Genomic DNA, 111718 nt, shown 5'->3' with positions numbered 1-111718 from the left:
CACCAGGCCGCCCGACAACGCCGCCTGACGGCGCGTCATGTGGTCGGCCACCTGCAGCGCGCGTCGCAGATAGCGTGCATCGCCGCCGGCCTCGTGCGCGGCGATCAGCGCCTCGCACAGGTGCATGTTCGCGTTCTGCCCGCGATAGCCGCTGTAGCGCCACTGTGCATCGGCCTCGTCGCGGTACAGGCCCGCGTCCGCATCCCAGGCATGACGCTCGAGCAGATCCCAGGTCTCGTCCATCCACGCTCGCGTCGGCAGCCCGGCCTTGCACGCGCTCGCGCAGGCCAGCAGCACGAAGGCCAGGCCATAGCTGTGACGCGTGTCGTCTTCGATCGCGCCGTCCCGCAGCGTCCACGCGTAGCCACCGCGCCCGGGGTCGCGGTGGACCGTCTGCAGGAAGTGCAGGCCGTGCATCGCGGCATCCCGCCACGCGTCCGCCTGCGGCGCATCGGCGAACTCGATCGCGGCCATCGCATAGTCGTAGACGAAGCGGGTGCTGCTGACGAGATGGCGGTGGCCGCGGTCGTAGACGCTGCCGTCGTCGCGGAAATAGTGGAAGAAGCCGCCGTCGGGGTCGATCGCACGCGGGTGGTAGAACGCCATCGTGTCGGCGATGTGCGCGCGCAGCGTGGCCTCGGTCAAGAAGTCCGGTACGGGCGAGGCGGGCAGGTTCAACGGGCGGTCTCCAGCAGGGTGGCCAGCGCCGCCGCAGTCGGCATCGCCTCGAAGGCGCCGTGACGCGTGGTGGCGAGCGCACCGGCGGCGGCCGCATGACGCAGCAGGTCCTCGCGGGTCGCGTCATCCTCGAATGCGGCGGCGAGGCGCCCGCCGTCGATACCGCGCGCGACCAGGCAGTGCAGCAGGCCGGCCACGCATGCATCGCCGGCGGCGGTGGTGTCGATCGCCTCGACCTCGAACGTGCCAGCGGTCCCGGCGCGCCCGCGTGTCCACCAGCGCATCGGCGCGGCGCCGTCGGTGACCAGCACCGCCTGCGTCGCGCCGGCCAGCATGCGACGCACCGTGTCTGCCGGGTCGCCATCGGCGGTCAGGAATGCGAACTCCTCGGCGCTGAGCTTGACCAGCTGCGCTGCCGCCAGCGCCTGCCACAGCGTCGGCGTGGGATCCACGGCGCGCGGCCACAGCGCGGGCCGCAGGTTGAGATCCAGGCTCACCAGCGCGCCCGCCTGCGCCGCGCGCGTCATTGCCTCCAGCGTGGTCGCCGCGATCGCGGGCGCGGTCATGCTGTTCGAACACACGTGCAGCACGGCGACATCGTCGAAGGCGTTCTCGACGAAATCGCTGGACTGGAACAGCAGGTCCGCGGCCGGGGGCCGGTAGAAACTGAAGCTGCGTTCGCCGTCCTCGGCCAGCGCCACGAACGCCAGCGCGGTCGGCGCGTCGGCGGTCCGGCGCACCTGCGAGACATCCACGCCGCGGACGACGAGCGCGGCCTGCAGCGCATCACCGAACATGTCCTGCGCCAGCATGCCGATGAAGCGCGCCCGGCCGCCAAGCACCGCCACGCCGACCGCGACATTGGCCGGTGCGCCGCCCGGCTGCTCGACGAAGCGGCGCGTGCCGTCGTCGGCATGCTCGGCGCGGAAATCGATCAGCGCCTCGCCGAAGCAGGCGACGACGCCGCGTGCGCCGGCCGTTCTCAATGCATTGCACCCGGGCGCGGTGCCGGCACGTCGGCCGCGGTCAGCGCTGCGCCGCTCAGACGCGAGCCGCGCAGGCCGTACCAGATGATGTAGAGGTAGCAGACCAGCGGCACGAAGTAGGAATGCTGGATGCCGATGCCATCGGCGAAAGCCGCCTGCACCAGCGGGATGATCGCGCCGCCGACGATCGCCATGACCAGCAGGCTCGAGGCCTTGCTGGTCAGCGTGCCCAGGCGTTCGATCGCGGTGGTGAAGATGGTCGGGAACATGATCGAGTTGAACAGGCCGATCGCCAGCGCACTCCACATCGCGACCTGGCCGGTGGTGCTCATCGTGATGATCAGCAGCAGGCAGACCATGCCCGCGGCGAAGCCGAGCAGCTTGCGCGCGTCGATGCGCGTCATCAGCGCCGCGCCGATGAAGCGGCCCACCATCGCGCCGCCCCAGTAGAACGCCAGGAAGCGCGAGGCTGCCGCTTCGCTGAGGCCACCGATCGCGGGCTCGGCCATGTAATTGATCAGGAAGCTGCCGATCGCGACCTCCGCGCCGACGTAGCAGAAGATGCCCAGCACGCCCCAGCGCAGATGCGGCGTGCGCAGGGCTTCGAGGTAGGTGTGATGCACGGCCGGGCTGGCTTCGGTGGATTCGCGCAGCGACGGAATGCGCATCAGCAGCACGAACACCGCCACCAGCAGCAGGCCCCCGGACAACAGCAGATAGGGCATTTCGACCGAGCGTGCCTCGGCGGCGCGGTAGGCGATCTGTTCGGCCGCGCCCATCGCCGCGATCTCGTCGGCGCCGAGCACCGCGCCCACCAGGATCAGCGGACCGATCAGCAGCGGGAAGACCGTCGTGCCCAGCGAGTTCAACGCCTGCGCGAGGTTGAGGCGGCTGTGCGAGGTCTCCGGCCGGCCGAGCAGGCTGATGTACGGATTGGCCGCGACCTGCAGCAGCGTGATGCCGCTGGCCAGCACGAACAGCGCGGTCAGGAACACCGGATACGAGGGCAGGCGCGCGGCGGGATAGAACAGCGCCGCGCCGATCGCCGCGATCACCAGGCCGATGACGATGCCCGCCTTGTAGCCCACGCGCGCGACGACGGCGCCGGCCGGCATCGACATCAGGAAGTACGCGCCGAAGAACGTGAACTGGATCAGCAGCGTCTGCGTGTAGTTCATCGAGAACACGGCTTTGAGATGCGGGATCAGCACGTCGTTGAGACTGGTCAGCCCGCCCCAGGTGAAGAAGATCAGGCTGACCACCGCGATCGCGGCGGGATTGGACATCGTGCGGCTGGACGGATTCATGCGGCGCTACCTCGGGCCCGGGCGGGCGGTTGGGCGGGGGTGTCGGACGCGGCGGCCGTGCTGGCACGGACCTGCAGCGCCACGGGGGCGGTGGTGGAGTGGGGCGGTTCGGGCAATTCGCCGCGCAGCCGCGCAAGCACCAGGCGCGCAGCCTGCAGGCCGCGAGCGCGTGGGTCGGTGGCGACGGTGGTCAACGGCGGCGAGGCGAAGGCGGCTTCGGCGATGTCGTCGAAGCCGGTGACCGAGAAATCATGTCCGGCGCGGCGCCCGCAGCCAGCGAGGCCGGCGATCAGGCCCAGCGCGACGGCGTCGTTGTAGCAGACCGCCGCGGTCGGCGCGGGGTCGCGCGCGAACAGCGCCGGCGTCTGGCGTGCGGCTTCGAGGCGCGTGGGGGCGCATTCGATCAGCCAGGCGGGGTCGGGCGCGATGCCGGCATCCGCCAGGGCCGCGCGATAGCCGGCGCGACGTTCGCCGCAGGAACTCGACTCGCGATGGCCGCCGAAGAACGCGATCGCGCGATGCCCCTGCGCCAGCAGATGCTCCGTGGCCAGGCGTGCGCCGGCGTGGTTGTCGAGCGCCAGGTAGTCCCAGTCGCCGGCGCCGCCGTCGTCGAGCGTGCGGTTGAACAGCAGCACCGGCAGGCGCGGTCCGCAGATCCGGCGCAGCCGTGCGGCGCTGCTGTGTTCGGCCGGCGAGAGGATCAGGGCGGCGGGACCGTGCTCGACCAGGGACGCCAGGACCGCCTGCTGGCGTTCGACCGATTCGCCGGTGCTGCCGAGCAGCAGCACGTGACCGGCTTCGGCCAGCGCGGCGTCCACGCCGGCGGCGAACTCGGCGAAGAACGGATTGGCCAGATCGTTGACCACCAGGGCCACCGCGTTCGACGTCCCGCCATGGCGCAGGCTGGCCGCGCCGCGGTGGTAGACGTAGCCCTGCCGCGCCAGTTCGGCGCGCACCCGGGCGCGGGTGTCGGGATGCACCTGCGGGTTGTCGCGCAGCACCATCGAGACCGTCGCCTTGGACAGTCCGCAGGCGGCCGCGATGTCGGCCAGGGTCACGCGTCGGGTCGAGGACATGCCAGAAAATTGAACCGGTTCAGACGCGCGCATGGTGACCAGTGCGGCCGCCCACGGCATCCTGCGGCGCAACATGCAGGACCAGCGCGCGGGTGCTAGCGTCGCGGCAATTGAACCGGTCCAATCGAGGATGTGATGGCGAAGCTGGGGACGGCGATGGCGCGGGCGGTGTTCGCGATGGGCGCGCTGCTGGGTACGGGCACGGCGTCGGCCGAGGCGCGCGAGGTCGATGTGGGGGAGAGCGCCTATGCCTCGGTGGATCCTTTCATCGGCACCGGCGGCGAGGGCCACACCTACCCCGGCGCGACGGTGCCCTTCGGCATGGTCCAGCTGAGCCCCGACACGCGCATCCAGCCGCGCGCGCAGGCCTACGACTGGGCGGCCGGCTACCGCTACGACGACAGCAGCATTGTCGGCTTTTCGCACACGCATTTCTCCGGCACCGGCCATTCCGATCTCGGCGACGTGCTGCTGATGCCGGTTACCGGCCCCGAGCAGCTCGAGCGCGGTGATCCCGAGGTGCCCGGCAGCGGTTACGCCTCGCGCTTCCGCCACGACGACGAGATCGCCCGGCCCGGCTACTACGCCGTCACCCTCGACGATTCGAAGGTGCGCGCCGAACTCACCGCGAGCGCGCGCGCCGGCGTGCACCGCTACACCTTTCCCGAGGGCGCCGATGCGCGCGTGCTGCTCGACCTGCGCACGTCGATGTACGACTACCCCGGCAAGATCCTGTGGTCGCGGCTGCGGCGCATGCCCGACGGCACGATCACGGGTTTTCGCGAGACCCGCGGCTGGGCGCCGGGCCGGCAGCTGTACTTCGCGATGCGCTTCTCGCGCCCGCTGACCGGACACGCCTTCCACAACACCGAGACCGACATCGCCTACAAGGGCTTCGCGCCGCCTGGCGACCGCAGCCCGGGCGAACGCGCGCAGATCGAAGGCCGGCAACTCGTCGGCACCTTCGACTTCGGCAAGCTCGATGCGCCGCTCGTGGTCAAGGTCGCGATCTCCCCGGTCGACGAGGCCGGCGCGATCGCCAATCTCGACGCCGAGGTGCCGGACTTCGATTTCGACCGCGTGCGCAGCGCAGCCAAGGCCGAATGGACCGAGGCGTTGTCGGTGCTCGACATCGACGCGCCCGAGCCGGACCGCCGCAGCGCCTACACCGCGCTGTACCACACGCTGCTCGGCCCCACGCTCTTCATGGATGTCGACGGTCGCTACCGCGGGCCGGACCAGGCCGTGCACACGGCCGAGGGCTTCGCCCACTACTCGACGTTCTCGCTGTGGGACACCTATCGCGCGCTGCATCCGCTGCTGACGCTCGTGCAGCCTTCGAGTCGCAACGCCGACTTCGTCGACTCGCTGCTCGCGCACCGGCAGCGCAGTCCCTACGGGATCCTGCCGGTGTGGTCGTTCCACGGGCAGGAGACGTGGACGATGATCGGTTACCACGCCGTGCCGGTGATCGCGGACGCCTACCTCAAGGGCATTCGCGGCTTCGATGCCGAGGCCGCGCTCGACGCGATGGTCGCCAGTGCGTCCTACGGCCCCTACGACGGGCTGCGCGAGTACATGGAACTGGGCTGGGTGCCGATCGACGAGGAAGGCGAGGCGGCGTCGAAGACGCTCGAATACGCCTACGGCGACTGGACGATCGCGCGCATGGCGCAGGCGATGGGCCGCGCCGACATCGCGCAGCGGTTCGACACGCGGGCCGCGAACTGGCGCAACGCCTTCGATCCGGGCACCGGTTTCATGCGCGCGAAGAACCGCGACGGCAGTTTCCGCACGCCGTTCGATCCGACCGCCAGCGGCTACGGCACCGACTACACCGAGGGCAACGCCTGGCAGTACTCGTGGTACGTGCCGCACGACGTCGCCGGCCTGGCCGCCGCCCACGGCGGCGCCGACGCGCTGCTGGGCAAGCTCGATCAGGCCTTCGAGGCCGAGGTCGACCCGTCGGTCTTCGAGCACATGGAGGACATCACCGGCCTGATCGGCTGGTACGCCCACGGCAACGAACCCAGCCACCACGTCGCGTATCTCTATGCCTACGCCGGCCAGCCCTGGCGCACGCAGGCGCGGCTGAAGACGATCATGGAGACGCAGTACGCCGACGGGCCCGATGGCCTCGCCGGCAACGACGATCTGGGCCAGATGTCGGCCTGGTATCTGTTCACCGCGCTCGGGTTCTACCCGGTCGCGCCGGGCAGCGGCGAGTACGTGATCGGCCGGCCGTTCCTGCCGCGGGCCACGCTGCGGCTGCAGAACGGCAAGCAGTTCACCGTCATCGCCGACGGGCTCGATCAGGGCCACGGCTACATCGGCAGCGCCACGCTCAACGGCAAACCGCTGGACCGCGCCTTCCTGCGTCACGCCGAGATCCTCGCCGGCGGCGAACTGCGCTTCACGATGCAGGCCACGCCGTCGCGGACATGGCCGGGCCTGGACGCCGAGGCGCCGTACTCGATGACACCGGCCGCCGCCGCGCGCTGAGTGCGCACGGCAGTCCACCGGTGAGCGGGCGGCGCGGCACCTGCCGCGTCCGCCGTTCGCGCCAGGCGCGTCGACGACATCCCTGACCCTCCCAGATCCGGACGCGACACCGGACGGCACCGCGGACTGGGTTGTACCGAGTGGCTGACAACGCTGTCAATTCGAAGGCGCCGCGGTCTGGTGCATGGCCCGCCCGGACGCGGCCATCGTCGCGCCATCTGCAGAATTGCGCTGCAGCGCAGCATCCGGTGCGCGTCCATAGGGCCTGTGGCGTGAATGCGGCGCCCGCTGGACGCCTGTGCGCGATTGGCAAAGTCATGGCCGGTCGCTACGCTCCGCGCACCGCTTTCCGGCCCTAGTCCCCCATGTCGATCCAGCCCGCCGCGCCGACGCGCATGACGCCGCTCACCTACATCATCTTCGGCTCACGCTGGCTGCAGCTGCCGCTGTACCTGGGCCTGATCGTCGCCCAGTGCGTCTACGTATTCCTGTTCCTCAAGGAACTGACCCATCTGGTGACCGACGCCAACAGCCTGACCGAGCAGGGCATCATGCTGCTGGTCCTGGGCCTGATCGACGTAGTCATGATCTCCAATCTGCTGGTGATGGTGATCGTCGGCGGCTACGAGACGTTCGTGTCGCGCCTCGGCCTGCAGGGCCATCCCGACCAGCCGGAATGGCTGAGCCACGTCAACGCGAGCGTGCTCAAGGTCAAGCTGGCGATGGCGATCATCGGCATCTCGTCGATCCATCTGCTCAAGACCTTCATCGCCGCCGGCGAGGTGGGGCTGCCGGTCTGCGGCTCGGCCGATTTCATCACCGCCGCCACCGCGCATGCGCAGGCGCTCGCCGCGGGGCTGTCACTGGCGGCGCCGGCCTGTACCAAGGTCACCCAGGCGGGCGTGATGTGGCAGACGATCATCCACGGCGGCTTCATCCTGTCCGCGATCGGCATCGCCTACACCGACCGCCTGATGACCAACAGCACCACCAAGCGCGAGCACGCCGCGCACTGAACCGGGCGTCACGCCGGCCATCTGTGGCAGCATCGATGATGCCGTGACAGGGGTGAGTCGGGCCGGTGATGCAGCGCGATCATAGGAAGGACAGACAGGACCGGTCGTTTGGCGCGCGCGCGCGCCGTCGACGCAATCGCGCACTGCTCGTCGGCGGCCTGCTCGTCGCCAGCGTCTGCGCCGCGGCCGCGGTGGTCGCCTGGAACGACCTGCGCGTGCGGCAGGACGCGGGCGAGCGCTACGTGCGCGAGATGTCCGCCGGCCTGGCCCGCAATCTGGAACTGAGCCTGGCGAACCTGGAGCGCGCCTTCACCGGGATCGGCGCGGATCTGGTCGCGATCCGGCAGCGCGCCCCGGACGCCGCGGAGACGCTCACCGACGAAGCCGTCCGCGGGGTGCTGTCGCGGCACGCGGAGCTGCAGGATCTCGCCCTCGTGGATACGCGTCCGGCGTTCGCCACCGCCACGGGGCAGGCCGGCGTGCGGCTGCAGGCCGGCAGCCCGCAGCCGGCGTCCGATCGCGACGGCTGGGTGCTGCCGCTCGCCCTCGCGCTGCCCGGCGCGCCGGATGCGCCGCCGCGCTGGCTGGTCGGCCACCTCCGGGTGGAATCGCTGCACGCGCTGCTGCGCGAACTCGACCTGGGCCGGAACGGGACGGCGAGCTTCGTCCATCGCGACGGACGCGTCATCACCCGCGCCGACGCGCTGGACCGCTATGCGGGCACGGACATCGGGCAGTCGGCGCTGTTCACCGAGGGCCTGCGCGTCGCCGACGCCGGGCTGCTGGACGCACGCAGCGATCTCGACCGCACGCGGCGCCTGACCGGATTCCACGCGCTTCCGCACTACCCCCTGATCGCCACGGTCGGGGTCGGGCGCGACGATCTGCTCGCCGGCTGGTGGGCGTTCGTGTCCGCGCTGGCGACCGGTGCATTCCTCCTCCTCCTGGCTTGGCTCTTCGGCGTGCGGATGCTGGTGGTCGGCGGGCGCCGGGAACAGGCCCTGAGCGCCGACATCGCGCGCTCCGAAGGCACGATCACCGACCTGACCGCGCGCATGCGCGATGCCGAGGCGCAGTACCAGTACCTCTACGAACTGCACCCGTTGCCCGCGTTCGTCTACGACCGCGATTCGCTGCGCGTGCTCGCCGTCAACGATGCGGCCATCGCCGAATACGGATACACCCGCGAGGCGTTTCTCCAGCTGGCCGCCGACGCGATCGCCGTCGGCATGGACGGCGACGGGATCCGCGGCGAGATCGCCCGCGCGCCCGCGCCGCACGTGGGGCGCCGCTTCCGTCACCGGCGCCGCGACGGCAGCACGTTCGCCGCGATGATGTACGCGAGCAGCCTGTATTTCCTCGGGCGTCCGGCACGCCTGGTCCTGATCGTGGACATCAGCGACGGCGAACGCGCGGAGGCCGAGCGCGCCCGCACCGAAGCGCGTTTCCAGATGGTGGCGCGCGCCACCAGCGACGCGATCTGGGACTGGGACCTGACCACCGGCAGCCTGTGGTGGAACGAGGGCTTCACCACGCAGTACGGCTGGGACTGGCGCGTGCATGCGGCGACGATCGACCAGTGGTCGGCGCTGCTGCATCCCGACGACGAGGCGCGCGTGGCGGGCGAGCTCGACGCCGCGGTGGCGGACGGTGCCACGGAATGGCGTGCGCAGTACCGGCTGCGGCGTGCCGAGGGCGACTACGCCTGGGTCGAGGACCGCGGCATGATTCTCCGCGATGCGGACGGCGTGGCGGTGCGCGCGGTCGGCGGCATGCTCGACGTCACCCGCCGCCGGCGTGACGAGGCGGACCTGCGGCTGTTGCGGCGCGCGGTGGAGGCGACCGAAAACGGCATCCTGATCGCGGACGCGCGCGCGCCCGACCAGCCGGTCGTCTACGTCAATCCCGCGTTCTCGCGTATCACCGGCTACGCGGCCGACGAGACCGTCGGCCGCAACTGCCGGTTCCTGCAGGGCGAGGAACGCGACCAGCCCGCTCGCGTGGCGATCCGCGACGCGATCACGCAGGCCCGCGAGGTCCGCGTGCAACTCCGCAACTACCGGCGCGACGGCACGCCGTTCTGGAACGAACTGCGCATGGCGCCCGTCCGCGACCAGGAGGGTGAGCTCACGCACTTCGTCGGCATCCTCAACAACATCACCGAACGCCGCCGCGCGGAGGAAGCGCTCGCGCACCGCGCCACCCACGACGAACTCACCGGCCTGCCCAACCGCGAGCTGGTGATGGAGCGGCTCGCGGACGCCGTTTCCCGCGCGGATGCGGCCGACGGCTGCGTCGGGCTGGTCTTCGTCGATCTCGACGACTTCAAGCTGATCAACGACAGCCTCGGCCACGCCAGCGGCGACGAGGTCCTGCGGACCGTCGGCCGGCGCCTGCTCGGTGCAGTGCGGCCGGGCGACACCGTCGGCCGGTTCGGCGGCGACGAGTTCGTGATCGTGATGCACGCCGCCGACCGCGACGCGATCGCGCGCGCGACCGAAGGCGTCTTCGCGGCACTGTCGCAGCCGATGGAGATCGGCGCCGCGTCGCTGCAGATCACCCCCAGCATCGGCTACTGCCGTCACCCGGAGGACGGCGACGATCCCGCCCTGTTGCTGCGCCACGCGGACCAGGCCATGTACCAGGCCAAGCAACAGGGCCGGAACTGCGTCGTGGCCTACCGCGAGGAATTCGGCCTGCAGGCCACCCAGCGCCTGGCCCTGGTGTCGCAGCTGCGCGACGCGTTGCAGGCCGACCAGTTCGCACTCGTCTTCCAGCTGCAGTTCGACCAGCAGCGTCGACCGGTGGGCATGGAAGCGCTGTTGCGCTGGCGCCATCCCGAGCGGGGCCTGCTGGCGCCGGACGCGTTCATCGGGATCTGCGAAGACAGCGGACTGATCGTGCCGATCGGGCGCTGGGTGCTGCGCGAAGCCGCGCGCCATCACCAGATCCTCGCCGCGCACGGCTGGGGACACCTGCGGCTCGCGGTCAACGTCTCGGCCGCGCAGTTCCAGCAGGGACTGGTCGACGACGTGCTGTCGGTACTGCAGGCGTTCCAGCTGCCGGACGGCATCCTCGAGCTCGAGCTGACCGAAAGCGTGGTCATGGCGAGTCCCGACCACGTGATCCGCGACATGGCCAGGCTGCGCGACGCCGGGGTCTGCATCGCGATCGACGACTTCGGCACCGGCTATTCCAGCCTCGCGTATCTCAAGCGCCTGCCGCTGCACCGGGTGAAGCTGGACCGCTCCTTCGTGCAGGATCTCGGCCGCGATCCCGACGACGAGGCGATCTGCGACGCGATCATCCGCATGGCCCAGCGCCTGGGCCTGTGCACCACGGCCGAGGGCGTGGAGACGGAGCAGCAGTGGCACTGGCTGGCCACGCACGGCTGCGAGGAACTGCAGGGGTACCTGTTCGCGCGGCCGGCGCCGTTCGAGGACGTGCTGGCGTGGCTGGAGGGGCCGGGCGCGGCCTGATCCGTCGCAGGAGCGGCGACGGCGACCGCGTAGAATGCCGCGATGGATGTGTCACACCTGATCGACGGCCTCAACGCCGCACAGCGCCAGGCGGTTTCCGCGCCCGATGCCCACTACCTCGTGCTGGCCGGCGCCGGCAGCGGCAAGACCCGCGTGCTCACCCACCGGATCGCATGGCTGAACGAGGTCGTCGGCGTGCCCGCGCACGGCATCTTCGCCGTCACCTTCACCAACAAGGCCGCCGCCGAGATGCGCCACCGCGTCGATGCGCAGCTGCGCAGTGGCGCGCGCGGCATGTGGATCGGCACCTTCCACGGCCTCGCGCACCGGCTGCTGCGTCTGCACTGGCAGGACGCGAAGCTGCCCGAGAGCTTCCAGATCCTCGACAGCGACGACCAGCTGCGCCTGGTCAAGCGTGTGGTCCAGCAGCTCGAACTCGACGATGCGCGGTTTCCGCCGCGGCAGATCGCCTGGTGGATCAACGCCCAGAAGGACGAGGGGCGTCGTCCGCAGCACATCCAGGACGGCGCCGACGAGTGGTCGGACGTCATGCGCAAGGCCTATGCGCTCTACCAGGAGCGTTGCGACCGCGCGGGGCTGGTCGACTTCGCCGAGATCCTGCTGCGCGCGCACGAACTGCTGCGCGACACGCCGGCGCTGCTCGCGCATTACCGCCAGCGCTTCGGCCACCTGCTGGTCGACGAATTCCAGGACACCAACGCGATCCAGTACGCCTTCGTGCGTGTGCTGGCCGGCGACACCGGCAAGGTGTTCATCGTCGGCGATGACGACCAGGCGATCTACGGCTGGCGTGGCGCGCAGGTCGAGAACGTGCAGCGCTTCCTGCGCGACTATCCGGGCGCGGAGACCATCCGCCTCGAACAGAATTACCGCTCGAGTGCCAACATCCTCGGCGCCGCCAACGCGGTGATCGCGCACAACCCCGAACGCCTCGGCAAGCAGCTGTGGACCGACAGCGGCGAGGGCGATCCGATCGATCTGTATTCCGCCTACAACGAGATCGACGAAGCGCGCTACGTCGTCGAGCGCGCGCTGCAGTGGGTTCGAGATGGCGGCTCGCACGGCGACATCGCGATCCTCTATCGCAGCAATGCGCAGTCGCGCGCGATGGAAGAACAGCTCGTCGCCGAGCAGGTGCCGTATCGCGTCTACGGCGGCGTGCGCTTCTTCGAACGCGCCGAGATCAAGGACACGCTGGCCTATCTGCGTCTGGTCGCCAACCGCGACGACGATGCGGCGTTCGAACGTGCGGTCAACACGCCGCCGCGCGGCATCGGCGAGCGCACGCTCGATGAAGTGCGCCAGCAGGCGCGCGCGCAGGGCATTCCATTGTGGGAGGCGGCGATCCGCAGCGCGCACGGCAATGTGCTCGCGGGGCGTGCGCGCAATGCGCTGGCCGGCTTTGCGCAGCTGATCGACCAGTTGTCCGTCGAGCTGGCCGAGCTGTCGCTCAAGGACAAGATCGACCACGTGCTGGCGCGCTCGAACCTGCGCGTGCATTACGCCAACGAATCGAAGGGCAGCGCGGATTCGCGCGTCGAGAATCTCGACGAACTGGTGTCGGTGGCCTCGCGCTTCGTGCGCGGCGACGACGAGGAAAGCGCACAGCTCAGCGAGATGGTCGCCTTCCTCGCCTACGCCTCGCTGGAAGCCGGCGAGAGCCAGGCCCAGGCCGGCGAGGACGGCGTGCAGCTGATGACGCTGCACAGCGCCAAGGGTCTGGAGTTCCCGCTGGTGTTCCTGGTCGGTCTGGAGGAAGGGCTGTTCCCGAGCGCGCGCACCGCCGAAGAGAGCGGGCGGCTCGAGGAGGAGCGCCGGCTGGCCTATGTGGGCATCACCCGCGCGCGGCAGAAGCTGGTGCTGACCTATGCCGAAGCGCGGCGCCTGCACGGACAGGACATGTTCGGGGTGCCGTCGCGCTTCCTGCGCGAGATTCCGCCGGCGCTGCTGCACGAGGTCCGCCCGAAGGCGCAGGCCGCGCGTGCCGCGTTCCCGCAGCGCCAGCGTGACCTCGGCCACGCGAGCCTCGCGCCCTCGGTCGGCGTGCGGCTGGGACAGAACGTGAGCCACGTGAAATTCGGCACCGGTACCGTGACCGACATCGAAGGCGATGGCGCGCACGCGCGCGTGCAGGTCAACTTCGACGATGCCGGCAGCAAGTGGCTGGTGCTGGCCTACGCCAATCTGCAGCCGGCCTGAGGAGGCCGGCCGCGCATCGGCGGCGCGGGGTCAGGCCGACGGCGGATCCGGGCGCCGGGTACGCGAGACCGCCTTCACGATGCCCAGGCCCAGCAGCACGATCACGCCGACCGCGATCCACTGCGGCGCGAGGCCGGCGAGGTGGGCGCCGTAGGCGAGCCCACCGATGAGGACGAACATGCCCACGAGGTAGATGGAGAACGAAGACATCGGCAGCTCCGGTCGGAAAAGACGGCCGGATGCTAGCCGGCGGGCTGTGAGGATCATCCGCATTCAGCTGAACCGCCCACCGCAGGTCGGACGCGTCAGTCGCGGATCTCGAATCCCGGGTTCTCGTCGAGGCCGCCATCGCCGTCGACCACGATCCAGCGGCTGCCGGCCTTTTCGAACAATACCGGCACCGGATCGCGGAACAGGGGCCGGCGGACGAATCGCAGGGTCCAGCCGAACTGCTCGAGGGTGGCGATCGCGCGGGCCTGGGCGGGCGTGAGTCCGGCACGCAGGGCAGCGGCGTCCGGATGGTCGGGCTTGCGGCGGTCGGTGGGATGCATCGGGCTCCTCGGCGGACTGGCGACCGTCCTTCCTCGTGTCGCGTGCGCGCAGATCGTACGTGAATGCGTCGGGCAGACCAAACCGGGACCGCGGACCATGACCTTCCGGCCACGCCGGCCGCCTCGCGGGCGCGTACGCTGGGCGGCCTCCGGCCGCGCTGCGGCCGCCTCGACTGGAGATTCCATGGCGTCCGCCACGTCCTTGCCCGTTCCGTCCCGCGCGCGGCTCGCCGCGTCCATCGGCGGCCTGTTCGCCCTGTCACTGGGGTCTGCCGCATGCGCCGCCGAAGGCATGTGGACGCTCGACAACCTGCCCAAGGCCGCCCTGCAGTCGCAGTACCGGTTCGCGCCCGATCAGGCCTGGGTCGATCACGCGATGCAGTCGTCGGTGCGCCTCGCCGGCGGCTGTTCGGGGTCGTTCGTCTCGCCCGACGGGCTGGTGCTGACCAACGCGCACTGCGTGGTCGGCTGCGTGCAGGGGCTGTCCTCGCCGCAGCGCGACCTGCAGAACGACGGCTTCGTCGCCGATGCGCGCGGCGAGGAGCTGCAGTGCCCGGCCGAGGAACTCAACGTGTTGCGCGAGATCACCGACGTCAGCACTCGTCTCGCCAGCGCCGCCGAAGGCAAGCAGGGCCAGGCCTACGTGGAGGCGCGCAATGCCGAGAAGAGCCGCATCGAATCGGAATGCGTCGGCGACGACGAGGCGAAGACACGCTGCGACGTCGTCGAGCTCTACAACGGCGGCCAGCAGCACCTCTACCGCTATCACCGCTATTCCGACGTGCGCCTGGTGTTCACGCCCGAATATTCGGTCGGCTTCTTCGGCGGCGACCCCGACAATTTCAACTTCCCGCGCTACAACCTCGACGCCGCCTTGCTGCGCGCCTACGAGGACGGCAAACCGGCGAACGTCGAACACCACTTCACGCTCGAGCCCAAGGGCGCGGACGCCGGCGAGCTGGTCATGGTCACCGGCCATCCGGGTCGCACCCAGCGCCAGCTCACCGTCGCCCAGCTGGAAACCGTGCGGGACGTCAGCCTGATCAACACCCTGCTGTGGCTGGCCGAACGGCGTGCGATGCTAGGCCAGTACGGCCGCACCGGCGACGAGGCCACGCGCCAGGCGCAGTCGGATCTCACGTTCACCGACAACAGCTACAAGGTGGTGCGCGGCCAGCTGCAGGCGCTGCTGGACCCGCAGGTGTTCGCCGGCAAGCGTGCCGAGGAAGCGCGTCTGCGCGACGGCGTGGACGCGGCGCCCTGGAACGCGGTGGAAGCGGCCCAGGTCACGGCGCGTCAGCTCGCCGTGCCCTACATGCTGCTCGAGCAGGGCCGCGGCTTCGACTCGCGCCTGTTCGGCATCGCCCGCACCCTGGTGCGTGGCGGCGCGGAGCGCGCGAAGCCCAACGATGCGCGCCTGCCCGAATACCAGGAGGCCGGCCAGGGCCGTCTGCGCCAGACGCTGCTGAGCTCGGCGCCGGTGTATCCGGAGTTCGAGATCGCCAAGCTGACCTGGTCGCTTACCAAGTTCCGCGAACTGCTGGGCACCGACGATCCGCTGGTGAAGTCCATCCTCGGCACGCAGTCGCCGGCGCAGCTCGCCAAGGCACTCGTCGAAGGCTCGACGCTCGCCGACGTCGCCGAACGCGAGCGTCTGTGGAACGGCGGTGCCGCGGCGGTGGATGCGTCCGACGATCCCTTCATCCGTCTGGCCCGCGCCGTCGATGCGTCGGCACGTGCGGTGCGTCAGCGGCAGGAATCGGAAGTCGCGTCGATCGAATCGCGCGCCGCCACGCAGATCGCCAAGGTGCGCTTCGACAAGCTGGGCACCACGGTGTATCCGGATGCGACGTTCACCCTGCGCCTGTCCTACGGCGATGTCGCCGGCTGGGAGGAGAACGGCAAGGCGATCGAGCCGTTCACGACGATGGGTGGCGTGTTCGCGCGCAATACCGGCGCCGAGCCGTACGCATTGCCGAAGCGCTGGCTGGATGCGCAGGGCCGTATCGCACAGGACACGCGCTTCAATTTCGTCAGCACCAACGACATCATCGGCGGCAATTCCGGCAGCCCGGTGATCAACCGCGATGCGCAGGTCATCGGCCTCGCGTTCGACGGCAACATCCACTCGCTGGGCGGCAACTTCTGGTACGACCCGAAGCTCAACCGCACGGTGTCGGTGCACAGCGCGGCGATCATCGAATCGCTGAAGTCGGTCTACGGCGCAGATGCGCTGGTAGGCGAGCTGCTGCAGAAGTAGGCACGACGTGCGGAAGCGGCACACGGACGGCGTCCCGGTTTCGGGGCGCCGTTTGCATCTGCGCCGTCCGCAGTCAACTCAGTGCGACGACGCGTCCGTCCGCGGCGCTGTCTATGCCGGCCTGCAGCACGCGCATCACGTCGAGCGCTTCGTCGATCGTGACCGGCGGCGGCGCACCGTCGCCGATCGCAGCGCGGATGCCCGCATAGAAGGCGCGGTAATCGCCGGCAGGCGTCGGTGACGGCGCGTCGTGCAGCGTGCCGTCGGCGTCCACGCGCAGCAGCTGTCCGGGCGCGGGATCGACGCCCCAGTCCGGCCCACCCGGCGCCGCGCCTGCGCGCAATGCCGCTTCCTGCGGATCCATCCCGCGCTTGCGCCAGCTGCCGCCGGTGCCGTGCACGGCGAACCGCAAGCCGGCATCGGGGACCAGTGCGCCGGCATGCAGCACGAACCGCAGTCGCGGGTAGCGCAGCACGACATGGAAGAAATCGTCGACCTCGGCGCCGGTGCGCTGGATCGCGATATCGGCCTGCACCGCGTCCGGCATGCCGAACAGCTGCAGCGCCTGATCGACCAGATGCGGGCCGAGATCCAGCCACAGCCCAGCGCCGGGACCCGCGCGTTCGCGCCAGCGGTCGGGCACGGCGGGGCGGAACCGGTCGAAGTGCGAATGCACCTCGGCGATGTCGCCGAGCGTCCCGGCGTCGATCAGCGCGCGCAGCGCGAGGAAGTCGGCGTCCCATCGGCGGTTGTGGAAAACCGCCAGCAGCCGATCGCTCGCCTGCGCTGCCGCGGCGACGCGCCGGGCCTCAGCCAGATCGATCGCGAACGGCTTGTCGACGACCACATGGCGGCCTGCCTGCAACGCCGCGATCGCCAGCGGCGCGTGGGTGACGTTGGGCGATGCGATGACGACGAGATCGATCGCCGGATCTTCGAATGCTGCCTGTGGGTCGGCCAGCACGCGCGCACCGGGCAGGTCTGCATGGACCTTGCCGGCATCGCTGGACACCACCGTGTGCAGCGCCAGCCCCGGCGTCGCTTCGATCAGCGGCGCATGGAAGACGCGGCCTGCGAGGCCGTAGCCGACCAGCGCGACCTGCAGCGCCTCGCCCATGGACTTACCAGCCGAACAGCTTGAAATAGGTCTGCGGCACGTCGTCGCGGTCGCCGTCGATGCTGCCGTCGCCGTTGCGGTCGTACAGGAAATACGCCGGGCCGCGCGACGGCACCACCTGCACGGCGCGCAGCTGGCCACCGATGCGGTACTCGGTGATCTGGTCGCCGTTGGACTCGGTGCGTGTCACCTGCTCGGCATCGGCGGGAACGCCGTCCGGCATACCCGTGCCGCCGGTAGTCGCGCAGGCGGACAGGCCCAGCAGGGCGGTGGCGAGCAGGGCGGTGCGGAACCTGTGCATGGGGAACTCCGGCGCGGACCAAGGACGGCCAGTATGCGTGGCCGGGGATCGCGCCGGGGTGACGCGTCTCACGGGCTGCGTGGGGCGCGGCGGTAGAATCGACGCCATGAAACGCCTCATCCTGATCGACGGGTCTTCGTACCTGTATCGCGCGTTCCACGCGCTGCCGCCGCTGGCCAATGCCGACGGTGAACCCACCGGCGCGCTGTTCGGCATCGTCAACATGCTGCGCGCGACGCTGAAGGAAGCGCCGGACTTCGCGGCGTTCGTCGTCGATGCGCCCGGCAGGACCTTCCGCGACGATCTCTACGACCAGTACAAGGCCAATCGCCCGCCGATGCCCGACGAGCTGCGGGCGCAGGTCGAGCCGATGTGCACGATCGTCGAGGCCCTGGGCTTTCCGATCCTGCGCGTTTCCGGCGTCGAGGCAGACGATGTCATCGGCACGCTGGCGCTGCAGGCGGCCGACGCCGGTATCGAGGTGACGATCTCCACCGGTGACAAGGATTTCGCCCAGCTGGTGCGTCCGCGCGTGACCCTGGTCAACACGATGAGCGGCAGCCGCATGGACAGCGACGACACCGTGCGCGAGAAGTTCGGCGTCCGCGCCGACCAGATCGTCGACCTGCTCGCGCTGATGGGCGACAGCATCGACAACATTCCGGGTGTGCCGAAGTGCGGGCCCAAGACCGCGGCGAAGTGGCTCACCGAGTACGAATCGCTCGACGGCGTGATCGCGAATGCGGGCAACATTAAGGGCAAGATCGGCGAGAACCTGCGTGAGGCGCTGCACCAGCTGCCGCTGAGCCGCGATCTCGCGACGATCAAGACCGATGTCGCGCTCGACGGCGGGCCGGAGACGCTGATCCTGCGGCCGCGCGCTGTCGACGCCCTGCGAGTCCTTTACGCGCGCTATGGCTTCGGCCAGGCGCTGAAGGATCTCGACGCGGCCGGCGACACGGGCGCGGCGTCTGCAGCCGCGGCTGCGATGCCCGCGCCACCGTCGACGCTCGATCCCGCGCTGTCGGTGCCGGGCGAGTACGAGACGGTGATGACGCGCGAACAGCTCGATGACTGGGTCGCGCGTCTGCAGGCTGCCGATGAGTTCGCGTTCGATACCGAAACCGATGCGCTGGATGCGATGCGTTCGGGCCTGGTCGGCCTGAGCTTCGCGATCGAGCCCGGCCGCGCCGCGTACATCCCCGTCGGCCACGACTATCCCGGCGCACCGGCGCAGCTCGATCGCGCGCGGGTGCTCGATGCGCTGCGCGGCGTGCTGGAAGACCCGGCGAAGCGCAAGCTCGGCCAGCACGGCAAGTACGACATCCATGTATTGCGCCGGCACGGCGTCGACGTGCGCGGGTATGCGGACGACACGCTGCTGGAAAGCTTCGTGCTCGACGCGGGCATCGCCCGGCACGATCTCGACTCGCTGGCCAAGCGGCATCTGGGGATGGACACGATCAAGTTCGAGGACGTGGCCGGCAAGGGTGTCAAGCAGATCTCGTTCTCGCAGGTCGCCATCGACGATGCGTCGAAGTACGCCGCCGAAGATGCCGATATCACCCTGCGGCTCCACAGGGTCATGAAGCCGCGGATCGAGGCCGATGCGGGCCTCGCGCGCGTCTACGCTGATATCGAGATGCCGCTGGTGCCGGTGCTCGCGCGCATCGAAGCCAATGGCGTACGCGTCGATGCCGACGAACTGCGCCGGCAGAGCGCGGACCTGTCCAAGCGCATGCTCGCCGCGCAGCAGAAGGCGACCGAACTCGCCGGCCGCACCTTCAATCTCGATTCGCCGAAACAGCTGGGGGCATTGCTGTTCGACGAGCTGAAGCTGCCGGCCGTGGTGAAGACGCCCAAGGGCCAGCCAAGCACCAACGAGGAGGCGCTGGAGGCGATCGCCGACCAGCACGAGCTGCCGCGGGTGATTCTCGAGTACCGCGGTCTCGCGAAGCTGCGCAGCACCTATACCGACAAGCTGCCGGAGATGATCAACCCCGACACCGGCCGGGTGCACACCAGCTACCACCAGGCAGGCGCGGCGACGGGCCGGCTGTCATCGAGCGATCCGAACCTGCAGAACATTCCGATCCGCACCGACGATGGCCGTCGCATCCGCCGCGCGTTCGTCGCGCCGCCGGGCCGCAAGCTGATCGCCTGCGACTACTCGCAGATCGAGCTGCGGATCATGGCCCACCTGTCCGAGGACCCGGGCCTGGTGCGCGCCTTCGAATCCGGTGTCGACATCCACCGCGCGACCGCGGCCGAGGTGTTCGGCCGTCCGCTGGAAGAGGTGACCGGCAACGAGCGCCGCGCGGCGAAGGCGATCAACTTCGGCCTGATGTACGGCATGAGCGCGTTCGGCCTGGCCCGGAATCTCGGCATCGGCCGTGGCGAGGCGCAGGACTACATCGCGCTGTACTTCTCGCGGTATCCGGGCGTGCGCGACTTCATGGACCGCACCCGGCTGCAGGCGCGCGAGACCGGCTACGTCGAAACCGTGTTCGGGCGCAGGCTCACGCTGGACTTCATCCAGAAGGGCAATCCCGCGCAGCGCGCCGGCGCCGAGCGCGCCGCGATCAACGCCCCGATGCAGGGCACCGCGGCCGACATCATCAAGCGGGCGATGATCACGATCGACGACTGGATCGCCGCGCATGCGGACCGGGCGAAGATGATCCTGCAGGTGCACGACGAACTGGTGTTCGAAGCGGACCTGGATTTCGTCGACACGCTGCTGGCGGAAGTCGTGACCCGGATGACCGGGGCAGGTGCATTGCGCGTTCCGCTGGTGGTCGACAGCGGCATCGGCGACAACTGGGACGAGGCGCATTGATACCGGTTCGCAGCGGGAAATGTGCCGCATTTGGCGGTGCCGGCATCTGCGGCGGACACGAGTAAATGCGGCCTGAATCCAACAGAAAATTAACCATAATCTTCACGATTCATCCATCCGCGGAATGGTCTTATGTCCCTCGACAGATGCAAGGTCTGTCGCCAGATCGCTTCCTTCCCCTGGAGTGATCGACCGGAACCATCAGGCGTCTCCCCGCGCCCGGTTCCCCGAGCCCCGTAGGCCCCCCCTGCCTGCGGGGCTTTTTTATGTCCGCGATTTGCAGCCGCCGTATGTATGGGTTGCAGGCGCGCCGGTGGCGCGTGCTGCGTCGGGATCCAGCCTGTCGGAAGCAGCTGCCTCAGAACGGGGCGGCGGCTGCGATCTCGAGCCGTGTACCGGTCGCGGGGTGATCGAATGCAAGGGTTTCGGCATGCAGCAGCAGGCGCGGCGCGCAGGCCGCGACGCGAGGCGGCGCGTACAGGGCATCGCCGAGGATCGGATGGCCGATCGCCTGCAGATGCACGCGCAACTGGTGCGTGCGCCCGGTCTCGGGGACCAGCGCCAGTCGGGCATATGGCCTGCCGTCCCCGGATTGCCCGCGGGACAGCACCTGCCAACCGGTCAAGGCGGGCTTGCCGCCGGCATGATCGACGTGCTGTTTCGGCCGGTTCGGCCAGTCGGCCTGCAGCGGCAGGTCCACCGTGCCGGCATCGGCACTGGGCCAGCCGTCGACAAGCGCGATGTAGCGCTTGTCGATCCTGCGGTCGGCGAAGCAGGCGTTGAGCCTGCGCTGCATCTCGAGGCCCCGGGCCAGCAGGATGACGCCGGAGGTCGCCTGGTCGAGCCGGTGCACCACGCGCGCATCGGGCCATCGCGCCTGGACACGGCTCGCGAGGCAGTCCTGCTTGTCCGCGCCGCGGCCGGGCACGGACAGCAGCCCGCTGGGCTTGTCGAAGGCCAGCAGGTGATCGTCGGCATGCAGCACCTGCAGGGCCTGCGGCGCGATGTCCGCTCCGGTGGCGTCGTCGGACGCGCGCACAGACTCAGGCCAGCTCGGCGAGCCAGTCGCGCGGACGCAGGTAGTCGGCCAGGCGGGCCTCGTCGCTGCCCGCGCCGGGCTGGAAGCCGTACTCCCAGCGCACGCGCGGCGGCAGGCTCATCAGGATCGACTCGGCGCGGCCGCCCGACTGCAGGCCGAACAGCGTGCCGCGGTCGTAGACCAGGTTGAACTCGACGTAGCGCCCGCGGCGATACAGCTGGAATTCGCGCTCGGCCTCACCATGCGGCGCGTGCTTGCGACGTTCGACGATCGGCAGGTAGGCATCGAGAAAACCGTCGCCAACCGCGCGCATGTAGGCGAAGTCGCGGTCGAAATCGCCGTGCAGATCGTCGAAGAACAGGCCGCCGACGCCGCGCGTCTCGTTGCGATGCTTGAGGAAGAAGTAGTCGTCGCACCACTTTTTGTGCGCCTCATAGCGCGCCTGCCCGCCGAAGGGTTCGCACAGATCGCGCGCGGTGCGGTGCCAGTGCAGCACGTCTTCGTCGACCGGGTAGAACGGGGTCAGATCGAAACCGCCGCCGAACCACCAGGCCACGGTTTCGCCGTCGCGCACGGCGCGGAAGTGGCGCACGTTGGCGTGCGTGGTCGGCAGATGCGGATTGTGCGGATGGAACACCAGCGACACGCCGCAGGCGCGCCACGAGGCGCCTGCGAGTTCGGGCCGGTTGGCGCTGGCCGACGGCGGCAGCGCCGTGCCGGAGACATCGGAGAAGCCGATGCCGGCCTGCTCGAACACCGCGCCGTCGCGCAGCACGCGGGTGCGTCCGCCGCCGCCTTCGGGGCGTTGCCACCGGTCTTCGACGAAACGGGCGCGGCCGTCCGCGCCTTCGATCGCATGGCAGATCCGGTCCTGCAGGCCGGTCAGATAGTCGCGGACGGTGTCGAAATCGTTCATGGCCCGCATTGTAGGCGGCGCCCGTGTGGCGGCATTGATCCGGGTCAATGCCGCGACGGCGTCAGGCGTGCGCGTGGCGCCAGCGTTCCAGCTTGGCGGCGAGTGCGGCCGCCCGGTGTCCGTAGGTGTCGGGCAGGGCCCCGTCGAAGCCGGTCAGGCCCCGGTTGACGCGGCGCAGGCGCGCCGCGGCGTCCACGTGGTCGGCGAAATCGATCCCGACCATCGTGTGCAGTCCCACGCGCGTGGGACCGAAGCGCACGACATCGCGCCAGCCCCAGCGGGTGACCCGGAACAGCGAGCGCAACTCGATGCCGTCGGCATCGAGCCGCAGATGGTTCGCGCCGGGCAGCAGCGACACCAGCGCGACCAGCGTGCACAGCCCGAAGAACCCACCGCACAGCCACGCGATCAGCAGATGGCGCTCGCCGATGACGAGCGCCATCCACACGAACCCGGCCGAAATCGCCAGCAGCGCGAGCATCTTCCACGGCGACGGCCGCAGCAGCTCGACCGCCGGCAACGGGCCGGGCGCGGTCATTTCAGCGTGCGCTCGAAGAGTTCGTAGATGCGGCGGTACTGGTCGTACCACGAGGCCGGGTGCTGGTAGGCGTGGCGTTCGAGCGGGTAGCTGGCCAGTTCCCACTTGTCCTTGCGCAGCTCGATCAGGCGCTGGGACATCATCACCGAGTCCTTGTAGAACACGTTGTCGTCGATCATGCCGTGCGCGATCAGCAGGTTGTCCTGCAGACGGTCGGCGTACTCCATCGGCGAGGACTTCAGGTACGCCTCGGGGTCGATGTCCGGCGTGTTGAGGATGTTCGCAGTGTAGGCGTGGTTGTACTGCGACCAGTCGGTGACCGGGCGCAGCGCGGCGCCGGCCTTGAACACGCCGGGCTCGCGGAACAGCGCCATAAAGGTCATGAAGCCGCCGTAGCTGCCGCCGTAAATGCCGACGCGGTCGCGATCGGCCTGGTGGTTGTCGACCAGCCAGTCGATGCCGTCGAGGTAGTCCTCGAGTTCCGGATGGCCCATCTGCCGGTAGATCGCGGTGCGCCAGTCGCGGCCGTAGCCGGCGGATGCGCGGAAGTCGAGATCCAGCACGATGTAGCCCTGCTGCACCAGCAGGTTGTGGAACATCTGCTCGCGGAAGTAGTTCGGATAGCGGTCGCTGACGTTCTGCAGGTAGCCGGCGCCGTGCACGAACAGCACGACCGGATACTTGCGGCCCGGCTCGTAGGTCTCGGGCGCGTAGAACTTGCCCCAGACCGTGCCGGCGCCGTGCTTGGACGGAATCTGCACGTATTCGGGCTGCAGCCAGTCGTGCGCCTTGAACTCGGCGGTGCGCGTGTCGGTGAGCACGCGCACGTCGCCGCCGGCGACGTCGGCCACCGCGAGCTGCGGCGGCGTGTAGCTGGCGGAGGTGCGCAGCAGCAGGCGGGTCTCGTCGGGCGACAGCGCGAAATCCTCGATGCCGCCGGTCTTCGTGAGCTCGCTGACGGTGCCGCCACTGGCGCTGCAGACCTCGTACCGGCCCGGCCACTGTTGGTTGCACAGGAAGAAGAAGCGGCTGCCGTCGCGCGACATCACCGGCGAGGAGACTTCCCACCGGCCCGTGGTCAGCGCGCGCGAGCGGCCGCCGTCGTTGAGATACAGATGCGAATAGCCGGAGGTCTCCGACAGGAACCACAGCGTGCGGTTGTCGGGCAGCCAGCCGAATTCGTTGAAGTCCCAGTTGATCCACGCGGCGTCGGTCAGGCGGTCGCGGCTGTGCAGCGTCGCGCCGGCCAGATCGACGGTGGCGAGCCAGCGGTCCTTGTTGTCGACCGAATGGATCGACAGCGCGACGCTGCGACCGTCGTCGCTCCAGCGGATCGCACCGCCGCCACCGCCGCGACCGTCGAGTTCCAGACGCACGGGGCGGTTGCCCTTGAGGGCGTCCTTGCCGGCGGCGCGGCGCAGGTCGGCCAGCGGGTCGGTGCCGATGCCGGGCAGGGCATCGGTCTTCAGCTCACGCGCCTGGCCGCTGGCCACGTCCACCAGCCACAGCGTGTGCGGCAGCGGGTCGTTGCGGCCGACGCGCGTGCGCACGTCCTCGAATTCCTCGTAGCCCGATTCGGTGACGTAGCGCGGCATCTTGCCCTCGCGCCCTTCGTCGCCGCTCTTGGCGGTGGTGACGACGATCAGACGATCACCGGCCGGCGACAGCGCACTGCCGGCGATGGTGACGTCCTTGCCCAGGAACACCGGGCCGGGCGCGCGCGTGGCATCGCTGCGGCGCCAGGCTTCGTTCTGGGTGCGCAGGCCGTCGCGACGGTCGCGCTCGACGCGCAGGGTTTCGATCATGCGCAGCTGGCGGTCGCGCAGGTCGTCGTCCTTCGGCGGCTTGGCCGGATCGTCCTCGGCCTTGAGGCTTGCGAGCTGCGTGGTGCCGCGCTGCGCGTCCCAGCCGAACCAGTCGTTGCCGGCGCGCCAGACCAGGCCGCCGGTTGTCGACCACTGCGGCTGCGCTTCCTGGGCTTCGGTACGCGTGACCTGGGTCAGCGCGCCGGTGCGCAGATCGCGAACGAACAGATCGCCATTGCGCAGGAACGCCATGCGCGTGCCGGTGGCGTCGGTGATCGGGTTCTGCGCATCGAGATCGGCGCGCGCGCCATCTTCGACGCGGGCAGATGCACCGCCGGCCAGGGGCTGCTGCCAGGTCTCGCGGACGCTGCTGCCTTCGCGCTTGCGCGTGTAGTACGCCGCCTGGCCGTCCCAGCGCCACCACGCGCCTTCGACCGGCGCGCCGATCCAGTCCGGATCGGCCATGATCCGCTCCATCGTCAGCGGCTGCGCCGGCTGTGCCAGAACGGCGGGAGACACGAGGGCACAGGCGAGCACCCAGCTCAACGGCAGTCGACGCATTCGACGGTTCCATCACGGACAAGGAGGCCGAAGTGTAACGGGCCGGGTCGTCCGGGCTGCTCTGGCGAAGGTCATGGTCGGCGCCGTGACGTGCGGCATCACGCCGCATCGTGCTTTCACGTCGCCGCGGTCAGAATCCACCAGCGCCGCCCACTGGAGCTCCGCTTGGACGCCCTGCTGTTGTCGCGGATCCAGTTCGGATTCGTGATCTCCTTCCATGTGCTGTTTCCCGCGTTCACGATCGGTTTGTCGAGCTGGCTCGCCTTCCTCGAGTTCCGCTGGCTGCGCACGCGCGATCCGGTGTGGCGCGAGCTGTATTTCTTCTGGATGCGGATCTTCGCCGTGTCGTTCGGCATGGGCGTGGTGTCGGGCATCGTCATGAGTTTCCAGTTCGGCACCAACTGGTCGGCGCTGAGCATCGCCGCCGGCAACATCCTCGGACCGCTGCTCAGTTACGAAGTGCTGACCGCGTTCTTCCTGGAGGCGAGCTTCCTCGGCGTGATGCTGTTCGGCTGGGGGCGGGTGTCGGAGAAGCTGCATTTCCTCTCGACGTGCCTGGTCGCAGTGGGCACGTTGATCTCGACCTTCTGGATCCTCTCGGCCAACAGCTGGCTGCACACGCCGGCGGGCTATGAATTGATCGACGGCGTGTTCCATCCCGCCGACTGGATGGCGATCATTTTCAACCCGTCGTTCCCGTACCGACTGGGGCACATGGTGCTGGCGGCGTTCATCACCACGTGCTTTGTCATCGGCGGCGTGGCGGCGTGGTATCTGCGCCGTGGGGAACATGTCGATGCGGCGACGCGGATGCTCAAGCTCGCGGTCGCGTTCGCGGCGATCACCGTGCCGCTCCAGATATTCTTCGGCGACCTGCACGGCCTGAAGACCGGCGAGATGCAGCCGGTCAAGCTGGCGGCGATGGAAGCGCACTGGCACGAAAGCGAGCCCGGCGAAGGCGTGCCGCTGGTGCTGTTCGCGGTGCCGAACGTGGATGCGGAACGCAACGATTACGAGATCGCGATTCCGCGGCTCGGCAGCGTGATCCTGACCCACAGCTGGGACGGCACCATCGCGCCGCTGACCGCGGTGCCGCGCGACGAGCGACCGCCGGTCGCGCCGGTGTTCTACGCGTTCCGGGTCATGGTCGGCATCGGCATGGCGATGCTGCTGCTCACGGCCGTCTCGCTGTGGGCGTGGCGCCGGCGCTGGCTGTTCGAATCGCGGTGGCTGCTCGATGCGTGGCGGCTGATGGCGCCGAGCGGGTTCATCGCGGTGCTGGCCGGCTGGTTCGTCGTCGAGCTCGGGCGTCAGCCGTGGGCGATCCAGGGCCTGCTGCGCACCGCGGACGCGGTCAGCGACATCGACCGCACCAGCGTGATCATCTCGCTGACCGCCTTCGTCATCGCCTATGCGGTGGTGTTCGGCGCCGGCGGCGGCTACATCCTCAAGATGATACGCAAGGGCCCGCAGCCCATCGACGATGGTCCGGATCACGACGATGGCGAACGCACGCCGATGCGACCGATTTCGGCGGCCGACGGCCCGGTGGGAGACGACTGATGGATCTCGATCTGCAGACCGTGCTGCCGGTGATCTGGTTCGGCGTGATCGGCTTCGGCGTGCTGATGTACGTGCTGCTGGATGGCTTCGTGCTGGGGCTGGGCGTGCTGGCGCCGTTCGCCGAGGACGGCGAGCAGCTCGACCACATGATGACCACCGCCGCGCCGATCTGGGACGGCAACGAGACCTGGCTGGTGCTCGGCGGTGCCGGCCTGCTGGCGGCGTTTCCGCGCGCCTATGCGATCGTGCTGTCGGCGCTCTACCTGCCGGTGCTGTTGATGCTGATCGCGCTGGTGTTCCGCGGCGTCGCGTTCGAGTTCCGCTTCAAGGCCCGGCGCGGCAAGCGCTTCTGGGGCGTGGCGTTCGCGCTCGGCTCGCTGCTGGCGGCGTTCGCGCAGGGCGTGATCCTCGGGGCGCTGGTCGAGGGCATGGCGCTGGAGGAGGGCAAGTACGCCGGTGGCGCGCTGGACTGGTTCAGCCCGTTCGCGATGCTGACCGGCGCGGCGGTGGTGGCCGGCTACGCGCTGCTCGGCAGCGGCTGGCTGATCCTCAAGACCGAAGGCCGGCTGCAGCAGCTGGCGCGCAAGGCGACCCGTCCACTGGTGCTGGTGGTGGCCGTGTGCATGGGCCTGGTCAGCGTGTGGCTGCCCTTCCTCGACTCGCAGATCATGGCGCGCTGGTTCGAGGGCGCGAATTTCTGGTGGCTGTCGCCGGTGCCGGTGCTGGCACTGGTCAACGCGATCTGGCTGTTCCGCGCGGCGCTGCGCGAGGGCCGCGACGCGCGCCCGTTCCTGCTGACGCTCAGTTTCTTCGGTCTCGGTTTCGTCGGCCTGGTGCTGGGGATGTGGCCGAACATCGTGCCGCCGTCATTGAGCATCTGGGAGGCGGCGTCGCCGCCGTCGTCGCAGGGCTTCGTGCTGGTCGGGCTGATCGTGCTGCTTCCGCTGATCCTGGGCTACACGGCGTGGTCGTATCGCGTCTTCCGCGGCAAGGTGGCCGCCGACGCCGGCTATCACTGAACGCGACGTCGACGCGCAAGGCCGATCCGCCCGGTGTCGCGATACCCAAGCCCGGCCTTTTGCCGCACAATCGAGCGTGTTTCCGCGGTTCTTCGGCCATGCACGCCTACGTCTACAAAAGCCAGCGCAAGGCGGACACTTATGTGTACCTCGCCGAGCGCGATGCGTTCGACGTCCTGCCCGACGCGGTGCGCGCACAGCTGGGCGAGCTGACGTTCGTGCTGGACGTGGCCCTGACGCCCGAGCGCAGGCTCGAGCGCGAGGACGCCGCGATCGTGCGCGAGCGCTTGCGCACGCAGAAGTTCCACCTGCAGATGCCGCCGCGCCTGGTCCACGATCCGCTGACGGAGGACTGGGGCACCGATGCCTGAGTCCGCGCAGCGGCCGTCGGCCGCGTTCGCCCGATCCCTGCTTCCCGTCCTGCTGGCCGGCCTCGCGCTGGCGGCGCTGACGCTCGTCGGTGGGCCGCTCGCCGCGGTGGCCGGCGCGCTTGCGCAGCCCGCGTTCGCGCAGGTCATCCGGTCGTGGCGGACGCGCACGGTGCCGGGCGGCCTCGCCCTGCGGACCGATCTGCTGTCGCTGGCCGGTGCCTGGGGTGGCGCCACGCTCGCGACCGCGGCGCTGGTGGCCTGGCCCCTGTCCGCGTTGCGTCAGGGCGGCGAACTGGGTGCGGCGCTCGCGCTGAGTGTCGCGGTCGGGCTTGCGGTCATCGGGTTCTGGCGCACCTGGCCGTTGTGGCACGGGCTCGAGCGCGACGGCGGCGATCTGCGCGCGCACTGGCGCGCGCTGTCGGAACGCGAGACCGGCAACTGGCGCGGGGTCGGTGCGGCGGTGTGCGTGGCGGCGATCGTCGCTCTCGTGCTGGTGCCGGCCTGGTTGCCGGCCGGTGGCATCGGCCCGCGCGTAGGCGTGGCGATCCTTACCGTGCTCGCGTCGCTCGGCCTGCACGCGGTGCTGCAGCGCATCGCACCGCCGGCGCCGATGCCGATCCAGATCGTCGAAATGGCAGGCGACCCCGCCGTGGCGCTGTCGATGGAGCCGATGGATGCGGCGCCCGATGTCGCGCTGTACGCCGCTGCCCGGGCCGGCCGCGTCGACCGGGCCCTGGCTCTCATCGAAGCCGGCGCCGATGTGCGCGTGCTGCCTGCGGGCGACGACCGTGACCAGCGCAGCCTGCCCGTCCTGGCAGCGGTGCTGCCGGACCTGCGCCTGCTGCGTGAACTGATCGCACGCGGCGTCGACGTCAACGCCGCGCATGCGGGCATGACGCCGCTGCTCGCGGCGACGCGCGACAGCTGGCACGGGCGGCCCGACGCGGTGATGACCCTGCTGGCGAACGGCGCCGATCCGCGGATCACCGACCACGAAGGCAATACGCCGCTCCATCTGGCGGCCCGCAGCTCCGACCCCGGGGTCGCCGCGCTGCTGCGCGATGCCGCCGCCGAGCTCGAAACGCGCAACCATGACGGCCTGACCCCGCTCGGCATGGCATGCGCGGTCGGCAACTGGCGGCTCGCGAAATTCCTGCTCGAACGCGGCGCCCGCGCCGAGGTCGAAGGCGGGACGCCGGCGCTGCTGGCGGCGGCTGGCGGCGACGAGGACGATGCGGCCGGCGTGCAGTTGCTGCTCAAGCACAAGGCGCGCGTCGATGCGCGCGATGCACAGCGCCGCAGCGCCCTGCATGTCGCGGCCTTCCAGGGACACGACGACATCCTGTCGGCGCTGCTGGGCGCCGGTGCCGACGTGCGCGGCCGCGATAGCGACGGCCGCACGCCCTTGCTCGAAGCGGCGCGTGGCGGCCGTCTGTCGGCGCTCGAAGCGCTGCTCGCAGCTGGCGCGGATGTCGCCGCGGTGGACGTCGCCGGGCGCAACGCGGTGATGCTGGCCTGCAGCGCCGAACTGCCCTCGGCCGCATTGCTGCAGCGCCTGCTCGAACTCGGCGTGCCGGCGGACGTCGCCGATGCTGATGGCCGCAAACCCGTCGATCGCGCCGCCGAGACCGGCCGCTGGACGCTGGTGCGTCTGCTCGATCCCGAGTACCCGCTGCCGGTGAACCTGGGCATCGGCGACGACGAGGACGGCGTCACTGCGAGCGACCGCACGCCGGTGCTGCTGCTGCGCGCCAGTCTGCGCGAAGGCCGGTTCGACGAGCAGGGCCCGCTGCTGCGGCTGCTGGGTGCGCGCGAGCTCGGCGGCCTGTTGCTCGATCCCGAGGCGCCGCCGTCGCTGGACCGCATCGAATGGCTGCTCGCGCAGGGCGCGGATGTCGAGGTGACCGATGCCACCGGCGCGCCGCCGCTGTGCGCGCTGCTGGCGTCGGCGCCGCAGCATCTGCCGATCCTGCAGACGCTGTTGCGTCATGGCGCTTCGCCCGGCGGCGCCGGCACGCTGGCGCGCTATCTCGCAGCCTGCAGCGATGACGACCAGGCCGCGCGCACGTTCGAAACCTTCGCGCTCGATCTGCTGGCGCGTGGTGCCGATCCGTTCGCGCCGTCGTCGGCCGGCGACCCGCCGCTGTCGCTCGCCGTGCGGTTGGGCTGGCTGCGGCTGATCGAGCGCCTGGTCGGCCACGGCGTCGATCTCGACGCCCGCGACGCCCGCGGCATGACCGCCTTGCATCTCGCCGCCGCGCTCGGCCGCGAGGGCGCGCTGAAAGTCCTGGTGCGTCACGGCGCATCGCCGGCGGCCTGTGCGGCCGATGGCCAGACACCGCTGGGCGTTGCGCTGTCGGCCGGCCGCCGCGATCTCGCCGACTGGCTCGACTGGCGCGGCTGGACGTTGCCGCGCCGCGCGCTGGAACCCGCCGATCTGCCGGCCGCCGCGACCACCGGCGATGCGCAGGCGGTGCGTCGCCTGCTGGATCTCGGGTTTCCGGTCGACACCGTAGACGCCCAGGGCTGCACCGCGCTGCTCCGCGCCGCCGGCGGCGGACATCGCGAGGTCGTCGATCTGCTGCTGGCACGCGCGGCCGACGCCGCACGCGCCGCGGCGTCCGGTGCGACGCCGCTGTCGGCGGCGGTCAGCATGCGCCACGCGGACGTCGTCGATCGCCTGCTGGCAGCGGACGTCTCGCTCGACCAGCGCCTGCCGGGCGAAGTCAGCGTGCTGATGCTGGCCGCTGCGCTGGGCCTGCCGGATCTCGCCGCGCGTCTGCTCACCGCCGGCGCCGACATCCACGCGACGGATGCGCAGGGGCTCACCCCGCTGCACTGCGCGGCGCTGTACGGCTTCACCTCGCGCGATCGGCCGCGCCTGCTCGCGCTGTTCGACACCCTGTTGCTGGCAGGTGCCGAGGTCGACGCCCCGGCGGCGGGCGGCGTGACGCCGTTGCTGCTGCTGCTCGGGGCGCGCGCCGAACCCGGCACGCCCTGCGACGAGGACGTGGCGCTGGCGGCCATGGAGCATCTGCTCGACGAAGGCGTATCGCTCGATGCGCAGGACCAGCGCGGCTTCGGCCCGCTGCACCTGTCGGGCCTGCACGGCCAGCTCCGGCTCGCCCGCCGCCTGCTGCGCGCCGGCGCCGATCCCGACCTGCGCGATACGCTCAACCGCACACCGCGCGAGATCGCGATCATGCGCGGTTTCATCGACGTCGCCGCCGAGTTCGCGCCGCCCCAGAGCGGGGATGGCGTATCGATGGCGCGGTTCCTGCGCGAGCAGCGCTGACCGCACAGGGTTGACCCCGGCTTGTCCGGGCCGGGGTCCGGGCGTACCGTCGGGTCCTCACTCAAGGATGGACCCGTGATGACACTTCAAAGATTGCTGGGTGTACTGCTCGCGACGGCCTGCCTCGTGCCGTCGGTGACTGCGGCGCAGAGCGCGCGCGAAATGCGCCAGCAGGTGGAGGGCAGCATGCTGGTGACCGGGCATGTCGACATCGCGCGCGACGGCAGCGTCAGCGCCCACACGCTCGATCAACCGGACAAGCTTCCCGACTACGTCGTGCGTCTGATCGAGCGCGCGGTGCCGGCGCTGCGCTTCGAACCGGTGCGCGTCGACGGCGCGGCGGTGCTGGCGCGCGCGAAGATGACCATCCGGCTGGTGGCGACGCCTGCGGACGACGGCAACATGCAGATCGCGATCAAGAGCGCGAGTTTCGGCGAGGAATACGATCCGGACGACACCGGACGCGTCCGCTCGATCGAGATGAAGCCGCCGCGGTATCCGATGCACATCGCGCAGATCGGCGGCAAGGGCACGGTCTATTTGCTGGTCAAGGTCGGGCGCGATGGCCGTGTGGAGGACGTCGCAGCCGAGCAGACCAACCTGACGGCGCTGGGCTCGGCGCGGCAGATGGAGATGATCCGCCGCGGCCTGGAGAAGGCGGCGATCGACAAGGCCCGGGAGTGGACGTTCTCGCCGCCGACCACCGGCGACGCGGTCTCCAGCGATCACTGGGTGGTCCGTGTGCCGGTTGACTTCTCGCTCTCCGATGACCCCCGGCGTCCGGAAGGTCCGGCTTACGGCCAGTGGCTCGGATACGTGCCAGGCGCGCAGACCCGTCCGACCTGGGCGATGCCGGACCCGCCCGGCTTCAACCCGGACGCGCAGGTCGCCGGCACGCTGCATCAGGGAGAGTCCCGCTTCCGCCTGCTCACGCCGTTCGAAGGCTGAGCCCGCCGGACCGGCCCCAAAAAAAGCCCCGCAACTGCGGGGCTTTTTCGTGCGCGAAGACCTTCGGGTCAGCGCTTCATCGACGAGAAGAACTCGTCGTTGGACTTCGTGGTCTTCATCTTGTCGAGCAGGAATTCCATCGCGGCGATCTCGTCCATCGGATGGAGCAGCTTGCGCAGGATCCAGATGCGCTGCAGCAGGTCCGGCTCGATGAGGTAATCCTCGCGGCGGGTGCCCGACTGGTTGACGTTGATCGCCGGGTAGACGCGCTTCTCGGTGATGCGACGGTCGAGGTGCACTTCGGAGTTGCCGGTGCCCTTGAACTCTTCGTAGATCACCTTGTCCATCGCGCTGCCGGTGTCGACGAGGGCGGTGGCGATGATGGTCAGCGAACCGCCTTCCTCGACGTTGCGCGCGGCGCCGAAGAAGCGCTTCGGGCGGTGCATCGCGTTGGCGTCGACACCACCGGTCAGGACTTTGCCCGAGCTCGGCACGACGTTGTTGTAAGCGCGGGCGAGGCGGGTGATCGAGTCGAGCAGGATGACGACATCCTTCTTGTGCTCGACCAGGCGCTTGGCGCGCTCGATGACCATTTCTGCCACCTGCACGTGGCGCGCGGCCGGCTCGTCGAACGTCGACGAGATGACTTCGCCGCGCACGGTGCGCTGCATCTCGGTCACTTCTTCCGGACGCTCGTCGATCAGCAGCACGATCATGTGCACGTCAGGATGGTTGTAGGTAATCGCGCTGGCGATCTGCTGCATCATCATCGTCTTGCCGGCCTTCGGCGGCGAGACGATCAGGGCGCGCTGGCCCTTGCCCTGCGGGGCCATCAGATCGAGGATGCGGCCGGCGATGTCCTCGCTGGAACCGTCACCACGCTCGAGCTTGAAGCGCTTGCGCGGGAACAGCGGGGTCAGGTTCTCGAACAGCACCTTGCCCTTGCTGGCTTCCGGCGGCTCGCCGTTGATCGTGTCGACGACCGACAGCGCGAAGTAGCGTTCGCCGTCCTTGGGCCAGCGGATGCGGCCGAGCAGGTGGTCGCCGGTGCGCAGGTTGAAGCGGCGGATCTGGCTGGGCGAGATATAGACATCGTCGGGACCGGCGAGGTAGCTCGCTTCGGCCGCGCGCAGGAAGCCGTAGCCGTCTGGCAGGATCTCGAGCACGCCGTCGGCGACGACACCCTCACCGTGACGGGTCAGGACCTTGAGCAGGCCGAAGATCACGTCCTGCTTGCGCGCGCGGGCCACGCCTTCGATCGCCAGCTGGTCGGCGATGTCGAGCAGCTTGTGCGCCGGCATCCGCTTGAGGTCGCTCAGCGTGTACTGCGGGAAGCCTTCCGGAATGTTCGGAGGCGGCAGGCGCTGGACGTGGTCGTTGCCGCCGTCCTGCGGCAGGCCGTCATCGCGGCCACCGCCACGCGGACGGTCACGACGGTTCTTGAACCGGTCGCGGCGGTTGTTGCCGCCCTGTTCGTTGTTGTTGCCGCGGTTCTGGTGCTGCTGGCCGCCGCCGTGCTGGCGCGGCTCGCCGCCCTGCTGGGCATGGTGCTGGCCGCCGTTGGACTGGCCACCACCCGGGTTGTTCTGCGCGCCCGGGTTGCCGGGATTGCCGCGCGGCGCATCGCCCTGGGCGGAGTCGCCGGATGCCTTCGGCGCCTCGGGCTGCGGCGGTGCGCCGGCCTGCGACGCCTTCGGGGCCGGGGCGTCCTGCGTCGCCAAGGGCAACTGGGACTGGGAATCGGGGGACGCGGTGTCGGTGGCCTTCTTGGCCACGCGCGGCTTGCGCACGCGCTTCACGGCGGTGTCGCCCTCGGGCGTGCCGGGATCGGATGTGTGGTCGGACAAGCGGAAAATCCTCGCTCGGTTGCGAGCGCCCGGGACGGGCGGCGGCAGGAAAACGGACAGTCGGGAGTGACGCCAGATGGGTGCGGCGCGCGGTACACACGCCGGAGCAGCGCAAACCTAGCACTGCGTCCGACCGGCGGCAAGCGGCGGCCGCAAGGTCGGTTCAGACGACAGGCCGCCCGCGGGCGGCCTGTCGCTGCATGGAAGCGGGTCTCAGAGGGCCTTGTCGATCAGCTGCGCCAGCTGCGGCTTGCCCACCGCGCCGATCTGCGTGCCCTGGACCTGGCCGTCCTTGAACAGCAGCAGCATCGGGATCGAGCGCACGTGGTACTTGAGCGCGGTGGCCTGGTTCTGGTCGACGTCGATCTTCACGATCTTGGCGCGGCCGGCGTAGTCGCCCGCCAGTTCGTCGAGCGCCGGGGCGATCATCTTGCAGGGGCCACACCACGGGGCCCAGAAATCGACCAGCACCGGTACGTCGGACTGCAGGACGGTGGTGTCGAAATCGGAATCGCTGGCATGGATGACGGCATCGGTCACGGGGGGCTCCGGGGGGCTGGGGCGCGCTTCGAAGCAGCGGCGCCGGGATGGATGTAAAATGGGGAATCGCCGCCCGGAATCAAGGTGGCGCTCCTGCGGGACGACCCACGCGTCCTGCGCCCAGGCAGTCTGCCGTCGCGACTGCCTCCCACGCAAGCACGCGGCGCCCTCCCAGTCGGCGACGCCCGGACACCTTCCTACGCATGAGCGACAAGCCTCTTACCGACATCACCTTCTCGTCCTTCGACCTGCATCCGGCATTGCTCGCCGGGCTGGAAGAGGCCGGGTTCACCCGCTGCACGCCGATCCAGGCGCTGACGCTGCCGCTGGCCCTCAACGGCCGCGACGTCGCCGGCCAGGCCCAGACCGGCACCGGCAAGACCCTGGCCTTCCTGGTCGCGGTGATCAACCGCCTGCTGTCGAAGCCGGCGCTGGCCGACCGCAAGCCGGAAGACCCGCGCGCGCTGATCCTCGCGCCGACCCGCGAGCTCGCCATCCAGATCCACAAGGACGCGGTGAAGTTCGGCAGCCACCTCGGGCTGAAGTTCGCCCTGGTCTATGGCGGCGTCGACTACGACAAGCAGCGCCAGATCCTCACCGAGGGCGCGGACGTCATCATCGCGACCCCCGGCCGCCTGATCGACTACGTCAAGCAGCACAAGGTCGTCAGCCTGCACGCCTGCGAGATGTGCGTGCTCGACGAAGCCGACCGCATGTTCGACCTGGGCTTCATCAAGGACATCCGCTTCCTGCTGCGGCGCATGCCGATCCGTACCGAGCGCCAGACGCTGCTGTTCTCGGCGACGCTCAGCCATCGCGTGCTGGAGCTCGCATACGAGCACATGAACGAGCCGGAGAAGCTCGTCGTCGAAAGCGAGTTCATCACCAACGCCAAGGTCCGGCAGGTGATGTATTTCCCCGCCGACGACGAGAAGCTGCAGCTGTTGCTGGGCCTGCTGTCGCGCAGCGAGGGCGCGCGCACGATGGTGTTCGTCAACACAAAGGCGTTCATCGAGCGGGTGGCGCGTGCGCTGGAGAAGGCCGGCTACCGGGTTGGCGTGCTGTCGGGTGACGTGCCGCAGAAGAAGCGCGAAAGCCTGTTGAAGAAGTTCCAGGCCGGCCAGCTCGAACTGCTGGTGGCCACCGATGTCGCCGCGCGCGGTCTGCACATCGACGGCGTCAGCCACGTCTTCAACTATGACCTGCCGTTCGATGCCGAAGACTATGTCCACCGCATCGGCCGCACCGCGCGCCTCGGCGCCGAGGGCGACGCGATCAGCTTCGCCTGCGAGCGCTACGCGCAGAGCCTGCCGGAGATCGAGGCCTACATCGAGCAGAAGATCCCGGTGGAGCCGGTGACCTCGGAGCTGCTGACCGCGCTGCCGCGCAAGCCGCGCGAGGGCGTCGAGCTCGACGACGAGGACGGCGAGAGCATCCACGAGATCTTCAAGGAAGTGCGCGAAGCGCGCGCCGTCGAGGATGCCAAGCGTGGCGGTGGTCGCGGTGCGGGCGCCGGTGGCGGCGGTCGGGGTGCGCCCGGTTCGCGTGGGCCGCGTTCGGCGGGCAGCGGCGAAGGTCGTGGCGAGCGCGGACCGCGCAAGCCGCGTCCGCCGCGGGTCGAGGGCGAGCAGGCCGCGGCCGCACCGGCCGTCGCCGCTGCGCAGCCGGGGATCGATGCCGCCGGATCGGTCGCGCAGGCGATGCCGGACGAATCGCGACCGCCGCGCAAGCGTCGTCGCCGTCGCGCGGGCAAGAAGATCGAAGGTGCCGAGGGTGCAGCGCCGCAGGCTGCCGGGACCACCGCAGCCGACGCGTCGAAGAAGCCGCAGGGCAACGGAGCCAAGGGTCCGCGCGAAGTGCGTCCGACCCAGCGTCCGGCGCCGGCGCCGAAGTCCGAACAGGCGCCGTCGCTGCTGAGCCGCATCGGTCGCGGGCTGCGTCGCCTGGTCTCGGGCGACGACAAGCGCTGATCGCAGGCGTCGGCCGGTGTGATGAAAAAGCCCCGCTTCGGCGGGGCTTTTTTCTGGGGGCCATCCGGATGGCCGCGCCTGGCGACCGCCGTGCCGCGCCTGCGCCAGGACTCGATCACGGGGTCTGCGGCATGGAAGCCATCGCGCCACGCACTTTGCACCGGTACCTGCGCGGCTCGCTGCGTCGATGCGTCCGGACCGGCGCAACGCGACGCCACGCCTGCTGCGGAATCGCCCGCCGGCGCGCGCCGGTCATGACGCTGCTGTGCGCATTCCCTGCGATACTGCCGCGCATGAGCGTTCTGCGATTCGACAACGTCAGCAAGCAGTATCCGGGCGGCCACGTGGCGCTGTCGGACGTGAGTTTCGATGTGGCGGCCGGCGAGATGCTGTTCGTCACCGGCCACTCCGGTGCGGGCAAGAGCACGCTGCTGAAACTCATCCATCTGGCCGAGCGGCCGAGCCGCGGCGCGGTGGTGTTCGGCGAGCGCAATCTGCTCAAGGTGCGCGGTCGCCGGGTCGCACTGCATCGCCGCGACATCGGCGTGGTCTTCCAGGACCACCGCCTGCTGCCCGACCGCAGCGTGTTCGACAACATCGCGCTGCCGTTGATCCTGCGCGGCATGCGCCGGCCGGAGATCGGCAAGCGCGTGCGCAGCGTGCTGGAACGGCTGGCGCTGGGCGCGCGCGAACGTGCGTTGCCTACCCAGCTCTCGGCCGGCGAACAGCAGCGCATCGGCATCGCCCGCGCGATCGTCGGCGAGCCGATGCTGCTGGTCGCCGACGAACCGACGGGCAATCTCGACCCGACGCTGTCGGCCGAAATCATGGCCCTGTTCGCCGAGCTGCCCGAGCGCGGGACCAGCGTGTTGATCGCCAGTCACGACCTCGGTCTGGTCAAGCGCATGAAGAAGCGCACGCTGGTGCTCGACCACGGCACGCTGGCCGACGACATTTCGCCGGAGGACCTCGCCGATGCCTGAGGCGCCCCGCAACCAGCCTGCGCGCAAGGGCACGTCGCCCGTCGGCACGTGGGTGGACCATCACGTCTACAGCGTGCTCGCCAGCCTCGGCCGGCTGTTCAAGAAACCGTGGTCGGCGGCGCTGACGATCGGCGTCATGGCGGTCGCGCTCGCACTGCCGCTCGGCCTGTGGCTGGTGCTCGACAACGTCGGGCGCCTGGGCGGCAGCATCGACGCCTCGCGCGAGATCAGCGTGTTCCTCAGACAGGACGTCGACGGGCCGCGCGCCGAGGCGCTCGCCGGCGAACTGCGCGGTCGCGGCGACGTCGGCAACGTCGTGCACCGCTCGCCGGACGAAGGCCTGGCGGAACTGCGCGAGCGCGGCGAATTCGGCGACGCGATCGACGTGCTGGGCGAGAACCCGCTGCCGCACGTGCTGATCGTGACGCCCGGTGGCGACGAGATGCTGCTGGCCGAGTCGCTACGTACGCTGCCGGAATCGGAACTCGTCCAGCACGATGCGCAGTGGCGCGAACGGCTCGACGGCTGGCTGCGCTTCGGCGGCCGCGTGGTCTGGGTGCTGGCGGCGCTGCTCGGCATCGGCGCCTTGCTGGTGGTCGGCAATACGGTGCGGCTCGACATCCAGTCGCGGCGCGACGAACTGGGCGTGCTGCAGTTGCTCGGCGCCACCGACGGCTTCATCCGTCGACCGTTCCTGTATCTCGGCGCCTGGTACGGGCTGGCCGCGGGCGCGGCCGCGCTCGGACTGCTCGCGCTCGCCGGCCTTGCGCTGCAACCGCCGCTGGCGGAACTGGCCGCGAGTTACGGCGCGGCGTTCGCGCTGCGCGGCTTCGGTCCGATGGGCGTCGTGGCGGTGCTGGCCGGCGCCACCGCGCTGGGCTGGTGCGGTGGCGGTGTCGTGACCGGGCATTTCCTGCGCCAGACGCGGCCCACCGATACCTGATCCATGCACGATCTTCGTCATTTGGCCGGCGACGCCCCCCGGGTGATGGTCGTCGACGGCTCGAAGCTCGTCCGCCGGCTGATCGGCGACGTGCTGCGGCAGTCGCTGGCCGATGTGGACGTGGTGGAGTGTGCGGGCCTGGCTGACGCGGTGGCCGCGCTGGAGGCCGCGCCGGTGGATCTGGTCAGTACCGCGCTGGCGTTGCCCGACGGGGATGGCCTGCAGCTGGCGCGCCGCGTGCGCGAAGCCACCGGGCAACGTTACGTGCCGGTGATCGTGGTGTCGGGCGACGCGCAGGCCCATCTCGAAGCGCGCCGCTTCACCGAAGACGTCACCGATCATTTCGACAAGGCACTGGGTCATCGCGCGCTGGCGGAATTCATCCGCGGCTACGTGCAGCCCGCGCCGGTGCCGGACGCGCACGTGCTCTACGTCGAGGACAGCCGCACGGTCGCGCTGGCGACCCGTCGCATGCTCGAGGCGCAGCAGATGCGCGTGACCCACGTGCTCAGCGCGGAGGACGCCCTGGCCTACCTCGACGCCTACCGCGACGGCCCGGCCGCGCCGGGCGCCGACCTGCTGCTGACCGACGTGTATCTGAAGGGGGAACTCAGCGGCCACGACCTGCTGCGGGCCGTGCGCCGCGACTTCGGTTACGGCAAGCGGCGCCTGCCGGTGCTGGTGATGACCGGCGACGGCAACCACGACAACCAGGTCGCGCTGCTGCGTGCAGGCGCCAACGATCTGGTCGTCAAACCGGCCGAGGAACGCGTGCTGGCCACCAAGACGCTGTTCCAGCTGCGGCTCGCCGCAATGCCGGGCTGAGCGTCCGCGTTACCCTGTCGCGCCCCGCGCCGCATCGAACCCCTGCATGTCCGACATCCGACTCGAGCCCTCCTGGAAAGCGCACGTCGGCGACTGGCTGCGTCGCGACGACATGCAGGCGCTGTCGGCGTTCCTGCGTCAACGCAAGGCCGCCGGTGCGCGGATCTACCCACCCGGGCCGGACATCTTCGCGGCCTTCGATGCGACGCCGTTCGATGCGGTGAAGGTGGTGATCCTCGGCCAGGATCCCTACCACGGCCCCGGCCAGGCGCACGGTCTGTGTTTCTCCGTGCGTCCCGACCAGCGCGTGCCGCCGTCGCTGGACAACATGTACAAGGAACTCGAACGCGACCTGGGGCTGCCGCGGCCCGATCACGGCTGGCTGATGCCCTGGGCCCGGCGCGGGGTGCTGCTGCTCAATGCGGTGCTGACGGTGGAAGAGGGCCGGGCCGGCGCGCACCAGGGCAAGGGCTGGGAAGGCTTCACCGACCACGTCGTCGATGTGCTCAACCGCGAGCGCGAGGATCTGGTGTTCCTGCTGTGGGGCAGTTACGCGCAGGCCAAGGGCAAGGTCATCGACACCACTCGACACTGCGTGCTGCGCACCACGCACCCGTCGCCGCTGTCGGCCTATCGCGGTTTCCTCGGCAGCGGGCATTTCTCCAAGACCAACGGGTTCCTGCGCAAACGCGGCATCGCACCGATCGACTGGTCGTTGCCGCCGCGAGCGGAGCTGGCCGCATGATCCGCAGCGTCGAGGCCACGCGCTACGTGACGCCGCTGCGCGAAGGCGGCTCGCTGCCGGCGGTCGTCGAAGCCGACGACGACGGCATGTACGTCATCAAGTTCCGCGGCGCGGGGCAGGGCGCCAAGGCGCTGGTGGCCGAACTGGTCGGCGGCGAATTCGCGCGCCTGCTGGGCCTGCCGATGCCGGAGATCGTCTTCATCGATCTCGATCCGGACCTGGCCGCGACCGAGCCCGATTCGGAAATCCAGCACCTGATCCGCGCCAGCGGGGGCTGCAATCTCGCGCTGGACTATCTGCCCGGCGCGATCAACTTCGACCCCGCGGTCGCGCCGCCCGATGCCGCGCTCGCGTCGTGGATCGTCTGGTTCGATGCCTTCATCTGCAATGTCGACCGCACCGCGCGCAATACCAACCTGCTGGTCTGGCACCGCCGGCTGACGCTGATCGATCACGGCGCGGCGTTGTACTTCCATCACGACTGGGACAGCGCTGCACGCATCGCGACCGGGCCGTTCGCGCGCATCGCCGACCACGTGCTGCTGCCGTTCGCGACCGCGCTCGACGCCGCCGATGCCGCCTTGTCGGCGCGCATCACGGAGGCCGACATCCGCCGCATCGTCGCGCTGGTGCCCGACGGGTGGCTGGCGCCCGAACCCGGGTTCGCCGACGCCGATGCGCTCCGCGATGCCTACGTCGCGTTCTTCTGCACGCGCCTGGCGCACCGGTCGACGTTCGTCGGGGAGGCGCAGCGTGCGCATGCAGCAGGTCTATGACTACGCGGTGATCCGGGCCGTGCCCCGGGTCGAGCGCGAGGAGTTCATCAACGTGGGCGTCATCGTGTCCTGCCAGGGCGCGCGGACGCTCGCGGCCGCGGTCGCGCTGGACCCGGCGCGGCTGCACGCACTCGATCCGCACGCCGATCTCGACACCCTGCAGCGGCATCTCGACGCCATCGTGCGCATCTGCCGCGGCGATGCGGATGGCGGGCCGATCGCCGCGTTGCCGGCGCGTGCGCGCTTCCACTGGCTCACGGCGAAGCGCAGTTCGATCATCCAGGTCTCGCCGGTGCACACCGGGCGCACCGACGATCCGCATGGACTGTGCACGCGCCTGATGACGCGGATGGTGCTGCCCCCGGCGCCGCTTCGCGGCGCATAAAAAAAACCCGGCAGCGTGGGGGCTGCCGGGTCGGCTACGGGCGAGGGAGGGATCGCCCGGAGTTCAGGTGGCGGCGCCGGAGCGCCGCAGCGCGGTTCAGCGCTTCGCGGTCTTCGCGGCGGCCTTGGCAACCTTCTCGGCCTCGGCGCGGACGTCGGCGGTGGCCGATTCGACCTGCGCCTTGGCGAGGCCGGCGATGGCTTCGTGCGTCTTCACCGTGCGGCCCAGGGTTTCCTGGCCGGCGCTGACGAGACGCTCGACGTTCTCGCGTGCAACCTGCGCGCCCTTCGGCCACAGGGCCTTGAGGCCATCCATGTCGCGCACGTCGATCGCTTCGTTGACGAAGGCGAACGTGGCATTGGTGTTGTCGTTGAGGGTCGAGAGGTGGAGACCGAACAGGGTCTCGGCGTTCTCGAGCGCCAGGCGGTTGAACTGGGCGGCTGCATCGGCGAACTGGCGCGACGCGGCGGTGAACTGCTCGTTGAACTGGTAGGACATGGCGGTTACCTGCGTGAGCCGGCGATCTGCCGGGTTTGTGCGGTGCAGCATATCGCAACCATGCTGCGTTGCAACAAACTTCCGACAAGCGGTCGTCGTGCATTCAGTTCCGTAAGCGAATCAGTGGCTTGGAACCGTTTCCAGTGCCCGTGCCGGCCTGCTCAGGGGCCGGTATAGCGACATCCGGACGTGCAGGTCTCGCGGATCACGATGGCGCTCAGCGCCGGCAGGCCGGGCTTGAGGCGTTCCCAGATCCAGATCGCCAGACGCTCGCTTGTCGGGTTCTCGAGGCCGGGAATGTCATTGAGATAGTGGTGGTCGAGCTGGGCATAGAGCGGTGCGAACGCGGCCTTCAGATCGCCGAAGTCCATGATCCAGCCGGTCTCCGGCCCCGGTTCGCCGGACACGTGCACCTCGACCTGGAACGAATGGCCATGCAGGCGCGCGCACTTGTGGCCCGGCGGCACGTTCGGCAGCCGATGCGCGGCCTCGAGGGTGAAAACCTTGAAGATGTCCATGCGCGCATTCTCGGGCGTGGCCGCTCGCGCGGCAATCGTCGCGGTGCCGACCTGCGCAGACGCCACGATCGCCGGGTCCTGTCTGCCCGGCACCCGCTCCGCTGTCCGTTGCGCTGCCTGCTGCCGCTGCTGATCGCCACCGCCGCCATGACCTTGCCCGAGCACGCCGCCTCCGCTGCCCCGCCCGCTGCCGGAGCGCCGCGGGTGATCGCGCATCGCGGCGCGAGCGCGCACAGGCCCGAGCACACGCTGCCGGCGTATCGCCGCGCGGTCGAGGACGGCGCCGATTTCATCGAGCCGGATCTGGTGATGACCCGCGACGGCGTGCTGGTCGCGCGTCACGAGAACGAGCTCGGCGGCACCACCGATGTCGCGCTGCATCCTCAGTTTGCGGCACGACAGCGCACGCAGCCCATCGACGGGCGCGCCATCACCGGCTGGTTCACCGAGGACTTCACCCTGTCCGAGCTGAAGACGCTGCGTGCCCGTGAACCGATGCCGGCCCTGCGCGGCGATGCGCACGACCGCCGGTTCCCGGTGTCCACGCTGCACGAGATCCTGGCGCTGCTCGACGATCTGGTGCGCACGTCGGGCCGTCAGGTCGGCCTGATCCCGGAACTCAAGCACCCCACGCACTTCCGCGCGATCGGCCTGCCGATGGAACAGGCGCTGATCGACGTGCTCGCGGAACACGACATCGCCACGCGCGTGCCGCTGGTCGTGCAGTCGTTCGAATCGACCAGCCTGCGCACGCTGCGCGACATCGCCGCGCCGGTGCTGCCCGACCTGCGCCTGCTCCAGCTGATCGGCGATCCGCGCGCGCGTCCGGCGGATGGCGACGCCGCTCGCAGCGATCTGCGCGACCGCGACATGCTGACCCCGGACGGCCTGCGTGCGATCGCGACGTACGCAGCGCTGCTGGGACCGCACAAGTCGCAGATCGCCGATGGCCGGTTCGAGGCGACCACGCTGGTGGCCGATGCGCACGCCGCCGGCCTGCAGGTCATGCCCTACACCTTCCGTCCCGAAAATCGCTATCTGCCGCTCGGATTGCGTCACGGCGGTCCCGATGCGCGCAACGAGGCCGGCGCCATCGCCGAGATGCGGGCGTTCCTCGATGCGGGCGTCGATGGTCTGTTCGCCGACGATCCCGCACTCGCGCGCCGCGCGGTGGACGCGCGCTGAACCGACTGCATCCGCGCCCCGCAATGCCGGCGTACGTCCCGTGAACCTCATCACGGGAGCCGCCCATGCCACTGTCCGTCGTCGAAGCTGCCGTCCGTCCGCGCGTGCGATGCGCTGCGCTGGCCGCATGCCTGCTGGTGGCATCGCCGCTGGTGGCGGCCGAGCGGGAGGAAGCACGCGCACTGGCGCGCGATGACGGTCGGTTGCTGTATCGGGAAGTGCATTACCAGGATCACGACGGCGATGCCGCGCGCCGCGTCGTGCTGTACCGGTGCCCGGACGGCGCGGCGTTCGCGCGCAAGGTGGTGCGCACCCAGGGCGTCGCCGCGCAGCCGGACTTCGCCTTCATCGATGCGCGCAGCGGCTACCGCGAAGGCGTGCGCACCCAGGGCGGCGCGCGCGAAATCTTCGTCCAGCGCGGCGATGCCGCGCCGCGCACCGCGGCACTGCCTGCGACCGAGGGCGCGGTGATCGATGCCGGCTTCGACGCCGCCGTGCGCGCACGCTGGTCGGCGCTGGGCGAATCGCCGCAGCGGCTGTCGTTCCTGCTGCCCGAACGTCTCACGTTCATGCCGGTGCGCGTGGAAAAAGTGGACGACGCCGGCGGCGTACGCCGGTTGCGGATGTCGGTGGATCGCTGGTTCGGCTTCGCGGTCGCCCCCATCGAGCTGCAATACGGGCTCGAGGACCGGCGGCTGCGCGAGTTCGCGGGTCCCGGCACGGTGCGCGATGCGCGCGGCAAACCGCGCGAGGTGCGGATCGTGTTTCCCGTCCAGCCACCGAGCCGCGTCGCGGCGACCGAAGTCGCCGCCGCGCTGGCCGAACCGTTGACAGGCCGATGCGCCACCTGACGTCCGCCGCCCCCCGCACTGGCCGCCGCCGGCGATCCGCACGACCGCGCTTGCGCGAACGGCGGGCCGCTGTGAGGATGGCGGTCCATCATTTCTCGGGATGCGTGCGCCGGATGCCACAGCACGATGCGATCGCCACAGCGCAACAGCCGGGCCTGGATCACTGGCTGGGCCAGGTGGCCGAAGGCGACCAGCGCGCGTTCGAATCGCTGTACCGCGCCAGCGCTTCGCGGCTGCTCGGCATCTGCATCCGGGTGCTGCACGACCGCGGCGAAGCCGAAGACGCGCTGCAGGATGTCTATGTGCGCATCTGGCGCAAGGCCGCGCAGTTCGATCCCGCGCGCGCCGCGGCAGCGACCTGGCTGGCGACGATCGCCCGCAATACCGCGATCGACCGGTTGCGCGCGCGCCCGCAGCACCAGCTCGCGCCGGTCGAACTCATCGAGGCGATGCCCGACGACGGCGACACGCCGCTGGAGTCGAGTGAACGCGCGGGTGACCGCGCGCGCCTGGACACCTGTTTCGACACCCTGGAGCCGCGCCGTCGCCGACTGATCCGTGCTGCGTTCTTCGACGGTGCCACCTACGAAGAACTCGCGCAGCGCGTGGGCTCGCCGCTGGGTTCGGTCAAGAGCTGGATCCGCCGTGGCCTGCTGCAGCTGCGGACGTGCCTGGAGCCATGAACGTGCGCGACCTCGACTTCGACATCGACGACAACGGTGGTCCCGAGCCGCCGCGGGCGGATCTGCTCGCCGGCGAGTACGTGCTCGGTGTGCTCGACGCGCCGGCGCGCGCGTCGGCCGAAGCGCGCATCGCCCGGGATCCGGGCTTCGCGCGTCTGGTGGCCGAATGGGACGTGCGGCTTGCGCCGTGGTTCGCCGAGTTTCCGGCAGCCGATGTGCCCGCGCACGTCTGGCCGCGGATCCGCACCGCCCTGGGCTGGACGCCGGTGGCGGCACGGCCCGAGGGTCTGTGGCACAGCACCGGTTTCTGGCGCGGCGCCACGGCGTTGGCGGCCGTGGTCGCGATCGTCGCGGTGCTGGCCGGCCGCATGCCTGTCGACGACGAGCGCGCGTCGCCGGTGGTGGTCGCGCCGACGCCTGCGCCGGTGCCCGCGCCTGCACCTGCACCCGCCATCGATGCGCTGCCGGTCACCACGCTCGCGCATGAAGACGGCTCGCCGGCGTGGCTGGCGTCGGTGGATGCCGGGCAGGGCCGGGTGCTGGTCGTGCCGGTGCCCGCCGATGTCGATGCGGCAGGGCGCGTGGCCGAGTTGTGGCTGATCCCCGAGGGCGGCGCGCCGACCTCGCTCGGTCTGTTGCCGCACGACCGGACGCATGCGGTCGAAGTGCCCGCCGCGCTGCAGGCTGCGCTGGTCACGGGCGCCACGCTGGCGGTGTCGCTGGAGCCGCCGGGTGGCTCGCCAGGGAACGCCCCCACGGGTCCCGTCGTCGCCAGCGGCGCCTTGCGCATCTAAGCGATCCCCAACCGGCGGCGCAGGCCGCCGGACATCGCGGCGCGCCACGTGCGCGCGTGAACGCAGGGATGCGGCGTGCATCCGTTCCACGCGCCTGCGCGTATTTCCCGTAAGCCACATCCGCAGGAGTCTTTCAATGTCGAGCGATCCCGGCCGCAGCGCGACCGGCACCCGCACGTTGCGCGCAAGTCTGGGCCGCTGGTTCGATACCGGCGCGCAAGCCAACGACGTGCGCGAAGGCGACGACCGGATCGACTGGCTGCGCGCGACGCCGTTCGTGGCGATGCATCTCGCCTGCCTGCTGGCGTTCTGGGTCGGCGTGTCGCCCATCGCGGTGATCGTGGCGGTGGCGCTGTACGCGATCCGGATGTTCGCGTTGACGGGTTTCTACCACCGTTACTTTTCGCATCGCACGTTCCGCACCTCGCGCGTGGTGCAGTTCGTGTTCGCGCTGATCGGTGCGTCGTGCGTGCAGCGTGGTCCGCTGTGGTGGGCCGCGCATCACCGCAATCACCATCGGCATACCGAGACCGCACTGGATCCGCATTCGCCGCGCGTCCACGGCTTCTGGTGGAGCCACATGGGCTGGTTCCTGACCCGCGAAGGCTTCCGCACCGACTGGTCGCGCATTCCGGACCTGGCGAAGTTCCCGGAGCTGCGCTGGCTCGACCGCTTCGACACGCTGGTACCGGTGCTGCTCGCGGTCGCGCTGTACGGCCTGGGCGCGCTGCTCGAACGCGTGGCGCCGGGCCTGGGCACCAGTGGCGGGCAGATGCTGGTCTGGGGCTTCTTCATCTCCACCACGGCGCTGTTCCACGCGACGGTGACGATCAATTCGTTGTCCCACCGCTTCGGCAGCCAGCGCTTCGACACCGGCGACGACAGCCGCAACAACGTCTGGCTGGCGCTGCTGACCTTCGGCGAAGGCTGGCACAACAACCATCACTTCTTCCCGGGCACCGTGCGCCAGGGGTTCCGCTGGTGGGAGATCGATCTGACCTGGTACGGCCTCAAACTGATGTCGTGGGTCGGCCTGGTGCGTGATCTCAAGCCGGTGCCTGCCTGGGTGCACGACAAGGCGCGCGCATGACGCAGCGCATCGCCGTCGTCGGGTCCGGCATTGCCGGTCTGTCCACCGCGTGGTGGCTGTCGCAGCGTCATGCGGTGACGCTGTTCGAGGCCGACACGCGGCTTGGCGGCCATACCCACACGCACGACGTGCAGGTGGGCGGTCAGCGGTTCGCGGTCGACACGGGCTTCATCGTCTTCAATCCGGCGCACTATCCGCTGCTGAGCGGGCTGTTCGAATCGCTGGACGTCGCCTCGCAGCCGACGACGATGAGTTTCTCGGTGCACAACGAAGCGGACGGGCTGGAGTACAACGCGACCACGCTCGACACCCTGTTCTGCCAGCGGCGCAACCTGGCGTCGCCGCGCTTCTGGGGCATGCTGCGCGACCTGCGACGGTTCTATCGCGAGGCGCCGGCACTGCTCGACAGTGACGATGCCGGCCCGACACTCGGCGAATACCTGCAGGCCAATCGCTACGGCGCCGCGTTCCGTGATCTGCATCTGGTGCCGATGGCCTCGGCGCTGTGGTCGTCGCCGAGCACCGGCATCCTCGAGTTTCCGGCGCGCTATCTCGTGCAGTTCATGGCCAACCACCACATGCTGCAGCTCAGCGGCCGGCCGGAGTGGCGTGTGGTGCGCGGCGGGTCGTCGCGCTACATCGATGCGCTGCGCGCCCGCTGGTCGGTGACCGAGCGCGTCGGCTGTCCCGTCGATGCGGTCCGCCGCGATGCCGAGGGCGTGCTCGTGACGTCCGCCGCCGGCAGCGAGCGTTTCGACCAGGTCGTGCTGGCCTGCCACAGCGACCAGGCACTCGCCCTGCTCGACGATGCCGATGCCGCCGAGCGCGACATCCTTGGCGCGATCCGCTACCAGCACAACGAGACGGTGCTGCACACCGATGCACGTCTGCTGCCGCGCAACCGCAAGGCCTGGGCGGCGTGGAACGCGCACATTCCCGCCACGCCCGGTGCGGCGTGCACGGTGAGCTACTGCATGCACCAGCTGCAAGGCCTCGATGCGCCCGAGCCGCTGGTGGTCACGCTCAACCGCAGCGGTGCGATCGATCCGGCGCGCGTGCTTGCGCGCATGCGTTATGCGCACCCGGTCTACGACGCGGCGATGGTGGCTGCGCAGGGCCGCCGCGAGGAGATCCAGGGCACGCGCCGGACCTGGTACGCCGGTGCGTACTGGGGCTGGGGATTCCACGAAGACGGCATCCGCAGCGCGGCCCAGGTCGCGCGTGCGTTCGGAGTCGGACCACTGGCCGACGCAGCCCGCGAACCGGCGGCGCCGCGGCCCGTGAGCGCCGTCGCATGAGCGGCGACGGCATTCGCGCGACGCCGGCCCCGGGGCTGCACAGCGCGGTCTACGAAGGCGTGGTGCGCCATCGCCGTTACCACCCGGTGCCGCACGCATTTTCCTACCGCGTCGCGCAGCTGTGGCTCGATCTCGACGAGCTCGATCGCGTGTTCGAGGGCCGCTGGCTGTGGTCGACCCGACGCCCGGCACTGGCCCGGTTCCGCCGCGCCGATTACCTCGGCCCGACCGACGTGCCGCTCGCCGAGGCCGTGCGCCTGCGCGTCGAAGCCGCACTGGGACGCAGGCCCGACGGCCCGATCCGGCTGCTCACGCATCTGCGCTACTTCGGATTCGTGTTCAACCCGGTGAGCTTTTACTACTGCTATCGCGCCGATGGCACGACGCTCGACTGCATCGTCGCCGAGATCACCAATACGCCGTGGAAGGAGCGCCATGCCTACGTGCTGCCGGCCGCGGATGCCGAACGGCACGGCCGCGCGCTGCAGTGGGCGTTCGACAAGGTCTTCCACGTCTCGCCGTTCATGGCGATGGACCACCGCTACCGCTGGCGGCTGACGCCACCGGTGGAGGATCTGCACATCCACATGGACGTGCTGCGCGATGACGTGCGCGAATTCGACGCCACGATGACACTGCAACGGCGACCCTTGGACGCGGGCTCGCTTGCGCGCGTGCTGTGGCGCTACCCCGCGATGACCGCACAGGTCGTCGCCGCGATCCACTGGCAGGCGCTGCGTCTCTGGCTCAAGCGCAATCCGGTGCACGACCACCCGCGTCTGCCGCGGACCGAACAGGAGCCTTCCCGATGAACCAGATCGCCGCCCATGCGACGCTGCGCCCGCCCGGCGCGCTCGAGCGGGCTCTGCGTGCGCGCCTTGTCACCCAGTTCGCCCGGATGGAAGGCGACGCGCTGCGGCTCGATGACGCACTCGGCAGCGAGACCTTCGGCGACGCGACGATCCGACCGGTGCACGTGCGCGTGCACGATCCCGCGTTCTACCGCCTGGTGGCCGCCAACGGCAGCGTCGGTGCGGGCGAGTCCTACATGGAGGGACACTGGGATTGCGACGATCTGGTCGGCCTGGTGCGCCTGCTGGTGCGCAACCGCGATCTGCTCGACGGCATGGAAACCGGCATCGCGCGCCTTGGCGGGCTCGCGATGCGCGGCTGGAACGCGCTGCGCCGGAACACGCGCGACGGCAGCCGCCGCAACATCGCCGCGCACTACGATCTCGGCAACGATTTCTTCTCGCTGTTCCTCTCGCCGGACCTGATGTATTCCTCCGCGCTGTTCGAACGCGAGGACGACACGCTGGAAACCGCGTCCACGCGCAAGCTCGACCGCATCTGTACGCGTCTGGCCTTGCGGCCGGGCGACCGCGTGGTCGAGATCGGCACCGGCTGGGGCGGTTTCGCGCTGCACGCCGCACAGCACTACGGCTGCCACGTCACCACCACCACGATCTCGCGCGAGCAGCATGCGCTGGCGAGCGCGCGGATCGCCGAGGCCGGTCTGCAGGAGCGTGTCACGCTGCTGCTGGAGGACTATCGCGACCTCGAGGGCACCTACGACAAGCTGGTCTCCATCGAGATGATCGAGGCGATCGGCGCGCAGTATCTCGAGACGTATTTCGGCAAGCTCGGCAGCCTGCTCAAGCCCGACGGCACCGCGCTGGTCCAGGCGATTACCATCGAGGACCACCGCTACGCGCAGGCGCGCGATTCGGTCGACTTCATCAAGCGCTTCATCTTCCCCGGCAGCTTCATTCCCTCGATCAGCGCGATGCTGCAGGCCAAGACCGCGGCCAGCGATCTGCAGCTGCTGCAGCAGGACGATTTCGGTCCCTCCTACGCGCGCACGCTGCAGATCTGGCGCGAGCGGTTCCTGGCGCAGCTCCCGGAGGTGCGCCGGCAGGGATTCGACCGGCGCTTCGAGCGCATGTGGACGTTCTATCTGGCGTATTGCGAGGGCGGGTTCCGCGAGCGCTCGATCGGCGTGTCCCACCTGCTGTTCGGCAAGCCGGACCATGTGCGGTTGGTGGCGTCATGAGCCCGCTGTGGACGCTGCTGGTGGTCTGGGCGCTCGCCGCGATCGCGATGACCGGCGCCTGGCGCTGGCAGAAGGCCCGTGACAACGCCGGCATCGTCGACGTGGTGTGGGCCTGTGGCGTCGGCGGCGCGGCGGTCGTGGTCGCGTTGTTGGGCGATGGCGCGCCGCTGCCACGGATCCTGCTCGCCGTGCTCGGCGGGCTGTGGGGCCTGCGCCTGGCGGCGCATCTGTGGAAGCGCGTGCGCAGCGAGGACGAGGATGGCCGCTACGCCTATCTGCGCACGCACTGGCACGGCGACCAGCGCAAGTTCTTCCTGTTCTTCCAGGCCCAGGCGCTGCTGATCGTACTGTTCGCGGTGCCGTTCCTCGCGGTGGCGGCCAATCCCGTCTCCTCGCTCGGTCTGCTCGCCGCGATCGCGGTCTGGCTGATCAGCGTCGGCGGTGAAGCGGTGGCCGATCGGCAGCTGGCCGACTTCCGCGCCGATCCCGCCAACCGCGGCAAGACCTGCAGGGATGGCCTGTGGCGCTACTCGCGGCATCCGAACTACTTCTTCGAATGGCTGCACTGGCTGACCTACGTGGTCCTCGCGGCGGGTTCGCCGCTGTGGTGGCTCGCGCTGGCCGGACCGGTGGTGATGTACCTGTTCCTGCGCTATGTCAGTGGCATTCCCTATACCGAACAGCAGGCACTGCGGACGCGCGGGGACGACTACCGCGACTACCAGCGCACCACGCCGATGCTGTTTCCGTGGTTCCCCAAATCCGACTCCAGAGGACCGTCCGCATGAATGCCGTGGCTCGCCCCGAACTCGAACGCGACACCGCCGCGCCCGGCCTGATCGGCATGGCCGAACGCGGACTGGTGCCCGATGCGGCGCTGCGCCTGGGCATCCGTCGCCTGTGCGCGCAACGACTGGCCGAAGAAACGGCCGGCAGCATGGAGGCGCAGTCGACGCGCTTCGACACGCTGCTGCAGTCGCTGCGCACCAGTCCCGTCGCCATCCACACCGATGCGGCCAACACCCAGCACTACGAACTGCCGCCGGAATTCTTCGCGCTGTGCCTCGGGCGCCGCTACAAGTACAGCAGCTGCTACTACCCGACCGGCAACGAGACGCTCGACGAAGCCGAAGACGCGATGCTGGCGCTGTACGGCGCCCGCGCGGAGCTCGCCAACGGGCAGGACATCCTCGAACTGGGCTGCGGTTGGGGTTCGCTGACGCTGTGGATGGCCGAGCAGTTTCCCGGCGCGCGCATCACCGCCGTCTCGAACTCGCGCCCGCAGCGCCAGCACATCGAAGCGCAGTGCAAGGCGCGCGGCCTGGGCAACGTGCGGGTGATCACCTGTGACGTGAACGAGCTGTCGCTCGACACCGGGGCCTTCGACCGCGTGGTGTCGATCGAGATGTTCGAGCACATGCGCAACTACCAGACCCTGATGACGCGCATCGGCACGTGGCTGCGACCGGGCGGCAAGCTGTTCGTGCACATCTTCGCGCACCGCACGCTGATGTATCCCTACGAGACCGCGGGCGAGGACAACTGGATGGGCCGGCATTTCTTCACCGGCGGCCTGATGCCGGCGGCGGACACGCTGCTGCATTTCCAGCAGGGCGATCTCGGCATCGAACAGCGCTGGCTGCTCGACGGCACGCACTATGAAAAGACCTCCAACCACTGGCTCGCCAACCAGGACCGCAACCGCGATGCCGTGATGCGCGTGCTCGAGCAGGCCTACGGCGCGGACGGGGCGAAGCTGTGGTTCCAGCGCTGGCGCATGTTCTGGATGTCCTGCGCCGAGCTGTTCGGATACGAGCGTGGCCAGCAGTGGCTGGTCGCGCATTACCGGTTCTCACGCGCGGGTTGACCGCGACCGACGCCGCACTCACGGCAGGAGGGGTTTCATGGCGACTTCGAACCGGCGGTTTGCCGCTGGCCTGATTTTCGCGGGCATCGCCACCGGCATGCTCGCGGCCTGTGGAGGCGGCAATGTGAAGGAACAGATTCCCCCGGTCGCGCACGTCGATGTACCGCGCTTCATGGGCGACTGGTACGTCATCGCGCAGATCCCGACGCGCCTCGAGAAGGAGGCCTTCGATTCGGTGGAGACCTACACGCTGCGCGAGGACGGCAAGGTCGACACGACGTTCCGCTATCGCGACGGCGGCTTCGACGAGAAGATCAAGACCATGCACCCCACCGGCACGGTGCGCGAAGGCACCGGCAATGCGATCTGGGGCATGCAGTTCGTCTGGCCGATCAAGGCCGAGTACGTGATCGTCTACGTCGACGACGCGTACCAGCAGACCATCGTCGGGCGCAGCAAGCGTGACTACGTGTGGCTGATGGCGCGTACGCCGTCGATCCCGGAATCCGATTACGCGGCGCACATGGCGCGCATCAGTGCGCTGGGCTACGACATCTCCAAGATCCGCCGCGTCCCCCAGTCGGCGGCCGATCCGGCGCGCGTGCCCGACGCGACCCGCGTCGACTGAGCGGTGCAGGCCGCGCGGCGCTCACGGGCGCCGCGCATAGAATGCGTCATGCAACGACGCGCGCGCTTCCGCTGGGCCTGGTGGCTGCTGGCCTACGCCAGCCTCGGGCTGGGCATCGTCGGCGTGTTCGTGCCGGGCCTGCCGACGACGGTGTTCGTGCTGATCTCGGCCTGGGCCGCCGCGCGCGGTTCCGATCGCCTGCATCGCTGGCTGCTCGCGCATCCACGATTCGGTCCGGCCATCCGCGACTGGCAGGCGCATGGCGCGGTCAGCCGCCGCGCGAAGTGGCTCGCGACCGGCACGATGACGGTCTGCGCCGCGATCCTGCTCGCGCTGATGCTGTGGATTCCCGCCCATCGCTGGTGGATGACCGCGTTGCCGATCGCGTGCATGGCCGCGGTGGCGATCTGGCTGTGGCTGCGGCCGGAGCCGCCGGCAGCGTGATCCCTAGGGCGCGCCGGTCTCGGCCTTGTAGCGCTCGAGGTAGTCGCGATAGCGCGTGTCGTTGAGGTTGCCCGACAGGCGGTACGGCGCGGTGTAGCCGAACTGGAAGTCGTACTGGCCGTCGCGCTCGACGACCAGCGTGCTCGTGGTCCAGTCCTGGCCCTTCTGCGCGTGCATGATCCGGCCGATCTGCGCGAAGCCGGCCTTGGCTTCGGGCGACAGGCGGAACGCGACCTTCTCCAGCGGGCCGTCGCCTGCGCGCGCGATCGCGAACGAAATGCTGCTGGTGCGCGGCGCGCCGCCGTCCTCGGACAGCGATTCGAAATCGACCACCAGGCGCAGCCAGTCACGCGCGCCCCATTCGCCGTCGTTCACGTCGCGGACGCTCGCCGCGACGGCACGCACGGTGTCGGCATAGGCGGCGTTGAGATCATCCATGGCGTGTGCGCATCACTTGTTGGGGAAGGTCTGGTCGATCCAGTCGCCGCCATCCAAGCGATATTCCGCAACGAAGGTGTCGGGACGGTTGCTGGTGTTGCCCGGATTGTATTGGGGCGATACCCGCATATCCACCGCGTGCCCGTCGCCGGCCAGCCGCGCCAGCTCGTTCTCGAAGCGCTTGTAGTCGCCGTTGTTGAGGTTCGGCAGGCCGTCGCCGATCGGCTTGCCGTTGCCCGGCACCACGTTCAGGCGGTTGGTCGGTCCGGCGAGCCGGTCGGCGATGACGTGGAAGCCGACGTCGGTGTCGCGACCTTCGTTGCCGATGTCGCGCTGCAGGCCGGCGTCGTTGCGGCCCACCGGCTCGAGATCGACGCGGCCTTCGGCGCGGATCACGCGCGCCTGGTCGTCGGTGGTCCAGCGGTAGGCGCCGAATTCGTAGACGGTGTCCGGGCGTGCGGCGTTCGCGGCGAGGTTGAAGTCGTCCATCGATTCGAACGCCAGCACCGGGCGCCCGCCGACGGTGCGGCCGGTGTCGGCGTCGGCGAGGATGTCGCCTAGGGCCGTCTCGTCGGCGCCGTGCGCCGCGGTGGTGCGACCGGCATCGCCGAGATCGTCCACGCGCCCGCTCGCGCGGGTGGCGTCGGCGGCGGTCTCGACCGCATCGGCCACCTTCGCGCCCTTGGCCGCCTTGTCGGCGCCCTTGGTGCCGACCACGGCCAGCACCAGTTCGGTCGCGCCGCGGCCGATGGCCTCGCCGTAGTGGCCGGCCTGCCAGTCGGCCTTGATCGGCTCGACCACGGCGTCGACCAGCAGTCCGGGATTGCGGGCGAGGGTGGAGACGACCTCGGCGGCCGCTTCCATCCGCTCACCGCCGCGCGCGGCCGACGGCAGCCACGCCGGCGCATCGAGCGTGTCGCCGGTGGCACGCTCGTACAGCCCGGTCACACCATCGACGGCGAAGCCCGCGGGGCCCAGGTCGTAACTCGTCTTGAGCGCGTTGCCGCCGAGCGTGACCACGCCTTCGCCGGTCTCCCAGAGCACTTCGCCGGCGCCCTTGAAGAACCCGCCCGCCTGCGAGGCGGCGTTGCCCAGCCCATCGAGAATGCCCATCGTGCGGTCCTGTCGGCGCGGATGCGCGCAAGTCTGGGCGGCGCCTCGGACCCGGACAATCTGGGGGCGACCCTTGGTGCGCCGTCACCGCGCGGTCATCTGAACGGCATCGCCGGTGGTGTCGACCGCGACGCGGCGGGCTACACTTCCGCGCATGCCTACCCGTCCTCTTCTGCCGATGCTCGCCGCCACGCTGCTGTTGTCCGCCTGCGGCAACAAGGCCGATCTCCTGCAGCCCCGCCAGGTGCCGCCGGAAGACCGTGGCCGCTACATCTTCAAGTCGTCGATTCCGACCCAGGAACAGCTCGACGCCGAAGAAGACGCGGCGTGGGAGGACGATGCCGACGCAGAGGCCACCGACGACGGCACGACCGACAGTGCCACCGACGATGCGACCGGCACGCCGCCGGTGCCGATGATCCGCGACGTGCCGCCGGCCACCGGAACGCCGTGATTCCTCGCGACACCCGTTCGCCCGCCTGCCGTTGCTGATGGTCCGGACCGTGTCCCCGCTGCGCTTCACCAAGATGCACGGTGCCGGCAACGACTTCGTCGTGCTGGACCTGCGCGGCGATCTGCCGCCGCCCGATGCCACGCAGTGTCGCGCGCTGGCCGACCGCCACACCGGCGTCGGCTGCGACCAGATCCTCACCATCGAAACCCCGCGCGCGTCCGGCGCGGTCGCGCGCTACCGCATCTGGAACGCGGACGGGTCGGCGTCCCAGCAGTGCGGCAACGGCGCGCGCTGCGTCGCCGCGTGGCTGGTCCGCGACGGGGTGGACACGGAGGCCTTCGTGCTGGAGAGCCCGGCCGGTCTGCACGCGGTCACGCGGGCCGGCGACGGCTACCGCATCGCGATGGGTGTGCCGGTGTTCGCGCCCGCGCGGATTCCGATGGCCGGCGTCGACACGCCGCTGCCGCTGTACACGCTGCCGGTCGAGGGCGTGGGCAGGCTCGCCTTCGGCGCGGCGTCGATGGGCAATCCGCATGCGGTGATCGAAGTCGACGATGTCGATTCTGCGGACGTCGAACACATCGGCCGCGCGCTGCAGGCCTCGCCGTGGTTTCCCGAATCGGTCAACGTCGGCTTCGCCCAGGTGATCGCCGATGACCGCATCCGCCTGCGCGTGTTCGAGCGCGGCGTCGGCGAGACGCTGGCCTGCGGCAGTGGTGCGTGCGCGGCCGTCGCGGTGCTCGCGCGGCGGGGTCGCACCGGGCGCGAGGTCGCGGTCTCGTTGCCCGGCGGCACGCTGCAGATCGACTGGCCGGCCGACGATGTCACCTTGTCGATGGCCGGTCCGGCCGCATTCGTTTTCGAAGGGGAGTTGTGATGAGCGAAACGACCGAGAAACTCGGCGCACACGAAGTCGCCACCTGGTTGCGTCGTCACCCGACGTTCCTGCAGCAGTTCCCGGATCTGGCGCTGACGCTGGTCGTGCCGCGCGAGGACGGGCCGGCGGCATCGCTGGCGAGCTACCAGCTGGAAGTGCTGCGCGACAAGAACCGCGAACTGTCCAAGCGCCTGCGCGACCTCTATGCGATCTCGCAGGAGAACGAACGTCTCGCGGTGCGCACCCACCAGCTCACGCTGGCGCTGATGCGCCAGTCCGACGCCGCGTCCACCGTGCGCGCGCTCGCCGCCACGCTGGCGGAAGACTTCAACGGCGATCTGGTGCGCCTCGTGCTGTTCGCGCCGGTGCCAGGACTGGAGGAGGACTGGTTGCAGGTCGTCGCGCGTGACGACCGCCTGTTGCAGCCCTTCGTCGACTGTCTCAAGGACGAGGAGCCGCTGTGCGGCCGCCTGCATCCGGACAAGCAGTCGTTGCTGTACGGCCCGCGCGTCGACGAGGTGCAGTCGAGCGCGCTGCTGCCGCTGGCCGGTGTCGGCCTGGTGGCGGTGGGCAGCCGCGACGCGAACCGCTTCTATCCGGGCATGGGCACGCTGTTCCTGCGCATGATGTGCGAGGCGTTCGCCACCGCGATGCGACGGTTCGACACCGCCGCCTGAGCGCACGCGCATGCACGCCGACGTCGACGCGTTCCTCGACCATCTGCAGATCGAGCGGCGGATGTCGGTGCACACCCTCGACGCCTACCGCCGCGACCTGACCGCGCTGGTCGACTGGACGGATGTGCAGGCGCGCGGCGATCTGCGCGGCCTGCAGGAGGAGGACATCCGCGCATTCGTCGCGGCCGGCCATCGCGGCGGCCTGTCGCCCAAGAGCCTGCAGCGCCGGCTGTCGGCATGCCGCAGCTTCTACCAGTGGCTGCTTAAGCACGGGAACGTGACCGCGAATCCCGCGTCGGGCGTGCGTGGTCCCAAAGCGCCGCGCAAGCTGCCGCAGGTGCTCGACGTCGACGAGGCCACGCAACTGGTCGAAGTGCCGGTCGACGCGCCGCTGGGCCTGCGCGATCGCGCGCTGCTGGAACTGTTCTATTCGTCGGGCCTGCGCCTATCGGAGCTGGTCGGCCTGCGCTGGCGCGCGCTGGATCTCGACGGTGGTCTGGTGACCGTGCTCGGCAAGGGCAACCGCCAGCGCAGCGTGCCGGTCGGCAGTCATGCCCTGCGCGCATTGATCGACTGGCGCAGCGAAAGCGGCGGCACGCCGGAGACGCCGGTGTTCCCCGGCCGTGGCGGCGCGCCGATCACCGCCCGCGCCGTGCAGTTGCGCCTGCGCTTGCTGGCGCAGCGCCAGGGCCTGTTCAAGCGCGTGCATCCGCATCTGCTGCGGCATTCGTTCGCGAGCCACGTGCTCGAATCCTCGGGCGATCTGCGCGGCGTGCAGGAACTGCTGGGTCACGCCGACATCGCGACCACGCAGATCTACACCCATCTCGATTTCCAGCATCTGGCCAAGGTCTACGACGCCGCGCATCCGCGGGCGAAGCGGCGCAAGGCCTGATCCCACAACGACTTCATGGAGGAAGCCGTCATGCCGATATCCCCGACTGCAGCGCGATGGGTCGCGTCTCTGATCTTCGTCGCGTGCGCGACGACGACCGCAGCCGAGCCGCCGTCCGACTGGTACCAGCGGCTGCAGGAGAATCGGCCGCTTGCCGCTCTGCACGGTGTGCGGCAGATGCCGGCGATGGATCAGGTGGCGGCGCAGCTCGGCGTGTTCGTCGGTGATGAGACTGGGGGCTGCACCTTGTTCGGCCGGAGCGCGTTTCCCGATGGCGCCGAGTACCGCGATGCGCTCGACGCGATCACGGAGGCGGCGTCCGGGCGTCGGGTGGTGATGCTCAACGAATCGCACTTCCGTACGGTCCATCGCGCCTTCCTCCTGCGTTTGATCGAGCGCCTGCATGCACAGGGTTTCGATGCGCTCGCCGCAGAAACCCTGAATCGCAAGGCGCCCGCGCAGCTCCAGCGCGGTCCGGTGGATGTTGGTATCGGCTTCTACACGCCAGATCCCGTATTTGCTGCCGCATTGCGTCGCGCACAGGCATTGGGCTGGGACTTCGTCCACTACGAGGCGATGAACGGCAACGATCGCGCTGCGCGCGAGGCGGGGCAAGCGCGCAATCTCGCCGACTGGCTCGAGCACAATCCCGGACGCCGCTTGCTCGTGTATGCCGGGGGCTCGCACATTTCCAAAGTGGCCGAGGATGGCTGGATGGCCGCGCGTTTCATCGCGGACACCGGCATCGAACCGCTGACGATCCAGCAGTCCGCGACAGCGTGTCCAGACAGCGTGGAGGAATGGCCGATGCAGTCCGCATCGGCGCAGGTCGCGTGGCGTGATGGCGCGCCCGTACGCGGCTCTGGAGATGCCGATCTGATGGTCCTGCATCCCTCGGCAGCGGTCGAAGCCGCGAAGTCGGTGCTCGGTGCGCAGACCGCGATCTGCATCGCGCCGGTAGAAGGTGAAACCCTGTTGCGCGCCTTCGCGTCGGGCGATCCGGCGCTTGCGATCGCACGCGATCAGATGCGCGTCCCGAAGGATGCCCGCATCGCGTCGCTGTGGCTGTCGCCCGGCCGCTACCGCATCGAGCGAGAGCACCCCGACGGCCGGCAGCCCCTGGGCCATGTCGTCGTGCCGGACGACCCGGTCGAGGCCTGTCTCTCACCCGTCAAGGGCTGATTCGGCTTAGGTTACGCCGCCTTTAGATCTTGAAAACCATCCCATGAGCCTGCGCACAGTCATCGGTCTGGCCGTGTCGGTCTCCCTGCAGATGCTGCTGGGCCTGCTGGCTGCGTCGCTGTTTCCGCCGGTGCCGTCCGGCGTGGCTCCCGTGTCGACTGCGGTGCAGGCCGGGGTGCTGTCGTCGACCGGCAGTGCCTTCGCCGCGCGGCAGCCGTTCATGCGCGCGGCGCTGGTGCTGTGGGCGGTGGGCTGGCTGTCGAGCGTGCTGGTGGTGCAGCGCCTCGGTGGCGGGCAGTTCACCTTCGCCGATGCGGCGAGTGCGAACGCGATGGCGATCGTCGTCTCCGGCATCGCGACGGTACTGGGCGTGCGCGCGGGACGCCGGCTCGATCGCCACGTGCGCGGGCCTGCGGCCAACGCGACGCCCTGACGCAGCCCCGGATGCCTTGATCCGGGCGGGTGCGGCCCCATCCAGTGGATTCGATCCTTGGAGGCCGCATGGACCCCAGCCAGAATCCCAACGTATTCCACGCCACGACGATCGTGTCGATCCGCAAGGGCGGCAAGGTGGTCGTCGCCGGCGATGGCCAGGTCACGCTCGGCCACACCATCATGAAAGGCAACGCGCGTAAGGTGCGTCGTCTGGGCGAAGGCGGCAAGGTGCTCGCCGGATTCGCCGGCGCCGCCGCCGATGCGTTCACCCTGTTCGAACTGTTCGAAGGCAAGTTGCAGCAGCACGGCGGCCAGCTGGTGCGCGCCGCGGTGGAGCTGGTCAAGGACTGGCGCACCGATCGCCGCTACGGAAAGCTCGAGGCGCTGCTCGCGGTCGCCGATGCGGAGACCTCGCTGATCATCAGCGGCAACGGCGACATCATCGAACCCGACGACGGCATCATCGCGATCGGTTCCGGCGGCTCCTACGCGCTGTCGGCCGCGCGCGCGCTGCTCGCGCATACCGAACTCGATGCGCGCACCGTCGCCGTTGAGTCGCTCAACATCGCCGGCGACATCTGCATCTACACCAACCGCAACGTGGTGGTCGAAGAGCTGTGATCGATCTGCGGCGGCGCGTGTCGATCCCCCGGGTCGCATGCGCCGGCCGGTCGCGCGCACCCGCCCACGCTTCTACGGACACCCGATTCCCATGACGAATGCCAATTCCTCGACCATGACCCCGCGCGAGATCGTGCAGGAACTCGACCGCCACATCGTCGGCCAGAACGCGGCCAAGCGCGCGGTCGCGATCGCGCTGCGCAACCGCTGGCGCCGGGCGCAGCTCGACGACGATCTGCGCAACGAGGTCATGCCCAAGAACATCCTGATGATCGGCCCGACCGGCGTCGGCAAGACCGAGATCGCGCGCCGTCTGGCGACGCTCGCCAATGCGCCGTTCGTCAAGGTCGAAGCCACGCGCTTCACGGAAGTGGGCTACGTCGGCAAGGACGTCGAGCAGATCATCCGTGACCTCGCCGACACGGCGGTCAAGCTCTACCGCGAACAGGCCAAGGTGCGCGTGCGCACGCAGGCCGAGGACCGCGCCGAGGACCGCATCCTCGATGCGCTGCTGCCCAAGCGCGAAGCCGCGCAGCCGGCGTTCGGTTTCGGTGCGCAGAGCGCGACCGTCGATATCGGCGCCGAGCCGTCGTCGAAGGAATCGGAGACGCGGCAGAAGCTGCGCCGTCAGCTGCGCGCCGGTGATCTGGACGATCGCGAGATCGAACTCGAACTCAGCGCCGGGCAGGGCATGGACATCATGACCCCGCCGGGCATGGAGGAAATGGGCCAGCAGCTGCGGCAGATGTTCGCCAATCTCGGTGGCGGCAAGACCCACAAGCGCAAGCTGACGATCCGCGCCGCGCGTCCGCAGCTGGTCGAGGACGAGGCCGGCAAGCTGGTCAACGAGGACGATGTGCGCGAGGCGGCGATCGAAGCCTGCGAGCAGCACGGCATCGTCTTTATCGACGAGATCGACAAGGTCGCCAAGCGCAGCGAAGGCGGGTCGAGCGGTGCAGACGTCAGCCGCGAAGGCGTGCAGCGCGATCTGCTGCCCCTGGTCGAAGGCAGCACGGTGAGCACCAAGTACGGCTCGGTGAAGACCGACCACATCCTCTTCATTGCGTCGGGCGCGTTCCACCTCGCCAAGCCCAGCGACCTGATTCCCGAGATGCAGGGCCGCTTCCCGATCCGGGTCGAACTGACCGCGCTGACCAAGGACGATTTCGTCCGCATCCTCACCGAGCCCAAGGCGGCGCTGACCACGCAGTACGTGCAACTGCTCAAGACCGAAGGCGTCGGCCTGACGTTCGCACCGGACGCGGTGGACCGGCTCGCCGAGATCGCCGCGCACGTCAACGAGCGGCAGGAGAACATCGGCGCGCGTCGTCTGCACACCGTGCTCGAACGCCTGCTCGATTCGCTGAGCTTCGAGGCGCCCGACAAGGGCGGCACCGTGCTCATCGACCGTGCCTACGTCGACCAGCAACTGGGCGATCTGGTGCAGGACCAGGATCTGAGCCGCTACATCCTCTGACGCCTCCGCGTTCACCGCGTTCGAACCCCGGGCCCGCATCATTGCGGGCCCTTTCGTTGGAAACATCGCGATGTCGAATGCTGCTCGCAAGTCGGTGCTTCTGGTGGCGCTGCTGGTTTCGCTGGGCGCGTGCACGCAGCGCGATGCGGAGACGCCGGCATCCAGCGCCGCGCCTGCGGCGCCACCGGAGACCGACGCCGCGTCTTCCGCGGACGCATCCGCACGGCCCGCGGCACCGGCCGGCACGCCGGCCGCGCCGGTCTACCGGACCTTCCGCGACGTCACGGTCGCCTGCGACAACGTCCGCAGCTGCGCCGCGATCGGCGTCACCGACGCCGCGCCGGGACTGGTGCTGTCGTTAACCCGCGATGCTGGCGCCGATGGCGCGCAAGTGCTGCTGCTCAGTGCACCGTGGGCCGACGTGGACGCCTCGACATTGCAGCTGGACGGTATCGTCGCACCCGCGATTGCGGCGCTGCCCTGGCAGCGCGATGCCGGTGAGAACGCAGCCCTGCGCATCGAGGATCCTGCAGCGATCGCGCGCTTCCTCGATCTGGTCCGCGACGGCACACGTCTGGGCGACGACCAGGACCGTAGCGTGTCGTTGTCGGGCCTCAATGCGGCGCTCCTCTACATCGACGAACACCAGCAGCGGCTCGAGACGCCCGGTGCGTGGGTGCGACGTGGGGATCGGGATCCCGCGGCCATCCCTGCGGCGCCGGCGCTGCCGGTCCTGGTGCGGCCCGCGTCGGCACCGCCGCCGTTGTCCGACGCCGATGCCGCGCGTCTGACCCGCAGCGTGCGTGCGTCGCAGACCTCCGCGCTGCGCGCGCAGGAGTGCAACGCGGCCGGCGGCGATTTCGATGTCTCGCGCGAGGACGCCGCGTATCCGCTCGATGTGGATCACGCACTGGTCTTCATCAGCTGCTACAGCGGCGCCTATCAGGGATCGAGCCTGGTGTTCCGCGCGGCGCGCGACGGCAGCGACGTCACGCGACTGACCCTGCCCGCGCCGGAGTTCTCCGACGACAGCGTGCACCCCAGCGAGGATTTCGACCTGCTGGTGAGCCCGGGCCTGGATGCCGTCACCGGCACGCTCGCGCAGTTCGCGAAGGGCCGCGGCATCGGCGACTGCGGCTTCGAAGCGACGTGGCAGTTCGATGGCCGGGCGTTCCAGCTGTCGCACTACGCCGAGATGCAGACGTGCGGGGGTCTGAGCGCCGATGCATGGCCGGTGCTGTGGCGCGTGGCCGAGCCTGCCGCCGCGCCTTGAGCGCGCGCGGCGACATTGCCACAATCGCCCGCCCTGTCCGGTGCGCCGCCCATGTCCGTGCTGCTTCGACTCGTCGCGATCCTGCAGATCGCCGGTGGTTTCTACGGCCTCGCCAGCACGCTGCTGCGTCTGGCCTCCGGCGCGGCCGGTGGTGGCGCGGTGCTGGTCCTGGTGATCGGCCTGCTGCTGTCGACGTTCGCGATGATCGCCGGCGTGCTGCTGCTCGAAGGCGACGCGCTGGGCGCGCGCCTGTCGCGGATCGCGCTGGCCCTGCAGATTCCGGTCATCGCCACACCGTGGCTGAGCTATGCTTGGCACGCGGGCGCCACGGTGCCGCTGCAGGTCCGCTTCGGTCGCAGCACGGTCGTGGACCTCGACTGGTCGGTGCCGTCGGAGGCCTTCCGGCTGGCACTGGCCGGTCCATCGACCGCGGCGCTGGGCGTGAACCTGCTCGCCCTGGGGCTGTGGCTGGTCCTGCATTTCAACCGGCGCTGAGCCGGCCGGCGCGAGCGGCGTCACGTGAAAGGCCAGATGGGCCAATTGGGGTATATTGGCCCGTGACCGCTGCAGGAGCGACCGCCGTGACCATGTCTCTCAAACTCGATGCCCTCGACGTGCTGCCGCGCACGCCCGCGTCCGACGTCAAGAAGCTCGGCTGGCGCGGGGTGATGAAGACCGTCGCCCGCGGCGGCAAGGTCGTGGTGACGAACCACAACACGCCCGAGGCGGTGATCCTGTCGGCCGAGGAGTACGGCGCGATCCTCCAGGCGCTCGACGCCGCAGGGGCGGCCCAGCGCTCGGCGCTCGACACGCTCCGCACACGCTTCGATACGCGTCTGGCCGCACTGCAGGCCGACGACGCCGGCGCCCGGCTGCGTGGGGCGATGCGCGGTCCCGCGCGATTGCGCGGCAAGGTCAAGGCCGGCGCGACCTGCTGAGCGTGGCGCGTCCGGTCCTCTACGTGCTGGCCGGCGTCAACGGCGCCGGCAAGAGTTCGGTCGGCGGCCACCTGCTCGAACGCGCCGGCATGACATGGTTCAACCCCGACACCTTCGCGCGCGAACTCGCCGCCGCGACCGGCTGCACGATGCCCGAAGCGAATGCGGAGGCCTGGCAGGAAGGCGTGCGCCGGCTGGACGTCGCGCTGGCCCACGGCCACAGCCATGCATTCGAAACCACGCTCGGTGGCACTACCGTGCCGGCGCGCATTGCCGAGGCCGCGCGCACGCACGACGTCCTGATGTGGTTCTGCGGCCTGTCGTCGGCGGAGCACCACATCGCGCGCGTGCAGGCGCGCGTCGCGGTGGGTGGTCACGACATTCCCGACCCCCACATCCGCGCGCACTGGACCCGGGCCCGCGAGAACCTGATCGCGTTGATGCCGGTGCTCGCGCAGCTGCAGGTCTATGACAACAGTGTCGATGTCGCGCGTGGCAGCGCGGTGCCGGACCCGGTGCTGCTGCTGGAGATGATCGACGGCGCGCTGGTGGTGCCGGATGCGGATGATCTGGCCGCGCTGGCAAAGACGCCGGACTGGGCGAAACCGTTACTGGAAGCGGCGCTGGGCTACGAAGACCAGGGTGGCTGAGTCACCGGGCCCGTGGTTCCAGCGTGACCGGACCCTCGACTGGCACGCGCCGCTGCAACGACGGACAACGGCAGCGGACTCAAGGCGTGCGCGGCGCCGGCGCATCGGCCTCTTCGCGCGCCGTCGCGCCCGTATCCACGCTCACCTCGACCGACATGCCCGGCCGCAGCCGTTCGGCCAGCGGCTGGTCGCGATCGACCGCGATGCGCACCGGAATCCGCTGCGCGATCTTGACGAAGTTGCCGGTCGCGTTGTCCGCCGGCAGCACGCTGAACTCCGAACCGGTCGCGGGTGAAATACGTTCGACGCGACCGGACAGCCGCGCCCCGCCGAGGGCGTCGACGGTGAAGCTCGCCGGCTGACCGACGCGCATGTCGACCATCTGCGTTTCCTTCATGTTCGCCAGCACCCAGACATCGGCCGGCACCACCGCCATCAGCTGCGTGCCGGCGTTGACAAGCGCGCCCTGGCGCACGGTGACCTGGCCGAGCCGGCCGTCGTCGGGCGCGGTGATGCGCGTGTTGTCGAGATCGATCTTCGCCAGCCGCACCGCGGCCTCGGCGCTGGCGACCGCGGCTTCGAGGCTGTCGCGGTTGACGTCGACGCTGCGCGCGTCCTGCTCGGAGATGTCCAGCGCCGCGCGCGCCTGCGCTGCCGACGCACGCGCCTGCGCATTGCTGGCGCGGGCCAGGTCACGGTCGTGTTCGGAGATCAGTTGCTGCGCCGCCAGTTCCTCGATGCGGCGCAGGTCGATCGCGGCGACGTTCGACTGCGCCCGCGTCGCGGCGATGTCGGCGGCGCTGCGCGCGATGCCGGCTTCGGCACTGCGACGCGATTGCGTGGCGTTTTCCAGCGCGGCCTGCTGCACGCGCAGGTTGGCTTCCGCCTGTTCGAAGCGCTGGCGGTAGATGCGTTCGTCGATCGTCACCAGCAGCTGGCCCCGCTTCACCGCTTCGAAATCCTGCACGGCGACGTCGGTGACGTAGCCCGAGACCTGCGGCGCGATCAGCGTGACGCGGCCGCGCACGGTCGCGTTCTCGGTGCTCTGCACGCTGCTGCCGAACGGCGGCAGGCGCCAGGCGTAGAGCACCAGCAGCACCCCGGTCAGGGCGACCGCGGCGAACGCGGCGATCTGCAGCACGCGCTTGCGTCGCGACGGCGCAGCCGGCTGTTCGGGGAGAGGCGACGGGGCGGGTGTGCTCATGCGGATTCCGTGGCGGCGGCGGAGGGCGGTGACGGTGCGGGAGCGGCCGGCGTGGCCCGGACGTGCGCCCAGATCCGCGACGCGATGATCCACACCAGCGTGCAGAACGCGATGAAGGCGATCAGCAGGAACACGTCGTTGTAGGCCAGCACGTTGGCCTCGCGCGTGGCCGCGCTGCCGAGTGCGCGCACGGCCAGCGCGTTGCGCTGGGCGGGATCGGCGATCGTCGCGGCGTAGCCGTTGGCGGTGGCCTGCACGCGCGCGGCCACCAGCGGATCGAGCAGGCTCAGATTCTCGGTCAGCACGCTGGAATGGAATTTCTCGCGCACGGTCTGGAAGGTCCCCAGCAGCGCCGAGCCGAGCAGCCCGCCGAGGTTCTGGGTCATGCCGAACAGCACGACGAAACTGATCAGGTTGCGCGGCTGGCTGATCACCGGGCCGATGCCCGCGATCAGCATCGGGCCGAGGAAGAACGTGCTGCCGAAGGCGAGCAGGAACTGGCTCACGTACATCTGCTCGGGCCGGGTGACGTTACTGGCCTGCGCATCCATCAGCGCGCCGGTCATCATCAGCGCCAGCGAGATCAGCACCGGCTGCCAGGTGCGCGCGGGATCGATCGTCAGCGCGCTCGTCGCAAGGCCGGCGACGCTGCCGACGAGCACGATCCCGAACAGCATGCGCATCTGTTCGGTGCCCAGGCCGAGCGCCTGCAGGAAGCCGACCGCGCCGGTGGCCTGTTCCGACAGCACGATGCGGATCAGCACGATCGCCAGCGCCAGCCGCAGCATCGGCCCGGTCGCCAGCCAGCGCGTGTTGAGCAGCGGACGCGCGCGGACGTGTTCGATCGCGATCGCCGCCGTCACCAGCACCACCGAGGCGGCCAGCGCCCAGCCCAGCCAGGCGGTTTCGGTCCACCAGGCGAGCCGGCCCTGCACCAGCACCGCGGTCAGCAGGGCGACGCCGGGCGCGAACAGTCCGAAGGTCAGGAAATCCAGGGGCTCGAACGCCTTGTGGCGGTCCCCGGGTGGCAGCTTCAGCAGCAGCACGCCGCCGAGTGCGACCAGCGCCAGCCCGAGTTCGAACATGTACAGTCCGCGCCACTCGCCGAACTCCAGCAGTTCGGTCGAGAACACACGCGCCAGCGGCAATGCGAGCTGCCCGATGCCCAGGCCGATCACCAGGCCGCGCAGGCGATGTTTCTGCGGAAAGGCCTGCAGCATGTAGTACAGGCCCAGCGTGTTGAGCGCCGCGCCGGCGATGCCGTGCCCGGCGCGCACCGCGATCGCCGAGCCCAGATCGTTGACGAACAGATGCGCCAGGGTGATCAGCGCATAGAGGATCAGGAACGCCTCGGTGAACAGCCGCAGGCCGAACTGCTGGCGGAACTTCACCAGCAGGATGTTCATCGACACGTTGGTCATCACATAGGCCGCCGGCAGCCACGCGATCTCCGATGCATACGCGCCGAGCGCGCCCTGCAGGTTGACCAGGTTCGCGGTGACCAGCGCGTTGCCGAGGCCGCCGGTGATCGCAACGATGAACCCGACGAGGCCGAACGCGACACGCCGCCGCATGGAATGCAGCGGCGTCGACGGCGAGCCCGGCATCATCGGCCGTTCGTGCGGCGCCCAGTCGCGGGGCGCGTAGCGCAGCGCGGCCCGATCCGGAACCGCGGCAGGCGGCGTGGCAGGCGGCGGGCTCGACATGGCGCCAGTCTGGGCCGCGGCCCGGATCAGGACAAGCCGCGCGGCGGCATGCAGTGTCCGGTCTCGCGGAGGCCGGTTTCACGCGTCCGCCACGCGCCGCGGGCAGGTGGTTCAGTGCCCCGAGGACAGGCGCGCATCCGGCTTGTCGTGCACGCCCAGCCGCTCGACCAGCGTCGCGCTCGCGGCATTGAGCCCCAGCACGTCGACGTCGACGCCGCGCGCGCGAAGCTTCATCACCACGGTGTCGAGGGCGCCGATCGCGCTGAGGTCCCAGAAGTGCGCATGGGTCAGGTCGATCACCACGCGCCGCGCCGGTTCCAGCAGATCGAAGGCATCGCCGAACGCATTGGCCGATGCGAAGAACACCTGGCCGCGTACGGTGTAGCGGCGGGTGCCGTCGTCTTCGAGCGAATCCTCGACATCGAGCAGCCGGCCGACGCGCCGGGCGAAGAACAGCGCCGACAGCAGGACGCCGGTCAGCACGCCCTTGGCGAGATCGTGCGTGGCCACGGTCACGACGACGGTGCTGAGCATCACCACGCTCGAGCCCGCCGGATGCCGGCGCAGGTCCCGCAGCGACTGCCAGCTGAAGGTGCCGATCGAGACCATGATCATCACCGCGACCAGCGCGGCCATCGGAATCATGCCGACCCACGGCCCGGCGAACACCACCAGCGCCAGCAGCACGGTGCCCGCGACCATCGACGACAGCCGCCCGCGGCCACCGGATTTCACGTTGATCACCGACTGGCCGATCATCGCGCAGCCGGCCATGCCACCGAGGAAACCGGTGGCGATGTTGGCCGCGCCCTGGCCCACGCATTCGCGGTGCTTGTCGCTGGGCGTGTCGGTCATGTCGTCGACGATGCGCGCGGTCAGTAGCGATTCGAGCAGGCCGACCACGGCGAGCGTCGCCGACACCGGCAGCACGATGCGCAAGGTCTCCAGCGTCCACGGCACGTCGGGCAGCAGGAACACCGGCAGGCTGTCGGGCAGCGCGCCCATGTCGGACACCGTGCGCACGTCGATGCCCATCGCGGCGACCAGCACGGTCATCGCGACGATCGCCACCAGCGGCGACGGCACCGCGCGGGTGAGGCGCGGCAGCCCGTAGATGATCGCCAGCGCCGCGGCGCACAGCGCATAGACCGTCCACGGCATGCCGATCAGTTCCGGCAGCTGCGCCGCGAAGATCAGGATCGCCAGCGCATTGACGAAGCCGGTGATCACCGAGCGCGACACGAAGCGCATCAACGATGCGAGCTTGAGCACGCCGGCGAGGATCTGGAACGCGCCGGCGAGCAGCGTGGCGACCAGCAAATACTGCAGGCCGTGGTCGCGCACCAGCGTCACCATCACGAGCGCCATCGCGCCGGTGGCGGCGGAAATCATCGCGGGTCGGCCGCCGACGATCGCGGTGACCACGGCCATCGAGAACGAGGCGTAGAGGCCGACGCGCGGATCGACGCCGGCGATGATCGAGAACGCGATCGCTTCGGGAATCAGTGCGAGCGCGACGACGAGTCCGGCGAGCACGTCGCCGCGTACATTGCCGAGCCATTGCTGGCGCAGCGGAATTCTGGGATGCATGGAAAAAGCCCTGGCAGGGCCGGACACGGCGGCGTGGCCGGCGGAATGACGGTGCATGGCATAGCGCGGCGTCGCCCGGTGGGCGGCGCGGACGGGGCGGCTATGGTGGCGTGGTCGTCATCGAAGGGCAGGGCGGGTGACGCGGGGTGCGCAGTCTAGCGCAGTGGGTCGCGGCAGGCCTCAGTCCTCGCCGATGTCCTCGTTCCAGACCTCGGGATACGCGGCGATGAAACCGCCGAGCAGGTCCACGCATGCCTGGCTCTGCAGGTCGATCACCTCGACGCCGGCCTCGCGCAGCCAGTCGATGCCGCCCTGGAAGGTCTGCGACTCGCCGACGACGACAGTGCCGATGCCGAACTGGCGCACCAGCCCGCTGCAGTACCAGCACGGCGCCAGGGTCGTGACCATGATCGTGTCGCGGTAGGAGCGCTGGCGGCCGGCCTTGCGGAAGGCGTCGGTCTCGCCGTGGATCGACGGATCGCTTTCCTGCACACGCCGGTTGTGGCCGCAGCCGAGCAGGCGTCCGTCCTGGTGGTACAGCGCCGCGCCGATCGGAATGCCGCCTTCGGCCAGACCCTGGCGGGCTTCGGCAATGGCGGTGTCGAGCAGGGCGGGGTAGTCGGGCGTGGCGATCATCGGGCACATCGTGGGCACGTGGCGCACGAGTCTGACGGCAGCGGAGGCTGCGGTCGAGCCGCGTACACGGGCGCGCATCGGCGGATGAGGGATAATCGCGGGCATGAACGACGACTCCAGCAAGCCCGGCACCACCCATTTCGGTTTCCGCGACGTCCCCACCGGCGAGAAGCAGAAGCTGGTCGGCGAGGTGTTCTCTTCGGTCGCGGGCAACTACGACCTGATGAACGACCTGATGAGCCTGGGTATCCACCGGGTGTGGAAGCGCTACTTCGCCGCGACCGCGCAGGTGCGCACCGGCGACCGCGTGCTCGATCTGGCCGGCGGCACCGGCGACATCGCCGCGCTGCTGAAACCGCGCGTCGGTGAATCCGGCGAACTGGTGCTCGGCGACATCAACGCCTCCATGCTGCGGGTCGGCCGCGACCGCATGACCGACCGCGGCAACGTGCGCGGCTTCGAATACGTGCAGTGCAACGCCGAGACGCTGCCGTTCCCGGACGCCAGTTTCGATCTGGTGACGATCGCCTTCGGCCTGCGCAACGTCACCGACAAGGATGCCGCGTTGCGCGAGATGCTGCGCGTGCTGAAGGTCGGCGGCCAGGCGCGCGTGCTGGAATTCTCGGAAGTGAAGGCGGACTGGTTCAAGCCGATCTACGACTTCCACTCCTTCCAGATCATGCCGCGCCTGGGCAAGCTGTTCGCGCGCGACAGCGACAGCTACCAGTACCTGTCGGAGTCGATCCGCAAGCATCCGCCGCAGGATGCGCTCAAGGGCATGATGGAAGCGGCGGGTTTCGCGCGTTGCAGGTATCGCAACCTCAGCGGCGGGATCGTCGCGATCCACGACGGCTACAAGGCCTGAGACCGCGCAACGCGGCGGCGCGCGCTGGGGACAACCCTGACGCGCCCGTCGTCGGATGCCAGCGGGGCGCCGATGCGCCGGACCGCTAGTCCGCGTGGCTGCCGCCATCGGCCGGCGACGCCGCGGCCAGCGCGCGCCATTGCGGCATCAGGTGCAGCGCGCCGACGCGCTGCAGATAGTCGTGGTCGACCTCGGTGCCGTTGACCAGGGCCGAGGCCACGTGCACCGCGCCGGTGATCCAGAACGCGCCCGACATCCGCGTCGGGTGCTGGTGGTAGGCGACCGCCTCGACGATCGGCGTGGGCAAGCCCCAGAGCCCGAGCAGGTAGGCGCCCGCGATGCTGTGCGGCACGTCGCCGAGGCTGTCGGGCGGCAGCAGGCGGCCGACATCGGCCAGCAGACCCGCGGTCGCCGCCACGCCGGCGCCGCTGCCGGGCAGGATCTGGCCGGCCAGCCAGGACGTGCGCAGTGCGCGTTCGCGCATGCTGTCCATGTCGGGACCGGAGGCGAACACCTCGCTGGCCAGCACCAGCCGGCGCAAGGCGTCCTGGCCCAGCCGCACGACCGCGGTGCGCAGGTCGCCGATCTCGCGCCCGATCGCGTAGTAGGCCGAATTGCTCAGCCGCAGCACCCGCGCCGCCAGCGCCGGATCCTGGGCGATGATCGCGGTGACCGCGTGCGTGCCGGCATCGGGATCGCGCAGCAGGCGGGTCAGCGCGAGGTACTGCTTCGGCGCCGACGGCAGCGCGCCGACCCGTTCGATCGCGCGCTTGAGTTGTGCGTCGTCGAGCAGGTGCTGCAAATCGAGCACGCCCTTCACCGCATCGACGACGGTCTGTGCGTCCAGCGGCTCCGGCAACACGCGATGCGCGTGCTCCAGCGCATCGACCGCGCGCGCGTTGTCGCCGGCCTCCATCAGCACGATGCGCACCGCGTGCGGGTGGCGCACGCGCACTTCGTCGAGCAGCAGGCGGCAGCGGCTCCAGCCGCTGTCGGCGGTGCACACCAGCGCGTCGGGTTCGAGATCGGCGGCCGAGCCCGTCGCCTTGTCATCCAGCGGCAGCCAGCTGACCTGCCAGTCGAGACCCCGTGTGGCGATTTCCGCCTGCAGACGCTCGACCTCGTCGCCGCGTTCCCATGCTACGACCAGATGCACGGCGTCTCCCAGTGCGCATTGCGCGATGTGAATCGGCGGGATGATAGCAACGCGGCGCAGCGCGCAGGCGCGGTGGACTCAACCGGCATCGGGACCGGCCGGTGGCAGGCGCAGCGTGATGCGGGTACCGCCCGTCGATGCGGTTTCGTCGAAGTCGATGCCGGCCAGGGCGGCCCGGTCGCGCATCGCGGCGCGACCGAATCCGTGCGCGGCCGAGAGGTCGTGGCCGCGCCCGTCATCGGTGATCCGCAGTCGCAGCGCGTCGCCATCCGCCTGCAGTTCGATACGCACGCACCGCGCCTGCGCATGGCGCAAGGCATTCGCCAGTGCTTCCTGGGCGATGCGGTAGGCGGCGATCTCCACCGGCGGCGCGGGCCGCGGCAGACCGGACTCGCTTTCGAAACGCACGTCGACCTCGCCCAGTGGCACGCCATCGACGAGTTGCCGCAACGCGGCCTCGAGCCCGTGGCTGGCGAGCTGCGGTGGATGCAGGCCATGGGCGACCGCACGCACCCGCGCGAGTGCGGCGTCGGTGAGCACGACGACGTCGTCGGCCAGGGTCTCGCGCGGATCGTCGACCAGGGAGGCCGACAGCGAATGCGCGCTCATGCGCAGCGCGCCGAGAATCTGGCCCAGGTCGTCGTGCAGATCGCGGGCCAGCGCGCGCCGTTCGGCGTCGAGGCGGTCCATCCAGTCGGGCGCGCGTGTGCTCATGAAGGCCTCATTCGATCGCCGCGATGCTCGCGCGGCGGCGTTCGTAACCACTGAGCCAGTGGCCGAAGTCGACCAGCGGCAGCGCCTGCGAATAGTAGAAACCCTGGACCTCGTCGCAGCCGAGCTTGCGCAGGAAGTCCGCCTGCTGCGCGGACTCCACGCCCTCGGCGGTGACCTGCATGTCGAAGTTGCGCGCGATCAGCAGGATCGAACGCACGATCGCCGCGTCGCCGCGGTCCTCCATGACGTCGCGCACGAAACTGCGGTCGATCTTGACCCGGTCCACCGCGAGGTGGTGCAGCATCGACAGCGACGCATAGCCGGTGCCGAAGTCGTCGTAGGCGGCCTTGACCCCGCGCTGGCGCAGGGCCTGCAGCGTCGCGGCCGCGGCGCCGTCGTCGCGCAGCGCGATGGTTTCGGTGAGCTCGAGTTCCAGCGACGACGCCGGCAGACCGCTCCCGCGCAACGCGGCATCGACCTCGTGCAGGAAATCCTCGTGGCCGAACTGCGAGGGAAACAGGTTCACGCTGACCGTCATCGCGTGGCCGCCCACCTGCGGCCAGGTGGCCGCGTCGCGGCAGGCGCGGTCGAGGATCCACCAGCCGACGGTCGCGGCGATCCCACTCATCGCCAGTGCTTCGATGAAGCTCGCCGGCATCAGCAGGCCACGTTCGGGATGGCGCCAGCGCAGCAGGGCCTCGGCGCCGGTCGGGCGGCCCGTCTCCAGGTCGATCTGCGGCTGGTAGTGCAGTTCGAATTCGTGTTCGCTGGCGGCGCGGCGCAGTTCCAGATCCAGCCGGCGGCGATCGATCGCCTCGGTGCGCATGCTGGGTTCGAACCGGCGCAGCATCTGTCCGCGGCTGCGCTTGGCGTAGTGCATCGCCAGCTGCGCGCGCGCGACGAGTTCGAGACTGTCGGTGGCGCCGTCGTCGTCGGGCGTGCCGGGAATCAGCGGCTCGGGGCTGGCGTCGTCGTCCGCCGCGTCGAGCAGCACGCCGACGCAGGCGTCGAGATGCACGCGATGCATGTCGACTTCGCAGGGCTGCGCCAGGTCGAGCAGGATCGCATTGAGCAGCGCTTCGGTCGCACGCGGCTTCTGCCCGTGCACCGAGAGCGCGATCGCGAACTCGTCGCCGTCCAGGCGCGCCAGGAACGCGTCCATCGGCAAGCGCGCGAGCAGGCGTGCGGCGACGACCTGCAGCATGGTGTCGGCCATGCCCGGTCCCAGCGTCACGCTGATGGAGCGGAAATTGTCGAGGCCGAGCACCGCGACCGCGGTGGGAATCCGGTCGGCGCGGCGGGAGTCGAGCGCGCGCAGCAGGCCGGCGCGGTTCGGCAGTCCGGTCAGCGGGTCTTCGTCCGCGCGGGTCGTGTCGAGCAGCGCCTCGACGTAGTCGGACATCGCTTCGTCGGCGGACGGCGGGCTCATGCCGCGACGGCCGCGGTGGCCGGTGGTGCGGCGCTCGCGATGCGCGTCCGCAGCCAGGCCAGCGCGCTGCGGTAGCCTTCGGCGCCGCGGCCGGTCAGCGGTCCGTTGCCGGCGATGCTGCGGGCGTCGCGCAGGCGGGTGTCGACCGGAATCGCCTCCGACCACACCAGGCCTTCGTAGCCGGCATACAGATGTTCGAGGCTCTGCCGGCCGCTGCCGGTGCGGCCGTCGTAGAGCGTCGGCAGGATGGCCCGCACCAGCGGCCGTTTGCGCGAGCGCTCGACCATGTCGGCGGTGCGCAGCATGTCGGCCAGGCCGTGCAGCGCCAGCGGATCAGTCTGGGTGGGCACGACGAGACAGTCGGCGGCGGCCAGCGCATTGACCATCAGCAGGCTCAATGTCGGCGGACAGTCCAGCAGGACGTGATCGTAGAGTTCGGACACACCGCCGAGCGCGCGCTGCAGGGCCATGCCCAGGCCCGGCTGGGTCGCGCTGCGGCGTTCCAGCGTGGCGAGCGCCGCCTGCGCCGCGACCAGGCGCAGGCGTTCGATCGCGGTGGTGCGCGAGAGTCCGTCGAGCGACGGCGTCTGCGCGACGAAGACCTCGTGGGTGCCGATCGGCGGCGGCTGGCGCGGCACGCCGAAGGCGCGGGTCAGCGACGCGTGCGGATCGAGATCCACCACCAGCACGCGCGCGTCCTCGGCGAGGTTGCGCGCCAGGCACAGCGTGGTCGTCGTCTTGCCGACGCCGCCCTTCTGGTTCGCGATCGCCCACACGCGCACGTCAGTGCGCCCCGGCCGCGGGATCGGTCGCCTGCCGCTCGACGCTCGCGACGGCCACGCGCGTCGCCGGCTGCGGCACGGCGTCGGGGCCCTGCGGCGCGGCGAGGATCACGAGCATGACGCGGCGATTGGCGTTGCGACCTTCCACGGTCGCATTGTCCGCGATCGGCTGGAATTCGCCATAGCCCACGACGCCCAGGCGCGACTGGGCCACGCCTTCCGCCGCCAGGATGTGCACCACGCTCGCGGCGCGGGCGGTCGACAGCTCCCAGTTCGACGGGAACGCGGCGGTGCGGATCGGCTGGTCGTCCGTGTAACCCTCGACGCGCATCGCATTCGGCACCTCGCGCAGGACCGTGGCGACCTTGCGGATCGTGTCGGTGGCGGTGGCGCTGGGTGCGGCGACGCCGCTGGAGAACAGGATGTCGCTCTGGATCTCGACTTCCAGATAGTTGTGGCCGCGGCGCAGGGTGACCAGGTTCTTCTGCACCAGATCCGACAGCGCGGTCTGCAGATCGCGGCCCAGCGAGACCAGTTCGCTTTCGCCCTCCTGGCGGCCGCGACCGCTGCCGTCGAGCGCGCTGGGGCCGTGGCCGTTGACGCCGCTCGCATAGCGCGGCATGTCCAGCGCCTGCTGCAGGCGCGCCTGGATCATCGCGCTCGCCGGGGCCGGGCCGCTCTTGGCGGCGGCGGTCATCAGCGACGGTCGGTCGAAGGACGAGCCCAGGCGCTGGGTCTTGCCCAGCTGCAGCGGGCTGACCGAACGCGGCGGTCCGCCGAACGCGGCGTTGAGCGAGTCGGACACCGCGCGGTACTTGCCCTCGTTGACCGAGGAGATCGCGTACATCACCACGAAGAACGCGAGCAGCAGCGTCACCAGGTCGCCGTAGGGAATGGCCCAGGCTTCGTGGTTGGCGTGTTCCTCGTGGACGTGCTTCCTGGCCATGGCTCAGTGCACGTATCCGGCCAGGCGCGACTCGATGTTGCGCGGGTTCTCGCCCTGGGCGATCGCGATCAGCCCCTCGACGATCATCTCGCGCTCCTCGGTCTGCGCGTTGATCAGCGCCTTGAGCTTGTTGGCCATCGGCAGCAGGAACAGGTTGGCTGCGCCGATGCCGTAGATCGTCGCGGTGAACGCCGCCGCGATGCCGCCGCCGAGTTTGCTCGGATCGGCGAGGTTCTTCATCACCGCGATCAGACCCAGCACCGCGCCGATGATGCCCAGCGTCGGCGCGTAGATGCCCATGCCCTCGAACACCTTGGCCGCGGCGAGATCGCCCTGGCTCTGGTGATGCATGTCGGTCTCGAGCACGGCGCGGATCGAATCGGGCGCGATGCCGTCGACGACCATCTGCAGGCCCTTCTTCGTGAAGTCGTCCTGCTGCTCGGCGACCTGCGATTCCAGGCCCAGCAGGCCCTGCTTGCGCGCGGTATTGGCCCATTCGACGAGGCGGGCCAGGATCGCCGCGCGATCCTGGGACGGCGGCTTGAACACCCATTTGGTGATCTTCATGGCCCGCTTGAACGTGACCAGGCTGGTCTGCAGCAGGATCGAGGCGATGGTGCCGCAGATCACGATGACGAACGCGGCCGGCGACCACAGGCTGGACAGGCCCGCGCCCTTGAGCACGCTGCCGATCAGCAGCGCGACGAGCGCGAGGATCACACCGATGACGCTGAGCTTGTCCATGGAGTCGTTAACGGTCGGGTCGGGGATTTCTGAAGAGGGGATGTGCACACGGGCACGCCCCGGCGTCGCGCGGTCGGGGCGACGGATTTCCGTCGATACCGGGCACGCGCAGGAGGGATGCAAGAGACGGGCCGTGGACGGCCGCGGGTGCGCGGGGCGCTGAACGGACTGTCAGGTCCGTGAAGGCAATGCGGATCGGCGCGCTTTGCGCCTTCCCCCGTGCGCGGGGGAAGGTCGGGATGGGGGCGAAGTGGTGAGTCGAGGGAAGATCGGAATCGCCGACTGATGCTTGCGCCCGGTGACGCGGGTCCGTGTCGGAATGGCTGCCCCCACCCAACCCTCCCCCGCACGCGGGGGAGGGCTCGGAGCTGCATCACTCCGGCCCCAGTGCCTCGTCCGGATCGCGCTTCCAGTCCGACAGGCGGGCGCGCAGGCGGACCATGGCCTGGCCGTGGATCTGCGACACCCGTGATTCGCTGACCGACAGCACGGCGCCGATCTCGCGCAGGTTGAGTTCCTGCTCGTAGTACAGCGACAGCACCAGGGCCTCGCGTTCGGGCAGGCCTTCGATGGCCTCGACCAGGGCGACCCGGAAGGCATCGTCCTCGAACGCGCGCGCCGGGCTCGCGGACTCGCGGACCGCGAGACGGGCCTCGCCGTCGTGTTCCTCCAGGTGCGCATCGAAGCTGGTCAGCTGGCCGCGGGCGGCGTCCTCGACCAGGCGGTGGTACGCGTCGAGGGTGATCTCCAGGTGCGCGGCGATCTGCGCCGGCACCGCGCTGCGGCCGGTCTCCTGCTCGATCGCGCGCACCGCGGCGATCATGTCGCGATAGCCGCGGTGCACCGAACGCGGGGTCCAGTCGCCGCGCCGCATCTCGTCGATCATCGCGCCGCGGATGCGGATGGACGCATAGGTCTCGAAGGTCGCGCCGGGATCGGACTGGTAGTTCCGCGCCGCGTCGATCAGGCCCAGCATGCCGGCCTGCACGAGGTCCTCGATCTCGACACTGGCCGGCAGCCGCGCGGCGAGGTGATGGGCGATCCGGCGCACCAGCTCGCCATGACGCTCGACGATGTCCGCCGGCGAACCGGTCTGGGTCGCGCGGTAGCAGGCGGTGGCGGTGGCGTTCATGCGGGCAGGCCTCCGGTGGACCGGGCGCCCGGGGCGACCAGCCGGTCGACGAAGAATTCGACATGGCCGCGCGCGACCGCCGGCGACTGCCAGCTGCGTGCGCGACGGGCGATCCCGCGATAGGCGACCGCGGACGGCGCCGACGGGAACGCATCGACGACGGCTTCCTGGCGCTGCACGGCGCGGCGCAGCCATTCGTCGCGCGGGATCGATCCGATGTGGTGCAGGGTCACGTCGAGGAAGCGCGTGGTGACGCGCTGCAGTTTCTCGAACAGCGCCGGTCCCTCGCTCGCGTCCTGCACCTGGTTACACAGCACCTGCACACGCTGCACGCCGCGGTCGCGGGCGAGCACCTTGATCAGCGCATACGCATCGGTGATCGAGGCCGGTTCGTCGCAGACCACCACGATCACGTCCTGTGCGGCCTGGCAGAACGTCAGCACGCCATCGGCGATGCCGGCGGCGTTGTCGACGATCATCGTGTCGATCGAGCGATCGAGTTCCGAGAACGCATGCACCAGGCCCACGTGCTCCTGCGGCGTGAGCTGCGCCATGTGCTGCTTGCCGGACGCGGCGGGTACCACCATCAGTCCGTTCGGACCTTCGAGGATGGTGTCGGCGAGCTCGCAGCGGCCGGCGAACACGTCGGCGAGGGTGAAGCGCGGCGACAGGCCCAGCATCACGTCGACGTTGGCCAGGCCCAAATCGGTGTCGAGCAGCAGCGTGCGCTGGCCGGCATTGACCATCGCCGCGGCGAGGTTCACCGAGGTCGTGGTCTTGCCGACGCCGCCCTTGCCGCTGGCGACGGCGATGACGCGGGGCGCGGCGGAATCGGGTGCGGCATCAGACGGCATGGCGGGCCTCGGGCGCGGCGGTGTCGGCGACGGCGGCGTGGCGGCCGGCGGCCATCGCCTGGGCGAGCACCAGGCGGTTGCCCGGCGCGATGTCGGCGGTCGCATCCTGGCCATCGGCGGTGTAGGCGATCGGCAGCCCGTTGCGCACGGTCACCGACAGCGCCGAGCCCAGATAGCCGGTCTCGTCGAGCTTGGTCAGGACCAGGCCTTCCGGCGAACACGGCCGGTAGCGGCGGATGACCTCGTGCATGTCCTGCGGATTGCCGTTGGCCGGCAGCACCAGCAGGCTGCGGACCTTGCGCGCGGTGCGCAGCCACAGGATCTGGTTGAACAGCGCGCGGTCGTTGGGCGCGTAGCCGGTCGTGTCGACCAGCACCAGCGGATAGTCGGCCAGCTGGGTCAGCGCCTGCTGCAGGCCGGTCATGCCGCGCGCTTCGCAGACGGTGATGCCGAGCTTGCGGCCGTGCGCCTGCAGCTGTTCGTGCGCGCCGGGACGTTCGCAGTCGGTGGTGATCAGGGCAACGTCGCGCGCCCGGTGGCGGGCGGCGAAACGCGCGGCCAGCTTTGCCGCGGTGGTGGTCTTGCCGGCGCCGGTCGGGCCGACGAGGGCGATCACGCCGCCATCGTCGATCGGCTCGCAGGCGCTGACCTCGAGCGTGCGCGCGAGGGCGTCGAGCATCGGGCCCTGGATCGCGTCGACCGGCAGCGCCGGATCGAGCTGGGCGGCGACCGACTGCGCCAGTGCCTCTTCGCAACCGAACGCGCGCAGTGCATCGAACGCTGCGGCGCGTGCGGGCGAACCGCGCAGCCGCTCGCGCTCGAACTGCGCCATCTGGGTTTCCATCAGTTGGCGCATGCGCGCCATCTCGTCGCGCATCGCGGCGATCGCCGGCGCTTCGGGCTCCGGCGTCGGCACCAGCGACAGTGCAGGCGCTGCGGCGACTGCAGGCCGGACGATCCCGACCGCTGCGTCGGACGCCGCGGCGTCGTCGAGGGCCATCGGCTGCGGCGCCTGCGGCATGCGCGCGGTGAGCAACGCGGCGAAGGAGGGCGCTTCGTCGGCGATCAGGGCATCGAGTGCGTGGGCATCGTCGGCGCGCAGTTCGGCATTGGCGGCGGCGACGGTCGCGCGCGCCGGCGAGGCGGGCTGCAGCGGCAGGCCGCGGGCCACTTCGGCCACGGCGGCGGCCGGGCGGATCGCCGAGGTGAGTTCGGCCAGCGTGGGGCCGTCGCTGTCCTTGAGGCGGGCACGCGCGCGGTCGCGCAGTGCGGCGGCCTGCTGCTCGGCGTCGCCGGATGCGGTCACCGCCGCGTCGACGGCGGGGACGGCGGGGCGCGCCTGTCCCAGCGCAGCGGCGAACGCCGCGGCCGGATCGACGATGGTGCGTTCGAACATGCTGCGCGCAGGTGCAGGCGCAGCCGGGGCCACCTGCGCGGGCACGACGGCAGGCGTCGGGATTCCGGCATCGGCGGCCGGTGTGTCGTCGGCTTCGGCGGCGCGCAGCACGCGGGCCAGCGCGGCCTCGTCGTAGCCCAGCGAGGCGACCACCTCGATCCCGTCGGCGACGCCGCGGGTCGACAGGATCACCGCATCGGGGCCCAGCGCTTCGCGGATCTTCCGCAGCGCGGTGCGCATGTCCGGGGCGATGAAACTCTTGATCTTCATGGTCCTCTCCGCGGCCGCCGGCAGTCCGGCGCGCCGACCGTGTCAGTGGCGGGCAATGGAACCGCGGGTCATCCCACGGCGCCGACCAGACGCAGACGCTTGTCTTCGGGAACCTCGGCGTAGGCGAGTACGGACAGCGACGGAACGCTGTGCCGCACCAGCCGCGCCACCGAGGCGCGGACCCCGCCTGGAACGAGCAGCACGGCGGGTTCGCCGCGGCTCTCCTGACGGGTGACGCACTCGCTCAAGTTCTGGTGCAGACGCTCGGCGAGTCCCGGTTCGAGCGCTGCGCCCTGGCCGTTGACCGAGTCCTGCAATACCCGTTCCAGCTGCGGCGCCAGGGTGTAGACGGGGAACTCCTCGGCCATGCCGTTGAGCTCCTGCACGATGAAGCGGCCCAGCGCGACACGCACCGCGGCGGTGAGCTGCGCCGGGTCCTGCGTGTGCACGCCGTGCTCGAGCAGGGTTTCGACGATCTGGCGGATCTGCCGCACCGGCACGCGGTCGGCCAGCAGCGACTGCAGCACCTTCACCACCACCGACAGCGGCAGCAGCTTGGGTGTCAGATCTTCGACGAGCTTCGGCGTGCCCTTCGCCAGCGTGGACAGCAGCTGCTGCACTTCGTCGTGGCCCAGCAGTTCGGCGCTGCGTTCGCGCACCAGGTGCGAGAGGTGGGTCGCGACGACGGTCGCCGCATCGACGACGGTGTAGCCCAGCGATTCGGCATGCGCGCGCTGGCTCGGCAGGATCCACGTGGCGTCGAGACCGAAGGCCGGGTCCTTGCCGGGAATGCCGTCGAGCGGTCCGAACACGCGGCCCGGATCGAGCGCGAGCTCGCGGTCGGGGTGGATCTCGCCGCCGGCCACCGGCACGCCGTGCACCATCACGCGATACGCGCCGGGTGCGAGTTCGAGGTTGTCGCGCACGTGCACGGCGGGAATCAGAAACCCGATGTCCTGGGTGAGCTTGCGGCGGACACCCTTCAGGCGCGCCAGCAGTTCGCCGCCCTGGGTCTTGTCGACCAGCGCGATCAGCTTGTAGCCGACTTCGAGCGCCAGCGGCTCGACCGGGCGGATCTCGTCCCAGCTCAGTTCGGCCAGCGGCGATGCCGCCGCCAGCGCCGCGGTCGCCGCCGCTTCGCGTTCGGCCTGTTCGGCGGCCGCGGGCGCGGCGCGCAGCTTCCACGCGGCAATGCCGAGGATCGCCGCCAGGATCAGGAACGGCAGGTTGGGCATGCCCGGGATCACGCCGATCAGCCCCATCAGCAGGGCGGCGACGGTGAGCGCGCGCTGGTGACCGAAGACCTGCTTCGACACCGCCTCGCCCATTTCCTGCTCGCCGGTCGAGCGCGTGACCAGCATCGCGACCGCGGTGGCGACCAGCAGCGCCGGCAGCTGCGCGACCAGGCCGTCGCCGATCGCCAGCAGGGTGTAGGTGCGCGCCGATTCGGCGAAGCCCATGTCGTGCGACATCATGCCGATCAGCAGGCCGCCGACGATGTTGATCAGCAGGATCAGGATGCCGGCGATCGCGTCGCCGCGGACGAACTTCGAAGCGCCGTCCATCGAGCCGTAGAAGTCGGCCTCGTCGCGGACTTCCTGGCGCCGCGCCTTGGCTTCCTCGCGGGTCAGCACGCCGGCGTTGAGATCGGCGTCGATCGCCATCTGCTTGCCGGGCAGGGCATCGAGGATGAAGCGCGCCGAGACTTCGGAGATGCGCCCCGCGCCCTTGGTCACGACGATGAAGTTGACGATGGTCAGGATCGCGAACACCACGATGCCGACCGCGAAGCTGCCGCCGATGACGAACTGGCCGAAGGACTCGATGACGTGGCCGGCCGCGCCCGGTCCCTTGTGCCCGTGCAGCAGCACCACGCGCGTGGACGCGACGTTGAGCGCCAGGCGCAGCAGCGTGACCAGCAGCAGCACGCTGGGGAAGATCGAGAAGTCCAGCGGCTTGCGCACGTAGACCACCGCCATCATCACCACCAGCGACAGCGCGATGTTGATGGTGAACAGCGCATCGAGCACCGGCGGCGCCAGCGGCACGATGATCATCGCCAGCAGCGCGAGCACCACGACCGGCGCCGCGGCGCCGGCCTTGATCGCGCCGAACGCGCCGCCGACGGAGAACCGACCCGGCTGTGCGCTCATCGCGCCGGTCCGTTGACGCCGTTGCCGGCGATGGGATCGAAGTCGATCGCGCCCTCGGGCCCGGCGTCGAGCTCGGCCAGCGCCGGCATCGGCCCACGGCCGGGCGCCCAGGCGCGCAGCTGGTACACGTAGGACAACACTTGTGCGACGGCGGCGTAGAGCTTCACCGGGATTTCCTGATCGACCTGCGCCTGTCTGTACAAGGACCGTGCCAGCGGCGGCGCCTCGACGATCGCGATGCGGTGGCGGTCGGCGATCGCGCGGATGGCCAGTGCGAGTTCGTCGACGCCCTTGGCCACGACGACCGGCGCGCGCATGTCGCCGTCGGCGGTGTACTTCAGCGCGACGGCGTAGTGGGTCGGGTTGACCAGGATCACGTCGGCGGTCGGGACCGCGTCCATCATCCGGCCGCGCGACATCTGTGCCTGGACCTGGCGCACGCGCGCTTTCAGTTCGGGATTGCCTTCGCTTTCCTTGAACTCGTCGCGGATCTCCTGCTTGGTCATCTTCAGCTTGTTGCGGTACTGGAGGTGCTGCCAGGGCACGTCGATCAGTGCCAGGAAGCCGAGCGCGCCGACCATTGCCAGCAAGGCGTTCATCGCCATGTCGATGCCGCCGGCGACCGACTGCTCCAGCGATGCCAGCGGCATCGACAGCAGCGACGAGAACGCGTGGTGGACCATGTAGATGCCGACGCCGCCGATCAGGAGCACGCGCAGCAGCGAGCGCACCAGTTCGGCCGCGCCTTCCTTGCCGTAGATCCGGCCCAGGCCGGTCATCGGATTGAGACGTTTGAAATCGGGCTGCAGCGATTTCCCGGCGAAGCGCAGGCTGCCCATCGCCGCCGGCGCGATCGCGCAGGCCAGCAGCGCGGCGACGAACAGCGGCGTCATCGCCAGCAGCAGGCGTCCGAACAGGCCGGCCGCATGCGGCAGCAGGCGGTCCTGGGTGCCGAGTATCGACGCGTCGATGATCAGCGCGTCGCGCATCCAGTCTAGGCTGGTCGCGCCGATGCCGCCCGCGGTCGCCTTGAGGGCCAGCACCGCGCAGCCGAGCACGGCCACGTTGGCCAGCTCGCGCGAGCGCGGCACGTTGCCCTTCTCCCGCGCATCCCGCAGCCGTTTTTCGGTGGGAAGTTCGGTCTTGTCGTCCTGGTCGGTCTCGCTCATCGCCCGGGCCTTTAGCCGATCAGTCCGCGCGCGGCGAGAAAAGCCGAATCGAACAAGGCCTGCACCGGCGCCAGCAACTGGCGCATCAGCAGCATCAGCAGGATCAGCCCGGTCAGCAGCGAGACCGGCAGACCGATCGCCATCGGATTGAGCTGCGCGGCCGCGCGCGAGAGCACGCCGAACGCGATGTTGACCGACAGCAACGCCATCACCACCGGCAGGGCCAGCAGCACACCCGCGCGCAGCGCGGTCGCGAAGAATGCCGGCACCGCCGACAGCAGCGCCTGCAGATCCGGCAACGCCTGGCCGATCGGCAGGCTGGCGTAGCTGTCGTGCAGCAGCCCGATCAGCGCCAGGTGCCCGTCGAGGGTGAAGAACAGCAGCGAGAACACCAGGAAGAACCACTGCGACAGCACCGGCGACGCGGCCCCGCTGAGCGGATCGGCCATCGTCGCGAACGACAGGCCCATGCCCTGCGATACCAGCTCACCGGCCAGCTGTCCGGCCTCGAACGCCATCCGCAGCACCAGCCCGATCGCCACCCCGATCGTGAACTCGCGCAGCACGCCGAGCACCGTCGCCGAATCCACCGCCATCGGCGGCGGCGCCGGCAGCACGGTGCTCATGGTCGCCGACAGCGCGATCACGAGGATCAGGCGCGCGCGCACCGGCATCGTCCGTCCGCCGATCGCCGGCAGCACCTGCAGCGCCGCGCCGATGCGGATCGCATGCCACAGCACGGCGGCGAGCATCGCGAACATGTCGACGCCGGTCGAGGTGGTGAGGGTGACGGTATCCATCGGGGAGTCGAGCGGTCCGGGCGATCGCGGCGGGAGGGCCGTGACGGCGGGATGCAGGATTTGTGCCGGGGGTGGTTCGACTTTCCGGCGCGCCGATCAAGCCCTCCCCCGCATGCGGGGGAGGGTTGGGTGGGGGCAACGCGTCAGGTCGGCGGACGCTGCAACCGAGCGACGGTGCCTGCCGCCCGATTCGTCGACACGTCGGCCTGACCGTTCGCCCCCATCCCAGCCTTCGACCCGTGAAGGGCCCAATGCCCCGCGCGCGTGGGAAGGGGCGGTTCAATGCGCGAGCAAGGTTGATCGCGAGCGCAAGAACGATCGAATCACCCGATCAGATGCGGAATCCGATGGAACAACTCCGTCGTGAACGCGACCATCCGCCCCAGCAGGAAATTCCCGACCAGCGCGAACGTCGCCACCAGCGTGATCGCCTTGACCACGAAGGCGATCGTCGGCTCGTTGATCTGCGTGGCGGCCTGCAGGATGCCGACGATCACGCCGATCGCCAGCACCGCGACCAGCGGCGGGCCGCCGAGGACCAGGGCCATCTGCATGCCGCGGGAGATTTCGGTGAGTGCGGTCTCGGGCGTCATGGCATCAGACCGCGTTGAAGCTGGCGGCGAGCGAGCCGACCACCAGCACCCAGCCGTCGACCAGCACGAACAGCAGGATCTTGAACGGCGCGGAGATCAGCATCGGCGACATCATCATCATGCCCATCGACATCAGCACGCTGGCGACGACGAGATCGATGATCACGAACGGGATGAAGATCAGGAATGCGATCTCGAACGCGGTCTTGAGCTCGCTGGTCAGAAACGACGCGGCGAGCACGCCGAAGGGCACGTCCGCGGCGCTGTTGTAGGGGCCGCTGTTGGACAGGCCGGCGAAGGTCATCAGGTCCGTCTCGCGCACCTGCGCCAGCATGAAGCCGCGGAACGGGTCGCTGGCCGCGGTCCAGGCGCTGCGGAAATCCAGGGTGCCGTCGAGATAGGGCGCGATGCCCGCGCTCCACGACGCGTCGAACACCGGCGTCATCACCATGAAGGTGAGAAACAGCGCCAGCGCCAGCAGCACCTGGTTGCTCGGCGTCTGGCCGGTGCCCAGCGCCTGCCGCAGCAGGCCCAGCACGATGATGATGCGGGTGAAGGCGGTCATGCCCAGCAGCGCGGCCGGCAGCAGGGTGATGCCGGTCATCAGCGCCAGCACCTGCAGCGGCATGCTGACGGTCTCGCCGCCGACCTGGCCGACGGTCACCGCCGGCATCGACTGCGTGGCGAGATCGGCGAAGCCGGGTGCACCGCTGTCGGGAATCGCGGGCGCGGCGATCGGCGCGGGCGTGGGCGACGGCGCGGTCTGCGCGAGCGCGCTGCCGGCGAAGGGCAGCAGCGCGGCGAGCAGCAGCGTGGCGATGCGGATGCGGGACGTGGCGCTGGTCACGGCTTCTTCTTTCCGAACTGTTGGGCGAGCACCTGCGCGAACACCGGTGTCGGCTTCGCCTCGGGCACCGGCAGGGGCGTGTCGAGCGTGTGCAGCACGCGGGTCCCGGTCGCGCCGGTGCCCACGAGCAGCTGGGTGTCGCCGACGGCGACCACCACAACGCGTTCGCGTGGGCCGAGCGACAGCGAACCGAGCACGCGGAGCGCCGGATTGCTGGCGCCGCCGATGCCCGGCATGCGCCGGGCGAACCAGCCCAGCGCCACGATCAGGCCCACGACAAGGACCAGTGCAAGGACTGCGCCACCGATGCTGCCGGCGCTGCTGGCCGATGCGACCGTCGTGGCGCTGCCGGGCGTCGCGACCTGTGCGGTCCTGTCGGTCGAGGGACGACCCAGTGGCTGCGCAACGGCCGGCGCGGCGGTCATCGCCTGCGCGCCGATCGCGGTGGCCGGCGCGGTGGCGGCGGGCATGTCGACGACGAAGGCGTCCACACCGAATGCAGTGGCCGGCGGCGCGGGTGCATCGACGACCGCATCGGGCGCGGACGCACTGCCGATCGCGACCGGTGCCTGCGCCGCGGCGAGCGTGGCGTGGGCGGCGAGGGCACTGGGCATCGCGGTCACTTCAGGCGCTTGATGCGCTCGGCCGGGCTGACCACGTCGGTCAGGCGCACGCCGAAACGGTCGTTGACGACGACGACTTCGCCGTGCGCGATCAGCGTACCGTTGACGTAGACGTCGAGCGGTTCGCCCGCGGCGCGTTCCAGTTCGACCACGGCGCCAGGCGTGAGCTGCAGCAGGTTGCGGATCGGCATGCGTGTACGGCCGACTTCCAGCGACAGCTGCACCGGCACGTCGAGGATGACGTCGAGGTTCAGATCGCCGGCGGGCGCCGTGGCGGCCTCGTCGGTCAGCGGGTCGAACGCGGCGGTGGTGGCGGTGTCGGTGGTCATGGGGTCGCGGCCTGGAACTCGTGGGAATCGTTGGACGGGGTCGCCTGCGGGAACTTCAGCCGGGTGACCTTCAGTGCGTTGAAGCCGTTGTGTGTGCCGAACTCGCCTTCGAACATCGGCGTGGACTCGACGTCCATCTGCACAGGGCGTGCCAGCTCGATCGGAATCACGTCGCCGACCTTCAGGTGCGCGAGTTCGCGCAGGCTGATCCGGCGATGCGCCAGCGACACGCTCAGCTCCAGTGCCGCGGCTTCGACACCCGCGCGCAGGTGTCGCGCCCAGGTCTCGTCGGAATCGCTGCGCTGACGGCGCGGGCCGGTGGCCTCGAGGTGGTCGCGCAGCGGCTCGAGCATCTTGTAGGGCAGGGCGATGTGCAGATCACCGCCGCCGCCGTCGAGCGCGATGCTGAAGCGGCTGATGACGATGTGGTCGCGCGGATCGATCAGTTCGACCTGCAGCGGATTGCTCTCGGTACCGGTATGGGCGAATTCCAACGCCTGCACGGGCAGCCACGCGGTGGCCATGTCGGCGAACACCTGGCGCAGCATCAGCTGCACGATGCGTTGCTCGGTCGGGGTGAATTCGCGCTCGGCGACCTTGGCCGGGAAACGCCCGCCGCCACCGAAAAAGTTGTCCACCACGGTGAACACCAGCCGCGGCTCGAACACCACCAGCGCATTGCCGCGCAGCGGTCGCGCCTGGATCACGTTGAGGTTCGCCGGCTGCGGCAGCGAGTGCATGTACTCGTCGAAGCGCACCACGTCGACGCCACGGATGGTCAGTTCGCACGAGCGCCGCAGCAGGTTGAACAGGCCGACCTTGAAGGCCAGCGCGAAACGTTCGTTGACCGCGTCCAGGCCCGGCAGACGACCCCGCACCACACGGCCCTGTCGGGCGAAATCATAGGGCCGCACTTCGCCCGGCGCGGCCGGCGCGTCGGTGCCGACCGCGCCGCTGTCGACGCCGTGCAGCAGCGCGTCGATCTCGTCCTGCGACAGCAGCTCGGTGCTCATCACTGCACAACCAGGCTGGTGAAGATGACGGCCTCGACCTTGGTCGGCTGGCCTTCCTCGCGCAGCAGCTTGCGCACTTCGGCCAGGCCCTGCTCCTGCAGGCGTTCCTTGCCGCTGCGCTGGCCCAACTGCGCGGCGGTCTGCTGGCCGAACAGCAGCAGCAGCCGGTTGCGGATCGCCGGCGCCTGCGCCTCGATCGCCGCGAGCGTCGGCGCGTCGCGCGTCATCACCTGCACATCGGCCTGGAGGAAGCGGGCCATGTCGGTATCGGCGAGATTGACGACGAACGCGGGGTCGAGCGCGAAATAGGTCGCGGCCGCCTTGGCGGTGGTCGCCGCGGCGGCCTCGCCCTCGGGCGCATGCGCAGCGGCATTGCGCTGGGTCCACCACCAGCCACCGCCGGCGCCACCGGCCAGCAGCACCACCGCGCCGATGATCAGCGGGAGCTTGCTCTTCTTCTTGGGGGCGGCGGCTTGGGCAGAGGCAGCGGACACGGGACGACTCCGGGGATGGATGTCTACCGGATGCAAGGCGTGTGCCGGAGCGCCGACAGGGCGGCTGCCGGAAAGCCGACAGTCCCGCCAATGCGCCCTTCGTAGGATGGGTCGAGCGCAGCGAACCCCATCACCTGGATCCCGAGGTCAAGGATGACCCGCTACAGACGCGACCACACGCCAGGCGCCACCTGGTTCTTCACGGTCAATCTCGCCGATCGGCGGCAACGCCTGCTGGTCGAACGGATCGCCGCGCTCAGATCAGCGTTCGCAGTCGTGCGCGACCGGCGTCCCTTCAGGATCGATTCGATTGTGGTGCTGCCGGACCATCTCCACGCGGTCTGGACGCTGCCGGCAGGCGATGCGGACTATCCGCTGCGTTGGCGACTGATCAAGGCAGCGTTCTCGCGCGGGCTCGATGCGGACGAGCCTCGATCACGGAGCCGGGTGTCGGCTGGCGAGCGTGGCATCTGGCAGCGTCGGTACTGGGAGCATCGGATCCGGGACGAGAGGGACTTCATGCGCCACGTCGATTACATCCACTTCAATCCGGTGAAGCATGGGCACGTGGCGCGCGTCGCGGATTGGCCGTGGTCGAGCTTTCATCGATATGTGCGTCGCGGCGTCCTGTCAGCCGATTGGGCAGGAGATGCATCCGACGCGCACGAATTCGGCGAACGTAAATAGCTTGGCCGTCCTGCTCTGCAGGCGATGGGTTTCGCTGCGCTCCACCCATCCTACAAAGGCATGGCGGCGCGACCTTAGGATGGGTAGAGCGCAGCGAAACCCATCATTGCCATCTCGCAGTGGTGCGAACCTCAGGCGTACTCGTCCAAGAGCCCACGATCGCGCAGCATCGGCGCTGGCGTCGATGTCGCGACATTCGCGCTCGGGCCCTCATCGCCGACGCCGCTACCGCCGAAGCCCGACGTAGTCTGCTCCTGCGACTGCGGAGCGTTCTGCTGGCGCTGGCCGACATCCGCCTGGCCCAGCTGCAGGCCATGCTGGCCGAGCATCTCGCGCAGGCGCGGCAACGTCGACTCGAGCGCCTGGCGCACATCGGCGTTCGCGCTGGCGAACTCGGCCGACACGCGGGTGCCGTCGAGCTGGATCTTCAGGTCGATGCGGCCCAGGTGTTCGGGATTGAGGCGGATCTCGGCATGGCCGAGCTTCTGTTCGGCGGCCCAGGCCACGCGGGCGCCGAGGGCGTCGTCGAAGCCGGCGTCGGGATCGCGGGGCATCTGCAGCGGCGGCAGCGTCGCGACGGGCACGCTGGGGCCGCGGGTCGATCCGTGGACGGCCAGCGGGATGCCGGGCGGCAGCGCATCGAGGCCGTCGATCGGCGCAGCCTCGTCGCGCTCGACCGTCTGCGCGGCGGCCAGCGCGATCTGCGCGGCCGTCACAGCGGCACCCGGTGCAGCGACGGCGGCGGTCTCGCCCGCGCGCGGCATCGCCGGCAATTCGGACAACAGCGACGCCAGGTCGATCGCACCCGCGCCGGCGTCCGCATCGGGCATCGCGACGGCCGCCGCGTTCGCGACCGGGTCTGCCTGCGCGGGCAGCACGATCTGCAGGGCTCCTGGGGATGCGCGCATGCCGGCGAGCAGATCGGCGGCGTCGGTTGCCGGCGTCGGTGCGGTGGACGCGGTCGGCGGCGCGAGCCCCGACAGCAGTGCGAACATCTGCTGCGACAGCGCGTCGTCGGGCGATGCGGTGACGGCGGCGTCGCGCTCGTCGGCCGCCGGCAGTGTCGGCAGCCGCGCGGCGGCGTCGGCGGGCAACGTGCGCAACGCGGGATCGATCGTGGCGTCCGCCGTCGGCACGACCAGACGCGCATCGAGCCGCGCTTCGATCGGCGTGGCGTGTCGCGTCGTCGGCGCACCGGATTGCACGATCGGCGAGGAGCCGCCGGTGGTCGGCATCGGGTTCATGGGGGCATCCGGGTCGACGGGAACGGGGCGCGTGGTCGTCGCCGCACCGCCCGTCTGCAGGGCGGCTGCGAGATCGGCCGCGACGCGTGCGAAATCGGTGCCGGTGCCGGTGTCCGTGCTCGTCACACCGCTGCGCGCCGGCGATGGCGTCGCGGCGACTGCAGGCGTCGCCGCGAGGCGCTGCAGGGCAGGCGCCCCGCTCATGCGACGTCTTCCGCGGTGGCGGCATTGCGCGGGCGACGCCCACCGATCTCGTCGAGTTCGCGCTGGGTCTTGGCCTGCTCGACCCTGGCTTCCTGCGCGCGATAGCTGTCGGCGAGCTTCTCCAGGACCAGCGTCTCGCGGCTGGCGAGCATCAACCGCGCGCGTTCGACATCACTGACCTGGCGGCTGTGGTCGACGATGCCGGCCTGTTGCACGACCGCGGCGTTGAGCCGCTCGCGGAACGCCATGCGGTTGACCAGCAGCGCAGGCGAAATGCTGACGGTGCCCGGCGATGCGGCGTATTCGTCGGCATAGCGGCGCAGGGCCTCGAGCCGGTCCTGCTGCTCGCGCACGACGCGTTCGCGCTCCGCGACGCGGCGCGCGGCCTCGTCCTGGCGCTGTTGCACCACCTTGATCAGCGGGTCGAGCCGTTGCGAACGCATGGGAATCAGCTTCCGTTGGCGGAGTTGAGCGGAAAGGGTTGGCCGGCGGCATCGTCGAGCAGGCGGGCGAGCGCGTCGCGACTGGCGGCCACGTCGGCCGATTCGCGCACGTCCTGGCCGAGGAAGTGCAGGATCGCGGGCCAGCGCTGCAGCGCTTCGTCGACGACCGGGTCGCTGCCGCGCTGGTAGGCGCCGATCGCGATGAGATCGCGCTGCGCGCCGTGCGCCGCCATCAGGCGCTTGAGCTTGCGGATGCGCTCGCGCCACGGCGCGTCGGTGATGTCCTGCATGACGCGGCTGACCGACTGTTCGATGTCGATCGCCGGGTACTGGCCGGATTCGGCGATGCGGCGCGTCAGCACGATGTGGCCGTCGAGGATCGCGCGCGAGGCGTCGGCGATCGGCTCCTGCTGGTCGTCGCCTTCGGTGAGCACGGTGTAGAATGCGGTGATCGAGCCGCGTCCGTCGGCGCCCATGCCGGCACGCTCGACGAGCGCGGGCAGTTTGGCGAACACGCTCGGCGGATAGCCGCGGGTGGTGGGTGGTTCGCCGACCGACAGGCCGATCTCGCGCTGCGCCTGGGCGAAGCGCGTCAGTGAATCCATCAGCAGCAGCACGTCGAGACCCTGGTCGCGATACCACTCGGCGATCGCGGTCGCGCGCAGCGCGCCGTGCAGGCGCGCGAGCGGCGGCCGATCGGCAGGCGCGGCCACGACGACGGCGCGGCGCAGACCTTCTTCGCCCAGCGTGGCTTCGACGAAATCACGCACTTCGCGGCCACGTTCGCCGATCAGGCCGACGACGATGACGTCGGCCCGGGTGTAGCGGGTCATCATGCCGAGCAGGGTGGATTTGCCCACGCCCGAGCCCGCGAACAGGCCGACGCGCTGGCCGCGACCGATCGGCAGCATCGCGTTGATCGCGCGGACGCCGACATCCAGCGATGCTTCGATCGGCTGGCGCGACAGTGGATTGATCGGGGTGCCGGCGAGCGGGACGTAGTTCTCGGCGCGGATCGGGCCACGCCCGTCCAGCGGCTCGCCATCGTTGTCGATGACCCGGCCGAGCAGGCCCTCGCCGACCGCGACTTCGCCCTTGCGCCGGGTACTGAGCACGCGCGCATTCGGCAGCAGGCCCTGCAGGTCGCCGGTGGGCATCAGGAAGGTGCGGTCGCCGGAGAAGCCGACGACTTCGGTGTCGACCCAGCGGTCGCCGGACGTGGCGACGCGGCAGCGCGAACCCAGCGGTGCGGTGCAGCCGGACGCCTCGAGCGTGAGCCCGACCGCGCGTCGCAGTACGCCTTCGCGCACCAGGCCGCGATGTTCGACATCGGGCGTCGCGCCGCGCAGGCGCATCGCCAGGCGCAGACTCCGCGCGCCGTGCCAGCCGGCGAGCGTGTCGTCGTGCGGAGCGATCGCCGTCGCCTGCATCGCCGGGCTCATCATCACGGCGCGTCGCCTTCGTCGGCCTGCAGCGCGTCGAGCACCGCCTGCAGTCGCGCGGCGACGGTGCCGTCGATGCGCACGCCCTCGCTGTGCAGACGGAGTTCGCCACGGCCGAGCGACGGGTCGGGTGTCACGCGCACGCCGGCGAGGCCGGACAGGTGCGGCGCGAGCACGTTGAAATCGTCGGGCTGCAGGCGCAGTTCGATCTCGCGCGAGGCGCTGCCGACCGCGTCGAGCGCTTCGCGCACGAGATCGGCGAGCAGGGTGGGATCGGCGGCGTAGGCGCGACCGACCAGTGCGCCGGCGATGCGCACGGCGAGTTCGGACAGCGCGTCGTTGACTTCGCCATCGAGCCGAGCGAGCGGTCGGGTGAAACCGTCGAGCACGCCCTGCAGCTGGGCGATGCGGCGCTGGATTTCCGCTTCGCCCGCCGCGAGACCGGCCGCATACCCGGCGGCGTGGCCGTCCTGCTGCGCGGCGTCGCGCAGCGCTTCGATCTCGGCCGCAGTCGGCGGACGCGGCACATCGGCCGGACGGGCGAGCGCACGCGGCGCCTCGCCGAAACCGGGTGCGATCCACCGTTCGGCCTGGTCCATGTCGAGCGCAACGGCGTTCAGACGAAGTCCTCCGACCGGGTCTGCAGCGTGATGTCACCCGACTCGGCCATCTTGCGGATCTGTGCGAGGATTTCCTTCTGCGCCGCTTCCACTTCGGCCAGGCGCACCGGGCCGCGCGATTCCATGTCGTCGATCAGGATTTCGGCCGCGCGCTGCGACATGTTGCCGGTGACCTTGGTGCGCACGCGCGGATCGGCGCCGCGCAGCGCCAGCGCCAGCGAGTCGGACGACACCTCGCGCAGGATCGACTGCATCGTGCGGTCTTCCATCGTCGCCAGGTTGTCGAAGGTGAACATCAGGTCGCGGATCTCGTCGCCCAGCGCGCCGTCGGCTTCGCTGATCGACTGCAGCAGGGCTTCGTCGCTGCCCGCGTCCATGTAGTTGAGGATGCCGGCCGCGACCTTGGCGCCCCCGACGACGGCGGGCTTGGCGGTCTGGGTGCCGGAGAACTGCCGCGCCATCACGTCGTTGAGTTCGGTCAGCGCGTGCGCGGGAATGCTGTCGAGCGTGGCCACGCGCATCAGCACGTCGCCGCGGATCGTCTCGGGCAGGCACTTGAGCACGTCGGCGCCCTGGTCGCCGTCGAGATGCGCGAGCACGATCGCGATGATCTGCGGGTGCTCGTGACGCACCAGATCGGCGATCGCCTTGGGCTCCATCCACTTCAGCGCATCGAGGCCAGGCGTGTTCTGGCCGGTCAGGATGCGGTCGATGACGCCGCTGGCGCGTTCTTCGCCCAGCGCCTGCATCAGCACCGCGCGCACGTATTCGTCGGCGCCGTCGCCGATCTTGGCCGGCTGGGTGATGACGTCGGCGAACTCGCCGATCACGCGCTCGACGGTGCGGTGCGGGATGTCGCCGACGGTCGCCATCGCGACGCCGAGTTTCTGCACGTCCTTGGCGTCCATGTGGCGCAGCACTTCGGCGGCCTGCGCCTCGCCGAGCGAGAGCAGCACGACGGCCGCGCGCTGGGTGCCGCTCAGGGTGTCGGATGCATCAGCCATCGGCGGCCACCATTTCGCGCACGACCTGGGCCACGCGCTTGGGATCGGCGCTCGCGGCGTTGCGCGCCGTCTGCAGGTTCTGGTCGAACCCGGGCGCCGGCGGCAGCGCCGGCTTCGGGGAGTAGGCGGCGGACAGCTTGACCGGCACTTCGTCGTCGTCGACGACTTCGGCGGTCACCGTGCCGAGATTGCTGGTGCCGGCCGCGGCCGCGCCCACGGGCACGAGTTCGCTGCCGGCGCTGCGCTGGCGCGCGCCGATCAGCTGGCGGAACGCCGGGCGCAGGACGAACAGGATCACCAGCAGCACCGCGATGCCACCGAGCACCATGCGTGCGATCTGCAGCATCTGCGGGTCCTGCCAGATCGGCGGGCCGGCCGGCGTCTCGATCGCTTCGCGGGCGAACGGTGCGTTGACGACCGAGACCGCATCGCCGCGCTGCGCATCGAAGCCGATCGCCTGCTGCACCAGCGTCTCGATGCGGGTGATCTCGGCTTCGTTGAGCGGACGCGCCGCGGCCACCGCGCCGTCGGCGCCCGGTGCACCGGCCACGTTGTCGACCAGCACCGCGGCGGTGACGCGGCGGATGCGCGGCACGGCCTGGCGCGTGTGGGTGAGGGTGCGGTCGATCTCGTAGTTGCGCGTGGAACTGCGGCTGCCCGGACCGGTGGCGGTCGCCTGCGCGGGCTGTGCCTGCGGGTTCGCCGGATCGGTGGTGTTGGCGGCGTTGGGCGTGTTGGCGACGGCGCCGGGCACGCCCTGCGCAGGCGCGGTGGCGCCGAGGTTGCCGCTCTCCGACAGTTGCTCGCTGCGCACGATCGCCGCCTGCGGACCGTAGGTTTCGCTGGCCTGCTCGGTGGTGGCGAAGTCCATGTCCACGCTGACCTTGGCGCTGACGCGGCCCGGGCCGGTCATCGGTGCCAGCAGCTCCTCGATGCGCTGCACGTACAGTGCTTCCTGGCGGCGCTGCTGCTCGAACTGCTTTCCGGTGACGGCGTCGGCGCTGTCGGGATCGGGATTGGACAGCAGACGGCCGAACTGGTCGACCACGGTCACGCGCTCGGGCGAGAGGTCCGGCACGCTGGACGCGACCAGGCGCTCGATCGCGTCGATCTGGCTCTGCTCCAGCGCCTGGCCCGCATGCAGCTGCAGCACGACCGACGCGCTGGCGGGTTCGTTCTGGCGGGTGAACGCGGAGGGCTTGGGAATCGCGAGATGCACGCGCGCCTCGCGCACCGGGCGCAGGTTGGAAATGGTGCGCGCCAGTTCGATTTCCATCGCGTGCTGGTAGCGCGCGGTCTCGACGAACTGGCTGGTGCCGAAACCCTGGTCACCCTGCAGCGATTCGAAGCCGGCCGGGCCGGCCGCGGTCAGACCGGCCGAGGCCAGTGCCATGCGCGCGGCGCCGGCCTGGTCGGCGGGCACCGACAGGCCGCCGGTGGCCGCGTCGAGACGCACCGGAATCTGCGCCGTGCGCAGCGTGTCGGCGGCCTGGCTGGTCGACTTCGCGTCGAGGCCCGCGGAGACCATCACGTAGTCGGGCTTCTGGGTCCAGAAGAACAGCCACAGGCCGAGCGCGATGGTCGCCGCGACGAGCAGGAACAGGCCTGCCTGGCGCACGACCGGAATGTCCTGGAAACGGCCGAGGTCGCGCAGCGCGGCGGCGGCCTTCGGAAGTCCTGCGTTGGGAACGGAGACGGCGCTCATGGGCGGGGATTCGGACTTCGCGGAAGGAGGTGGACGAGCGGGAACGGACGATCAGGCCTGTCGCACTTACACCGGCATGTTCATCACGTCCTGGTAGGACTGGACGAGGCGGTTGCGGACCTCGACCGTGGCGCGGAAGGCGACCGACGACTGCTGCATCGCGACCATCGTGCGGGCGAGGTCGGCGCGTGGATCGCCCAGCTCGAACGCGGTCTGCATCGCACCGCTGTGGGCCTGGGTCTGGCTGACCTTGTCGATCGCGCCCGACAGCAGTTCACCGAATCCCGGCGCTTTGGTGCCGTTGTCGACGCGGCCCAGCTGCGCGTTGCCGAGCGCGGTGTCGATCGCGTTGCCGGGACCGACATCGCCACGCGCGCGGGTCTCGTGCGCACGGATCTGGCTGAGGATCGAGGAAATGGCGTCGGTCATCGGGGTGGCTTCGCAGCGGCTCTACGCTGTTCAGGCAATTCCCGTGCCAGCGGGTCGTCAGAAACCTGCCGCAGCGGCCGTGGTGGTATCGGCTTCGCGGTCGATGCCGTACTTGCGCAGTTTTTCGACCAGCGTTGTGCGGCGCAGGCCGAGAAGCGGCGCGGCATGCGCGACCACGCCGTTGGCCTGCGCGAGCGCGGCGCGGATCAGCTGCAGTTCGATCGCCGCGATGTGGTCGCGCAGGTCGAGGCCCTCGCTGGGCAACGCGGCATCCAGTGACGGCAGGCTCGGTGCGGCCTGCGTGGGCGATGCGGGCGGCGGCGCGGCGACCAGACGCGCGATCGGCGCATCGGGTTCCGCGATCTGACGGATCGCCGGCGCGTCGTCGAGCAGCTCGCCGGTCGGCAGGGCGGCGCGGTAGCGCGCCGGCAGATCCATGGCGCGCACGGTGCCGGCCGGATGCAGCACGGCCAGGCGTTCGAGCAGGTTCGACAATTCGCGCACGTTGCCGGGCCAGCGGTGCCGCTGCAGCGTGGCGACGGCGTCGGGCGACAGCGTGACCTGGCCGCGACCCTGCTCGGTCTGCTGGCGCGAGATCGCCGCGATCAGCGCCGGCAGGTCCTCGGTGCGCTCGCGCAGCGCCGGCAGTTCGATCGGGAACACGTTGAGACGGTAGAACAGGTCCTCGCGGAACTGGCCACGCTCGATGCGCGATTCCAGATCGCGGTGCGTCGCGGCGATCACGCGCACGTTGCACTTGATGGTGCCGGTGCCGCCGACGCGCTCGAAGCAGCGTTCCTGCAGCACGCGCAGCAGCTTGACCTGCATCGGCAGGCTCATGTCGCCGATTTCGTCGAGCAGCAGCGTGCCGCCCTCGGCCATTTCGAAGCGGCCCTTGCGCTGGGTCAGCGCGCCGGTGAACGCGCCCTTCTCGTGGCCGAAGAGTTCGCTTTCCAGCAGGTCGGCCGGAATCGCACCGCAGTTGACGGCGACGAACGGCTTCTCGCGACGCGTGGACCGGTCGTGCACGGCGCGCGCGGCGACTTCCTTGCCGGTGCCCGATTCGCCGAGGATCAGCACGGTGGTGTCGTGGGGGGCGACCTGGTCGATCATGCGGTTGAGCGCGACCACGCCGGCGCTGTGGCCGGTCGGGCCGCTCTGCGGACGCGCGGCGCGCGCCTGCGCCTCGGCATGGTTGATCGCCGCGCGCTGCAGGCAGTCCTGCAGCTGGCTGCGGCGCAGCGGAAAGTCGAGCGGCCACACCGACTGGCGGTGCAGGCGCGAACGCCAGGCGGCGTCGGGCGCATGACCCGGCAGTTCCAGCACCGGCGGATGCAGCGACTGCTTCGACAGCCACGCGGCGAAGCCGGCGAGCTCGGCCTCGTCGATGTCGCCCACGACCACCGCCAGCCAGTCCTCGGCGCGCGCACGGGTCAGGTCCAGGTCCTCGAGGCCGGCGATGATGCGCGGCGTGTATTCCATGAACTCGAGCAGCGTGGCCACGCGCTCGGCGCGCTCCATGTCCTGTTCGATCACGAGGATGCGGGCGGTGTTCATCAGGCGGCGACCTGCAGGGCGACGGCGGTGCGGTTGGAATGGCGGGCCTTGGCGGGGCCGATCGACAGCTGGTCGCGGTACTTGGCGACGGTGCGGCGGGCGATGCGCACGCCCTGGCGGGCGAGGATGCCGGCGATCACGTCGTCGGCCAGCGGCGCGTGGCGCGGCTCGTCGTCGATCAGGCGCTTGACCATCGCGCGGACCGCGCTGCCCGACACGTCGGCGCCTTCGAGCCGCACCGCGAACAGGCGCTTGAGTTCGATCGTGCCGCGCGGGGTCTGGATGTACTTGCCGGCGACGATGCGCGAGACGGTGGATTCGTGCACGCCGATCGCATCGGCGACCTCGCGCAGGGTCAACGGCAGGATCGCTTCGTCGCCCTGTTCGAGGAAACCGCGCTGGCGCGTCACCAGAAGCTGCGCGGTGCGGAACAGCGTGTCGTTGCGCATCGCCAGGCCGCGGACCAGCCAGCGGGCCTCGTCGAGCAGGCCACGCAGCACGCTGTGGTCACTGCCGGCGAGCGCACGCTCGCAATGCGCGCTGATGCGCACGCGCGGCGTGGTGTGGCGGCCCAGCGCGACGCGCCAGGCGCCGCCCGCGTGCCAGGTGACGACGTCGGGCACGATGTGGCTGTCCTCGGTCGCGGCCGGCGCTTCGACCGGATGCGCGCGCAGCGACAGGATCAGGGCGACCGCGTCGCGCACCGCCGTGGTGTCGACCGACAGCGCGAGCGCGAGGGCCGCATCGTCGTGCGCAGCCAGCAGGTCGACGTGCTCGGCGAGGATGCGCAGCGCCAGCGAGCGGGCATCGGAGGGGAGAAGCACGCGCAGCTGCGCGGAGAGGCATTCGGTCGGATCGGTCGCGGCCATGCCCGGCCACTCGCCGTGCAGCAGACGCTGGCGCGCGATGTTCAGATCGTCGCCGCGGCCGGGAAATTCGGTTTCGCCTTCGGCCTGCAGTTCGACGAGCGACTGTTCCAGGTAGCCGTTGTCATCGCAGCGGTCGAGCCAGAACGCGGCCAGCGGCAGATCCGTGGCGGCCCATTCCAGCGCCAGGCGCGACAGCAGGCGCTGGCGCATGTCGGTGGATTCGCCGTCGGCGATGCGCGCGGTGGCATCGTCATCGAAGCCGCCAGCGCTGCCGTTGCCACCGAGGCCGGCGAGGAATGCGGGCTCGGGCAGCTCGTCCCAGGCGGCCGCTTCGAAGCCGGCGATGTCGGCTTCGGGGGTCTCGATGTCCAGCTCCGGCTCGTCCTGCTCGAGCAGCGGATTGCGCTCGAGGGTCTGCTGGAGTTCGGTCGCCAGCTGCTGCGAGGTCAGCTGCAACAGACGGATGGACTGGAGGAGTTGCGGCGTCAGATTGACGCCCTGCGCCATCCCGGCGCGGAGAGTGCCCTTCATCACTTCGAATCCCCAAGGCCGACACCCCGTCAGCCAGTGAAGACATCGTGACGTCGGGTTCCTGTCCCACGAATCAGGGCAAACCCGTCGCCCATTCAGGGCGTTCCTGTCGGGGTGTCAGGGCAGCCCTGACTTTGTGTCGTGAAAATGACGTGAAAGCCGTGTGAAGTGACGCGGAATGACGCGGCGCGTCACGTGTGACGGCGATCACAAGTCGGGTTTTCGACGCTTTTTTCGATCATGTCGGGATCGACCGCCGCATCCGGCAAGACGCGTGCCGCGGGCGCTCATGTCAGGGCAGCCTACCTGCGGCCCGCCGTAGGACGGATAGCGCGCAGCGAAACCCATCGAAGGTGTGCATGACGCGTCGAGTGGCGCCGCTGGGCGTCGGGACGGCATCAGCACGATGACGCCTTTCCGACGCAGGCCACATGGACATGGCGCGATGGGTTTCGCTGTGCTCGACCCATCCTGCAGAGCGGTTTGCGGCGCTCAGGGCCGATCGTGGTGCCGCATCGCGATACGCAGCAGTTCGCCGGCATTCCGGCATCCGAGCGCTTCCATCATCCGCGAACGGTGGGTTTCCACCGTCTTGATGCTGATCGCCAGATCCGCGGCGATCTGCTTGGTGCTGCGGCCTGCGCCGAGTGCGTTGAGGATCTCGCGTTGCCGGCGCGGCAGGTTTTCGACATCACCCGGCGCGCGTTCGGCGCGATAGCTGCGCAGCTGCGGCGCCGAGACCTGCGGGCTCAGGAAGGTCCGGCCATTGACGGCGGCGCGCAGGGCGATTTCCAGCTCCGCCGGCTGTGCATCCTTGACCACGTAACAGAGTGCGCCGCGGGACAGCGCTTCGCGCACGTGCAGTACGTCCTCGTGCATCGACAGGATCACGATCTGGCTCTCCGGCACGGCCAGGCGCAGTTCGGCCAGCGCGTCGAAGCCGCTGCGGCCCTTGAGCGACAGATCCAGTACCACGATGTCGGGCAGGGTCTGGCGCGCGCGCATGACCACGTCGTCGGCGTTGCCGGACTCACCGACCACCTCGACGCCGTCCATCGCTTCGAGCAGCCGGCGGACGCCCGCGCGCATCAGCGCATGGTCGTCGCAAATCAGTACCCGAATCACGTCCGTGACCCTGCTCCTCGTGTCCCCGGCCTGCACCTTAACGAAGATCGGCAGGCCGCGACAGGCTGGACATCACGCTCGCGATGCGATCAACGTCGACGAATCTCGGCGACTTCGCGGCGATGGATACGGAACACGTGGCGTTCGAGGGCATCGGCGAGCGAAGGCGACACCGGTCCGAAGCGCAGCCAGACGCGGCTCACGCCGTCGTCGCCGGGGACGCTCGCCACGACCGTCGCCGGCACCATGAGCGGGGTCGGCAGCCAGTCGCTGGCCGACATGCGGAAGGCGCCTTCGGTGCCGATCGCATACGCACCGCGCACCTGCACCTCGGCGCCGCGCGCCGACCAGGTCAGGACGACAGGCGCGTCGATCGCGCCCTGCGCGGCGGCGAAGCCGGTCATCAGCAGGGTCAGCACGTCGAGCTTGGCTTCGAGCCGCAGCAGCACCGGGTCGGCCGGCTGGTCGGGATCCTCGGCCCGCGGCGCGCCGTCGTCGATGACCGCCAGCCCACGCAACAGCGCTTCGCCCTGCAGGGCCAGGCGCTCGCGTGTGACATCGTCCAGCGCGCCGGGCAGAAAGGTCGCCGAGCGCGTCTCGTGCAGGGTGAGGATGTCGCCGAACAGCGCGTCGCGCGCCTGCGCCGGCGTCAGCGTCGGAAGATCGGCGGCGCTCATGCGAGGGCCCGCAACCAGGCGTTGGCGCCGCGCCGGCCATGGCCCAGGCGCGCGAGTTCTGCCGAGGCCGCATCGCGGGCGGCGCGCAGTTCCTCGATCAGCACGCCGTGCGCGGCCAGCAGGTCCAGCCAGGGCTGGCGCGCGACGACCTTCAGATCGACCCTGGCCAGTGCGAGCACGATCTCGCCGTGATGCGATTCGAGCAGCGACGCTGCCGTGTCCCAGTCCTCCGCGGCGATCGCCGCGCGCACGGCCTCGGTCGGCAGTTCGGGCACACGGGCGAGCGCGGGGTGCTGGGACGCCATCGGGTCAGTCCTTGGGAGCGATCTGGCGCCAGGCGCCTTCGATGTCGCCGAGGATGTCATCGATCTCGCGCAGCGGCGAGGCATCGTTGTTGAGATTGGCTTCCAGCAGCCGACGCTGGCAGTAGTCGTACAGCGCCGAGAGGCCGTCGGCGATCTCGCCACCGGCCTCGAGGTTCAGCGAGCTGTTGAGCCCGCCGATGATCGCGCAGGCGTCGGTGATCGCATGCGCCTTGCGCGGCACGTCGCCGCGTTCCAGACAGGCCAGCGCCAGGCGGATGCGCTCGCGCGCGGTCGACAGCATGATCGCGATCAGCTGGTGCGGGCTGGCGTCGAGCGCGGCACTGGCGGCGCCGGTCTGCTTGTACTGGTTGGCGAGATTGCGCGCGTGCATGGTCATTCTCACGTGGCACTCGTCGAGGACGAGAGTTGCTGGGACAGGAAGTTGCTGCTGCTCTGGAGCTTGGTCACCAGCGTATCGAGGGCGATGAACTGTGCCTTGTAACGTGCTTCCGCCAGCGACATGCGCCGGTCGAGCGCGTCGCGCTGCTGGGTCAGCGTCTTGGTACGCTGGGTCAGGCTGTCGTCGCGGGTCTTCAGGGGCCCGTCGGCTGCGAGCAGCGAGGTCATCGTGCCGTTGAGCTTCGCGCCGAGGGTGTCGCCAGTGCCGAAGCCCTTGCCCACGACCGACGGATCCCTGGCGACCGCGGCGGTGAAGTCCGCTTCGTTGAGCGTCAGCTTGCCGTCCTTCGCGATGGCGATCCCCATGTCCTTGAGCATCGTGACCTCGCCACCGACCATGTCGCGCAGCTCGCGCGTCAGGCTGCGGACCATCGAGTCGCCGTTCAATACCGCCGCAGTCTGGGTGGCGGCGTTGTAGGACGTCAGGCTGGCCGTCGTCGATAGCGCCGCGTTGTACTTCTCGACGAAGGTCTTGACCGACGCCAGCTGGGCCGCGGTGTCGATGCCGACATTCATCTGCACCGTGGTGCCCGGTTTCGCTTCGGTCAGCGTGAAACTGATGCCCGGCAGCAGATCGGTGATGGTGTTGGACGCGCTGGTGCGGGTGATGCCGTCGACGACGACCATTGCGTCCTGTGCGGCGACCAGTGACGTCATGCCAGCGCCGGTCGAGAGTTGGGCCAGTCCGCCATCACCACCGTTCGCACTCACGGTAATCGTGTTCGCGGTGCCACTGTCGACGGCGCTCAGCACCAGGCGGGTGCCGCCATCGCCGTTGACCAGGGTGGCCTGCACGCCCTTGCCGGCGGCCTGCGCGTTGATCGCATCACGGATGTCGCCGAGCGAGTTCTTGCCGGCGACGATCTCGATGTCGAACTGGTGCGCGCCGGCCGAGATCGACAGCGTGCCGGTGCCGACGACGCTGGCCGCGGCGGTATCGAACGGACCCGATGCAAGCTTCTGCGCACGTGCGAGCTGCTGGACCTCGACCTCGAACTGTCCGGTTGGCGCGCCCGAGGCCGCCGTGGCCGTGAACGCGCCGGCGCTGGACAGGCCCACGCTGCGCGGCTGCGAAGCGGCGGGCGCCGCCAAGGTGCGGAGCGCGGACTGCAGGGCCGACATCGCCGAGCGAAGCGTCGCGACCGCAGACACCTCCGCTTTGATCTTGGTTTCGGTCCGGGCGAGACGGTTGTCCGCGACCGCACGCTCGGCGGCGACCAGTTGCTGCGCGGTCGTGGCCGGATCGAGGCCGGATCCAACGCTGCCGAGGCCGGCCATCAGTGTTGGGCTCCAGCCCGCGACGCGCCCGCGCGCACCGGGCGACCGGGCTGCTGCATGGCGATGGCGAAGTCTGCGGTCATGAAAGCCCAGTCTGGCGAGGTGGATGAGGCGGGTGGAGTCGTATCGCCCTGTTCCGCTGCGGCCGCGGCGCCGAAGCCGCAGCGGAACAGGGCGTGGCGCAAGCGCCACGCCCCGGTGTTGCGATCAGCGGATCAGGCTGAGGACGCTCTGCGAGCTCTGGTTGGCCTGGGCCAGCATCGCGGTGCCGGCCTGCTGCAGGATCTGGTTGCGGGTCAGCGCCGCCGATTCCTTGGCGAAGTCCGCGTCCTGGATGCGGCTGCGGGCGGCCGACAGGTTTTCGGAGCCGACCGACAGGTTCGAGATGACCGAGCTGAAGCGGTTCTGGATGGCGCCGAGGTCGGCGCGACCGTCGTTGACGATCTTCAGGTTGTCGTCGATCGTGTCGAGCGCGGTCTGGGCAGCGGCGGCGTCGGTGAAGTCGATTGCGGCAACAGCCGTCGCAACGGCGCTCATGTCGACGGTGTCGATGCTGATCTGGTTCTCAGCGGCGCTGTTGGCGCCGACCTGGATCGAAAACGATGTCGTGGTGCCGTCGAGCAGCTTCGTGCCGTTGAACTCAGCGCTGTCGGTGACGCGGGTGATTTCGGCGGACAGCTGCGTCACTTCCTTCTGGATCGCGGCGCGGTCGTCGTCGCTGATGGTGCCGCTCGACGCCTGCACGGCCAGCTCACGGATGCGCTGCAGGTTGTCGCCGATCGAGCCCAGCGCGCCTTCGGCGGTCTGTGCCAGCGAGATGCCGTCGTTGGCGTTGCGCGCGGCCTGGTCCATGCCGCGGATCTGGGTGGTCATGCGCTGTGCGATGGCGAGGCCGGCGGCGTCGTCCTTGGCGCTGTTGATGCGCAGGCCCGAGGACAGGCGCTGCAGCGAGGTGGCGAGATCGTTGCCGGACGCGCTCAGGTTGCGCTGGGCGTTGAGCGACATCACGTTGGTGTTGATGACTTGGGACATGGAAGCTCTCCTGGAGGTTGGGTCCGGCGGCGACGAGTAGGCCTTTGCCGGCTTGTGCAGGGTGTTGGCCGGGATTGGCCCTCGCCGCTGCTGACATGGATAACGGCACCCCCGGGGGATCCTTTAGGGCGGATCGCGAAATATTTTCAGACGATCGGCTGAAAAGGCTGTTGTCGGGGTTGGGAAGGTGCTAGGCAGGCGTCGTTGCAGCGGACGCGCGCGTCGGCGCTGCGTAGGATGGGTAGAGCGCAGCGAAACCCATCGTGGCGATGCGCGTGGCTCGCGACGAATTGGGGCGGGAAGTCGGGTTCGCTTGAGCGTCAGCCCTCACCCCAACCCCTCTCCCCGAGAGAGAGAGGGGCTCGGATATCGCGAGCGTTTGCTTCGTAGCCCCGCTCCCCTTGGGAGAGGGGTTGGGGTAAGGGTTGCCCTTCGCGTTACAGCAGATCGAAGATCGACATCTGCTGCACCTTGATCAGCGTGCGTTGCGCGGCTTCCAGCGCGGTCGACTGCAGTGCGAGACGACTCGCGGCCTCTGCCGGATCGACGTCGCGCAGGTTCGACAGCATCGTCTCGAGGCTCAGGCCGTAGGCGCCGCGGCCGTCCTTCGCGTCGTCGAGCGCGGCGAGGCGGGTGCCGGTGCTGCTGCGTGCGGAGAGGAAGTGATCCTGGGCGCTGCCGATGTCGCCGAGCGCGGCCTGGATCGCGTTCTGGCGCGCGGCCTTCTCGGACGCCGTGACCGCGGGTGCGTCGAGTGCGATCGCCAGTGTCTCGATCGTCGCGAACACGTCCTGGTTCGGGGCCTTCGCGATCGTGAAGCGGTCCCCCGCCGCGGGCGCGCCGGTGAGCGTCAGCTGGATGCCGCCGGCAGCGATCGTGGTCCCTGCGACGTACGGTCCGCTGGCGACCACGCCGCCGGCATCGTCGCGGAGTTCGTAGGCGTCTGGCGCGGTGAAATGCACGGTGAGGCTGCGACCGGCCCAGGTCGCGGTATCGGTGACCGCGCCACTGCCGATCACGCCGCTGCCGGTGTTGCCAACGCCCGCGGTCGTGCGGCTCAGGCCGTCGCCGGTGCGGATGCGCAGAAACAGATCGCTCCCGGGATCGGTGTCGCCAACGCGCAGGCCGGGTGCGACTTCGACCTGGTTGCGCCCGTCGTCGCCGATGTAGCTGACGCCGCCATTCGCATCGACGACGAACGGCGACACGCCATCGCGCGAACCCGCGAACAGGCGGTTGCCGGTGCCGTCGTCGCGATTGCCGATCGCGATGATCGCGTCCTTGATCTGCCGCAGCTCGCCGGCGATCGAGGCGCGGTCGGCGTCCGACAGCGCGCCGTTGCCGGCCTGCACCGTCAGCTGCCGCGCCCGGTCGAGCTGGCTACCGACGTCGCTCAGTGCCTGCTCCTGTGAGCGCAGGCGGTGTTCGAGCAGCGTCGAATCCTGGTCCTGCTGTTCCAGTGTCGACAGCGCATGTTCGAGGCGTTTGGCGTTCGCCATGCCGGACGGATTGTCGGCGCCGGTGATCAGCTTCTGCTGCGTGGTCAGTTCGAGCTGCGCGCGGGCGACGTTCGACTGCTGGCGCAGCATGGCCGACAGGCCCTGCTGGTGGATGCCGGCGGTGGACAGGCGGAGTGTCATGGCGGGCCCTTATCGACTGACCGAGACCAGCAGGGTCTGGAACAGCGTGTCCGCGGTCTTGAGGATCTGCGCCGCCGCCTGGTAGGCCTGCTGGTACTTCATGAGGTTGGCGGCTTCCTCGTCGAGGTTGACGCCGCTGACCGACTCGCGCTCGGCGGAGACCTGGGCGTCGATCGCCTGCTGCGCTTCCAGCCCCAGCGCGGCATGCCGCGACTCGGTGCCGGCCTTGGCGACGAGTTCGCTCAGGCCCACGGTCAGCGAGACCGTGCCGCCGTTGAGCGTGCCGGCGGTGTCGAGGCCGGAGAACGCGAGCGCATTGGCGTTGCTCGAAGAACGCGCGGGCGTGCGGCCGAGGGTGAATCCGTCGCCGGGCGACGGCGTGCCGGCGAGCGTGATCGACCACGCACCTGCGGGATCGTCGATCGGGCTGCCCGGCGTCCACGTGAACGGACCGGCGCCGTCGACCGTGTACTGGGTGCTGTCGAGGAATTCGATGGTCGCGCCATTGAAGCCGGCGTACGCGGCAGCGTTCGTCACGCTGGTCGAGGCGACGCGCGCGTTGCCGAGGTTGGCGAGGTCGCGGGTCGAGGTCATCGTGCCGGCCGCGGCGATCTTCGCCGGATCATCGAAGGCCAGCCTCAGGCTGCCGGCGGCATCGGCGGTCGGGCGCAGGGCGAAGCGATCGCCCGCCGCTGCGCTGCCGCTCATCACCAGCGAGACGCCATCGACGATGAACGGGTCGGCCGCAGTGCCGCTGCCGGTCATCGCGACGGGCGCGCCATCGGTGCGCTGCGCGGTCCAGCTGCTGCCGTCGAACCGCAGGGTGAGGTCCTGCCCCTTGAGCGCGCCCGTGTCGGCGATGCCGGTCTGGAACGCGGCCGAGCCGGTGTTCGCGGCATTGCCGGTGACGCGCGGCGGTGCGAGGGTGAAGAGGTCCGCACCGACATCGCCGTTGTAGTCCACGCCCGCGCGCTGCGCCGCGTTGAACTCGGTGGCGAATACGGTGGCCAGACGGCCCAGCTCGTTGCGCGCCGGATCGAGCACGCGGCCGCGGAACTCGAGCAGTCCGCCGAGGGACCCCGACACGCTGCTGTCGGCCAGGCGCACGGGCGAGCCGTTGCCGGTGTCGAGGCCCAGCTGCAGGCGGTCGGGCTGGTAGGGGTCCTGCAGCGTGGTCAGCGTCGACGCCTTGGCACCGAGCACCAGCGGCTGGCCGCCGAGGGTGAACACGTTGAGGGATCCGTCGTCGGCCTTGACGACGCTGGCGCCGGTGAGGGTGGCCAGTCTGCCCACGCGCAGGTCGCGCGCGTCGAGCATGTCCGGCGTCGCCGACGGACCGCTGGCGGCGATCGCCTGGTTGAGATCGGCGATCTCGCGCATCAACTGGTTGGCGTCGCCGATCCGTCCGGTCAGGCTGGCGTTGGTCTCGGCGTCGATCGTCGACAGTTGCGTGTCGAGTGCATTCCAGCGCGTGGTCAGCGCCTGCGCGGCGGCCAGCAATGCGGTGCGTGCCGTGTTGGACGTGGGATCGGCGGCGACGCCGCGACTGGCGTTGAAGAACGCATTGAACGGCTGCGACAGACCGGTCGAGCCGTCGGAGAACAGGCTGTCCACACGCGTCGCCATCGACGACAGGCTGGCCAGCCGACCGACCTCGCCGCTGCTGTCGATCTGGCGGCCGAACACCAGGCCATCGGCCAGGCGCTGCAGACGCGCGATGTCGACGCCCTGGCCGATGTAGCCGCCACCGGCCTGCGGCGTGCCCGCGCGCGCGGCCATGTCCACGCGCTGGCGGCTGTAGCCCTCGGTGGTGGCATTGGCGACGTTGTGGCTGATCGTGCCCAGCGCGCGCTGGAACGCGAGCAAGGCGGAACTGCCAGTGGAGAGCATGCCGGTCATCGGAATCCTTTACGCCTAGTCCCGCGGACCCATCGGCATGCGGTGGCGCGTGCCGAGCGAAGCGAGCAGGGCGACGTCGGTGCCGCCCGCGTCCAGTGCTGCAAGACGTGTGCCGGGCGCGGGCATCGCGCCGGCGTAGCGCAGGCCGGTGTCGTAGGCGGGCAGGCTGCGTTGCTCCAGGCCGGCGATGGCCTGGGTGACGGTCGGGCCGTTGGCGATCGCGGTGAGCTTGGCGGCGTAGCGCGGATCGGTGGCGTAGCCGGCGCGCTGCAGCGCGGTCGCGAAGCGGTGCACGTCGTCGCCGGTGCCGCGCGCGGCGGCGTAGCGGTCGTTGCCGATCAGGCGCGTGTAGTCGGCGAAGCTTTCCGCGGGCGAGCCGTAGGCGCGGAAGCGCGCCTGTTCGGTCTGGCGCACGCCGTCGACGTATTCGTGGGTGCCGGTCCTGACGCTCTCGCCCGACCAGCGGTTGCCGGCCTTGATGCCGAACAGGTTGTTGGAGTTCACGCCTTTTTCGCCGGCCAGACGCCGGCCCCAGCCGGTTTCGAGCGCGGCCTGCGCGACCAGTGCCTTCGCTGGCACACCGAGTTCGGCGGCGGCTTTCTGCGCGTGCGGCCAGATCGACTGCACGAAGGCTTCGGGGCTGCTGGCGTCCAGCGCCAGACCGGCATCGAACGCCGCGTCGGCCGGCGGCGCAGTCATCGACGGCAGCGGCAGCGCCTGCAGCGACACGCCACTGCGGGTGGATGCGAGCGACAGCGTGCCGCCGGGCGCGGCGCTCGGCAGTGCGCTGCGTCCCGCGTTCGAGAGTTCGCCCGCCGGACGCAGGCCCAGCGTCATGCCCGCGGGCTGCGCGAGCGGCAGTGCAGGGGCGGTGATCGTGCCCGGCACACGCGTATCCAGCGGCACCTCGTCGACGGCTTCGCCGGTGCTGCGCTGCAGCTGGCGCTCGATCTGCGAGGCCAGGCCGAGGCCCTTGCCCTTGGTGATCTCGCGCGCGAGCTGCTGGTCGTACATGTCGCGATAGGTGCTGTTGTCGCCGCCGAGCGGATCGCCCGACGTCGTGCTGCGCATCGACTTCACCAGCATGTGCGCGAACTGCGTTTCCAGTTCGCGCGCGGCCTCGCGGATGCGCGGCTGCGACGGTGTCGCAGCGGCGTCCAGCGGCAGGGCGGTGGCGGCAGCGATGCGCATGGCGGGGGCGTCAGATGATCTCGAGCTCGGCGCGCAACGCGCCGGCGCGCTTGAGCGCTTCGAGAATCGCGACCAGATCGCCCGGCGCCGCGCCGACGGCATTGACCGCGCGGACGATCGATTCCAGCGACGTGCCGCCCTGGAACATGAACATCTTGCCGCCGTCGGCCGTCGCGCTGACCGTCGACTGCGGCACGACGACGGTCTGGCCACCGCGAGAGAACGCTTCGGGCTGGCTGATCGCCGCGCCCTCGACGACCGACACCGTCAGCGAGCCATGTGACACCGCCGCCGGCAGCACGGCGACCATGCCGCCCATGACGACCGTGCCGGTGCGAGCATTGACGACGACCTTGGCCGCAGCCGCGCCCGGGCTCACGTCCAGGGATTCGAGCTGGGCGAGAAAGCCGATGCGGTCCATCGCCGGCGGGGTGATCTCGATGGTCACGCCGTCGATCGCCTGCGCGGTGCCGACGCCGAAGCTGCGGTTCACCGCTTCGACGATGCGCGAGGCGGTGGTGTAGTCGAACTGGTGGAGGTTGAGCGTCACCGTGCCGCTGGCGCTCTGCGCGGCGCCGGGCACGGCGCGCTCGACGATCGCACCGTTGGGAATGCTGCCGCCGTTGGGCGCGTTGACGGAGATCTTCGAGCCATCACGGCCCGACGCGCCGAAACCGCTGACCACCAGCGTGCCCTGCGCGATCGCGTAGATCTGCCCGTCAGCGCCGCGCAACGGCGCCATCAGCAGCGCACCGCCACGCAGCGAGCCGGCGTTGCCGATCGACGACACGGTGACGTCGATCGTCTGGCCCGGCTTGGCGTAGGGCGGCAGTTCGGCCTGGATCGCGACGGCGGCGACGTTCTTGAGCTGCGGGTTCACGCCAGGCGGAATCGTCACGCCCAGCTGGTCGAGCATCGTGCGCAGGCTCTGCACGGTGAACGGCGTCTGCGAGGTGCGATCACCGCTGCCGTCGAGACCGACGACCAGGCCGTAGCCCACCAGCGGATTGCCGCGGACGCCGGCGACCTGCGCCAGGTCCTTGACGCGTTCGGCGTGGACCGGCGCGGCCGGCAACGCGAGGACCAGCGTGCCCAGCAGTGCGGCGCAGGCTGTGAGGACGCGTGAGACGGAAGACGGGGAAGCGAACGACATGTCGGCGGGCCTTCAGTAGGGCGCAGCGGCGGAATTGAAGAAGCGGCCGAGCCAGCCCATTGCGTTCGAACGGGCCATCGCACCGCGACCGCCGTAGAGGATCTGCGCATTGCCGACGCGGTCGGAGGACACGCGGTTGTCGGGGCCGACGTCGGACGGACGCACGATGCCCTGCACCTGCACCAGCTCGTCGCCCTGGTTGAGCCGCACCTGTTTCTCCCCGGCGACGCGCAGGTTGCCGTTGGGCAGGCGCTCGATGACGGTCACGGTGATGTTGCCGGCCAGCGCGTTGCTCTGGGTCGAATTGCCCTGGCCGTTGAAGCCGCGCTTGGCTTCCACTTCGGCCTCGAGCACGTTGCGGCCGTTGAGCGTGACGTTCTGGCCGAACAGCGTGGGCGCGCCCATGCCGATGGTCGAATTCTTGCTGATGCCGGTCTGCGCGTTGCTGCGCGCGCTGGTGCTCTCCACCAGCACGACGGTCAGCAGGTCGCCGACCTCGCGCGCCTTGTTGTCCTGGAACAGCCGGATGCCGGGATTGCCGCTGCCGTCGGTGGCGCCGGCGAAGATCGAACCGCCGCCGTCGCCCGACACCGGCTGCACGTAAGCCGCACGCGGGCCGTAGGCCGCGGTCGTCGCGGCCGGGTGCGTCGGGAACGGCACCACGTCGCCGACGAAACTGGCGCAGCCCGACAGCGGCAGCGCGGCGAGTACGAAGGTGGGCAGGAGCAGGCGCATAGTCGCGATCACATGTTGTTGTTGAGGTAGGCGAGCATCTGGTCGACGGTCGAGATCGCCTTGGCGTTGGTTTCGTACGCGCGCTGCGTCTCGATCATCGACACCAGCTCCTCGACGGTGTTGACGTTGGAGCTTTCCAGCGAGCCCTGGATCAGCAGGCCCGCACCGCTCTCGCCGGGCGCACCGGTCTGCGCCGGCCCCGATGCACTGGTCTCGGTGTAGAGGTTCCCGCCCAGCGACTGCAGGCCGGTGGGATTGACGAAATCGGTGAGCGTGAGCGAGCCGATCTGGGTGGCTTCGCTGGCGCCCGCCAGCTGCACGCTGATGGTGCCGTCGCTGGCGATGGTGATGCTCTGCGTGCCTTCCGGCACCTGCAGACCCGGCTGCACCGGGTAGCCCTCGTTGGTCACCACTTCGCCTTCGGCGTTGATCTGGAACGCGCCGTCGCGGGTGTAGGCGCTGCTGCCGTCGGGCATCAGCACTTCGAAGAACGCGCGGCCGTTGATCGCCACGTCCAGCGCGTTGCCGGTCTGCGACAGGTTGCCCTGCACGAAGGACTTCGCGGTCGTCGCCACGCGCACACCGGTGCCCGTCGCCATGCCGCTGGGCAGCGTGGTCTGTTCCGACGACGCGCCGCCGGGCTGGCGCTGCACCTGATATAGGAGGTCTTCGAAGTTCGCGCGGTCGCGCTTGAAGCCGGTCGTGTTGACGTTGGCCAGATTGTTGGAGATCACCGCCATGCGCGTCTGCTGCGCGTCGAGGCCGGTCTTGGCGATCCAGAGTGCCTGTGTGGTCATGGCGGTCTATTCCTGAAGAATGGGATCAGCGCGAGGACAGCAGGGAGTTGGACGAACGCGCGGACTCGTCTCCGGCCTGCAAGACGCGTACCTGCATCTCGAACTGGCGCGAGAGCTGGATCATCGACACCAGCGCGCCGGTCGCATCGACGTTGCTGCTTTCCAGCACGCCGTTCTGCAGCACCGCGCCCGCGGCCGGCACCGGCGCCGGGCGCGTCGCGCTCGCGCGCAACAGCCCGTCTTCGCCGCGGACGAGATCCGCGGTCGTGGTCTCGACGACCTGCAGCCGGCCGACCTGGGTCATCGACGACCGCGGCGAGCCCTGCGGAATCACCGACACCGTGCCGTCGGCGCCGATCTCCATGCCGTCGTTGGGCGGAATCGCCATCGGCTGCCCACCCGCATCGAGCAGTTGAAGCCCGGTGCCGGTGGTCAGCAAGCCGTTCTGGCTGACCCGCAGATCACCCGCGCGGGTGTACGCCGTGCCGCCGGTCGGGTCCTGCACCGCGAACCAGCGATCGGCATTGAGCGCGACATCCAGCGGACTGCCCGTCGTGCTGAGCGCGCCGGTCGCATTGCTGACCCCGACCACGCGCTCGGCCGTGGCCACCCGCGACGACAAACCGTCGCCTGTGACCGGCATCGCCGTCGTGGCGCTCAGGGTTGCGCGGAAGCCGACGGTGTCGACGTTCGCCAGGTTGTGGGCGACGCTCGCCTGCGCGCGCAGCGAAGCGCTGGCGCCGGTCATCGCGATGTAGAGAGCCTTGTCCATGGGAATGGACTTGCAAGGGCTGTGCCGCGGGTGGCTTTTCGCGTGCTTTCCCGCCTGGGTTCCCGATTGCTTCGCCCTGGCCCCGTGCCCCCATCCCAGCCTTCCCCCGCAGGCGGGGGAAGGCTGGGATGGGGG

106 protein-coding genes (1 of these 106 only partly in view) are annotated in these 111718 nt (G+C 70.0%); 44 read left to right on the top strand and 62 right to left on the bottom strand.

Features of this window, described 5'->3' with window-relative positions; genetic code table 11:
- The 4 genes in view from CURTO8I2_RS09665 to CURTO8I2_RS09650 are tightly spaced (each overlapping or abutting the next) and all read right to left on the bottom strand, a layout consistent with a single transcriptional unit that may run on beyond the window.
- Positions 1–678 carry the 5' portion of an AGE family epimerase/isomerase gene (locus tag CURTO8I2_RS09665; protein WP_236551056.1) on the bottom strand. Its footprint begins 621 nt before the window's first position, so only the first 678 of its 1299 coding nucleotides appear in the window; the start codon lies at positions 676–678; its stop codon lies off the left edge, out of view.
- Positions 675–1664 (bottom strand): carbohydrate kinase, encoded by a 990-nt coding sequence (locus tag CURTO8I2_RS09660; protein ID WP_236551055.1) that lies wholly within the window; start codon positions 1662–1664, stop codon positions 675–677. The genes CURTO8I2_RS09665 and CURTO8I2_RS09660 overlap by 4 nt, the downstream gene beginning before the upstream one ends.
- Complete coding sequence (locus tag CURTO8I2_RS09655) at positions 1661–2971, bottom strand: sugar MFS transporter (RefSeq protein ID WP_159680727.1); 1311 nt, start codon at positions 2969–2971, stop codon at positions 1661–1663. The genes CURTO8I2_RS09660 and CURTO8I2_RS09655 overlap by 4 nt, the downstream gene beginning before the upstream one ends.
- Complete coding sequence (locus tag CURTO8I2_RS09650; RefSeq protein ID WP_159680725.1) at positions 2968–4047, bottom strand: LacI family DNA-binding transcriptional regulator; 1080 nt, start codon at positions 4045–4047, stop codon at positions 2968–2970. The genes CURTO8I2_RS09655 and CURTO8I2_RS09650 overlap by 4 nt, the downstream gene beginning before the upstream one ends.
- A gap of 135 nt (positions 4048–4182) precedes the next feature.
- On the opposite strand from CURTO8I2_RS09650, the gene CURTO8I2_RS09645 reads away from it, so the two are divergent.
- From CURTO8I2_RS09645 to uvrD, 4 genes are all read left to right on the top strand, one after another.
- On the top strand, positions 4183–6549 hold the full coding sequence (locus CURTO8I2_RS09645) for a GH92 family glycosyl hydrolase (RefSeq protein WP_236551054.1): 2367 nt from the start codon (positions 4183–4185) through the stop codon (positions 6547–6549).
- Between the two features lie 365 nt (positions 6550–6914).
- Positions 6915–7565, top strand: a complete 651-nt coding sequence (locus CURTO8I2_RS09640) for a TIGR00645 family protein (protein WP_201295498.1) — start codon at positions 6915–6917, stop codon at positions 7563–7565.
- Positions 7566–7633: 68 nt separating this feature from the next.
- Positions 7634–11044, top strand: coding sequence for an EAL domain-containing protein (locus CURTO8I2_RS09635; protein WP_159680724.1), 3411 nt, complete (start codon positions 7634–7636; stop codon positions 11042–11044).
- A 42-nt stretch (positions 11045–11086) separates the two neighbouring features.
- Positions 11087–13264: a DNA helicase II gene (gene uvrD / locus CURTO8I2_RS09630; RefSeq protein WP_159680722.1), complete on the top strand. Its 2178-nt coding sequence runs from the start codon at positions 11087–11089 to the stop codon at positions 13262–13264.
- 30 nt (positions 13265–13294) lie between these two features.
- Here the strand turns inward: uvrD and CURTO8I2_RS09625 are convergent, their stop codons facing one another.
- Both CURTO8I2_RS09625 and CURTO8I2_RS09620 read right to left on the bottom strand, forming a co-directional pair.
- Positions 13295–13474, bottom strand: a complete 180-nt coding sequence (locus CURTO8I2_RS09625; RefSeq protein WP_159680720.1) for a hypothetical protein — start codon at positions 13472–13474, stop codon at positions 13295–13297.
- 95 nt (positions 13475–13569) lie between these two features.
- Positions 13570–13815: a hypothetical protein gene (locus CURTO8I2_RS09620; RefSeq protein ID WP_159680718.1), complete on the bottom strand. Its 246-nt coding sequence runs from the start codon at positions 13813–13815 to the stop codon at positions 13570–13572.
- A gap of 184 nt (positions 13816–13999) precedes the next feature.
- Between CURTO8I2_RS09620 and CURTO8I2_RS09615 the strand changes: the two genes are divergently transcribed.
- Positions 14000–16075, top strand: a complete 2076-nt coding sequence (locus tag CURTO8I2_RS09615) for a S46 family peptidase (RefSeq protein WP_159680716.1) — start codon at positions 14000–14002, stop codon at positions 16073–16075.
- Between the two features lie 73 nt (positions 16076–16148).
- On the opposite strand, the gene CURTO8I2_RS09610 is transcribed toward CURTO8I2_RS09615, so the two are convergent.
- On the bottom strand, positions 16149–17192 hold the full coding sequence (locus CURTO8I2_RS09610; RefSeq protein ID WP_159680714.1) for an oxidoreductase: 1044 nt from the start codon (positions 17190–17192) through the stop codon (positions 16149–16151).
- Between the two features lie 4 nt (positions 17193–17196).
- Positions 17197–17493, bottom strand: a complete 297-nt coding sequence (locus CURTO8I2_RS09605; RefSeq protein WP_159680712.1) for a DUF2782 domain-containing protein — start codon at positions 17491–17493, stop codon at positions 17197–17199.
- A 106-nt stretch (positions 17494–17599) separates the two neighbouring features.
- Between CURTO8I2_RS09605 and polA the strand changes: the two genes are divergently transcribed.
- Positions 17600–20332, top strand: coding sequence for a DNA polymerase I (polA, locus tag CURTO8I2_RS09600; protein WP_159680710.1), 2733 nt, complete (start codon positions 17600–17602; stop codon positions 20330–20332).
- 358 nt (positions 20333–20690) lie between these two features.
- On the opposite strand, the gene CURTO8I2_RS09595 is transcribed toward polA, so the two are convergent.
- From CURTO8I2_RS09595 to CURTO8I2_RS09580, 4 genes are all read right to left on the bottom strand, one after another.
- A complete protein-coding gene (locus CURTO8I2_RS09595; RefSeq protein ID WP_236551053.1) occupies positions 20691–21371 on the bottom strand; it encodes an RluA family pseudouridine synthase in 681 nt (226 codons plus the stop codon).
- Positions 21372–21375: 4 nt separating this feature from the next.
- The gene (gene hemF / locus CURTO8I2_RS09590) at positions 21376–22287 is read right to left on the bottom strand and encodes an oxygen-dependent coproporphyrinogen oxidase (RefSeq protein WP_159680708.1); all 912 of its coding nucleotides are present in this window, start codon (positions 22285–22287) and stop codon (positions 21376–21378) included.
- Between the two features lie 61 nt (positions 22288–22348).
- Positions 22349–22825, bottom strand: coding sequence for a PH domain-containing protein (locus CURTO8I2_RS09585; RefSeq protein WP_159680706.1), 477 nt, complete (start codon positions 22823–22825; stop codon positions 22349–22351).
- Positions 22822–25191 carry a S9 family peptidase gene (locus tag CURTO8I2_RS09580; protein WP_159680704.1) on the bottom strand — a complete coding sequence of 790 codons (2370 nt, stop codon included), beginning with the start codon at positions 25189–25191 and terminating at the stop codon, positions 22822–22824. Before CURTO8I2_RS09580 ends, CURTO8I2_RS09585 begins: the two co-directional genes overlap by 4 nt.
- A gap of 165 nt (positions 25192–25356) precedes the next feature.
- Between CURTO8I2_RS09580 and CURTO8I2_RS09575 the strand changes: the two genes are divergently transcribed.
- The 5 genes from CURTO8I2_RS09575 to CURTO8I2_RS09555 all read left to right on the top strand — a co-directional run bounded on the left by CURTO8I2_RS09575 (position 25357) and on the right by CURTO8I2_RS09555 (position 32387).
- Entirely contained in the window at positions 25357–26754 is a 1398-nt protein-coding gene (locus tag CURTO8I2_RS09575) for a cytochrome ubiquinol oxidase subunit I (protein WP_159680702.1), read from the top strand.
- The gene (cydB, locus tag CURTO8I2_RS09570; RefSeq protein ID WP_159680700.1) at positions 26754–27773 is read left to right on the top strand and encodes a cytochrome d ubiquinol oxidase subunit II; all 1020 of its coding nucleotides are present in this window, start codon (positions 26754–26756) and stop codon (positions 27771–27773) included. Before CURTO8I2_RS09575 ends, cydB begins: the two co-directional genes overlap by 1 nt.
- A gap of 98 nt (positions 27774–27871) precedes the next feature.
- Entirely contained in the window at positions 27872–28144 is a 273-nt protein-coding gene (locus CURTO8I2_RS09565; protein WP_159680698.1) for a YcgL domain-containing protein, read from the top strand.
- Positions 28137–31439, top strand: a complete 3303-nt coding sequence (locus CURTO8I2_RS09560) for an ankyrin repeat domain-containing protein (RefSeq protein ID WP_159680696.1) — start codon at positions 28137–28139, stop codon at positions 31437–31439. Before CURTO8I2_RS09565 ends, CURTO8I2_RS09560 begins: the two co-directional genes overlap by 8 nt.
- A 78-nt stretch (positions 31440–31517) precedes the next feature.
- A complete protein-coding gene (locus tag CURTO8I2_RS09555; RefSeq protein WP_159680694.1) occupies positions 31518–32387 on the top strand; it encodes a protein tonB in 870 nt (289 codons plus the stop codon).
- A gap of 68 nt (positions 32388–32455) precedes the next feature.
- On the opposite strand, the gene rho is transcribed toward CURTO8I2_RS09555, so the two are convergent.
- Entirely contained in the window at positions 32456–34234 is a 1779-nt protein-coding gene (gene rho / locus CURTO8I2_RS09550; RefSeq protein WP_159680692.1) for a transcription termination factor Rho, read from the bottom strand.
- Between the two features lie 213 nt (positions 34235–34447).
- Entirely contained in the window at positions 34448–34774 is a 327-nt protein-coding gene (trxA, locus tag CURTO8I2_RS09545; RefSeq protein WP_159680690.1) for a thioredoxin, read from the bottom strand.
- A 203-nt stretch (positions 34775–34977) separates the two neighbouring features.
- On the opposite strand from trxA, the gene rhlB reads away from it, so the two are divergent.
- The 7 genes from rhlB to CURTO8I2_RS09510 all read left to right on the top strand — a co-directional run bounded on the left by rhlB (position 34978) and on the right by CURTO8I2_RS09510 (position 41401).
- Positions 34978–36744, top strand: coding sequence for an ATP-dependent RNA helicase RhlB (gene rhlB / locus CURTO8I2_RS09540; RefSeq protein ID WP_159680688.1), 1767 nt, complete (start codon positions 34978–34980; stop codon positions 36742–36744).
- A 293-nt stretch (positions 36745–37037) separates the two neighbouring features.
- The gene (gene ftsE, locus CURTO8I2_RS09535) at positions 37038–37727 is read left to right on the top strand and encodes a cell division ATP-binding protein FtsE (protein WP_159680686.1); all 690 of its coding nucleotides are present in this window, start codon (positions 37038–37040) and stop codon (positions 37725–37727) included.
- Entirely contained in the window at positions 37720–38670 is a 951-nt protein-coding gene (gene ftsX / locus CURTO8I2_RS09530) for a permease-like cell division protein FtsX (RefSeq protein ID WP_159680684.1), read from the top strand. Before ftsE ends, ftsX begins: the two co-directional genes overlap by 8 nt.
- 3 nt (positions 38671–38673) lie before the next feature.
- Positions 38674–39495, top strand: coding sequence for a response regulator (locus CURTO8I2_RS09525; protein WP_159680682.1), 822 nt, complete (start codon positions 38674–38676; stop codon positions 39493–39495).
- 46 nt (positions 39496–39541) lie between these two features.
- Positions 39542–40240, top strand: coding sequence for a uracil-DNA glycosylase (gene ung, locus CURTO8I2_RS09520; protein ID WP_159680680.1), 699 nt, complete (start codon positions 39542–39544; stop codon positions 40238–40240).
- A complete protein-coding gene (locus CURTO8I2_RS09515) occupies positions 40240–41016 on the top strand; it encodes a HipA family kinase (RefSeq protein ID WP_201295545.1) in 777 nt (258 codons plus the stop codon). Before ung ends, CURTO8I2_RS09515 begins: the two co-directional genes overlap by 1 nt.
- Positions 41000–41401: a DUF3037 domain-containing protein gene (locus tag CURTO8I2_RS09510; RefSeq protein ID WP_159680676.1), complete on the top strand. Its 402-nt coding sequence runs from the start codon at positions 41000–41002 to the stop codon at positions 41399–41401. Before CURTO8I2_RS09515 ends, CURTO8I2_RS09510 begins: the two co-directional genes overlap by 17 nt.
- Before the next feature lie 96 nt (positions 41402–41497).
- Here the strand turns inward: CURTO8I2_RS09510 and CURTO8I2_RS09505 are convergent, their stop codons facing one another.
- A complete protein-coding gene (locus CURTO8I2_RS09505) occupies positions 41498–41899 on the bottom strand; it encodes a phasin family protein (protein WP_159680674.1) in 402 nt (133 codons plus the stop codon).
- Positions 41900–42060: 161 nt separating this feature from the next.
- Positions 42061–42417, bottom strand: coding sequence for a 6-carboxytetrahydropterin synthase QueD (queD, locus tag CURTO8I2_RS09500; RefSeq protein WP_159680672.1), 357 nt, complete (start codon positions 42415–42417; stop codon positions 42061–42063).
- A 147-nt stretch (positions 42418–42564) separates the two neighbouring features.
- Here queD and CURTO8I2_RS09495 point away from each other — a divergent pair, with 147 nt between their 5' ends.
- From CURTO8I2_RS09495 to CURTO8I2_RS09440, 12 genes are all read left to right on the top strand, one after another.
- Positions 42565–43602 (top strand): glycerophosphodiester phosphodiesterase family protein, encoded by a 1038-nt coding sequence (locus CURTO8I2_RS09495; protein ID WP_159681631.1) that lies wholly within the window; start codon positions 42565–42567, stop codon positions 43600–43602.
- A gap of 65 nt (positions 43603–43667) precedes the next feature.
- Entirely contained in the window at positions 43668–44453 is a 786-nt protein-coding gene (locus tag CURTO8I2_RS09490; RefSeq protein WP_159680670.1) for a hypothetical protein, read from the top strand.
- A 113-nt stretch (positions 44454–44566) separates the two neighbouring features.
- Complete coding sequence (locus tag CURTO8I2_RS09485; protein WP_159680668.1) at positions 44567–45136, top strand: sigma-70 family RNA polymerase sigma factor; 570 nt, start codon at positions 44567–44569, stop codon at positions 45134–45136.
- Positions 45133–45930: an anti-sigma factor gene (locus tag CURTO8I2_RS09480; RefSeq protein ID WP_159680666.1), complete on the top strand. Its 798-nt coding sequence runs from the start codon at positions 45133–45135 to the stop codon at positions 45928–45930. The genes CURTO8I2_RS09485 and CURTO8I2_RS09480 overlap by 4 nt, the downstream gene beginning before the upstream one ends.
- Before the next feature lie 136 nt (positions 45931–46066).
- A complete protein-coding gene (locus CURTO8I2_RS09475; protein ID WP_159680664.1) occupies positions 46067–47020 on the top strand; it encodes a fatty acid desaturase in 954 nt (317 codons plus the stop codon).
- Positions 47017–48318 (top strand): FAD-dependent oxidoreductase, encoded by a 1302-nt coding sequence (locus CURTO8I2_RS09470; protein ID WP_159680662.1) that lies wholly within the window; start codon positions 47017–47019, stop codon positions 48316–48318. Before CURTO8I2_RS09475 ends, CURTO8I2_RS09470 begins: the two co-directional genes overlap by 4 nt.
- Entirely contained in the window at positions 48315–49130 is an 816-nt protein-coding gene (locus CURTO8I2_RS09465) for a DUF1365 domain-containing protein (protein ID WP_159680660.1), read from the top strand. Before CURTO8I2_RS09470 ends, CURTO8I2_RS09465 begins: the two co-directional genes overlap by 4 nt.
- A complete protein-coding gene (locus tag CURTO8I2_RS09460) occupies positions 49127–50371 on the top strand; it encodes a cyclopropane-fatty-acyl-phospholipid synthase family protein (RefSeq protein WP_159680658.1) in 1245 nt (414 codons plus the stop codon). The genes CURTO8I2_RS09465 and CURTO8I2_RS09460 overlap by 4 nt, the downstream gene beginning before the upstream one ends.
- Positions 50368–51159, top strand: a complete 792-nt coding sequence (locus CURTO8I2_RS09455) for a DUF1295 domain-containing protein (protein WP_159680656.1) — start codon at positions 50368–50370, stop codon at positions 51157–51159. The genes CURTO8I2_RS09460 and CURTO8I2_RS09455 overlap by 4 nt, the downstream gene beginning before the upstream one ends.
- Positions 51156–52238 carry a cyclopropane-fatty-acyl-phospholipid synthase family protein gene (locus CURTO8I2_RS09450; protein ID WP_159680654.1) on the top strand — a complete coding sequence of 361 codons (1083 nt, stop codon included), beginning with the start codon at positions 51156–51158 and terminating at the stop codon, positions 52236–52238. The genes CURTO8I2_RS09455 and CURTO8I2_RS09450 overlap by 4 nt, the downstream gene beginning before the upstream one ends.
- Before the next feature lie 97 nt (positions 52239–52335).
- Complete coding sequence (locus tag CURTO8I2_RS09445) at positions 52336–52866, top strand: lipocalin family protein (RefSeq protein ID WP_159681630.1); 531 nt, start codon at positions 52336–52338, stop codon at positions 52864–52866.
- Between the two features lie 48 nt (positions 52867–52914).
- The gene (locus CURTO8I2_RS09440; protein WP_159680652.1) at positions 52915–53310 is read left to right on the top strand and encodes a YbaN family protein; all 396 of its coding nucleotides are present in this window, start codon (positions 52915–52917) and stop codon (positions 53308–53310) included.
- A gap of 3 nt (positions 53311–53313) precedes the next feature.
- Here CURTO8I2_RS09440 and CURTO8I2_RS09435 read toward each other — a convergent pair whose 3' ends face one another.
- Together CURTO8I2_RS09435 and CURTO8I2_RS09430 are read right to left on the bottom strand one after the other, a co-directional pair.
- Positions 53314–53748, bottom strand: coding sequence for a hypothetical protein (locus CURTO8I2_RS09435; protein WP_159680650.1), 435 nt, complete (start codon positions 53746–53748; stop codon positions 53314–53316).
- Between the two features lie 12 nt (positions 53749–53760).
- Entirely contained in the window at positions 53761–54861 is a 1101-nt protein-coding gene (locus CURTO8I2_RS09430; RefSeq protein WP_159680648.1) for a DNA/RNA non-specific endonuclease, read from the bottom strand.
- 154 nt (positions 54862–55015) lie between these two features.
- Here CURTO8I2_RS09430 and CURTO8I2_RS09425 point away from each other — a divergent pair, with 154 nt between their 5' ends.
- The 12 genes from CURTO8I2_RS09425 (at position 55016) to CURTO8I2_RS09370 (ending at position 64340) form a co-directional block, all read left to right on the top strand.
- Positions 55016–55315: a hypothetical protein gene (locus CURTO8I2_RS09425; RefSeq protein WP_159680647.1), complete on the top strand. Its 300-nt coding sequence runs from the start codon at positions 55016–55018 to the stop codon at positions 55313–55315.
- Between the two features lie 37 nt (positions 55316–55352).
- Entirely contained in the window at positions 55353–56192 is an 840-nt protein-coding gene (gene dapF, locus CURTO8I2_RS09420; protein WP_236551136.1) for a diaminopimelate epimerase, read from the top strand.
- Complete coding sequence (locus CURTO8I2_RS09415) at positions 56192–56869, top strand: DUF484 family protein (RefSeq protein ID WP_159680645.1); 678 nt, start codon at positions 56192–56194, stop codon at positions 56867–56869. The genes dapF and CURTO8I2_RS09415 overlap by 1 nt, the downstream gene beginning before the upstream one ends.
- A gap of 10 nt (positions 56870–56879) precedes the next feature.
- The gene (gene xerC, locus CURTO8I2_RS09410) at positions 56880–57764 is read left to right on the top strand and encodes a tyrosine recombinase XerC (protein ID WP_159680643.1); all 885 of its coding nucleotides are present in this window, start codon (positions 56880–56882) and stop codon (positions 57762–57764) included.
- Positions 57765–57794: 30 nt separating this feature from the next.
- Positions 57795–58946 carry a hypothetical protein gene (locus tag CURTO8I2_RS09405; RefSeq protein ID WP_159680641.1) on the top strand — a complete coding sequence of 384 codons (1152 nt, stop codon included), beginning with the start codon at positions 57795–57797 and terminating at the stop codon, positions 58944–58946.
- A 43-nt stretch (positions 58947–58989) separates the two neighbouring features.
- Positions 58990–59379: a hypothetical protein gene (locus CURTO8I2_RS09400; RefSeq protein WP_159680640.1), complete on the top strand. Its 390-nt coding sequence runs from the start codon at positions 58990–58992 to the stop codon at positions 59377–59379.
- A 68-nt stretch (positions 59380–59447) separates the two neighbouring features.
- Positions 59448–60002 carry an ATP-dependent protease subunit HslV gene (gene hslV / locus CURTO8I2_RS09395; protein ID WP_159680638.1) on the top strand — a complete coding sequence of 185 codons (555 nt, stop codon included), beginning with the start codon at positions 59448–59450 and terminating at the stop codon, positions 60000–60002.
- A 91-nt stretch (positions 60003–60093) separates the two neighbouring features.
- Entirely contained in the window at positions 60094–61479 is a 1386-nt protein-coding gene (gene hslU, locus CURTO8I2_RS09390) for an ATP-dependent protease ATPase subunit HslU (RefSeq protein ID WP_159680637.1), read from the top strand.
- Positions 61480–61549: 70 nt separating this feature from the next.
- Positions 61550–62752 carry a DUF1176 domain-containing protein gene (locus CURTO8I2_RS09385; protein WP_159680635.1) on the top strand — a complete coding sequence of 401 codons (1203 nt, stop codon included), beginning with the start codon at positions 61550–61552 and terminating at the stop codon, positions 62750–62752.
- A gap of 51 nt (positions 62753–62803) precedes the next feature.
- Positions 62804–63247 (top strand): hypothetical protein, encoded by a 444-nt coding sequence (locus CURTO8I2_RS09380; RefSeq protein WP_159680633.1) that lies wholly within the window; start codon positions 62804–62806, stop codon positions 63245–63247.
- A 92-nt stretch (positions 63248–63339) separates the two neighbouring features.
- Positions 63340–63690 carry a type II toxin-antitoxin system prevent-host-death family antitoxin gene (locus CURTO8I2_RS09375; RefSeq protein ID WP_255475809.1) on the top strand — a complete coding sequence of 117 codons (351 nt, stop codon included), beginning with the start codon at positions 63340–63342 and terminating at the stop codon, positions 63688–63690.
- Positions 63691–63692: 2 nt separating this feature from the next.
- Positions 63693–64340, top strand: coding sequence for an AAA family ATPase (locus tag CURTO8I2_RS09370; protein WP_201295496.1), 648 nt, complete (start codon positions 63693–63695; stop codon positions 64338–64340).
- 79 nt (positions 64341–64419) lie between these two features.
- Here CURTO8I2_RS09370 and CURTO8I2_RS09365 read toward each other — a convergent pair whose 3' ends face one another.
- The 4 genes from CURTO8I2_RS09365 to CURTO8I2_RS09350 all read right to left on the bottom strand — a co-directional run bounded on the left by CURTO8I2_RS09365 (position 64420) and on the right by CURTO8I2_RS09350 (position 69476).
- Positions 64420–65544, bottom strand: coding sequence for an HlyD family secretion protein (locus CURTO8I2_RS09365; RefSeq protein ID WP_159680630.1), 1125 nt, complete (start codon positions 65542–65544; stop codon positions 64420–64422).
- On the bottom strand, positions 65541–67250 hold the full coding sequence (locus CURTO8I2_RS09360) for an MFS transporter (protein WP_159680628.1): 1710 nt from the start codon (positions 67248–67250) through the stop codon (positions 65541–65543). Before CURTO8I2_RS09360 ends, CURTO8I2_RS09365 begins: the two co-directional genes overlap by 4 nt.
- A gap of 111 nt (positions 67251–67361) precedes the next feature.
- The gene (locus tag CURTO8I2_RS09355; protein WP_236551052.1) at positions 67362–68840 is read right to left on the bottom strand and encodes a SulP family inorganic anion transporter; all 1479 of its coding nucleotides are present in this window, start codon (positions 68838–68840) and stop codon (positions 67362–67364) included.
- 180 nt (positions 68841–69020) lie between these two features.
- Positions 69021–69476 (bottom strand): nucleoside deaminase, encoded by a 456-nt coding sequence (locus tag CURTO8I2_RS09350; RefSeq protein ID WP_159680627.1) that lies wholly within the window; start codon positions 69474–69476, stop codon positions 69021–69023.
- 103 nt (positions 69477–69579) lie between these two features.
- On the opposite strand from CURTO8I2_RS09350, the gene ubiE reads away from it, so the two are divergent.
- Positions 69580–70341, top strand: coding sequence for a bifunctional demethylmenaquinone methyltransferase/2-methoxy-6-polyprenyl-1,4-benzoquinol methylase UbiE (gene ubiE / locus CURTO8I2_RS09345; RefSeq protein WP_159680625.1), 762 nt, complete (start codon positions 69580–69582; stop codon positions 70339–70341).
- 85 nt (positions 70342–70426) lie between these two features.
- Here ubiE and CURTO8I2_RS09340 read toward each other — a convergent pair whose 3' ends face one another.
- The 18 genes from CURTO8I2_RS09340 to CURTO8I2_RS09255 all read right to left on the bottom strand — a co-directional run bounded on the left by CURTO8I2_RS09340 (position 70427) and on the right by CURTO8I2_RS09255 (position 87785).
- A complete protein-coding gene (locus CURTO8I2_RS09340; RefSeq protein ID WP_159680623.1) occupies positions 70427–71497 on the bottom strand; it encodes an HDOD domain-containing protein in 1071 nt (356 codons plus the stop codon).
- A 78-nt stretch (positions 71498–71575) separates the two neighbouring features.
- Positions 71576–72211, bottom strand: a complete 636-nt coding sequence (locus CURTO8I2_RS09335) for a histidine kinase (RefSeq protein ID WP_159680622.1) — start codon at positions 72209–72211, stop codon at positions 71576–71578.
- Between the two features lie 7 nt (positions 72212–72218).
- The gene (locus CURTO8I2_RS09330; protein WP_159680620.1) at positions 72219–73640 is read right to left on the bottom strand and encodes a bifunctional diguanylate cyclase/phosphodiesterase; all 1422 of its coding nucleotides are present in this window, start codon (positions 73638–73640) and stop codon (positions 72219–72221) included.
- Positions 73637–74422, bottom strand: coding sequence for a ParA family protein (locus CURTO8I2_RS09325; RefSeq protein WP_159680619.1), 786 nt, complete (start codon positions 74420–74422; stop codon positions 73637–73639). Before CURTO8I2_RS09325 ends, CURTO8I2_RS09330 begins: the two co-directional genes overlap by 4 nt.
- 1 nt (position 74423) lies before the next feature.
- Positions 74424–75368, bottom strand: a complete 945-nt coding sequence (motD, locus tag CURTO8I2_RS09320) for a flagellar motor protein MotD (RefSeq protein WP_159680617.1) — start codon at positions 75366–75368, stop codon at positions 74424–74426.
- A gap of 3 nt (positions 75369–75371) precedes the next feature.
- Positions 75372–76112 carry a flagellar motor protein gene (locus CURTO8I2_RS09315; protein ID WP_159680616.1) on the bottom strand — a complete coding sequence of 247 codons (741 nt, stop codon included), beginning with the start codon at positions 76110–76112 and terminating at the stop codon, positions 75372–75374.
- Positions 76113–76485: 373 nt separating this feature from the next.
- The gene (locus CURTO8I2_RS09310; RefSeq protein WP_159680614.1) at positions 76486–77244 is read right to left on the bottom strand and encodes an RNA polymerase sigma factor FliA; all 759 of its coding nucleotides are present in this window, start codon (positions 77242–77244) and stop codon (positions 76486–76488) included.
- Positions 77241–78098 carry a MinD/ParA family protein gene (locus CURTO8I2_RS09305; protein WP_159680613.1) on the bottom strand — a complete coding sequence of 286 codons (858 nt, stop codon included), beginning with the start codon at positions 78096–78098 and terminating at the stop codon, positions 77241–77243. Before CURTO8I2_RS09305 ends, CURTO8I2_RS09310 begins: the two co-directional genes overlap by 4 nt.
- Positions 78088–79764, bottom strand: coding sequence for a flagellar biosynthesis protein FlhF (gene flhF, locus CURTO8I2_RS09300; RefSeq protein WP_159680611.1), 1677 nt, complete (start codon positions 79762–79764; stop codon positions 78088–78090). Before flhF ends, CURTO8I2_RS09305 begins: the two co-directional genes overlap by 11 nt.
- Positions 79765–79832: 68 nt before the next feature.
- The gene (gene flhA / locus CURTO8I2_RS09295) at positions 79833–81917 is read right to left on the bottom strand and encodes a flagellar biosynthesis protein FlhA (protein ID WP_159680609.1); all 2085 of its coding nucleotides are present in this window, start codon (positions 81915–81917) and stop codon (positions 79833–79835) included.
- Positions 81914–83086: a flagellar biosynthesis protein FlhB gene (gene flhB / locus CURTO8I2_RS09290; protein ID WP_159680607.1), complete on the bottom strand. Its 1173-nt coding sequence runs from the start codon at positions 83084–83086 to the stop codon at positions 81914–81916. Before flhB ends, flhA begins: the two co-directional genes overlap by 4 nt.
- Positions 83087–83097: 11 nt before the next feature.
- Positions 83098–83886, bottom strand: coding sequence for a flagellar biosynthetic protein FliR (gene fliR, locus CURTO8I2_RS09285; protein WP_159680605.1), 789 nt, complete (start codon positions 83884–83886; stop codon positions 83098–83100).
- Between the two features lie 323 nt (positions 83887–84209).
- Positions 84210–84479 carry a flagellar biosynthetic protein FliQ gene (locus CURTO8I2_RS09280; protein ID WP_159680603.1) on the bottom strand — a complete coding sequence of 90 codons (270 nt, stop codon included), beginning with the start codon at positions 84477–84479 and terminating at the stop codon, positions 84210–84212.
- Between the two features lie 4 nt (positions 84480–84483).
- Entirely contained in the window at positions 84484–85215 is a 732-nt protein-coding gene (gene fliP, locus CURTO8I2_RS09275) for a flagellar type III secretion system pore protein FliP (RefSeq protein WP_236551134.1), read from the bottom strand.
- A 107-nt stretch (positions 85216–85322) separates the two neighbouring features.
- Positions 85323–85940 carry a flagellar biosynthetic protein FliO gene (gene fliO / locus CURTO8I2_RS09270; protein WP_236551051.1) on the bottom strand — a complete coding sequence of 206 codons (618 nt, stop codon included), beginning with the start codon at positions 85938–85940 and terminating at the stop codon, positions 85323–85325.
- 5 nt (positions 85941–85945) lie between these two features.
- Positions 85946–86278, bottom strand: a complete 333-nt coding sequence (gene fliN / locus CURTO8I2_RS09265) for a flagellar motor switch protein FliN (RefSeq protein WP_159680601.1) — start codon at positions 86276–86278, stop codon at positions 85946–85948.
- On the bottom strand, positions 86275–87294 hold the full coding sequence (gene fliM, locus CURTO8I2_RS09260) for a flagellar motor switch protein FliM (protein ID WP_201295495.1): 1020 nt from the start codon (positions 87292–87294) through the stop codon (positions 86275–86277). Before fliM ends, fliN begins: the two co-directional genes overlap by 4 nt.
- On the bottom strand, positions 87291–87785 hold the full coding sequence (locus CURTO8I2_RS09255; protein WP_159680597.1) for a flagellar basal body-associated FliL family protein: 495 nt from the start codon (positions 87783–87785) through the stop codon (positions 87291–87293). The genes fliM and CURTO8I2_RS09255 overlap by 4 nt, the downstream gene beginning before the upstream one ends.
- Before the next feature lie 153 nt (positions 87786–87938).
- On the opposite strand from CURTO8I2_RS09255, the gene CURTO8I2_RS09250 reads away from it, so the two are divergent.
- A complete protein-coding gene (locus CURTO8I2_RS09250) occupies positions 87939–88472 on the top strand; it encodes a transposase (protein ID WP_159680595.1) in 534 nt (177 codons plus the stop codon).
- Between the two features lie 131 nt (positions 88473–88603).
- Here the strand turns inward: CURTO8I2_RS09250 and CURTO8I2_RS09245 are convergent, their stop codons facing one another.
- From CURTO8I2_RS09245 to CURTO8I2_RS09140, 22 genes are all read right to left on the bottom strand, one after another.
- Positions 88604–89920, bottom strand: coding sequence for a flagellar hook-length control protein FliK (locus tag CURTO8I2_RS09245; protein ID WP_159680593.1), 1317 nt, complete (start codon positions 89918–89920; stop codon positions 88604–88606).
- Positions 89917–90363 (bottom strand): flagellar export protein FliJ, encoded by a 447-nt coding sequence (fliJ, locus tag CURTO8I2_RS09240; protein WP_159680591.1) that lies wholly within the window; start codon positions 90361–90363, stop codon positions 89917–89919. Before fliJ ends, CURTO8I2_RS09245 begins: the two co-directional genes overlap by 4 nt.
- A gap of 5 nt (positions 90364–90368) precedes the next feature.
- Entirely contained in the window at positions 90369–91793 is a 1425-nt protein-coding gene (fliI, locus tag CURTO8I2_RS09235; RefSeq protein ID WP_159681624.1) for a flagellar protein export ATPase FliI, read from the bottom strand.
- 14 nt (positions 91794–91807) lie between these two features.
- On the bottom strand, positions 91808–92404 hold the full coding sequence (locus tag CURTO8I2_RS09230; RefSeq protein WP_159680589.1) for a FliH/SctL family protein: 597 nt from the start codon (positions 92402–92404) through the stop codon (positions 91808–91810).
- Positions 92405–92421: 17 nt separating this feature from the next.
- On the bottom strand, positions 92422–93408 hold the full coding sequence (fliG, locus tag CURTO8I2_RS09225) for a flagellar motor switch protein FliG (protein ID WP_201295544.1): 987 nt from the start codon (positions 93406–93408) through the stop codon (positions 92422–92424).
- A gap of 13 nt (positions 93409–93421) precedes the next feature.
- The gene (gene fliF, locus CURTO8I2_RS09220; protein ID WP_159680585.1) at positions 93422–95134 is read right to left on the bottom strand and encodes a flagellar basal-body MS-ring/collar protein FliF; all 1713 of its coding nucleotides are present in this window, start codon (positions 95132–95134) and stop codon (positions 93422–93424) included.
- A gap of 66 nt (positions 95135–95200) precedes the next feature.
- Positions 95201–95563: a flagellar hook-basal body complex protein FliE gene (gene fliE / locus CURTO8I2_RS09215; protein ID WP_159680583.1), complete on the bottom strand. Its 363-nt coding sequence runs from the start codon at positions 95561–95563 to the stop codon at positions 95201–95203.
- 57 nt (positions 95564–95620) lie between these two features.
- Positions 95621–97120 (bottom strand): sigma-54 dependent transcriptional regulator, encoded by a 1500-nt coding sequence (locus tag CURTO8I2_RS09210; RefSeq protein WP_159680581.1) that lies wholly within the window; start codon positions 97118–97120, stop codon positions 95621–95623.
- The gene (gene rpoN / locus CURTO8I2_RS09205; RefSeq protein WP_159680579.1) at positions 97120–98520 is read right to left on the bottom strand and encodes an RNA polymerase factor sigma-54; all 1401 of its coding nucleotides are present in this window, start codon (positions 98518–98520) and stop codon (positions 97120–97122) included. The genes CURTO8I2_RS09210 and rpoN overlap by 1 nt, the downstream gene beginning before the upstream one ends.
- Before the next feature lie 492 nt (positions 98521–99012).
- The gene (locus tag CURTO8I2_RS09200) at positions 99013–99642 is read right to left on the bottom strand and encodes a response regulator transcription factor (RefSeq protein ID WP_159681623.1); all 630 of its coding nucleotides are present in this window, start codon (positions 99640–99642) and stop codon (positions 99013–99015) included.
- Between the two features lie 92 nt (positions 99643–99734).
- A complete protein-coding gene (locus tag CURTO8I2_RS09195; protein ID WP_159680577.1) occupies positions 99735–100322 on the bottom strand; it encodes a PilZ domain-containing protein in 588 nt (195 codons plus the stop codon).
- The gene (locus CURTO8I2_RS09190; RefSeq protein ID WP_159680575.1) at positions 100319–100627 is read right to left on the bottom strand and encodes a hypothetical protein; all 309 of its coding nucleotides are present in this window, start codon (positions 100625–100627) and stop codon (positions 100319–100321) included. The genes CURTO8I2_RS09195 and CURTO8I2_RS09190 overlap by 4 nt, the downstream gene beginning before the upstream one ends.
- Positions 100628–100631: 4 nt before the next feature.
- Positions 100632–101024, bottom strand: a complete 393-nt coding sequence (gene fliS, locus CURTO8I2_RS09185) for a flagellar export chaperone FliS (RefSeq protein WP_159680573.1) — start codon at positions 101022–101024, stop codon at positions 100632–100634.
- A 2-nt stretch (positions 101025–101026) separates the two neighbouring features.
- Positions 101027–102364: a flagellar filament capping protein FliD gene (gene fliD / locus CURTO8I2_RS09180; protein WP_159680571.1), complete on the bottom strand. Its 1338-nt coding sequence runs from the start codon at positions 102362–102364 to the stop codon at positions 101027–101029.
- Between the two features lie 207 nt (positions 102365–102571).
- Positions 102572–103396, bottom strand: coding sequence for a flagellin (locus CURTO8I2_RS09175; RefSeq protein ID WP_159680569.1), 825 nt, complete (start codon positions 103394–103396; stop codon positions 102572–102574).
- Between the two features lie 437 nt (positions 103397–103833).
- Positions 103834–105036: a flagellar hook-associated protein FlgL gene (gene flgL / locus CURTO8I2_RS09170; protein ID WP_159680567.1), complete on the bottom strand. Its 1203-nt coding sequence runs from the start codon at positions 105034–105036 to the stop codon at positions 103834–103836.
- 9 nt (positions 105037–105045) lie between these two features.
- Entirely contained in the window at positions 105046–106935 is a 1890-nt protein-coding gene (gene flgK, locus CURTO8I2_RS09165) for a flagellar hook-associated protein FlgK (RefSeq protein WP_159680565.1), read from the bottom strand.
- Between the two features lie 15 nt (positions 106936–106950).
- Positions 106951–108126, bottom strand: a complete 1176-nt coding sequence (gene flgJ, locus CURTO8I2_RS09160) for a flagellar assembly peptidoglycan hydrolase FlgJ (protein ID WP_159680563.1) — start codon at positions 108124–108126, stop codon at positions 106951–106953.
- 10 nt (positions 108127–108136) lie between these two features.
- Complete coding sequence (locus CURTO8I2_RS09155; RefSeq protein ID WP_159680561.1) at positions 108137–109279, bottom strand: flagellar basal body P-ring protein FlgI; 1143 nt, start codon at positions 109277–109279, stop codon at positions 108137–108139.
- A 12-nt stretch (positions 109280–109291) separates the two neighbouring features.
- The gene (flgH, locus tag CURTO8I2_RS09150; RefSeq protein WP_159680559.1) at positions 109292–110014 is read right to left on the bottom strand and encodes a flagellar basal body L-ring protein FlgH; all 723 of its coding nucleotides are present in this window, start codon (positions 110012–110014) and stop codon (positions 109292–109294) included.
- Positions 110015–110022: 8 nt separating this feature from the next.
- Complete coding sequence (gene flgG / locus CURTO8I2_RS09145) at positions 110023–110811, bottom strand: flagellar basal-body rod protein FlgG (RefSeq protein ID WP_159680557.1); 789 nt, start codon at positions 110809–110811, stop codon at positions 110023–110025.
- 25 nt (positions 110812–110836) lie between these two features.
- Positions 110837–111583 (bottom strand): flagellar basal body rod protein FlgF, encoded by a 747-nt coding sequence (locus CURTO8I2_RS09140; protein WP_159680555.1) that lies wholly within the window; start codon positions 111581–111583, stop codon positions 110837–110839.
- Positions 111584–111718 lie beyond the last annotated feature (135 nt).

Source organism: Luteimonas sp. 9C (assembly GCF_902506295.1).
In the GTDB taxonomy this organism is placed as follows: Bacteria; Pseudomonadota; Gammaproteobacteria; order Xanthomonadales; family Xanthomonadaceae; genus Luteimonas.
Note: the sequence above shows the minus strand (reverse complement) of the source record. Positions and strands in the feature narration are given on the sequence as shown.

What these genes read in the sequence shown, in the direction of transcription:
- CURTO8I2_RS09655 (WP_159680727.1), bottom strand. Translation starts at nt 2,971, where the DNA reads ATGAATCCGTCCAGCCGCACGATGTCCAATCCCGCCGCGATCGCGGTG.
- CURTO8I2_RS09650 (WP_159680725.1), bottom strand. Translation starts at nt 4,047, where the DNA reads ATGTCCTCGACCCGACGCGTGACCCTGGCCGACATCGCGGCCGCCTGC.
- CURTO8I2_RS09645 (WP_236551054.1), top strand. Translation starts at nt 4,183, where the DNA reads ATGGCGAAGCTGGGGACGGCGATGGCGCGGGCGGTGTTCGCGATGGGC.
- CURTO8I2_RS09640 (WP_201295498.1), top strand. Translation starts at nt 6,915, where the DNA reads ATGTCGATCCAGCCCGCCGCGCCGACGCGCATGACGCCGCTCACCTAC.
- CURTO8I2_RS09635 (WP_159680724.1), top strand. Translation starts at nt 7,634, where the DNA reads ATGCAGCGCGATCATAGGAAGGACAGACAGGACCGGTCGTTTGGCGCG.
- uvrD (WP_159680722.1), top strand. Translation starts at nt 11,087, where the DNA reads ATGGATGTGTCACACCTGATCGACGGCCTCAACGCCGCACAGCGCCAG.
- CURTO8I2_RS09625 (WP_159680720.1), bottom strand. Translation starts at nt 13,474, where the DNA reads ATGTCTTCGTTCTCCATCTACCTCGTGGGCATGTTCGTCCTCATCGGT.
- CURTO8I2_RS09620 (WP_159680718.1), bottom strand. Translation starts at nt 13,815, where the DNA reads ATGCATCCCACCGACCGCCGCAAGCCCGACCATCCGGACGCCGCTGCC.
- CURTO8I2_RS09615 (WP_159680716.1), top strand. Translation starts at nt 14,000, where the DNA reads ATGGCGTCCGCCACGTCCTTGCCCGTTCCGTCCCGCGCGCGGCTCGCC.
- CURTO8I2_RS09610 (WP_159680714.1), bottom strand. Translation starts at nt 17,192, where the DNA reads ATGGGCGAGGCGCTGCAGGTCGCGCTGGTCGGCTACGGCCTCGCAGGC.
- CURTO8I2_RS09605 (WP_159680712.1), bottom strand. Translation starts at nt 17,493, where the DNA reads ATGCACAGGTTCCGCACCGCCCTGCTCGCCACCGCCCTGCTGGGCCTG.
- polA (WP_159680710.1), top strand. Translation starts at nt 17,600, where the DNA reads ATGAAACGCCTCATCCTGATCGACGGGTCTTCGTACCTGTATCGCGCG.
- hemF (WP_159680708.1), bottom strand. Translation starts at nt 22,287, where the DNA reads ATGAACGATTTCGACACCGTCCGCGACTATCTGACCGGCCTGCAGGAC.
- CURTO8I2_RS09585 (WP_159680706.1), bottom strand. Translation starts at nt 22,825, where the DNA reads ATGACCGCGCCCGGCCCGTTGCCGGCGGTCGAGCTGCTGCGGCCGTCG.
- CURTO8I2_RS09580 (WP_159680704.1), bottom strand. Translation starts at nt 25,191, where the DNA reads ATGCGTCGACTGCCGTTGAGCTGGGTGCTCGCCTGTGCCCTCGTGTCT.
- cydB (WP_159680700.1), top strand. Translation starts at nt 26,754, where the DNA reads ATGGATCTCGATCTGCAGACCGTGCTGCCGGTGATCTGGTTCGGCGTG.
- CURTO8I2_RS09565 (WP_159680698.1), top strand. Translation starts at nt 27,872, where the DNA reads ATGCACGCCTACGTCTACAAAAGCCAGCGCAAGGCGGACACTTATGTG.
- CURTO8I2_RS09560 (WP_159680696.1), top strand. Translation starts at nt 28,137, where the DNA reads ATGCCTGAGTCCGCGCAGCGGCCGTCGGCCGCGTTCGCCCGATCCCTG.
- CURTO8I2_RS09555 (WP_159680694.1), top strand. Translation starts at nt 31,518, where the DNA reads ATGACACTTCAAAGATTGCTGGGTGTACTGCTCGCGACGGCCTGCCTC.
- rhlB (WP_159680688.1), top strand. Translation starts at nt 34,978, where the DNA reads ATGAGCGACAAGCCTCTTACCGACATCACCTTCTCGTCCTTCGACCTG.
- ftsE (WP_159680686.1), top strand. Translation starts at nt 37,038, where the DNA reads ATGAGCGTTCTGCGATTCGACAACGTCAGCAAGCAGTATCCGGGCGGC.
- ftsX (WP_159680684.1), top strand. Translation starts at nt 37,720, where the DNA reads ATGCCTGAGGCGCCCCGCAACCAGCCTGCGCGCAAGGGCACGTCGCCC.
- CURTO8I2_RS09525 (WP_159680682.1), top strand. Translation starts at nt 38,674, where the DNA reads ATGCACGATCTTCGTCATTTGGCCGGCGACGCCCCCCGGGTGATGGTC.
- ung (WP_159680680.1), top strand. Translation starts at nt 39,542, where the DNA reads ATGTCCGACATCCGACTCGAGCCCTCCTGGAAAGCGCACGTCGGCGAC.
- CURTO8I2_RS09510 (WP_159680676.1), top strand. Translation starts at nt 41,000, where the DNA reads ATGCAGCAGGTCTATGACTACGCGGTGATCCGGGCCGTGCCCCGGGTC.
- CURTO8I2_RS09505 (WP_159680674.1), bottom strand. Translation starts at nt 41,899, where the DNA reads ATGTCCTACCAGTTCAACGAGCAGTTCACCGCCGCGTCGCGCCAGTTC.
- queD (WP_159680672.1), bottom strand. Translation starts at nt 42,417, where the DNA reads ATGGACATCTTCAAGGTTTTCACCCTCGAGGCCGCGCATCGGCTGCCG.
- CURTO8I2_RS09495 (WP_159681631.1), top strand. Translation starts at nt 42,565, where the DNA reads ATGACCTTGCCCGAGCACGCCGCCTCCGCTGCCCCGCCCGCTGCCGGA.
- CURTO8I2_RS09490 (WP_159680670.1), top strand. Translation starts at nt 43,668, where the DNA reads ATGCCACTGTCCGTCGTCGAAGCTGCCGTCCGTCCGCGCGTGCGATGC.
- CURTO8I2_RS09485 (WP_159680668.1), top strand. Translation starts at nt 44,567, where the DNA reads ATGCCACAGCACGATGCGATCGCCACAGCGCAACAGCCGGGCCTGGAT.
- CURTO8I2_RS09480 (WP_159680666.1), top strand. Translation starts at nt 45,133, where the DNA reads ATGAACGTGCGCGACCTCGACTTCGACATCGACGACAACGGTGGTCCC.
- CURTO8I2_RS09475 (WP_159680664.1), top strand. Translation starts at nt 46,067, where the DNA reads ATGTCGAGCGATCCCGGCCGCAGCGCGACCGGCACCCGCACGTTGCGC.
- CURTO8I2_RS09470 (WP_159680662.1), top strand. Translation starts at nt 47,017, where the DNA reads ATGACGCAGCGCATCGCCGTCGTCGGGTCCGGCATTGCCGGTCTGTCC.
- CURTO8I2_RS09465 (WP_159680660.1), top strand. Translation starts at nt 48,315, where the DNA reads ATGAGCGGCGACGGCATTCGCGCGACGCCGGCCCCGGGGCTGCACAGC.
- CURTO8I2_RS09460 (WP_159680658.1), top strand. Translation starts at nt 49,127, where the DNA reads ATGAACCAGATCGCCGCCCATGCGACGCTGCGCCCGCCCGGCGCGCTC.
- CURTO8I2_RS09455 (WP_159680656.1), top strand. Translation starts at nt 50,368, where the DNA reads ATGAGCCCGCTGTGGACGCTGCTGGTGGTCTGGGCGCTCGCCGCGATC.
- CURTO8I2_RS09450 (WP_159680654.1), top strand. Translation starts at nt 51,156, where the DNA reads ATGAATGCCGTGGCTCGCCCCGAACTCGAACGCGACACCGCCGCGCCC.
- CURTO8I2_RS09445 (WP_159681630.1), top strand. Translation starts at nt 52,336, where the DNA reads ATGCTCGCGGCCTGTGGAGGCGGCAATGTGAAGGAACAGATTCCCCCG.
- CURTO8I2_RS09440 (WP_159680652.1), top strand. Translation starts at nt 52,915, where the DNA reads ATGCAACGACGCGCGCGCTTCCGCTGGGCCTGGTGGCTGCTGGCCTAC.
- CURTO8I2_RS09435 (WP_159680650.1), bottom strand. Translation starts at nt 53,748, where the DNA reads ATGGATGATCTCAACGCCGCCTATGCCGACACCGTGCGTGCCGTCGCG.
- CURTO8I2_RS09430 (WP_159680648.1), bottom strand. Translation starts at nt 54,861, where the DNA reads ATGGGCATTCTCGATGGGCTGGGCAACGCCGCCTCGCAGGCGGGCGGG.
- CURTO8I2_RS09425 (WP_159680647.1), top strand. Translation starts at nt 55,016, where the DNA reads ATGCCTACCCGTCCTCTTCTGCCGATGCTCGCCGCCACGCTGCTGTTG.
- dapF (WP_236551136.1), top strand. Translation starts at nt 55,353, where the DNA reads ATGGTCCGGACCGTGTCCCCGCTGCGCTTCACCAAGATGCACGGTGCC.
- CURTO8I2_RS09415 (WP_159680645.1), top strand. Translation starts at nt 56,192, where the DNA reads ATGAGCGAAACGACCGAGAAACTCGGCGCACACGAAGTCGCCACCTGG.
- xerC (WP_159680643.1), top strand. Translation starts at nt 56,880, where the DNA reads ATGCACGCCGACGTCGACGCGTTCCTCGACCATCTGCAGATCGAGCGG.
- CURTO8I2_RS09405 (WP_159680641.1), top strand. Translation starts at nt 57,795, where the DNA reads ATGCCGATATCCCCGACTGCAGCGCGATGGGTCGCGTCTCTGATCTTC.
- CURTO8I2_RS09400 (WP_159680640.1), top strand. Translation starts at nt 58,990, where the DNA reads ATGAGCCTGCGCACAGTCATCGGTCTGGCCGTGTCGGTCTCCCTGCAG.
- hslV (WP_159680638.1), top strand. Translation starts at nt 59,448, where the DNA reads ATGGACCCCAGCCAGAATCCCAACGTATTCCACGCCACGACGATCGTG.
- hslU (WP_159680637.1), top strand. Translation starts at nt 60,094, where the DNA reads ATGACGAATGCCAATTCCTCGACCATGACCCCGCGCGAGATCGTGCAG.
- CURTO8I2_RS09385 (WP_159680635.1), top strand. Translation starts at nt 61,550, where the DNA reads ATGTCGAATGCTGCTCGCAAGTCGGTGCTTCTGGTGGCGCTGCTGGTT.
- CURTO8I2_RS09380 (WP_159680633.1), top strand. Translation starts at nt 62,804, where the DNA reads ATGTCCGTGCTGCTTCGACTCGTCGCGATCCTGCAGATCGCCGGTGGT.
- CURTO8I2_RS09375 (WP_255475809.1), top strand. Translation starts at nt 63,340, where the DNA reads ATGTCTCTCAAACTCGATGCCCTCGACGTGCTGCCGCGCACGCCCGCG.
- CURTO8I2_RS09365 (WP_159680630.1), bottom strand. Translation starts at nt 65,544, where the DNA reads ATGAGCACACCCGCCCCGTCGCCTCTCCCCGAACAGCCGGCTGCGCCG.
- CURTO8I2_RS09360 (WP_159680628.1), bottom strand. Translation starts at nt 67,250, where the DNA reads ATGTCGAGCCCGCCGCCTGCCACGCCGCCTGCCGCGGTTCCGGATCGG.
- CURTO8I2_RS09355 (WP_236551052.1), bottom strand. Translation starts at nt 68,840, where the DNA reads ATGCATCCCAGAATTCCGCTGCGCCAGCAATGGCTCGGCAATGTACGC.
- CURTO8I2_RS09350 (WP_159680627.1), bottom strand. Translation starts at nt 69,476, where the DNA reads ATGATCGCCACGCCCGACTACCCCGCCCTGCTCGACACCGCCATTGCC.
- ubiE (WP_159680625.1), top strand. Translation starts at nt 69,580, where the DNA reads ATGAACGACGACTCCAGCAAGCCCGGCACCACCCATTTCGGTTTCCGC.
- CURTO8I2_RS09335 (WP_159680622.1), bottom strand. Translation starts at nt 72,211, where the DNA reads ATGAGCACACGCGCGCCCGACTGGATGGACCGCCTCGACGCCGAACGG.
- CURTO8I2_RS09330 (WP_159680620.1), bottom strand. Translation starts at nt 73,640, where the DNA reads ATGAGCCCGCCGTCCGCCGACGAAGCGATGTCCGACTACGTCGAGGCG.
- motD (WP_159680617.1), bottom strand. Translation starts at nt 75,368, where the DNA reads ATGGCCAGGAAGCACGTCCACGAGGAACACGCCAACCACGAAGCCTGG.
- CURTO8I2_RS09315 (WP_159680616.1), bottom strand. Translation starts at nt 76,112, where the DNA reads ATGGACAAGCTCAGCGTCATCGGTGTGATCCTCGCGCTCGTCGCGCTG.
- CURTO8I2_RS09310 (WP_159680614.1), bottom strand. Translation starts at nt 77,244, where the DNA reads ATGAACGCCACCGCCACCGCCTGCTACCGCGCGACCCAGACCGGTTCG.
- CURTO8I2_RS09305 (WP_159680613.1), bottom strand. Translation starts at nt 78,098, where the DNA reads ATGCCGTCTGATGCCGCACCCGATTCCGCCGCGCCCCGCGTCATCGCC.
- flhF (WP_159680611.1), bottom strand. Translation starts at nt 79,764, where the DNA reads ATGAAGATCAAGAGTTTCATCGCCCCGGACATGCGCACCGCGCTGCGG.
- flhA (WP_159680609.1), bottom strand. Translation starts at nt 81,917, where the DNA reads ATGAGCGCACAGCCGGGTCGGTTCTCCGTCGGCGGCGCGTTCGGCGCG.
- flhB (WP_159680607.1), bottom strand. Translation starts at nt 83,086, where the DNA reads ATGAGCGAGACCGACCAGGACGACAAGACCGAACTTCCCACCGAAAAA.
- fliR (WP_159680605.1), bottom strand. Translation starts at nt 83,886, where the DNA reads ATGGATACCGTCACCCTCACCACCTCGACCGGCGTCGACATGTTCGCG.
- CURTO8I2_RS09280 (WP_159680603.1), bottom strand. Translation starts at nt 84,479, where the DNA reads ATGACGCCCGAGACCGCACTCACCGAAATCTCCCGCGGCATGCAGATG.
- fliO (WP_236551051.1), bottom strand. Translation starts at nt 85,940, where the DNA reads ATGCCCAGTGCCCTCGCCGCCCACGCCACGCTCGCCGCGGCGCAGGCA.
- fliN (WP_159680601.1), bottom strand. Translation starts at nt 86,278, where the DNA reads ATGACCACCGACACCGCCACCACCGCCGCGTTCGACCCGCTGACCGAC.
- CURTO8I2_RS09250 (WP_159680595.1), top strand. Translation starts at nt 87,939, where the DNA reads ATGACCCGCTACAGACGCGACCACACGCCAGGCGCCACCTGGTTCTTC.
- CURTO8I2_RS09245 (WP_159680593.1), bottom strand. Translation starts at nt 89,920, where the DNA reads ATGAGCGGGGCGCCTGCCCTGCAGCGCCTCGCGGCGACGCCTGCAGTC.
- fliJ (WP_159680591.1), bottom strand. Translation starts at nt 90,363, where the DNA reads ATGCGTTCGCAACGGCTCGACCCGCTGATCAAGGTGGTGCAACAGCGC.
- fliI (WP_159681624.1), bottom strand. Translation starts at nt 91,793, where the DNA reads ATGCAGGCGACGGCGATCGCTCCGCACGACGACACGCTCGCCGGCTGG.
- CURTO8I2_RS09230 (WP_159680589.1), bottom strand. Translation starts at nt 92,404, where the DNA reads ATGGACCAGGCCGAACGGTGGATCGCACCCGGTTTCGGCGAGGCGCCG.
- fliF (WP_159680585.1), bottom strand. Translation starts at nt 95,134, where the DNA reads ATGAGCGCCGTCTCCGTTCCCAACGCAGGACTTCCGAAGGCCGCCGCC.
- fliE (WP_159680583.1), bottom strand. Translation starts at nt 95,563, where the DNA reads ATGACCGACGCCATTTCCTCGATCCTCAGCCAGATCCGTGCGCACGAG.
- CURTO8I2_RS09210 (WP_159680581.1), bottom strand. Translation starts at nt 97,120, where the DNA reads ATGAACACCGCCCGCATCCTCGTGATCGAACAGGACATGGAGCGCGCC.
- rpoN (WP_159680579.1), bottom strand. Translation starts at nt 98,520, where the DNA reads ATGAAGGGCACTCTCCGCGCCGGGATGGCGCAGGGCGTCAATCTGACG.
- CURTO8I2_RS09195 (WP_159680577.1), bottom strand. Translation starts at nt 100,322, where the DNA reads ATGAGCGCCGCCGATCTTCCGACGCTGACGCCGGCGCAGGCGCGCGAC.
- CURTO8I2_RS09190 (WP_159680575.1), bottom strand. Translation starts at nt 100,627, where the DNA reads ATGGCGTCCCAGCACCCCGCGCTCGCCCGTGTGCCCGAACTGCCGACC.
- fliS (WP_159680573.1), bottom strand. Translation starts at nt 101,024, where the DNA reads ATGACCATGCACGCGCGCAATCTCGCCAACCAGTACAAGCAGACCGGC.
- fliD (WP_159680571.1), bottom strand. Translation starts at nt 102,364, where the DNA reads ATGGCCGGCCTCGGCAGCGTTGGATCCGGCCTCGATCCGGCCACGACC.
- CURTO8I2_RS09175 (WP_159680569.1), bottom strand. Translation starts at nt 103,396, where the DNA reads ATGTCCCAAGTCATCAACACCAACGTGATGTCGCTCAACGCCCAGCGC.
- flgL (WP_159680567.1), bottom strand. Translation starts at nt 105,036, where the DNA reads ATGACACTCCGCCTGTCCACCGCCGGCATCCACCAGCAGGGCCTGTCG.
- flgK (WP_159680565.1), bottom strand. Translation starts at nt 106,935, where the DNA reads ATGACCGGCATGCTCTCCACTGGCAGTTCCGCCTTGCTCGCGTTCCAG.
- flgJ (WP_159680563.1), bottom strand. Translation starts at nt 108,126, where the DNA reads ATGCGCATCGCTGCCGCCACCGCCCTGCCGCTGGACGCCGCTGCGACA.
- CURTO8I2_RS09155 (WP_159680561.1), bottom strand. Translation starts at nt 109,279, where the DNA reads ATGTCGTTCGCTTCCCCGTCTTCCGTCTCACGCGTCCTCACAGCCTGC.
- flgH (WP_159680559.1), bottom strand. Translation starts at nt 110,014, where the DNA reads ATGCGCCTGCTCCTGCCCACCTTCGTACTCGCCGCGCTGCCGCTGTCG.
- flgG (WP_159680557.1), bottom strand. Translation starts at nt 110,811, where the DNA reads ATGACCACACAGGCACTCTGGATCGCCAAGACCGGCCTCGACGCGCAG.
- CURTO8I2_RS09140 (WP_159680555.1), bottom strand. Translation starts at nt 111,583, where the DNA reads ATGGACAAGGCTCTCTACATCGCGATGACCGGCGCCAGCGCTTCGCTG.